Genomic DNA, 114,687 nt, shown 5'->3' with positions numbered 1-114,687 from the left:
TCACCAGCACCAGTACCCGGTCACGCTCATCGGCCTTCGCAGCCAGCAACGTCGTGGCCTCGCGGAGCGGAGCAAGCATCTCGGTGCCACCCCGGGCACCCACGCCGGCGAGGTGCTCGACCGCGCGGAATCGATTCCGGTCCGTGCCCTCGACCAGATCGGTCGGCAGGTCCTTGGGGTGTTCGACGACGGTGTCGAAGGTCAGTACGGCGAACCGGTCCGCGTCGGTCAGCGTGTCGACAATCCGCGCCGCCGCACGTCGCGCCGCGACCATCTTCCAGCCGCTCATGCTGCCGGACCGGTCCAGGACGAGTACGACGTCGCGTGGTCGCGGCGACTCCGCATCCACCGGCGGCAGAACGGTGAGCTCGAACGTACCTTCCTGAGCATCCGAATCGTCAGGCTCGACCGTCAACGCGCTGGCGGTCGCGTCCTTCTCGCCATACGCGAGTCGGAGCAAGAAGTCTCGATCGACTCGCTCACCGGGCTCGATGGCCACGCTGGTCACGCGTCCTTCGACCGCACTGCTGATCGCGTGCAGGCTGGACCGGATGCCATGCAGGGGCAGCCCGCCCGGATCCACGTCGGCCCGGATGCCCAGCCGGACCGGTTTCGGGAATCCAGGCAGCAGGATCGGCGGCGTGATCCGCGATGCGTCCGGAACCGCGTCGGTGTCCGGCACGACACCGTCACCAACACTCCGGCCGGGCAGCGGTTCGCCCGGGATGTAGCGGGGCGCAACCACCAGCGGCAGCCGGTACGTCGCCTCGCCGTCCTCGTACGGGAGTGGGCCGACCATGGTCAGCCGTACTGTCACCCGCTCACCTGGCAGGATGTTCCCGACCCGGAGCGTGAACACATCCGGCCGCTCCTCCTCGGCGATCGACGCCCGCTGTCCGGCCGCTAGTGCAGCGTCGTACGTCGCTCTGGCCTCAGCGCGTTCTCGCAAGTCGGCCTCGACCGTACGGCCGTCCGCCTCCATCCGCAGTCCGGTGACCGCGGCCCGGGCCGGCAGCGGGAACACGTACGTCGCCTCGAGCGCGACGTCGTGCGGGTTGCGAAAGTCCTCGGTCAGCACAGTCCGTGCGACAAGGCCGGTGATGGTCGCGTGCGCATCGATCCTCTCCAGCGGCAGGTTCCCGCGGTCGGTGCGCAGAGTCCCGAGTCCGTCGTCGTCCGTGGGGCGCCGCAGCTCGTCAGGATCCAGTGTGGTGATCACGTTCATGTCGAGTCTCCAGATTCTCGCTGGGCGGTGAGGCCTTGCTGCGCAAGCTCGGCGAGCAGCGGTGCAGCGGCGGAGCGGAGTGCCGACAGCTGCTCAGCAGTCAGATGCGTTGGCGGTACGCCGGTGGCGTCGAGCACGAGCGTGACACCGTCAGCCAACCGGATCGCCGTCACCAGCGCTGTCCCGTCTGCCCGGTCTGCATCAGGCGCCGAGGCCGGCCGGTCCACCCAGAACCGATCCCGCGCCAACCCACGCGTCGACTCTCCCGCCGACTCCCGTGCCGACTCGCGTGCGGACTTGCGTGCCGGCTCCGGCGTGGCTTCCGGCGTCGCCGGTGCGGCAGCCACTAAGGGCTCGCTCGGCAGTGCGGCGATAGTCCGCAGCGTCCGATCGGTAGCCCCAGCCAGCTCAGCCTGGATCTCCGCCAGCGTGCGGCCCCGCGACTGCAGACGCTTGATCGAGACCAATTGCAGCAGGTGCCGCCGCCCGTACATCGCAGTGCGACCACGCATCTCAGCCGGCCGGTCGACCAGCCCAATAGTCGAGTACCACCGAATCGCCCGCCGGTCCGGAACCGCCCGCACCCGCCCGTTGACCTGCCCCGGGTAGTCAACGGCCAGCGCCGTACCGACCAGCTCAGTCAGCTGATCCAGCGTCCACAACTCCCCAGTCCCGGTCACCCATCCATGCTGACACTGTCATATAACACTGTCAATATCACCATCGCGAACCGCGGTCGAGCCTCTTTGCTCGGCCTTGTCGATTTGCGGGCGCTTCATGCATCGGAGAGGTAGGCGGCCTCAGACGAGACCGGTGACGACCAGGGAAGGTACAGAGTGAGCGGCGTTGTGATCGAGAAGATCGTCAGGCCCGAGCGCAAGTTGTCGGGATCCTGGCTGGAAGTGATTGCCTCGAACCTCGACTACCACCGAGCGACCTTGGTGTGGAAGTGCGAGGGCCTCTCCGAGGATCAGCTACGGCAACGGCCCGTGCCGTCGTCGGAGTTGACCCTCCTGGGGCTGATGCGCCATGTGCAGGGTGTCGAGCGTTACTGGTTTCAGCGAAGGCTTGCGGCGAAGACACCTCGATTCTTCCCTTACCGGAGCTATGTCACGGCTACTGGCGGCGAGTGGTTCGACGAGGCGGACCCCACGCCGGCCAAGGATGTCTACGCGGACTACTTGGCGGCGTGTGCAGAGTCGCGGGAAGTATTCGCGACGGTCACCGAAAACCTCGCGCGGATAGTGCCGAACCCGGAGTTCGGCGACACAGATGTGCGGTTCATCCTCGAGCATGTCATCGAGGAGTACGCCCGCCATGTCGGCCATGCGGACCTCCTCCGCGAAGCCATCGACGGCGCCACGGGCGAATAGACCGGTTCCTGTGGGGCCGGAGTTCAGGGCCGCAGACGACCAAAAAGAATGCGGCTCAGGAGGCCGGCGAGGACAAGAGCGACGACGCCCGTCAGGGCGAGTACGGAGACGATGCAGGCAACGTTTCTGGCCAGGGACAGTCGTGGGGTCGAGCGCGCGAAGCCGTCCGTCAGGATGGCGAGCGTTGCGAGCATCGCGAAGCCGATGGCAGCAAGAACCAGTACGACGATGTGGTGGCCACCGAGAGTGGCTGTGGCGGTGAACTTCGAGGTCTCGTCGAGCCAGGAACCAACGGTGTGCATCCAGACCACGGTCGCCAGATCGGCCGCCATCACGAACCACAGGGCGACCGCGGGCTTCGACGCGATGCGCGTCCCCACGAACCGGCGTGACCCTGCATGACGAAGCTTCCTCGCACTCATTCGACGAGGTCGGGCCGAACGCGCCCGGAGGGGAAGGCGTCGCGGTGAGCATCTGTGTTGCGGCGAAGAATCTGCTCATGGGGCACCTGCTTCGTTCAAACGATCACGCCGATGTGGGTCCTCGTAGACTCCCGTCTGTCACGCACTGGGTAACTTCAATTGACTACACTTGAACTCAGGTATTGCGGTAGATTCTCGGCGTAGTCCGGTCTTTCAAAGCCTCTGTCATCACGTTACGATCACGAGATGACACAATGCGTAGTCAGTATCGACATCAGCCAGTTCTGTGATTAGCACCAGAACTTACTCATCCCTGAACTTCACCTGTAGCAGGTGTAGTCGGTAGACAGTACGGTGACCGAATCCCTTGCCGATCTGCGGTTGGCTGACCAGTCGGGAGAATTCTGTGGCCCCCACACCAGAGGTCGTGCGACTCGCCAAGCGACTGCGGGACCTACGCGAATCTCGCCGGCTGACCCAGGCAGATCTGGCCGGCGCCTTCAAGGTTTCGGTACCAGCAATCAGCTCCTGGGAATCGGAGTCGAAGACGAAGGTGCCGCCCGAGGAGCGCCTTCGTGTGTACGCACTCTTCTTCTCGCAGACTGACGCGGCCATTGACACTCGGCATCTCCCACGTGAGCAGGATCTGGCTCCGTCCGACCGCGAACGCTTCGGTGTACTGCGCGACGAGCTTGTCGGTCTCCGTAACGCGGCTACCGGCCGAGTCGGTTCGGAGATCAGCACTACCAGCACCTGGGCCTTCGAGACCGGACCGATCACGATCATCTGCCCAGAAGCGCCGATAGAGGGTCGCTCTCCGTTGGCAGAGGACCGGAATCCCAACCACACGCGCCTGTATCGCTACGCGGACCTCGACGCGCTGATGGAGCTGTGGGGTCACATCCGCGCATTCAATCCTGAGAACGACGTCGCACATCGACTGTCGACGGAGCTGGTTGCCGACGACTTGTCCGGCGATCTGGTCGTGCTCGGTGGCATCGGCTGGAACCGCTTCGCCGACCGACTTCAGCAAGTGCTGGACGAACTGCCCTTCGCGCAGGTGTCCGTCCCGGATCTGGAGAATGGCGAGATCTTTCGGTTGAGGGAGCCTGACGGCCAGGAATTCCGACCGCGGTGGGTGGATCGCAAAGGCGCTCGGCGGGAAACGATGGACTCAGGGAAGATCAAGGCCGAGCAGGCGCAGGACGCGTGGCACAACGGCAAACGTCGCGAGCTGGTCGAGGACGTCGGGCTCCTGGCTCGGTTGCCGAACCCGTTCAACCACAGCCGCACGATCACCATCTGCAGTGGTGTCTACAGCCGCGGAGTGTTGGGTTCAGTCCGCACGCTGACCGACACCGCGGTCCGTAAGGAGAACGAGGCGTACGTGGCCCGCCGCTTCCCCAGCGGATCGTTCGCAATACTCATGCGGGTCATGGTGGTGAACGGCGAGGCACTCTCGCCCGACCTGGAGAACCCCGAGAACCGTCTTTACGAGTGGCCGCCGGAGGTACCCGCCGCGTGAGCCGCCAGATCAAACACGGACAATCGCATGCATCTCTGCTTCGCGATGTGTCGACTTCCGTCGTTCCCTCAAGCCGCAGCCGCCTAGACGCAATCGTGGTCCCAGCCGCGCGCCCGGCCTCAGCTCTGCAAGACGTCATTGACCTCTCGGCCCTGCTGTCGGTCCAACTGGTCATTCTGTGCAGCCGACAGGCACAGATCGAGCAAGTCGCAAAGCGAGTAGGAGACACGCTCGGCGCGCGTGCGCTCATCATCGAGGTTCGCGACGGCTACGAGCTCCCGGACGGCCCCACGGAGACCTCCGAAGAACACATCCTGAAGGCGAGCTTCGACCGCGCCAGCGACCTCAGCGTCAAGCGCAACATCGGCCTTCGCCTGGGCCGGATGCGTGGATGGAAGAAGATCCTCTTCCTCGACGATGACATCAGGCAATTTCGGCCGCTGCATATCAGGCAGCTGGTGAGCACGCTCGATCACCGTCCCGTCGCATCGATGGCCAGCCGGGTCTTCCCTGACAACTCGGTGGTTTGTCATGCGCGACGCCTCGCCGGCCTCGATCAGGATGTGTTCGTCAGTGGCGCTGTGCTGGGCGTCAATCTGCAACATCCTGACCTGTCCTTCTTCCCGGACATTTACAACGAGGACTGGTTCTTCTTTGCGCGCCACGCGGCCGCTCGCTCCCTACCGAAGATCGGCGAGGTCCGGCAGGCCGAGTACCAACCTTTCGCTGATCCGGGGCGCGCGAAACGTGAAGAGTTCGGAGACCTGCTCGCCGAAGGCCTCTACGCCCTCTTCGAGCACACGCCCGGCTTGGACTTCGAACAGCAATTGGCGGTCGCGACTCGGGAGAGCCATTGGCACCGCTTCTCGGAGATCCGTCTCGCCATGATCGAAGAGACCAGGGCCGCTCTGACCAGCGCCCAGGCCCGAAACGTTGTGGACCCAACGAGTCTGCAGGCGCAGAAGTCGCTGCTGTCTGCCTCGACCCAAGCATCAGAGATCTCCCCGGACCTCTGTGTCGGCTTCATAGAAAGATGGCTGAAGGACGAGAGCAAGTGGCAACATGTTCTGAAGAGCTACGACAAGTCTCTCGGTGAGCGCGACGCCCTTGCCGAGCTCGGGCTGACGCGATGGATCTCTCGCGGCTATGGCATCAACCTGACGTCATTCGGCTCCCGCAGTTCGAAATCTGAAGCGAAGCTCGCTGCGTCCCGACCTGTCGGCTAGGAGTTGACTCTCACCAGTCGGGCGAAAGCCGAGGCGCTCGTAGACCCTGCGGGCTTGAGGGTTGTCGTCGAGGACCCAGACGAGCCAGTCTCTGATCTCTGGCTCTGTTTCGGTTAGGTACTGCAGGATTGCGCGGAGGACGCCGGTTCTTCGGTGTCTGGGATCGACCCATACGGACTCTATGTGGCGCTCGTCAGATGGGCGGTCGAGGACGCGGACGACTCGTGCCAGGCCGATGATCTCGTCGCCGTTTCGGGCGACGACCCATTGGGAGTCGGCGAACTGACGGCGCCAACCCGCCTCGGCCGCGGACTCTTCTGACTCGTAGTCGGCTATATAGGCGGCTGGGGAGTCTTTGAGGGCTCGGAGGCGGAGTTCTCGTAGGAGTTGCCATTGGTTGGCGTCTAGCCGCTCGAGTTCCATGTGCTGGGCCCCCTCCGTCGCACATTCCCAGTGTGACCGCTCTTCGGGGGCGTCAAACAAGCGTGGTGCCTTCCGGAGCGTGCTCCGGAAGGCACCAGGCTTCGACGAGGTCAGCGGATTGGGGCTGACAAGGATGCCCTCAGGCTTCCTGTTGTGGTGGACTTTGCGGCTGCTGCTGCGGTTTCTGGTTCGGGGGCGGGGACTGGGTCGCATTGGACGTCGGAGCGGTTGCCTGCCCTGCGGGGTGGTAGGGCGCCCGTTTGGAGGTAGGCCGCTATGCGGTCGTCGGTGCAGGCTACACCGGACAGTGAGCCGGCGTGGGTGGTTCCGCCTACGCCCTCGATCAGGATTGAGTTGGGGAACGTCTTGCGGGTTTGGAGTGCGCCGGAGTACGGCGTGGCGGCGTCGAGTGTCTCGTTGATCATCAAGAGGCTCTGCACGCCTCGGCCGTCGACCTTGAACGGCTTGCCTGCCTTCGCCGGCCAGTAGAAGCACGGCGCGTTGAACCAGGCGTTGGCCCAGGTCAGGAAGGGCGCCTTGGCGAACGTGCGCCAGTTGTCGCGCTGCCACGTGCTCCACTTGGTGGGCCACGGGGCGTCGGTGCACGATACGCCGAGGTAGATGGCGTACCCGTTGTCGTCGAACGGCGGACCGCCATACAGCTCGACGAGCCCTGAGGCGTCCTTGTTGTGCACCCAGGCGGCGAACGCGTTGGCCACGTCCACCCAGCCGTACACGTAGTACGCCGCTTGCGTGAAGACGTCGGTCCACTCGGAAGGACCGATCTTGCCGTCGGCCGGGTGGCCGATGAGCTTGACCATCTCGCGGTAGTACAGGCGCTCGACGGCGGCTTCGGTCGTGCCGAGATGCCAGGTCGAGTCGTGCGCGGCGACGTACTGGAAGAACACCTTCACGCTCTTGTTGAAGGCGATGTCCTGGTCGAGGTTGGCGTCGTACCAGACCCGGGTCGCGTTGACGACGCCGTCGAAGACGACGCGGCGCAGCCGGTTCGGGTAGAGCGTTCCGTACACCTGACCGAGGTAGGTGCCGTACGAGAACCCGTAGTAGTTGATCTGCGGAGCGCCGAGAGCCTTCCGGATGCTCTCCATGTCGCGCGCCGAGTCGGTGGTCTTGAGGTGGCTGAGCAGCGCGTGCTGGTTGGCGTCGCAGGCCTGCGCGTACGACTTGGAGAGCTTGAGCCAGGTCTGCTCGATCTTCGGCGTGACCGGCACGTAGAACGGGCGGTTGTAGCCGGCGTAGTCCGGGATGCAGCTCAGCGCGGGCTTGCTCGAGCCGACACCGCGTGGGTCGAAACCGACCCAGTCGTAGGCGTCACCGGCACCATGCGGGATCGCCGGGCCGAGGATCGAGTAGATCAGGCCGGATCCACCGGGACCACCCGGATTCACCAGCATCGGACCTTGCGCCTGCGCGTCGGGCGTCTTGTGCATCACCCGGGACACGGCGAGTTGAATCTTGGCCCCGCTCGGATGGTCGTAGTCGAGCGGTACGACGACGTAGCCGCATTGAGCACCCGCGCGCACCAGGCTTGGATTGCTGCAGGCGCCCCATTGCACGGGCGGCGGCGTGTAGCCGGACGACGCGGGACTCGACGGTACGGCGGTGGCGACGGGGACCGACATCACCCCGGCAACCAAGGCGGACGAAACAGTGGCGGCAACAACTAATCGGCGGATTCTCATGTGCCCTCCATCCCGCTCCGCATCCTGAACCCGCAACTCACGCAGAACAAGCCCCGGGATCAACCTCACGGGGAAACCCGCAGAGCTCTGGGCTGCGGTCGAGGTCCATCCGCGCACCACGCGGCCGGGGCCTGGTGAGGTCGCGTCAGGATGCGCCGCCCGTACGCTGCGTGTCCGGCAACTCCTCGACGAACGGGATCTTGCTGACGCAGTGCTGATATTGATCGGCGGCTTCCTCCACCGAGACTTGCCCGAATTGGAGGGATGTCAGCACACCTTCGAGTTCCGTATTGCAAACCTCCGCGGCAGTGACATGGGCGGCGAGGTCGTGAGATTTGCTCAGGTTGCTGGAAATGGCCGAGATCAAGGAGACGATCAACGCGGCCAGGCAGAGCGGCTGCCAAACACTCGCAGCGCTGCTGAGCGAAAATTCCTCTTTGATCGCGTTGGTGAACGGCGGGCCGGCCAAGGCGGGACCGCCGACGAGCACGGCCGCTGTCGCGCTACTGACGATGCTGACATTGATCAGTCGATTGCGGCGCGGCCGGGCTCCGTGCAGGAAGGTGGCGATACCTGCCCGCCGAGCTTCGATTTGCGCCCGCAACTCCGTGCGGGCGTTGGGATCATCGGTCATCCCGCCCCTCCTACCTCCCCGAGCCGGCCAGGTCCGCGATCAATGGCGGCCAGCGCGTGGTGGCAGGTCGTGCAGCAGTCGCAGAGCCGGCGATGAGGGCTCCGTCGTTCCTCTGAGTCTGGCACCACCCCCTCGTTTCCGCCAGCCAATAAACTGCATACAAAAATACCTCGAAGAACGCATTCATAAGCATTCGCACCGCTCTTTGCTCGATGACATTGCGCACGCGATTAAACACTTGGCGTAAACCACGGTCAAATGTTTGTGCACGACACCCGAAGCGCCGCGCACGGCTTATCTGCGTTGTCATGCGACAGTCGAGCGCATGCTTGAAACGGAACTCGCCGACACCGGTCGAGCCGGCCGAGCTCGCTCGAGCCGGCGGGCCGGTCCCGGTGGTGCGGCCGCCCCGGAACGGCCGTCGGCGCATACTCGGCCGGCTCCGGCGTCATCCCGCGCAGCTGCGCGAGCACGTCGGCAGGAACGCTGTTGACGTCGACCAGACCGCCGTCGTCGAAGTCGTGCTGCACGTCCGGCCGGCCGATCCCGAGCTCGCGCGCCAGTCCCGGATCCTCAGTCGCGATCTCGCGGGCCTTGCGCCGCAACTCGCGGCGGTCCCTGGCGGCGTCCGCCGCTGACTCAACCGTGAGCTCCTCGGACGGCGACTGCGAACGGAAGACCGAGGAGCGAACCGCGAGCGCGTGCAGCGTGCCGCCCATCCAGCAATCGTCAGGAACGCGAAGGAGACATCCTCGTTCGTCACGATGAATCCCAGCACGACCAGCACCGTGTAGAAGACCGTGGCCAGCACGTAATGCTTGGATCGCACCCGCTGTGCCGCCCACAGGAAGGTCACGGGCGTGGCCAGGCCGAGGGTGACGAAGGGCAGGATCGCCCAGATCCAGCTGATAACCCAACGTCCGGGTGTCCAGCCGCCGGCCGCGACCGCGTCGCGATCCACGCGGTGCGGACGACGAATCCCCCGACCGTGCACCGGCTCGGACCCCCGGGCGGCTCGCGCGAAGCCAGGTTCTGGATGGTACGCGCGTCAGGCGAGGAGGGAATCGCCTGGGAAGCTTCGGGCTGGGTGGAGTTGGTAGGTGAAGACGCCGGCTTGGACGCCTGGGTCTTCGTCCATGACGTGGCGGATCTCGTCCGGGGTGCCGGTGAAGATGCCGACGCCGCAGAGTGGGGTGTCGTCGGTGATCGGGCAGACGATGTTGAGGATGCCGTCGGCGCGGAGCTCGAAGTTGCGGCGGCCGTGTTCCCTGATGATCGCCCCGGCGTCGTCCGTGTCGTACTTCGGTCCTGCCTCGAGGAGTACGACGGTGTACTCGCGGGTCTGGGTCATCGCGGCCTGCATCTGCTCATCGGTGAAGCGAGTCATACGAGCAGTGTGAACCCATCAGCGGCAGATGGCCTCGTCTATCAAGGCGTTGACAGGGCCGTCCGGGTTGGTGCTGAAGTTGGGGGTGACGGCGACCGTGACCTGGTGGCGGGTGTCTGCTGTGGAGAACGAATAGGCCTGGTACGCCAGCGCGTCGCCATCGTTGCCGTAGACACGGATCCCGCACGAGGTGTCGCGCCACGACAGTCCCAGGCCGTAGGTGCCGTCCTTGGTGCCCGGTGTCTTCATCTCGTCGAGCAGCCGGCGCGGAAGGAGGTAGCCTCCGAGCAGTGCGGCGAAGAAGTGGTTGAGGTCCGCCGTGGTGGAGATCATCTCGCCACCGGCGCCGAACAGCGATGGATTCATCTCCGTGTAGTCGAGAAGGCCTTGCTCGGTGTGGATGTAGCCATGCGGATGCGGTCCGCGGATCCACGGTGACGTACCCGGCACCGACGTACCGCTCAAGCCCAGCGGGCGGATCAGCCGACGCTCGATCTCCTTGCCGTACGGGCGTCCGGTGACCTTCTCGATGATCTCGCCGAGCAGGAGGTAGTTGGTGTTCGAGTACGAGTACGACGAACCCGGCGGCTCGAACGTCGGCTGGCGAACCACCGCACGCTCCACCAACTCGGATGCGGTCCACGTCCGCCACCGGTTGTCCAGGAACTCCTGCGAAGGCGGCATCGGCAGAGTGTCCTTGTAGTCATACAAACCACTGGTGTGGTTGAGCAATTGGCGCACAGTCATGTGCTGACCGTTCGGTACGACGCCAGGCAGCCAGCGCTCCACCGAGTCGTCCAACCCCAGCCGTCCCTTGGCGACAAGCTGCAGTACGACGGTGGCGACAAACGTCTTCGTGATGCTCCCAGCTCGCACCCGTCCATCAACCGGCACAACCCGAGTCGTCCCCACCTCGGCGACTCCACTGGTCCCCCGCCAGACCCGCCGCCCGTCCCGCACCTCCGCAAGCGCCCCCACCGCACTCACGGCGACCACCTCATCCAGTCCCTTCTGCAACGGATCCGGCGGCCCAGCAACCGCCACCCCCGGCGCCAGCCCAACCACAGCCGCAGTAACCACAGCAACCAGCTTCATCCCCAGCTCCCATCACCAGTCCGTCCCTCAACCCTCACGAACCAGACCGGAGCAAACATCCGGGACTACCCGAGGTGCTCCCCGAAGGATCAACTAGTGGAGGCGGGAGGTCAGGGCGGTGAGTTGGGTGGAGGTCGCACCGGCTTGCAGGAGGTACGGCGCTGTGCCGCCGTAACGGGTGTGGAGATGGGCGAGGATGCGGAGGATCGTTTCGGGGCGGGGTGGCGCCAGTTCGGGAAGGGAGCTGACGACCGTGGGCTCGGGGGCCGTGGCGTAGTCGGCGGCGATTGCTGTATGCGGTACGCCGAGCAGATCGAGCGTCAGCGCAACGACAAGACCGGTGCGGTCTTTGCCGGCGTGGCAGGCGACTACTACGCAGCCGGGAGGCGCGTCGGCGATCGCAGCAACTGCGGATGCGAAGCGCTGCGAGTAGTCGTCGATGAGGAGGCGGTACTGCTCGAACAGGTCCTGCACGGAGACATCAGGATCGGCGGGATCGGTGAGCGGCACGTTCAGCCAACGCTCGTCGTCGGCAAAGGGCGAAGGAAAGGTCTCGCACTCCCACGCGCTGCGGAGGTCGACGATCCGGCTGACGCCTGCGGTCCGGACAGCAGCGAGTCCCTCGTCGTTCAGCTGATCGAGATTGTCACTCCGGATCAGAGCACCTGCCCGGACCTGGCCACCGTTGCTGGTGGGGAGTCCGCCGAGGTCTCTCGCATTCCGACAGTGCGGCCAAAGGATCACAAGCGACACAGTAAACAGCAGTCCCGGCCAAGGTGGGCCGGGACTGCTGGATTGCTAGGCGGCTGCGGTTGCTTCGGCCAACTCTTCTGAGGTGGGCTGCAACTGGGGAGACGCGAGGGTGAGTAGGACATTGGCTACGGCGAAGAGTGCTGCTACCAGGAGGCCTCTTTGGAAGCCGGACTGGAGAGCGGACAGCTGGCTGGCGCCGTGGGTCAGTTCGTTGGTGGTGTGGGTGATGGAGAGAGTGGTGACTATGGCGAGACCCAGCGCGCCACCCACCTGATACATCGCGTTGACCACACCGGACGCGGCGCCGGCCTCAGCCTGGCGGACCTCAGAGACAGCGGTGATCTGTCCGGGGACCCCGACGCCGATGATGCCGAAGCCGAAGATGATGAGGCCGGGCAGGAGCTGGGACGCGTAGCTACCGGTGGCGTCGGCCTGCGAGAGCAACAGGAGGCCGACAACGCTCAGTCCGGCGCCGGCGAGCTGCACCGTACGAGTACCGACCCGCTGCACGAGCTGCGAAGCCAACAGAGCACCGACGATCGCCGCACCACCCATGGGCAGGAAGTGCACGCCCGCCTCGAGCGCCGTTTCGCCACGGACCTGCTGCAGGTAGATAGCGGTCAAGAAGAACATGGAGAGGAACGCAGCGCCGTTCAGAGCAAGCGATGCACCCGAAACACTCAACGCGCGCGACCGGAACAACCGCATCGGCACCAGCGGAGCAGCAGACCGCCGCTCGACCACCACAAAGGCCGCCAGCAAGACCACTCCGGCGATCAGTACGCCGACAACCTCAGCGGACCCCCAACCCGCGGGCTCCGACCGCACCACGCCGTACACGACTGCCATAAGTCCCGCAGTCCCGAGCACAGCCCCCAGAGTGTCGAAAGTACGACGACCAGAAGAGTGCCGTACGTCGCGAACGAACACCGGCACCACAGCAACCAGTGCGATCACGATGGGCACATTGACGAAGAACACCCACTGCCAGCTGAGTGAATCGACCAGTACGCCGCCCGCGACGACACCGAGCGTTCCACCAAGACCAGCGAGACCACCCCAGACACCCATGGCGATGTTTCGCTCACGTCCATGCGCGAACGTCATCGTCAGGATCGCCAGCGCCGCCGGTGACAACAGTGCACCGCCAAGACCCTGTACGGCGCGCGCACCGATGAGGAACTCGGGTGAGTTGGACAGCCCCGCCACCAGCGAGGTCACACCGAACAGCAGCAGGCCGGCCACGAACACCCGCCGCGGACCGAGCAGGTCGGCCATCCGCCCGCCGAGCAGCAGGAAGCCGCCGAAGAGCAACGTGTAGGCGTTGATCACCCATTGCAGGGACTCGGCGGAGAAGTTCAGATCCGCCTGGATGTGCGGCAGCGCGACGTTCACGATCGTCACGTCGAGCACCACGATGAACTGCGCGAGAGCCAGCACCGTCAGGGTGGCCCAAGGACTGCGTCGCATTGCCTTACCTCACTCAGAAGAAGTCTACGTTGTATGTATACGGCGTAAGCTTACGTAGTAGACGGTAGGTCTACGGTGTAAACTTGTCAACGTGATCACCAAAGAGACCTCCCGCCGCCTGGATCCGGCGAAGGTCGTCGACAGCGCGCTGGCCATCGCCGACAACGAGGGCCCGACTGCCGTGACCTTCCGCCGGCTGGCCGCCCAGCACGACGTCACGCCGATGGCGCTGTACCGGCATTTCAAGGACAAGGACGACCTGCTCGCCGCGCTCGGCGATCGCATGCTGACCGACGTCGTCCTGCCGGAGCCGACCGACGAGCGGTGGGACAAGCAGCTGCACAAGCTGCTGACGGCCTTCGTGACCGCGCTGCGCGCACACCCGCGGCTGGCGGACCTCACACTTCCCCGCATCCTGGTGACCGACCCCGGACTGGTGATGGCCGAGCGCGCGTTGGAGCTGCTCACCGAGGGCGGGTTCTCCGTCGACGACGCGGCCGAGGTCGGACGGCAGTCGTTCTGCTCACTGATCGCCCTGGTCACCACGGACCCCATCGCCCGCGAGGTGAGCGACCCGGTGGCCCGGGAGGACTCGATGCGGCGCAAGCGCGCGTCGCTCGCCGCACTGCCGCCGCGGAAGTACCCGCTGGTCGCCAGCGCTGCGGATACGCTGATCTGCCCCACGTCCAGGGACCGGTACTACGCCCTTGGTATCGAGATGACGGTCGCCGGCATCCGCGGCGTACTGGAGAAGGGGCAGTAGTCGGCTGGAGCAGAGAACCCGGCGTGGTGCGCGAGGTTCCGGCGGGCTGACCTCGCTACGCTCCGGAACGGAGTGATATCAATCCAGGTGGAGGTATACCGATGGCGGGGAAGTTCGAGCTCTACAAGGACAAGTCGGGCGAGTTCCGGTTCCGGCTGAAGGCCGGGAACGGCGAGGTGATCGCGACCAGCAGCGAGAGCTACTCGAGCAAGGCCGGAGCGCTGAACGGCATCGAGTCGATCAAGAAGAACGCCGCCGACGCGAACGTCGACGACCAGACGGACTGAGAACCTCACAGACCGAGGGGGTTCTCCACAACCTGTGGAGAACCCCCTTGGTGTTTGTCAGAGACCGACCTCGTGGATGACCGGCCGGACCTCGACACCCAGACCCTCGATGCCGGCGTCCGGGATCATGGCGGCCAGTTCGTACGCGCGCTCCGGCGTGGCCACGTCGATCAGGTAGTAGCCGGCCAGGAACTCCTTCGCCTCCAGGAACGGCCCGTCCGTCACCGCCGGCACGCCGTCGCGGACCTTGACCACCGCGGTCTTGGCCGGCTCGGCCAGCGCGACCGTGCTGTGGAACTCTCCCGACTCCTGGGTCGTCGCCAGGAACTTCTCGTGCCCGGCGAAGATGGCCTGCTGCTCCTCCTCGCTCAGCGCGGACAGCACGTCGGGGTTGATGTTCAGGACCAGTAGGTACTTCACGGTGTCTCCTTCACCCGCGGCCCCCGGTGTGGGCGCCTCTCGTCCATCAGTACGGAGCCGCCCACCCGATCTTGACATCGGTATAGCGTCCCTCCATGACCGTGTTCATGCCACGCCTCCGGCGCGGCGGGCCATGGGGCTGCTACTCCCGGCCTTCCCTCGTCGCTCCGGTCGCTCCGCTCCTCAGTCCAGGCCGGGAGGCCCCATGACCGTGCTGAGTCTCACAGATGTCCGGGCTGCCGCGGACCGGATCGCCGGCGTCGCTCACCGTACGCCGGTGCTCACCTCGCGGACCCTGGACGACCGGGTCGGGGCGCAGGTGTTCCTCAAGGCGGAGAACTTCCAGCGGATCGGCGCCTTCAAGTTCCGTGGCGCGTACAACGCGATCAGCCGGCTCACCCCGGAGCAACTCCGGTACGGCGTCGCGGCGTACTCGTCCGGTAATCACGCGCAAGCGGTCGCCCTGGCGGCCCAGATCGCCGGAGCCAAGGCGGTCATCCTGATGCCCACGGACGCGCCGCCGACCAAGCTCGCCGCCACCCGTGGGTACGGCGCCGAAGTCGTCACGTACGACCGCTACACCCAGGACCGGACCGCACTGGGCAAGGAGTTGGCGGCCGAGCGTGGGCTCACGCTGATTCCGCCGTACGACCACTACGACGTGATGGCCGGGCAGGGGACGGTCGCGCTGGAGCTGATCGAGGAGGTCGGCCACCTCGGGGCGCTGCTGGTCCCGGTGGGGGGCGGCGGACTGATGGCCGGCTGCGCGACCGCGGCGACCATGATGTCGCCCGGGATCCGGATGATCGGTGTCGAGCCGGCCGCCGGGGACGACCACGCCCGGTCGCTCGCCGCGGGCGAGCGGGTGGAGATCGACGTACCGCGGACGATCGCGGACGGGCAGGCGATCGCGACGCCCGGCGAGCTCACGTTCGCGGTGAACCGGGTACTGGTGGACGCGTTCGAGCTGGTCAGCGACGACGAGATCGTGGCTGCGATGGCGTTCGCGTTCGAACGGCTGAAGATCGTACTCGAGCCGAGCGGTGCGTGCGCACTGGCCGCGTTGCTGGCCGGGCGGATCCGTGGGCTACCTGAGCGCGTCGGAGTCGTCCTGTCGGGCGGAAACGTCGGCCTGGACCGGTTCGTCGAGCTGCTCGGAAATAGCTGAAATCACAAGGACTTCAGGGCGCCCTGAGTACGCACTGTGCCTGTTGTCACAGACAGCAACCGCAAAATGTGACAGGGGTCACACCGAACCCCTCATTTGCCATCTGAGCGCCGCTCAGACGCGCTCAGGACACCTGGTGTTCACCCCGGATCCCTGACCCGTCAGGCAGCCCTCCAGGGCCTTTCCGGAGGGTCTCTGTGGATCTGAGGGTTTGCGTCGTGATCCTTCTGTTATACAGTCGTCGGCGGTTCGGTAAACAACACGAACCGCACGCGGGTCAACGCCGAGCCCTGCCAAGGCCCACGTGCTCCCCTCGAAAACCATTGGCAGGGGTGGGGGACCCAGGAAGTTGGGTCTCGACCGTGAGTGGTCGAAACCCTGGGGTGAAGTCCGCGGGAGCGGACCGGGCTAAGAATCCCAGCCCGAACCCGACAGCTAACTTCACAGGCGTCGGGAGACAACCATGCCCGTCACTGCCCGACGGACGTCGCTTTCGCGCGCCGTCAGCCAGCTCGACTCCAGTACCTCCCGGCCCACTGGCCGGACCCTGGCGAAGCACCGCAAGACCACCAAGCCGACCGCCCCGCGGGCTGCGGCCGCCGTCCTCTCGGTCGGGCTCGCCGTCGGAGGTGGAGCCGTCATCAGCGTCGCCGCCACTCCGGCCACCGCCTCGGCAACCACCCTGACCGCGGCTCAGGCGCGCGGCCACATGAGCATCGCGAGCCGGCCGTTGCTCCGGTTCCGGGACTCCGGCCCGACTGTGAAGTACGTCCAGAGGGCTCTGCACCTGGGCCCGGACGGCTACTTCGGCACCAGCACCGTGCGGGTGCTGAAGAAGTTCCAGACCTCCTGGGGTCTGCGCGCGACCGGCTACACGGACAGGCTCACCTGGGGCCGGCTGACCTGGGCCGCCAAGCACAAGGTGCTCTACGGTCCGGGCGCCAAGGCGAGCAGCAGCGGCAGCACCACGACCTTCCGGGCCAAGGTGCTCCGGGAGGCGGCGAAGCTCAAGGGCACGCCGTACCGCTACGGCGGCACGACCCCGCGCGGCTTCGACTGCTCCGGCTACACCGGCTACGTGTACAAGAAGGCCGGCAAGAAGCTGCCGCGTACGTCGCGGGCGCAGTACAGCGCGACGAAGCACATCACCCGCAAGACCGCCAAGCCGGGTGACCTCGTGTTCTTCAAGAGCGGTGGCGGCGGCGTGTACCACGTCGGCATCTACGCCGGCGGGAACATGCTGTGGCACGCCTCGAAGCCGGGCCGCCCGGTCGCGAAGGCGAAGATCTGGACCAGCAGCGTGGCCTTCGGCCGCGTCTGAGTCCTGCCGGTCTGCGCCCTCCCCCCAAGGCGCACGACCGGTGTCAGCGTCCTCTCCCCCAGGCACGCTGGCCATTGAGACCGGCACGGGCCGTCGTCCCCCACCCCTCCGACGGCCCGGGCCGGTTTCTCAGGTATCCAGCAGGCCGGCCTCGTAAGCCAGGATCGCGACCTGGACCCGGTTCGTGGCGTCGAGTTTCACCAGCGCCCGGGACACATGCGCCTTCACCGTCGCCTCGCTCATGAACAGCGTCCTGCCGATGTCGGCGTTCGGCAGACCGCGGCCGACCTCGACCAGCACCTCACGCTCGCGCTCGGTGAGCTTGCTGATCCGCTCCTGCGCCGCCCGCCGCCGGTCCGCCCGCGGGTCCGCGGCGAAGTGCCCGATCAGCCGGCGGGTCACCGCCGGCGACAGCATCGCGTCCCCGGCCGCGACCACCTTGATCGCCTGCACCAGCTCGCGGGGCGGCGTGTCCTTCAACAGGAAGCCGCTCGCGCCGGCCTGCAGGGCCCGGAACACGTAGTCGTCCAGATCGAACGTCGTCAGTACGACGATCTTCGGCGGATCCGGCAACGCCTGCACCTCGCGGGTCGCGGCCAAGCCGTCCAGGCGTGGCATCCGGATGTCCATCAGGACGACGTCCGGCCGGTGCTCCTTCACCATCGCCGCGGCGTCGGCGCCGTCCTCGGCCTCGGCGACCACCTCGAGGTCGTCGTCGGACTCGAGGATCATCTTCAGCCCGGCTCGCACCAGCGCCTCGTCGTCCACGATCAGCAGCCGCGTCATCGTTCCCTTTCCTCGCGATTCAACGCCGTGTCCACGAACACTGGCTCGGCGCTCTGCCGGTGGTCTGCCCAGGGCAGCCAGGCTTCCACCCGCCAGCCGCCTTCCGCCGTCGGCCCGGTCGTCAGCCGGCCGCCGACCAACTGCACCCGCTCCCGCAGCCCGACCAGACCGGCTCCAGCGCCCGGGAGCAGTGAACCAGCAGCCACCGGCCGTACGTTCGTCACCCTGACCGTCACACCCTCGCCCCGCGCCCCGTGCACCACCACGGCCGTCGACGCTCCCCGCGCGTGCTTATGCACGTTGGTCAGCGACTCCTGCACCACTCGGTAGACGGTCCGTCCAAGCGAGACCGGTACGTCGTCCGGCAGCGTGAACTCGCCCGTCACACTCACCCCCGCGTCCCGCGATGCCGCGACCAGCCGCTCCAGATCCGACGCTTGGGGCACGGGCGTCAAGTCGGCCCCGTCCACACTGACGTCAGAGCGCAGTACGCCGAGAACCTCGCGCAGGTCCTCCATCGCCTGCCGTGCGGTCTCCCGGATCAGCCGGGCCGAGCCCTCCACCTTGTCGGGGCCGACGGCTGGGTTCACCTCGAGTCCGCCGGCGTGCAAGGCAATCAGCGAGACCTTGTGCGCGAGTACGTCGTGCATCTCCTGAGCGATCCGGGCACGCTCGCCCAACCGGGCCTGCTCACTCCTCAGCTCACGTTCTGCCTCGGCCCGCTCGGCGCGGTCCCGCAGCGACACCATCAGGTCCCGGCGGGCGCCGATGTAGGCGCCGACGGCTATCCACGTCCCGACCAGGAACGGGCCGGTGAAGACGGGCACCCAGAACTGGCCGTTCCCACCCCAGGTGTTGAGGACATAGGCGGCGTACGCGGCCAGTCCGAGGATCGCGAGGACGACGTCCCGGCGGCGGATGGCCAACGTCAGCAGGGCGAGACCCATCGGCACGAGGACGCCCGACGTCAGCATCGCCACGACGGTGATCGCGGTGACGGTGGCCGGGAACCGCCGGCGCCAGAGCAGCGCGACCGACGCGACCACGCCGACGCCCAGGACGTACCAGTCCTTGACCTCCCAGCCGGCCCGGCCGGAGGCGGCCTGGGCGACGATGGTGAGCAGGCTGAAGCCGACGTACAGGATGTCGCGCAGGCGCGGGGCATGCCTGACCCACCAGGCGTACCACCGGCGCAACCGTCGCATTCTGTCAGCGTAGTTGCCCGCCGGATGACGTCTCGTCCCCCACATGGGTGGGATCCAGGGTCGTTCCGGACGACTTTCGTAGGGGGTCGCTGCAGCCGGTTGTCCGATGTGCGACCGGGGTCCGTGACGGTTGACTCGTTGCCATGATCACCGTCGAGAACCTGACCAAGCGCTACGGCAGCACCACGGCTGTCCAGGATGTGTCGTTCACCGTCGAGCCCGGCAGCATCACCGGCTTCCTCGGCCCGAACGGCGCCGGCAAGTCGACCACGCTGCGGATGCTGACCGGGCTCACCCCACCGACCTCCGGCACCGCGACCATCACCGCCAAGCGGTACGCCGACCTGCCGAACCCCGGCCGGGTCGTCGGGGTCATGCTGGACGCCGCCGCGCAGCATCCCGGCCGTACCGGCCGCGAGACGCTGCTGCTGAACGCCAGCCTGCTCGGCGTCCCGAAGGGCCGGGTCGACGAGATGCTCGAGGCCGTCGGGCTCACCCCGGCCGCGAAGCGCCGCGTCGGTCAGTATTCGCTCGGTATGCGGCAGCGGCTCGGTATCGCGAGCGCGCTGCTCGGCGACCCCGCCGTACTGATCCTGGACGAGCCGGCCAACGGGATGGACCCCGAGGGCATCCGGTGGATGCGCGGCCTGCTGCAGGACTTCGCGTCCCGTGGCGGCACAGTGATCCTGTCCAGCCACCTGCTGGGCGAGGTGCAAGCAACCGTCGACCGGCTGGTCGTCATCGGCGGCGGGCGGATCGTCGCCAACGGCTCGCTGGAAGAACTGCTGGCCGGAAGCGGGACGCTCGTCCGCGGTCTCGACCCGATCGGACTCAACCAGGCCCTGACCGCCGCCGGCCTGCAGCTCGAGCCGCTGCACGACGGCTCGCTGCGGGTCGACGCCACCGCCGAGCAGGTCGGGCGCGCCGCCGCGGCCGCCGGCCAGATCCTGATCGAGCTGCGCCAGAGCGACGGCGCCGGCCTGGAGGACCTGTTCTTCCAGCTCACCACTCCGACCGCCGCAGCGGCCTGATCACACCTACTTTTCTGGAGCTCATCACCATGACCACCGTCACTGAGATCGCGCCGACCGCCCCCAAGCACCGGGCCGAGGTGGCGACCGCATTGCCGCCCGCCCGCGGGCAGTCCTTCCTGAAACTCGTCACCATCGAACTCCGCAAGGCCGTGAACACTCGCAGCGGCCGGGTCCTGATCGCCGCGATCCTGCTGCTGGCCGCGATCGCGGTCGGCTGGCAGCTGACCCACCTGCCGCAGGGACCGGCCGGCATCGACGGCTTCCTGGGCGCCGCGTCGACCAGCGTCATGCTGCTGCTGCCGGTGATCGGCGTGATGGCGATGACTTCGGAGTGGACTCAGCGGACCGCATTGACCACGTTCACGCTGTCGCCCCGCCGGGTGCGGGTCCAGCTGGCCAAGTTCGTCTCCGCGGTCGTGCTGAGCGTCGTGGTGATGACCGCGGTCGTCCTCATCGCGCTCGCCGGTACGGCGCTCGCCGGCGCGGTCACCGACCACACGACGTCGTACGCCGGACTGGGCGGGCAGCTCGCCGGGGCCTACCTGACCGTCGCGCTGAACGTGGTGATGGGTGCCGCCTTCGGTGCGGTCATCGCCCAGACCGCGGTCGCGATCCTGGTCTACTTCATCGCCCCGACCGCCTGGTCGCTGGCCGGGCCGGCACTGTTCAAGGACAACGCGAACTGGCTGGACGTGTTCGGCGCCTTCGGCCGGATCGCGGAGCGCGACCTGCACGGGATGCTGCCCGAGACGCTGACCGCGATCGGGGTCTGGATCGTCCTTCCGACCATCGTCGGACTGTGGGCTAGCTCACGTCGCGAGGTTAAATAGAAGGACTGGACGCGGCGGGGTGGGCCGGTTTGAGGGGACCGGCCCGCCCCGCCGGCCGTGTGATCGGACCTCTCCTTGTCCCAGCCAGGGGGCGGTGCGTGTGTCGATCCCTCGCTCCGGGTATCCTTGAACCACGATTACTGACGACTGATCCGTGGGCGCCACGCTGCGTACCCGGTTGACTTGTGCGAGGGGGTCGACGCTATGGGGCGCGGCCGTGCAAAGGCCAAGCAGACGAAGGTCGCTCGCGACCTGAAGTACCGCACCTGGGACACCGATTTGGATCAGCTCAAGCGTGAGCTGTCCGGTGAGCAGGGTGGGAACGGTTCTGCGAACGGCGACAACGACGGCGACGGAGACGACGCCGACGACTACCACCCCCGTCGGTAAGCAACACCAGCCCGGCTGACTGCTCAGCACCTCTCGGGGTGCCTGAGCAGTTCACCGTGCGCCCGACGAGCTCCACCACACCAGCACCACCGATGCGCTGCCTGCTACCCACTTCCAGGGCGTAGCCGGCAGCGCACCAACACGGCACCAACTCAGCGACAGCTGCACCTGGCGCCCGCCTCAGCCTGACAACTGCGTCCGGCACCGGCTTCCGGCGTCTCAGCGACAGCTGCTTGCCGACAGCCTGGCGCCGGCCACAGGGGCAACTGCTCCCAGCCGGGGCTTTGCTTGGCCGCCGACGGTCACCGTCCCAGCCGACCTGCAAAGCGCCGGCTGGGAGCTACCCGCAGAACCAAGCGACGGCTGCGGCAGCGAGCTACTTGGCGTACGAACCTTCGAGCACGACACTGCCACCCGGCTCAGCGCTGACCTCACCACAGACCCACGCCGGAATATCGCGCGCCCCCAGCGCCGCAATCGCCGCATCCGCCGCCGACGGATCCAGTACGGCAACCATCCCCGCCCCCATGTTCAGCGTCTTCTCCAACTCCGGCAGCGCCACATCCCCCAGCAGCCCCACCAGCCCGAACACCGGCGCCGGCGCCCACGTCCCCCGGTCGATCCGGACCGACAACTCATCCGGAATCACCCGCGCCAGGTTCGCCGCGAACCCACCCCCGGTGATGTGCGACATCGCGTGCAGCGGCCGCTCGTCCCCGCCGTTCAGCTCCTGGATCAGCTCCAGGCAGTGCTTCGCGTAGACCCGGGTCGGCGTCAGCAGCACCTCACCCAGCGTCGTGCCAAGCTCCGGCACCTCCCGGTCCAGCGTCCACTTGGCACGCTCGAAGAACACGTGCCGCACCAGCGAGTACCCGTTCGAGTGCAGCCCCGACGACCCCATCGCGACCACGACGTCCCCCGCGCGCACCCGCTCCGCACCGAGCACCTCGTCGGCCTCGACGACACCGGTCGCCGCGCCGGCCACGTCGTACTCGTCAGCCTCCAGCAGGCCCGGGTGTTCCGCGGTCTCGCCGCCGACGAGCGCCGTACCGGCCTCCACGCACGCCTCGGCGATGCCCTTCACGATCTGCGCGATCGTCTCCGGGACCACCTTGCCGGTGCAGATGTAGTCGGTCATGAACAGCGGCTCGGCGCCGCACACGACCAGGTCGTCGACGACCATCCCGACCAGGTCGAACCCGATCGTGTCGTGCTTGTCCAGCTTCTGCGCGATCGCGACCTTGGTCCCGATCCCGTCCGTCGAGGTCGCCAGCAGCGGCCGCCGGTACGACGTCAGCGCGGTCGCGTCGAACAGCCCGGCGAACCCGCCGAGGCCGCCGACCACCTCCGGGCGGGTCGCCTTGGCCACCCACTCCTTCATCAGCTCGACGGCCCGGTCACCAGCCTCGATGTCGACTCCGGCGGCGGCATAGCTCGCGCCTTGACTCACGATCTTCTCTCCTCGGTACGGCGTACTACGGGCGACTGAGCGCGTCGGCGGCACCGCCACCGCCGGACACCGTGGCCAGCCCGTCGGCGTCGGTGGCCACGGGCAGCTCGAGCAGGTGCTTGCCGAGGTGTTCCGGTTCCGGCAGCGCCACCGGGTAGACCCCGTCGAAGCACGCGCGGCAGAGCCGGTCCTTCGGCACCGTGGTGGCCTCGACCAGGACATCCAGGCTGATGTAGCCGAGCGAGTCGGCGCCGAGCGAGCGGCAGATCTCCTCGGTGTTCAGGCCGTTCGCGATCAGCTCGGCGCGGCTGGCGAAGTCGATGCCGTAGAAGCACGGCCACTTCACCGGCGGGGCCGTGATCCGGACGTGGATCTCCTTCGCGCCGGCCTCACGGAGCATCCGGATGACCGCGCGCTGGGTGTTACCGCGGACGATCGTGTCGTCCACCACGACCAGCCGCTTGCCCTCGATCACCTCGCGCAGCGGGTTCAGCTTGAGCCGGATCCCGAGCTGGCGGATGGTCTGACTCGGCTGGATGAACGTGCGGCCGACGTACGCGTTCTTGACCAGGCCGGCGCCGTACGGGATGCCGGACTCCTCGGCGTACCCGATCGCGCCCGGTACGCCGGACTCCGGGGTGGCGATCACCAGGTCGGCGTCCGCCGGGTGCTCGCGGGCCAGGCGGCGGCCGATCTCCACGCGCGTGGAGTGGATCCGCTGGCCGGAGATCTGGGTGTCCGGGCGGGCCAGGTAGACGAACTCGAACAGGCAGCCCTTCGGGTCCGGCTCGGCGAACTTGGTCGAGCGGAGCCCTTCGGCGTCGATCGCGACGATCTCACCCGGCTCGACCTCGCGGATGAAGCTCGCACCGACGATGTCGAGGGCGGCGGTCTCACTGGCGATCACCCAGCCGCGCTCCAGGCGGCCCAGCACCAACGGGCGGATGCCCTGTGGGTCGCGAGCGGCGTACAGGGTGTTCTCGTCCATGAAGATCAGGCTGAAGGCGCCCTTGACCTTCGGCAGCACCTTCGCGGCCGCTTCCTCGATGGTGAGGTCCGGGTATCCGGCGAGCATCGAGGTGAGGATGTCGGTGTCGGACGAGGCGCTGTGCTTGGCGTTCGCCTTCGCGTGCTCGACCTCGACGTCCAGGCCGAGATCGAGATCACCCTCGCCGTTCAGGCTGGCGGCCAGCTCACCGGTGTTGGTCAGGTTCCCGTTGTGACCGAGCGCGATCGAACCGGTCGCGGTGGACCGGAACGTCGGCTGCGCGTTGGCCCACACACTGGACCCGGTCGTCGAGTACCGGCAGTGGCCGATCGCGATATGCCCGCGCAGCGACGCCAGCGTCGCCTCGTCGAACGCCTGACTGACCAGGCCCATGTCCTTGTAGACCAGAATCTGGCTACCGTTACTGACCGCGATCCCCGCCGACTCCTGCCCGCGGTGCTGCAGTGCGTAGAGCCCGAAATAGGTGAGCTTGGCAACCTCTTCGCCAGGAGCCCAGACCCCGAACACCCCACAAGCATCCTGCGGTCCCAGGTCCTGCGGATCAATCTCATGAGTCAGCCGACCATCGCCACGAGCCACACCCGCAGTCTACGGGACGCGCGAGGGACCTCCGGACGACCGGGTTGCCAGGACCGCTACCAGCACGTCATCCCGATGCAGTTCGGCTCAGCAGCGGCATCAGCAGCAGACGCCGGGAGCGTAGCGGCTGCGGTCAGAAGCAGGGCGGAACTGACTACGATCAGCAACTTCTTGATCACAACTTGTCCCTTCGAAGTAATCCGGAACCACTATTGAGTGCTCATTGTCGACGCACTCTGTATATGGTCGGTTCCGACAAGTTCTGGGGAGAAGGATCGTGCTCGAGCCGCTAGGAGTGGATGAAGCCACCTTTGCGGTCTATCACGCCCTGCTCAGCCACCCAGACAGTACGCCCGACCGGATAGCGGCGCTAGTAAATAGACCCGTAGCCGAAGTCCATGAGCTCATGAACAGCCTCCGAGAGCTTGAGCTGTTGGTCCCCACCTGGACCAACCCTGAGGCGGAGCACGCCGTTCACCCTCGGGTGGGGCTGACCGGTCTTGCCGAGCGCCGGCGGACCGAGTTGAACAAGCTTCTCGGCGAGCTCAAGGAGGCCGAAGCCTCGGCCGAGGTGGTCGCTGAGCAGTACAACGAACTCCTCACCGCCCGTAGCAGCGGTGACGTCGAGATCCTCAAGGGCAGGGCGAATGCGTCTCGGCGCATCGAGGAACTGGCGCTGAAGGCTCGGGACACCTTCTGGGGCCTGGTGCCGGCGCACGTCGACGACGTCGTCCAGTTGGTCGACAGGTCGCCTGACGTCGTCCTCCTCGAGCGCGGACTCAAGATGCGCACGGTCTACCTCCAGAGCATGACCGCGTCGAAGCAGGCGCTGGACTACGCCGCCAGGATGCACCGGCTCGGCGGTGAGGTGCGGGCGACGCCGACCCTTCCGATGCGGCTGCTGATCTTCGACCAGGAGATCGTGATCATGCCGATGGATCCGGAGAACCCGACCGCCGGCGCCGTGATCCACCGCACACCCGCCGTCGTCTCCGTCGCCCTCGCCTTGTTCGACGCCTACTGGTCGCGCGCGACCGAGATGTTCGACCCAGACGACCGCGACGACGACACCCCGCTCACCCCGCATGAGGCAGAGGTACTGCGCCTCCTCGCCGGCGGAGCCAAGGACGAGCAGGTTGCGCGACTCCTGGGCATCTCGTTGCGTACTGCTCGGCGGATTACCGCCAACCTCTCCGAGCGCCTTGATGCTGCCAGTCGATTTGAACTGGGAGTCGCCGCGGCCAAGCGCGGTTGGGTGTGACTGCACTATCTGAGAGTTCGCTCAGTGTTTGCGAGTGATGAAGCCCCAGTCCCAGGCGTGTGCAGATCGGCCGTGGGAATGCGCGCAGGGCACAGCGAACCTCGTCGGTGGGAAATGATGGCGAGAACGACCGGCGGATCGGAGGGGAATGGGCCTGGTGACGTTCAGGCCGAGATCGATCGGCTCCGCGAGCCGGGGCTGGTGGTGCCGCGCTGGAACATCGCGGACGAGGAGTATCCGCTGCACCCGTCGGTCGACTTCGAGCGCCTGACCGCACGCCGGCAGCAGCAGCTCGACGAGCTCACCACGGACCTCAAGAACGACCAGATCACCGCCGGCCAGTTCATCGCCGACTACAGCGAATTCCTGATCCAACGCACAGCCCGCGACATAGAGGGCCCCGAAGGCCGAGAACGTGCATACCAAAGAATGCAGCAGTTCCGGCCGACCAAGTCCGCCTGGGGATCGTGCCAGATGACACACCCTTGGACCGCGAGCCAACGAGCCGCCGGACGACCACTTCCTGGCGCTGGTCGACGTACGCTATCTGATCCTCGGGTCCCCAATGAAGGTGCGGGGAAGCGGGAGTTGTACACCTTCGTCGCCGAGCGTGGCTGAGTGCGGTGACCCAGCCACGGGTGGGTCAGACGTTCTTCAGGGCGGCTAGGAGTTTGGTCAGGGAGTCTCGGGCGTCGCCGAAGAGGAGCGTGGTTCGGGGGTCGTAGAGGAGTTCGTTCTCGATGCCGGCGAAGCCGGGGCGCATGGAGCGTTTGAGGAAGACGACTCGCTGCGCCTCGTCTGCGTTCAGGATGGGCATGCCGTAGATGGGGGCGGACGGGGTGTTGCGGGCGGCGGGGTTGACCACGTCGTTGGCGCCGACGACCAGGACCACATCCGTCGACTTGAAGTCGCCGTTGATGTCGTCCATCTCGCGGAGCTGGTCGTAGGGGACCTGGGCCTCGGCGAGCAGGACGTTCATGTGGCCGGGCATCCGGCCCGCGACCGGGTGGATCGCGTAGTCGACCTTCACGCCGCGGGCCTGGAGCTCGTCGACCAGGTCGCGCAGGGCGTGCTGCGCCTGGGCGACGGCCAGACCGTAGCCCGGCACGATGATGACCTTGTTCGCGTACCCGAGCAGGATCGCCACGTCCTCGGCGCCACCGGAGATGACCGGCCGTTCGGACGCCGTACCGCCGCCGAGGGTGGACCCGCCGCGCACGGCGCCGAAGAGGATGTTGAAGACGGACCGTCCCATCGCGTCCGCCATCAGTTTGGTCAGCAACGTACCGGCCGCGCCGACCAGCGTGCCCGCGATCAGCAGCAGGCTGTTGCCGAGCACATAACCGCCGGCCGCCACCGTCAGGCCGGTGAACGCGTTCAGCAGCGAGATGACGATCGGTACGTCGGCCCCGCCCACCGGCAGCACCAGCATCACGCCGATCGCGAGACCGAGCAGGCAGAGCAGTACGCCGACCCACACCCGCGGATCGGAGACGAGCCAGACCGACAGCGCGATCCCGCCGAGGATCGAGGCGATGAAAAGCACCGGCAGCCCGGGGAACGTCACCGGCCGCGTGGTCATCAGCTCCTGCAGCTTGGCGAACGTCACCACCGAACCCGAGAAGCTGATCGCACCGACCAGCACGGTGAACGCGGTCGCGATCGCGGCGACCGTCTGGCCGTCGCGCACCTCGCCGAGCTCGATCAGCGCGACCAGCGCGGCCGCGCCACCGCCGACACCGTTGAACAAGGCAACGAGTTGCGGCATGTGCGTCATCTGCACCCGCCGCGACCCGATCACACCGCCGACCGTGCCGACCGCGAGGGCGATCAGGATCGGCGCCAGGTGGTCCGGCTTGTACGCGGCGAACGTGATGATCACCGCGAGCACCGCACCGGCGGCACCGAGCAGGTTGCCGGCCCGGGCGCTCCGCGGCGACGACAGCGCCTTCAGCGCGACGATGAAACAGACCGCGGAAACCAGATAGCCGATCTGGGCCCAGGTGGGGATCACTTGTGCAGCTCCTTCTTGCGAGCCCCCGGACCTTTGAACATCTCCAGCATTCGGTCGGTGACCACGAACCCGCCGACCATGTTGACCGTCGCCAGTACGACGGCCAGGAGCCCGACCACGACCACCAGAGCGGACTCGGCCTGCCCGGTGACGATGATGGCGCCGACCAGGATGACGCCGTGGATCGCGTTCGCCCCGGACATCAGCGGGGTGTGCAGCGTCGAGGAGACCTTGCTGATCACCTCGACCCCGACGAACGCCGCCAACACGAAGATCGTGAGTAGCGCAATTGACTCGGTCACGGGGCCTCCCGGTCTGGACTGAGGAGCGTAGGGAGCGAAGCGACTGGAGTGACGAGGGAAGACCGGGAGCCAAGGCCCCGTGACCACGCCGGTGCCGAAGGCCCGGCCATCAGAGCGGTCCTTCCAGAAGCTCGCGGGTCGGCTCGTGCAGGACGCTGCCGTCGTGGGTGACGCAGCAGCCGCGGACGATCTCGTCGTTGAAGTCGGGGTCGAAGGCGGCGTTGCGGGTCATCAGCCGGATCAGGTTGGTGATGTTCTGACCGTAGAGCCGGCTGGCCGGTCCGGCCATCTGGCTCGGTACGTTCGCGCCACCCCAGACCAGCGCGTCGCCGATGGTCAGCTCGGTGCCGGCCACGGATCCCTCGACGTTGCCGCCCTGCTCGGAGGCCAGGTCAACCACGACCGACCCCGGCTTCATCTGCTCGACCATGGACCGCGAGACCAGTTGCGGTGCGGTCCGGCCCGGTACGGCGGCTGTCGTGATCAGGGCGTCCGCGGCGGCGACGTACGGCGTGAGCAGTTCGCGCTGGAGCTGGGCACGTTCGGCCGTCATCTCGCGGGCGTAGCCGCCCGGCCCGTCCAGAGTGCCGAGCTCGAGCTCGATCGGGACGGCGCCCATCGACGCGATCTCCTCGGCCGCCGCCGTACGAACGTCGTACGCCTTGACGACGGCACCGAGGCGCTTGCAGGTCGCGATCGCCTGCAGACCGGCGACGCCCGCGCCGAGGACGAGGACCTGGGCCGGCGGGACGGTGCCGGCCGCGGTCATGTTCAGCGGGAAGAATCGCGGGAGCCGTTCGGCCGCGACGATCGCGGCCCGGTATCCCGCGACCAGGGCCTGGGAGGACAGCGCGTCCATCGACTGTGCCCGGGAGATCCGCGGGACGAGCTCCATCGCGAACGCGGTCAGCTTGGCCCGCGTTGCGGTCCGGACCATATCCGGTGGATTCGTCGGCAGGAACGACATCAGCGCCGTACCGGCGTGCAACCGCTGCAGGCGCTCCCGCTCGAGCGGCTGCACCGATGCCACGATCGTGGCCGCGTGGTCGGCACCCCAGGCGACGTCGGCCCCTGCGTCGCGGTACTGCTCATCGGAGAACAGGGCCCGCTCGCCGGCGGCAGGCTCGACCGCCACCTCGTAGCCGAGCTCGATGAGTTTCGCGACTTGTTCCGGCACCAGCGCAACCCGGCGCTCGGCCGGTCTGGTCTCCCGTACGACTGCGATCTTCACTCGCCGAAACCTATGCCAAACACTGGGTCGCCGAAAAGCCCGATCATTCCTGGTTGGCCAGGTTCTGAAGGAGAAGCGCCTCCGCGAGGCACACCTTGGTGAACTCGGCCAGGTGCAGACCCTCGTCGATCCCGTGCGCCCGGGTGTCCGGATCCTCGACGCCGGTGACCAGGATCGAGGCCTGCGGGAAGGTCTGCTGGAACTCCGCGATGAACGGGATCGACCCGCCCATGCCCATGTCGATCGGCTCGACACCCCACGCGGTCTTGAACGCCGCCCGAGCCGCTTCGTACCCGGCGCCCCGCGCGTTCACACTGCACGGCTGGCCGGTCTGCCCCTCGGTCACGGTGACCTGCGCACCCCACGGCGCGTGGTTCTCGAGGTGCTCCTTGAGCGCGATGCTCGCCTTGATCGCGTCGTCGCCCGGCGCGACCCGCAGGCTCACCTTGGCCCGCGCCATCGGTACGAGCGTGTTGCTGGCCTCGGCCACCGACGGTGCGTCGATCCCCAGTACGGCGATCGCCGGCCTGGTCCACAACCGGTCGACCAGCGAACCCGAGCCGGTCAGCCGGACGGAGTCCAGCACGCTGGACTCGGACCGCAGCCGGTCCTCCGGGTACTCGACATCCGCCGCCCGGGACGCGTGCAGCCCGTCCACCGCGACGTCACCCTTGTCGTCGTGCAGGGTGGCGAGCAGCCGGCACAACGTCGTCAGCGCGTCCGGGATCGGGCCGCCGAACAGACCGGAGTGGACCGCGTGATCCAGGGTGCGGACCTCGACGTACGCCTCGACCAGGCCGCGCAGCGACACCGTCAGCGCCGGCCGGCCGATGTCCCAGTTGCCGGAGTCGGCGATTACGATCGCGTCGGCGGCGAGGTCGTCGGCGTACTCGTCGAGCAGTTGCAGCAGGGTCGGCGAGCCGATCTCCTCCTCGCCCTCGACGAAGACGGTCACGCCCACCGGCAGATCGTTGCCGAAGGCCCGTACGGCGGCCAGGTGTGCCGCGATGCCGGCCTTGTCGTCGGCCGCGCCCCGGCCGTACAGCCGGTCGCCGCGCTCGGTCGGCTCGAACGGGTCGGACGTCCACTGCTCGACCGGTCCGGTCGGCTGGACGTCGTGGTGCGCGTACAGCAGGACCGTGGGCTTCCCGGCCGGCGCGGCCTTCTTGGCGATGACCGCGGGCGCACCCTCGCCGGCCCGGACGATCTTCACCGTGAAGCCCTCGGCCTCGAACAGCGCCGCGGTCGCCTCGGCGGAACGCTGGACGTCGGCCGCGCGGGCCGGTTCGTAGCTGACCGACGGGATCCGGATGAGGTCCTCGAGGTCGGCACGGACGCTGGGCAGAACGCGGTCGATCGCCGCGGACAGATCGGTCATGCGCCTACCGTACGGCGTCCGTTCGCGGAACTGACGCTCGGGAAACCCTCGCGCGTTACTCATTGGCGATTTACTCTGGAATTCTCGTAGGTTTCCGCCCAACCTCCAGAGGATCTGATCATGGTCAAACGCCCCTTCGCCATCGTCACCGCCATCGTCACCGCCATCGTCACCGCCCTCATCACCTCCGCCGCGGCGCTCACCGCCGCACTCCCCGCGAGCGCCGCGATCACGTGCGACACCGCGACCACCGGAGGCTCGACCTTCTACGACGGGCCGTCCGCGTCGAAGAAGTACGACGCCCGGTTCAGTAACAGCGTGAGCATCCCGAACCTCAGCACGCACACCCCGCAAGGCGCGGGCACTTGGTACAACTGGGACGGCGCCGGCAAGAACCTGCTCCTGGTCGCCTCCTACCGCGAGGGCGCCGACTCGCAGATCTACGGCATCGACCCGTCGACCGGCTCCACCGTCGGCGTGGTCGCGATCGCCGAGTCGCACGTCGGCGGGATCACCGTGAGCAAAGGCTGGGCGTTCGTGGCCGGCGCCGGCAGCAGCATCCGGAAGTACCGCCTGACCGAACTGCGGGACGCGTTGAAGGCAGCGGGTACGCCGTACCTCGCGCAGATCGGGACCGCGCGGGACGTGGCCGGGTCCTCCTTCATCGGGAGCTACGGGGACTCGCTGTTCTCGGGGACGTTCAACGAGACCGGCCGCGGGACCATGTACGAGTACAAGATCGCCGACGACGGCACGCTGACCACGCTCGCCGGCGCGTGGGAGGTGCCGACCAAGACGCAGGGCCTGACGGTGACCGCGAACCACTTCATCTACAGCACGTCGTACGGGCGTGGGAACCGCAGCAACATCTATGTGGTGAAGCGCGGCCAGAAGGACCTGGATGCGGCGGCGCTGAGCTGCTTCCGGGCGCCGAGCATGACCGAGGGCATCACGGAGTACAACGGAACGGCGTACTTGGTCTACGAGTCCGGCTCACACCTGTACGCCTCGGACCCGGCCACCCTCAACGTCATTCCCCGCATGCACAAGGCAACCACCTCGTCGCTGACGTCGCTGGTCCCTTAGGGCGTGTAGGTCACCGAGTTCAGCACCTTCTCGCGCCCCGTGTTGTTGTCGTCGCGCACCTGGATCCGCAGCAGCGTGGTGGGGCTCACCTGCCGGTACTGCTCCACCACCGAGGGGTGGTCGCCGCAGCTGTGCCGGAAGGTGACGATCTGCTGGTCGCCGATCTGCCCGGGGTCCGCCGGTCCAGCCGCGCATCCCTCGGGCGCAGTGGCGCTGGTCGGCAGCTGTGACGCGGGGGTCAGCCCGACGAAGACACCCTCGGTGTTCGGGTTGGACCGCCACGTCGACGTGTTCGTGCTGACCACCAGGGACTTGTCGGGGTCGACCGCCTTCTGCGACCAGGCATGCGGCACCTCGACCGACAGCGGCCCGTTCTCCACCTTCACCGGACGGCTGAGGACGTACTGGTAGCCGCCATAGCCACCGCCGGCCGCCAACAGGACAGCGGCGAGGACGGCGATCCACCGTGAGCGAGTGGACCGCTTCGACAGGGTGGTGACGGTCGGCGGAGTGCCAACGGTCGACTGGCTGGCGTCAGTCGACTGGGTTGTGCCAGTCGACTGGGTTGTGCCAGTTGGCTGGGTCACGCTGGCCGGCGTGGCAGAACCCGTCTGCTGATCTGCGCTGGACAGGGCGGTGGCCTGGTCGACGGTGCCGGTCACAGTGGTCGGAGTGGGCATCTCAGCGGCCGGCACCAGCCCAGGCGGGATCTTCCCGGTGGTGTGGGCCTCGCGCAGTGCGTTGAGGAAGCTGTCCAGGTCCGGCCAGCGCTTGTCCCGGTTCGGCTCGAGAGCACGGCGTACGACGACATCGATCGCGTCCGGGACGTCCTCGCGCAGCGTGGTCATCGACGGCGGTGGCTTCTCGATGTGCATCACCGCACCCAGGCTGACCACGCCATGCGGTGCCTGTCCGGTGAAAGCGGCGTACGCGACCGCTCCGAGCGAGTAGAGGTCCGCGCGGTGGTCAAGCCGCTCACCGAGCACCTGCTCGGGAGCGACGTACGCCGGAGTGCCGCCAGGCATCGTGATCCGCGAGACCTCGGCCAGCGACTTGCCCAGACCCAGGTCGGACAGCATCGCCCGGTCGCCGGCCGGATCGCTGTGGAACAGCACGTTGGCCGGCTTCACGTCCCGGTGCAGGACGCCGCGGGCGTGCAGGTGCTTGAGGCCCCTGCCGACCTGAGTGATGATGCGGACCGCCTCGGCGAACTCCAGCGGCCCGGCCTTGATCCGGTCCGCGAGCGTGCCGCCGTCGGCGTACGTGAGCACCATGAACGGACGGCCGTCGTCGGACTCCCCGATGTCGTGGACCCCGACGACGTAGAGCGAGTCGACCTTGCGCAGGAACCGGCCCTCGGCCAGGAACCGGCGGCGGACGTCGTCGTCCTCGATCCAGTTGTCGGACAGGATCTTGATGGCGACTTCGGCGTCCAGTTGCTCGTCCCGGGCCAGCCAGACGGTCGCGAAACCACCGGCACCCACCCGGCGGACCAGGGAGTACCGGCCGATCCGCGGTGGCTGGTCCATGGCGCAATTATGCTCGATCGCACCTGCGACCCGCTCGCCGCAGGGTGGAGGCGGCGAACAATCGGGTGTCTTGGAGCGTCTCAAACGGGGATGGAGACGGTACGGGTAGCAGCGAAGAACCGGCCGCTGGTCGCTGTGGCGGCCGCGGTTGCGGTCGGCGCGGTCGCGGGCGGCGGCCTGCTGGCCACACCCCTGTCCCCCGAACCGCTCCTGCTCGGGTCATGACGTTAGGAGTCCGCTGATGCGGCAGAAGAACGGGCGCCTGATCGCCCTCGTCGCAGCCGTCGCCGTGGCCGCCATAACCACCGGCGGCGCCCTCGCCTACCGCCAAGGCACCAACGCCACCGAAGCCGAAGCCGCCCCTCTCTCCACTTCGCCGTCCCCCACGCCCAGCACCACACCCGCTCCGACGCCGACCGCGACTCCGACGCCGGCACCGTCGAAGACGCCGGTAAAGACCCCCACCAAGGCCGGCCCGGTCAAGTCCGAGGTCAAGCTGGCGAAGCTCTCGCAAGGCCGAGCCCCTCAGATCGCCTACCTGACCGGTCGGACGGTCCGCGGTGGAGCCGGCCAGGACGTGAAGGTCCCGGGGACCGGGTACATCCAGGCGGTCGCCCGGCTGCGCCAGTCGGTTCTGGCGATCGTGAGTACGCAGGACAACACCACCGAGATGCTGACCATCGGCTCGGACGGCGCCGTCCTGCGGCGGACTCCCAACATCAGCGGGGTCGTCACCACCGAGGACGGGACGGCGGCTGCCTACCTCGCCACCCTCACGTCCGACACCGGTGAGCAGAAGCCGGGGGCCACCATCTACGCGGAACAGGAGAGCGTCCGCAAGCTCACCGTGCCGGACGTCTGGAACGCGAGCATGATCGGCTATGTCAACGGCAAGGTCTACTTCCAGGCGTCCGACAAGGAGGCCTCCAGCACCTGGACCCTCTACGAGTGGATCCCGGGTGGCTCGAAGGCGACCGAGGTCAAGACGGTTCCGAAGCCGACCGCGGTGTCCGGCGACGGTACGACGGCCGCGTCGCTGACCACCCTGAACGACTACAACAGCTGCACCAGCGTCGTCTCGATGGCGAGCGGCAAGAGGCTGTTCCGCACCTGCGAGTACCAGGTCGACGGCTTCACCCGGGACGGCGCCACCGCGATCGCAGGTCCGTTCTACCGCGATGGGTACGGCGACGGCATCGCAGCTGCCCTGGACGCGAAGACCGGGACCCTGATCCACGAGTGGTCCGGCGTCTTCCGGCAGACGGTCGCCGAGGACGACCAGCACCTGCTGATCCTCGCCGACAACGGTGAGGAGAGTCCTGCCTCGATCATCCGCTGCACGATCGCCACCGGCGCCTGCGAGCTCGCCACACCGCTCGAGAAAGGCAATCTGCTGATCGGCAGCTGATCTGCTCTGAGCAGAGTCCCCCTGTGTTTGTTGGGGTTTCGGGGGAGACTGCGGGCATGGCGACGGTTGCGGTGTTGGCTGATGTGCATGGGGTTTTGCCGGCGTTGGAGGCTGTGCTGGCCGAGGGCGACGTGCTGGCGGCGGATGTAATTGTGCTGGCGGGGGATATCGCCAGTGGGCCGCAGCCGGTGGAGACGTTGGACTTGCTGACCAGTCTGGGTGAGCGGGTGGTGTGGGTTCGGGGGAACGCGGATCGGGAGCTTGTGGAGATGGCTCGCGGGCAGTTCGAGGGAGAGGCGCCGGATGCGGTGAGCCCTTGGGCCGCTGGGGAGTTGCGGGCGGATCAGGTGGAGCTGCTGGCTGGTCTGCCGACCACGGTGACGATCGGGGACGCGTTGTTCTGCCATGCGACTCCCCGGGACGATGAAGAGATGGTCCTGGTGGACAGTCCAATCTCGCGGTGGGCCACCGTGTTCAGCGGAGTGCCCGCAAACATTCGTACAGTCGTCTGTGGGCATACACATATGCCGTTTGCCCGGCAGGTGGATCGGCGGCTGGTGGTCAACGCGGGGAGCGTGGGGATGCCGTACGGCGCTCCTGGGCCTAGCTGGGCTCTGGTGACGCCGGATGGGGTGCAACTGCGACGGGCACCACTCGACACGGTGAAGGCCGCGGAGCGGATCGTCGCCGAGTCGACGTACCCGGGCCGGGAAGACTGGGTGGCTGAATATCTGCTGACCAACTACTCCGACACCGAGGCATTGGAAGCGTTCAGGCCACGCGCGGAGGGTTGACCGGCTACCGTCAAGGGGTGTTCGCGCGGCGGCGGAAGCATTTCGGGACTCCGGCTGACAAGGCAACGTATGCGACCCTGCATACCGCCTCGCTGGCCACTCCCCACCTGCGCGAGGGCCTGACGCCCGCCGCGGCCGGCAAGGCGAGCCGCCACCTCAGAGACCTCCTCGGTACGGCGGCCATCGCCATCTGCGACTCCTCCGGCGTACTGGCGTGGGACGGGGTCGGCGGCCCCTACGAGAGCAACCACCGCGGCGACGCGAAGGCCCTGGCCGCGCCGACACTCCGGTCCGGTCGTACGGCGGTACTCGGCGCCCACGACGTGGCCTGTAGCGATCCGCAGTGCCCGATCCGTACGGCGGTGGTCGCGCCGATCGTCACCGAGGAGCGAGTGGTCGCCGTACTGGTCGCGTACAGCATCCGCTCATCCGCCGCGCTGGTCCGGGCCACCGAAGAGGTGGCCCGCTGGGTCTCCGGCCAGGTGGAGCTGGCCGAGCTCAACAAGGAACGCACCCGGGCCATGGAGGCGGAGCTGCGCGCTTTGCGGGCACAGATCAGCCCGCACTTCATCTACAACGCCCTGGCCGCGATCGCGTCGTTCGTCCGGACCGATCCGGAGCGGGCGCGGGAGCTGCTGCTGGAGTTCGCGGACTTCTCCCGCTATGCGCTGAGGCGTGGCGGTGAGTTCACCACGCTGGCCGACGAGCTGCGCAATGTGGAGCGCTATCTGGTGCTGGAGCAGGCCCGGTTCGGCGATCGGCTCAAGGTGTCGCTGCTGATCGCTCCCGAGGTACTGCCGGTGGTCATCCCGTTCCTGGTCGTGCAGCCGCTGGTGGAGAACGCCGTACGGCACGGTCTGGAAGGCACCACCGGGGTCGGCCGGATCACGATCCACGCCCGGGACCGGATCAACGAGGCCGAGATCAGCGTCGAGGACGACGGCGCCGGCAGCGACCCGGAGATCATCCGGGCCGCGCTGTCGGGCGAGACCGGCAGCGACTCCGTCGGCCTCGGCAACGTCGACGCGCGGCTGCGCCAGGTGTACGGCGACGCGTACGGCCTGGTCGTGGAGACCGCAGTGGACGCGGGCACCAAGGTGACTTTCCGAATCCCCAAGTACTCCTCAGGCGTGCACGCGTCCGGATGACACGCCCGGCGTTGACGGTGCGGAGGGCGGCTACTAGCGTCGAACTCGATCCCCTTACGGCGTTGGTCTTGCGCGTCCGAGCGGCCATCGCCTGGGACGGGATTCACCTGGGCGGGGCAGGCGACGACTGGATCGCCTTCTCGGGGGCGGTCACGGCCCGCGGTAGCGATATCGCACGTCCACTGCGGTGGAACGTCCTGGAGAGGAGCATCACTCGTGCCAGGGAACAGGGCAGTTATTTACAAGGGACCAGGTGACGTGGCGGTCGAGACGATCGACTACCCGACCCTGGAGCTCAAAGACGGTCCGGGAGTCAATCCCGCGAACGTCGGGCGGCAGGTTCCGCACGGTGCGATCTTGAAGGTCGTGGCCAGCAACATCTGCGGCAGCGACCAGCACATGGTGCGCGGCCGGACGACGGCACCGCCCGGGCTCGCGCTCGGCCACGAGATCACCGGTGAGGTGGTGGAGGTCGGCCGGGACGTCGAGTTCATCAAGGTCGGCGACCTGGTGTCGGTTCCGTTCAACATCGCCTGCGGGCGGTGCATCAACTGCAAGGAGGGTAAGACCGGAGTCTGCCTGAACGTGAACCCGGACCGGCCGGGCTCGGCGTACGGGTACGTCGACATGGGCGGCTGGGTCGGCGGCCAGGCGGAGTACGCGCTGGTGCCCTACGCCGACTGGAACCTGCTGAGGTTCCCCGACAAGGACCAGGCGCTGGAGAAGATCCGTGACCTGGCGATGTTGTCGGACATCTTCCCGACCGGGTATCACGGAGCGGTCACCGCGGGAGTCGGGACGGGCTCGACGGTCTACGTCGCCGGGGCAGGGCCGGTCGGCCTCGCCGCGGCAACGTCGGCGTTCCTGCTCGGCGCGGCGGTCGTCATCGTGGCGGATCTGCAGAAGGAACGCCTCGAGCAGGCCCGCGGCTTCGGCTGCGAGACGATTGATGTGTCCGAAGGGGATCCGAAGGATCAGATCGAGCGGATCCTCGGTGTGCCGGAGGTGGACAGCGCGATCGACGCGGTCGGGTTCGAGGCGCACGGCCACGGCTCCGACGCCCAGTCCGAGCGGCCGGCGACAGTGCTGAACACGGTCATGGATGTCACTCGTGCCGGTGGCGCGGTCGGCATTCCGGGCCTCTACGTCACCGGTGATCCCGGGGCCTCCGACGAAGCCGCGAAGACCGGTTCACTGTCGATCCGGCTCGGCCTCGGCTGGGCCAAGTCGCTGGCGTTCACGACCGGCCAGTGCCCGGTGATGCGGTACAACCGCCAGTTGATGCAGGCGATCCTGCACGACCGGACACAGATCGCGAAGAACGTGAACGCGACCGTGATCCCGCTGGACCAGGCACCGGAGGGTTACCGCGAGTTCGACCAGGGCGCGGCCCGCAAGTACGTGCTCGATCCGCACGGACTGATCAAGTAGCCGGGCAGACCGACGGGAGCTGGGCTCCGACCCGGCTCCCGTCGCCAGGTTCACCACGCCCGGGCGATACTGCGGATTGGGGGCAGACCGTTACGGGAGCGACGTCTCATGAGCAGCGACAGCCGACTGGATCTCGAGTTCGCCTACACGAGCCATCAGGATTCGTGCAAGGACCTGTACTCGCCGTACTACTACTGCCGTCGTCCCCGCGGCCACGACGGTGTGCACGCCGCGGGCTATGGCTCAAGCCGGCTGCGCTGGGAACACCAGCCCGACCACGCACCACGCATGCTCTCCTGACACCAGGTGGTGCCCAAGGTCTACGCGTCCCCTTAGTGTGAAGCCATGGCCGACACTCCGCTGCGGGCGCTGGTTGCCGACGACGAGCAGCCTGCCCTGGCCGAGCTGGTGTACCTGCTCGAGCAGGACCCCCGGATCGGCCAGATCCAGACCGCCTCGAACGGTCCGGACGCGCTGAAGATCCTGCACGAGTCCGACCTGGACGTGGTGTTCTGCGACATCAAGATGCCCGGCCTGGACGGCATCGACCTGGCCAGGGTGCTGACCAGGTTCAAGAGCCGACCGCAGATCGTCTTCGTCACGGCGTACGACGAGCACGCGGTGGCGGCGTTCGACCTCGAAGCGACCGACTACGTGATGAAGCCGGTCCGGGCCGAACGCCTGGCCGAGGCGGTCCGCCGGGTGGTCACCCAGGGCGCACCGGCCGCACTGCAGACTCCCGAGGAGACCGAGGACGAAACGATCCCGGTCGAACTGGCCGGCGTGACCCGCTGGGTCAAGCGGTCGACGGTCCGGTACGTCGAGGCGCAGGGTGACTACGCCCGCCTGCACACCGGCCAGAACTCGCACCTGGTCCGGATCCCGCTCAGCACGCTCGAGGAGCGCTGGCGTGACGTGGGCTTCACCCGGATCCATCGCAGCACGCTGGTCGCACTCGCCCACGTGGACGAGATGCGCGTCGAGGGCGGCCGCTGCGCGGTCCGGGTCGGTGACGACTGGCTGCCAGTCAGCAGGCGCCACACCCGTGAACTGCGCGACCTGCTGGTCCGCACGACCTCGCTGCGCGGATGACGTGAGTACGCCGGAGGGTCCGCGAAGGGTCCGGGTCACCAGCCCGCGGACCAGCGCCGCCCGGCGACCGATCATCCCGACCGGTGCGCGCGAGATCGACGAGCAGACCCGGCTCGGCGAGATCTACATGCACTCGCTGATCCAGTCCCAGCTCCGGCTCACGCTGGCCGTGATCGGCGGCGTACTCCTCGTCCTCGGCAGCATCCCGTTGCTGTTCTACCTGGTCCCGCCGACCCGCACGCTGTCCGCTCTCGGCCTGCCGCTGCCCTGGCTGCTGCTCGGCGTCGCGGTCTACCCCGTGGTTTATGTTGCCGCGCGCATCTATGTCCGCCACGCCGAGCGGATCGAGGCCGAGTTCACCGAGTTCGTCGGGCGGCAGTAGATGTCGCCGGCGATGAGCTTGACCGCGATCGGGCTGGTGATCGTGGCAACGATCGGGATCGGCCTGTTCGGGCTGCGGATCTCCCGGACCACGAGCGACTTCTACGTCGCGAGCCGCGCGGTCACCCCGCGCTGGAACGCGTCCGCGATCAGTGGCGAGTACCTGTCGGCGGCGTCGTTCCTCGGTGTGGCCGGACTGGTGCTGGTCAACGGCGCTGACATGCTGTGGTTCTCGGTCGGCTACACCGTCGGCTACCTGATGCTGCTCGTGCTCGTCGCGGCGCCACTCAGAAGGTCGGGCGCCTACACCTTGCCCGACTTCGCCGAGACCCGCTTCGAGTCTCCGATAGTTCGCCGCATCTGCTCCGGCCTGGTCGTCGGGATCGGAACGCTCTATCTGCTTCCCCAGTTGCACGGCGCCGGTCTGGCCGTGCAGACCGTCACCGGCGCACCCACATATGTCGGAGCCGCGATCGTCGCGGTGATCGTCGTGATCAACGTCGCCGCAGGTGGCATGCGCTCGATCACCTTCGTGCAGGCCTTCCAGTACTGGCTGAAGCTCGCCGCTCTGGCCACGCCGATCTTCGTCATCCTGATGACCTGGCGTCATCCGGCCGGCGTACTCGATTCTCTCCAGGGCGCGGCGGCGGAGTGGGCCGAGCCGCTGTCCAGGGCCGGCGGCCGTGACCACCCGCTGTACGCGACGTATTCGTTGCTCTTGGCCCTTTGTTTCGGAACCATGGGCCTGCCCCACGTGCTGGTCCGGTTCTACACGAACCCGGACGGACGGGCGGCACGTCGTACGACGGTCGTCGTACTGGCGTTGCTCGGTCTCTTCTACTTGTTCCCACCCATGTACGCCGTCCTCGGCCGGACCTTCGCGCCTGAATTGGTGAACAGTGGCGCGGACACCGTCGTACTCAAGCTCCCCGGGGAGGTTTTCCCTGGTACAGCAGGGGATTTGCTCGGTGCGCTGGTGGCTGCGGGCGCGTTCGCGGCGTTCCTGTCGACGTCGTCCGGGCTGACGGTCGCGATCGCCGGGGTGATCGATCAGGACCTGTTGCGGAGCCGGCTGCACCGGTGGACCGGCGGTGACTACGTGGCGGTGAACAGTTTCCGGATCGCGGCGCTGCTCTCGATGACCGTGCCATACCTGGCGTTCACGGTGACCGGTGCGCTGAGTCTCGCGGACACCGTGGGGCTCGCGTTCGCGGTGGCCGCGTCGACGTTCTGCCCGCTGCTGGTGCTGGGGATCTGGTGGCGGCGGATGTCCACGACCGGGGCCGCCGCCGGGCTGGTGGTCGGCGGGATCGCGGCAAGCGCGGCCGCGTTGGTCAACGTGATCGGCGCGCCGTCGGGCGGTTGGCCGCGAGCGCTCGTCGGCCAGCCGGCCGCGTGGACGATGCCACTCGCGTTTCTCACCGTGATCGTGGTCTCGAAGCTGACCCCCGACCGCATCCCGGCCGGCACCGCCCGCAGCATGGTCCGCCTCCACACCCCGGAGGCCGTCGACGTGGATCGCGGTCTTCCCCAACGATGAGACCGCTCATCGTCTGTTTCCTACCGCTCGCCGCAGATCAGTGATCCACCGGTCGACTGGTGTGGTCCGCTGAGCGCTCGTTGCGTGTGGGTACTGTCGATCGAGCGTGGCCCGGACCACAGTACGGACCAGCAGCAGCCCCTGCCGGCCCACCGCCCGGCCTGATCCCCCGTCTGGAGGTCACGCGATGTCTGACACGCGCGATCCGGACCTGACGACGTACCGAGATGTCCAGCTGTCGCCGGACTTCTCCGAGTTGCGTCGCAGGTTCCGGAACTTCGTGTTCCCGATGACCGCGCTGTTCCTGGTGTGGTACTTCGTCTATGTCCTGCTCGCCGCCTACGCGCACGACTTCATGTCGCACAAGGTCGGCGGAAACATCACCGTGGCCCTGCTGTTCGGGCTCGGCCAGTTCGTGTCGACGTTCGCCATCACGATGAGCTACGTGCGCTGGGCCGACCGCCGACTCGATCCGGACGCCGAGACGCTGCGCCACCAGATCGAGGGAGACGAGCAGTGACCGCCCCGTTGATGTTGCCGCTGGCAACCGATATCGGCAACCCGACCGTCAACATCGTCATCTTCGCGCTGTTCGTGGTCGCCACCTTGGCGATCGTCCTGCGGGCCTCGCGGAACAACCGGACCGCGGCCGACTTCTACGCCGGCGGCCGATCCTTCACCGGCCCGCAGAACGGCATCGCGATCGCCGGCGACTATCTGTCCGCCGCATCCTTCCTGGGCATCGCGGGTGCGATCGCCCTGAACGGGTACGACGGCTTCCTCTACTCGATCGGCTTCCTGGTGGCATGGCTGGTCGCCCTGCTGCTGGTCGCCGAACTGCTCCGGAACACCGGCCGCTTCACGATGGCCGACGTACTCTCGTTCCGGCTCAAGCAGCGGCCGGTCCGGATGGCGGCCGCGATCTCGACCCTCGGCGTCTGCTTCTTCTACCTGCTGGCGCAGATGGCCGGCGCCGGGGGTCTGGTCGCTCTGCTGCTCGGTGTGTCCGGCCGGACCGGGCAGAGCATCGTGATCGCCGTGGTCGGCGCGATCATGATCACCTACGTGCTGGTCGGCGGCATGAAGGGCACCACCTGGGTGCAGATCATCAAGGCCGTCCTGCTGGTGATCGGGGCGGGCATCATGACGCTCTGGGTGCTGGCCAAGTACACGTTCAACCTGTCCAGTCTGCTCGGTGCGGCCGTCGACAACAGCCCGGCAGCCGGCGAGAAGCTGCTCAACCCGGGTCTCCAGTACGGCGCAACGGGGATCAGCAAGCTGGACTTCATCTCGCTCGCCCTCGCGCTCGTGCTGGGTACGGCGGGTCTGCCGCACGTCCTGATGCGGTTCTACACCGTGCCGAACTCCAAGGAGGCCCGGCGCAGTGTCAGCTGGGCGATCTGGATCATCGGCATCTTCTACCTGTTCACCCTGGTGCTCGGGTACGGCGCTGCCGCGATCGTCGGCCCGGACCGGATCAAGGCCGCACCGGGCAAGGCGAACTCGGCCGCACCACTGCTGGCCTTCGAGCTCGGCGGTGAGCTCCTGCTCGGCGTCATCTCCGCGGTCGCCTTCGCCACCATCCTGGCGGTCGTGGCCGGCCTGACGATCACCGCGAGTACGTCGTTCGCCCACGACATCTACGGCTCGATCATCAAGAAGGGCCAGATCAGCGGCGACGGCGAGGTCCGGGTGGCCCGGTACACCGCGGTCGTGATCGGTCTGGTCGCAATTATCGGCGGCATCTTCGCCAACGGCCAGAACATCGCCTTCCTGGTGGCGCTGGCGTTCGCGGTCGCGGCCAGTGCGAACCTGCCGACCATCCTGTACTCGCTGTTCTGGCGGCGGTTCAACACCCGTGGGGCACTGTGGAGCATCTACGGCGGTCTGGGCTCGGCGATCATCCTGATCGCGTTCAGCCCGGTCGTCTCCGGCAAGGTCGATGCCAAGACCGGTGCCAGCCTGTCGATGATCACCGACACGAGCATCGACTTCCACTGGTTCCCGCTGGACAACCCCGGCATCGTCTCGATCCCGCTGGCGTTCCTGCTCGGCTGGCTCGGCACGGTCACCAGCAAGGAGCCGGTCGACGTCGACAAGTTCGCCGAGATGGAGGTCCGCTCCCTCACCGGCGCCGGCGCCGAGAAGGCCGTTCAACACTGAAGACCTGTCAGGCAGGCCCTGCTGATCCGACGCGAACCTGCCTGACAGCCCCACCCCGATAGACGGACCCGGCCACCCGGCCGGGCCCGTCTTTCGTGTCAGTGGAAGACAACAAACGAAGAACAGAACCTGGGCACTCACGACCAGAGAAGGGGCGACATCAGCTTGGTGTGGTCGATGGGCGATAGGCCATCGTCAAGTTCGCGCATCCGCCGGTAGATGTCACGCATCGCAGCTTTGTCCGGCAGGTGCTCTCCGCCTGCAGCACGCTCCAGAACAGTCAGCGTGCTGATCAGCCTGATGCCGCCCACCTCCCGGCCGGCGGTTCGCATCCGGCGCAGCCTGTTGATTTCTCTCGTGGCCTGGCGCGCCCCTTGGCCGTCGTCGATGAGCACGGTGACGGTGTCGCCGGCTTCGGCAGCCACCACTGCGTGAGCGATGACCATGGTCTCGCCCAGGTCTTGCGACTCTGTCATCCGATCCTGCATGGGCAGTCCGGAGAGCCGGTGCACAACGGCAGCGAGCTCCGGCGTGAACTCGTCGGGCAAGATCTGCATCCAGCGGTCTGGCAACTTCCGCCAGACCTTCTCGGCGGCGCTGAAGCGCCTGTCTTGCCTGGCCTTGCGGAACACCTCCTCCTGCACAGCCTCCGGAGCACTGAGCTGCCCCAACGTGCCGATGAGGAGACGTTCCTTGTTGAGGGAGAAGAAGTTCAGACCAGGCCCTGCGTCGATGATCGGCCTGGAACTCATTCAGTGTCCTGCCGCTCTGCCGAACCCTCAGTGGCTGAGCTATCGCCGTCATCCAGGTCCGACAGGTCTACGTCGACATACGGAAGATCGCCCGCATCAGCCCACGCCACGATGGGCTCGTTGGGAACGACACCCGCCTCACGCAGCTCCGTCTGTGCCTCATCGAGGGCAATGCCCCGGAGAGTCGCGAGGGTCTGTGCGGGCAGCACGCCTTCGATGTACCCGGAGATCGCCCGGGCGAGCAGCCGCTGGGGAGCCCTCCGCTGATCCGCGTCTGCCTGCAGTACGTGGTAGTGGTCACTCCATCCGAAGCGGGTCGCCAGCAACGGCGTGGTCCACCCCTTCCACTCCTCCTTAGTGGCGGAATCGATGTACCCCGCCTGATACAACGCGATCGCAGCCATCGCAGGCGACACTACGAATCGCTGCACGATCGCAGAGAGGGTTGCCAGGCTGAGCGGATCGCGTCCATCGAGGAACTGCTTCAACCCCTCGCGCGGAACAATCAGATGCCGCGCGAAGGCGTCGGCTCGAGTCTCCGCCTGCGTCCGGGCGCTCCAATTGCCGGCACCTTCATCCACCCAATCCTCGAAGAGCACATGCGCTAGCTCATGGGCCAGGGTGCTCCGTTGCCGCATCGGATTCCGAGTCCGTGCGACGCCGATGAAGACAGCATCGCGCGCCGGGTCACGCATCGTCAGGCCGTGCTCGTCTGGACCAGCATCGAGCACGGCCACGTCGATCCCAGTGACCTGTTCGATGATCGCGACCAGATCACCCAGGGGCTGTACTCCCAGATGATGCCTCTCGCGAAACTGTTCGGCAGCTGCCTGCCCGTCGGCCTCGGCGTTCACAATCGTTGCCTTCTACATCAGACCGCGGCTGGAATCGCCTGGTCGTCCAGATAGCTGTCCAACTCCAAGAAATGCAGCAACGCCTCACGCATACCTTCCATGCTCGAGTCGTTGGTCGCCCGGGCCGCGCACTGCACCCGATCAGCCACACCGCCTGTTCCTGTTAGCTGAGCAACCGTGTGCCCTGTCGCCCGGGCGATCAAGACAAGCTCAGGCATCTTCGCCACCCGATCCCCCGCGATGATCCGCGAGAGAGTGGACTGCGAGATACCGGTCGCATCGGCAAGTCCCCGCTGACTCAGGCCGGCGGTCGCGCGGGCACGCTCGACCAGCGCACCGACATTCACCTGCGCCATGACGATCCACCCCCACTGAATCAGACAAGCTAGACGTGATTCAGTATAGACCGTCACCGGCCACTCGCAACTGAGAACGACTCGTCAACTTGGCGGCCGACTGGCCGGTCGTCGTTTGAGTCAGTGGAACTTCAGGGTGGGCCAGAGTTCGAGGAAGGCGTCTCGGGAGCGGGTGCCGCGGAGTTCTTCGGCGGCGTGCAGGCGGCCGAAGGTGAAGGCGTTGCCGCCGTCGAGGTGGACCTGTATGGCGAGTTCGCGGAGGAGGTCGCGGGACACCACGCTGTCCTGGTGTTCGCCCAGGACCTCCTGGACCTCCTCGGCGCGGGCGGCGAGGGTGGCGGCGTCATCCAGGATCGGTACGGCGGACTCCGCGGCGTACCGGAGCCGTTTGGCGGCCTTGCGGACCTCGTGGAACTCGTGGTCCTGCTCGGCGGTGGTCTCGGCGGACTGGGCGCGGCGGACGGCCTTGCGCATCCGGCGCCAGTCGTGGTCGACGAGGTCGGGGACCTGTTTGGCGGCCTTGCGGTCGTCACCGGTCAGCGGAGGCTTGGCGATCAGCTCGTCGAGCGTGTCCAGCAGCTGGAAGTAGCGCTCGCTCTCCAGCGCGGCCAGCGCGCCCGCGCGGCCCTCCTTGTAGACGCCGCGCAGGTGGTCGTCGATGCGGCCGGCGACGCGGCCCATCACGAGCTCGACCGGCTGCTCCGCGACCTCGGCCGCGAAATGCTCGCGCTGCACCTCGGCGTCGCGTGCGACCCCGAGCTCGCCGGCCAGCCATTTGAGCTCGGCCCGGATCTCGTCCCCCGCCTCGCGGTCCACGACCGGCCGGTACGTCGCCAGTGCCGACCGCAGTCGCCGGGTCGCCACCCGGAACTTGTGGATCGAGTCGGGGACATCACGCCGTACCTCGGGGTCCCGCTCGCGGATCGCCTGCACCTGGGCGCCGGCGTACGCACGGAACACGTCCGAGGTCCTGGGCTTCTTGGGCAGGACCAGCTCGTCGGTCGCCGGGACGCGGTCGCCCAGCGCTCGCGCCAGCTTGCTCGGGCCTGCGGCCGGCTCGGCTCCGGCGGACCGCAGCAGCTCGTCAGCGGCGACCAGGATCGACTTGTCCCCGCCGACGATCTCGACCTCCCACTCCCGCCAGCTCTGCGGCTCGCCGTCCGCGGCCGTGGCGGTGACGCGATCGTCGGCGAGCTCCACGAGTACCTCACCGTCCTTGTCCAGGAGGCGATGCACGACGCGCTTCGTGTTCAGGGTGACGACTGGAGCCAGGTCCTGGTCGCGGACGTGCACCCGCACCGTGCGGACGACCGCGATCGGCACGTTGCGCACCGATCGGCCGAGCGGATGGTGGACCTCGAGCCGCTCACCTGACGACTTCGGGAACTTCACATGCCAGCCGTCGTCCTCGCCGCCGGTGCGTCGGCGCAACGTCACCTTGTTGGCGGCCAGGTCCAGCTCGGCGGTGTCGTAGTACACGGCCTCCAGGTCGAGCTCGACCGGTTGCGCGACACTCGCGACCCCCGGCAGCTCGTGCAGCGCCGGCAGACTCGCGTCCTCGCTGACGTCGTACTTCGTCTCGATCTCGAGCTGCTCAGTCGGTGCCATACTCTTGTTTACCAGGTGTTCATGAACTGGTCAGCTCAGTGCACGGAGGTCGGCAACCAGCCGTTCCAGATCGCGATCGGGTATGCCGTTGGCCGATATGGTCCGGAGTTGCCGCCGCTGGTTGCGGTTGAGTGCGCGGCAGATGAGTAGGACGAACGCCAGCAAGGTGATCATGTCCGTCCCGTCGCCTTGAAGAACGTGTAGTGGAAGGTGCCGCCGGATTCCGCGGACTTCTCCAGGTCGCGGATCCCGGCCGCCCACTCGGCCGGCGTACGCATCCCGGCGGCGATGGCGCGTTCGCGGACCGACTCGACCATCGCGATGAACGTCTTGCGGGTGAAGCCATCGACCAGGTGTGGGAGGGTCTCGTCGGCGTACACGGTGCACGGTCGGGCGTGGACGTCGTCGTACCCGGCGTTCTCGAGGAGCGGCTGCAGTCGGCGGCCGATCAGTGCGTCGCCGCCGGCCTCGGCCTGGAGGTTCACGAGGCAGTCGATCACTGCCTGCGCCGCCGTACTGCGCGGGTGGAAGAACGCCGATCCGTGGTCGCCCTCGATGACGGTGATGGTGCCGCCGGGTTTCAGGTGCCGGCGTAGGCGGGTGAGGGCGTCGTGCGGATTCGGCAGGTGCTCGAGCACGAAGCAGAGGAAGACGTGGTCGAACTGCTCGTCGGCGAGGTCGTGCAGGTCCGCGTGCCGCCAGTCGACGCGGGCGTCCGGGGCTGTCGTGGCGACGCGGGCTTTGGCCTGCGCGAGTGATTCCTCGGAGATGTCGACGGAGACGAGGTCGATGCCGGGGCTGCGGGTGACGAGTTGCACCGTCTGCGCGCCGACTCCGCAGCCCGCTTCGAGGACCCGGCTGCCTGCTGGGTAGCTGGTGCCGTCGTGAAGGAGGTCGGCCAGGGTCTGCGCCTGGTCCGCCAGCCGGCGCGTCTCCGCCGGGGTGTAGCCGTGCACGTAGTCGGTTCCCATACCTCCACGGTGCCGTCACAATGGTCCAGTGCACAGGTCCAATCCAAGCCAAAGTGGCAGGTCCAATGGATCGGTCGCCGGCGCCGACTTCCTGCAGCTCAACCCCGCCGAGGCTCCCCCGGGCGGGCTCGCCGACTGGCTCACCGCCCGCCTCCGCGCCGCGATCTCCGATGGCCGCCTCCCCCTCGGCACCCGCCTCCCCGCCACCCGAGTCCTCGCCGCCGAACTCCGCATCTCCCGAGGCGTAGTCACCGAGTCCTACCAACGCCTCACCGAAGACGGCCACGTCGCCGGCCGCGGCCGAGCAGGCACGGTGGTCGTAGCAGCATCTGCCGCACCGGGACCGCCCGGTTCCCGCACGGCGACACGCGGTCCCGACCATCCAACTGAAGGCCGTGGCCTTCGGGCGCGGCGGGATGGTGAGGGGGCGGTGGTTGGGCGGCCTGGGTTGGATGTGTTCGACAGTTTGCGGGCAGCGCCTGCGCGGATTGATCTGACGCCGGGGGTGCCGGATCTGGCGGCTTTTCCGCGGAGTGCTTGGTTGCGGGCGGAGCGGGCTGTGCTGAACGACCTGGAGGCGGCTGCGTTCGGGTATGGGGATCCGGCGGGGACGCCGGCGTTGAGGAGGGCGGTGGCCAACTGGCTGGCGCGCAACCGAGGTGTCGGCGCGGACCCGGATGACCTGATCATCGTGGCGGGGGTTTCGCAAGCGATCGGCCTCGTCGCGCAGGTGCTCAAACAGCAAGGAATCAACGAGGTAGCCGTCGAGGACCCTGGTTCGCTCGGCTCCCGCCAGCACCTGCAGAACTGGGGTCTCGACACCGTCCCGATCCCGGTCGACGCCAACGGCCTCCGCGTCGACGCACTCCGTGATTCCACAGCCCAAGTGGTGATGGCGACTCCGGCGCACCACTTCCCGACTGGCGTCGTACTGGAGGGAGAACGGCGCCGAGACCTGATCCAGTGGGCCGCCGAGGGCGGGCTGATCCTGGAGGACGACTACGACGCCGAGCACCGGTACGACCGTCCCCCGGTTCCCGCACTGCGCGCGATGCTGGCCGATCAGGTCATCTACGCCGGCAGCGTGTCGAAGCTTCTCGCACCCTCGCTCCGGATCGGGTGGATGCTCTCGCCCCCGCAGTACAAGGAAGCCCTGATCGGGATGAAGCGCCTGGCCGACCTCGGCAACGCGGCGCTCCCCCAGCTCACCCTCGCCCACCTGATGGAGTCCGGCGAACTCGAACGCCAGCTTCGCTTCCTCCGCCGCCGCCACCGAACCCGCCGCGACGCGATGGTCCGGGCCATCCACAACTACTTGCCCACAGCAACCGTCCACGGTGCCGCCGCCGGCCTGCACCTCACCATCACCTTCGACGACACCACCGATGACGTCGCCCTGGCCGCAGCCGCCCTCCAGAAGGGCATCAAAACCCACCCGCTCTCCTGGCACTGCCAACTCCCGCACGCCCCCGGCCTCGTCCTCGGGTACGCCGCCCGCACCCCCACCGAGATCACCGAAGCAATCGCCACCATCGCCGAAGCCACCTGAGGTGTACGGGGCGATCTCAGCGCGTGTAGAGCGGGGACATGGCCAGGGCGAAGGAGGTCATCAGGTCGGGGTCGACTGCGCGGGCCGGGAGGGGGACGAGGTCCACGAGTTTGTCGTCGCCGACGCGGATCGTGGTTCGGCCGGTGGCGATGTCGACGTAGCCCTCGTCGCCCAGCGGGATCGGCTGTGAAGTCGCGGCCTTGCGGATCGGCGCCATCAAGGCTTCCGCGTTCGGAGTACGCCGTACTGACGTGGACAGCACGCTGGTCGGGCTGACCCACCCGCACACCGGATCGCCGAGTGCGGTCTGCCCGTCCCGGTGGACCACCGCCGAGGCGCCCATCACCTTCTCCGCCGCCGACGAGCCACGCTCGCAGTCCGGTCGCGTGATCAGCGGCGCCGCCTCCGGCAACCCGGGCGCCTGCCGGACCACTTCCTGACCGAGTACGACGTACTTCGCCGAGGTGGCCGGCGGTCCGCTGACCTTGTACAACCGCCCGCCCAGCAGGAACACCACGAACGTGCTGGTCCCGAACCCACCCTCGCCCACGACCGCGGGCTTGGCCGGCTCACGCTTCGTCGCCGCGTACGCCTTCTGGGTCGCCGCCAGCGTCGCCTTCGTTGCCGGGAGCACCGAAATCCCGACCCGCAGGACCGGCCCGCTCGGGCTGGTGCTGAGGCCGAGCCGGCAGACGTCGTACGTCGGCAACCCGAACTCGGCCGGGATCGGCTTGGGCTGGATCTGCACCACCGGCACCGCGAGCGTCGACTGCACCAGCGACTGGTCCATCCGCACGCACACCGTGTCCGCAACCTTGGAGGTGGCCGGGCTGCTGGGCGTCTCGGACGGCGTCTCCGAGGGGGTCTCGCTAGGCGTGCTGACCGAGACCAGCGGCGGCACGTTCGGCGCGTCCTCCTGCCCTGGACCACTGCAGCCCGCCAGTGAGACGGCAAGCAAACAAGTGATCACTACCCGGCGGATACGCATGATGACCGACTCTAACTTGCGGTGCGCAGCTCCCTTTCCCGGACCGCGTGTTCATCGGTACGGGCGTCGTACCGCCAGAACTCACGCAGCCAGCCGGCGGTCGCGACGACTCCGACGACACACAGAGCACCACCGCTGACGATCGCTGTCCGGACACCGGTGAGGTCCGCGACGAGGCCGGAGCGGGCCTGTCCGCCGAGCGGGCCGAGGGAGTAGCCGAGCATCTCGATCCCCGCCAGCCGCCCGCGCATCTCGTCCGGGATCGTCTGGTTCCAGATCACCGACCGGAACAGCACCGACACCATGTCCGCGGCTCCCGCGACGGCGAAGAACGCGATCGCGAACCAGATATTCGGCGCCAGTCCGGCGATTCCGACCGCGGCACCCCAGCACATGGTCGCGAGGACGACGGCCCGGCCCTGGTGGTGGATGTGTTTCGCCCAGCCACTGGTCAGACTGGCGCACATCGCCCCGACCGCCTCCGCGCTGTAGAGGAGACCGAGCAGTTTCGGCTCCTTCAGGACCTCGGTCGCGAACGCCGGGAACAGCACGATCGGCATCGCCAGGAACATGCCGACCATGTCGACCAGGTAGGTGGCGAGCAGGTCCTTACGGCGGTACGCGTAGACGATCCCGCCGCCGATCGCGCGCAGACTCGGCGGCGTGCTGTGCTCGCTCGTCCTGTACGGACGCAGCCCGAAATAGAGTCCGGTCGCGACCACCAGCCCGGTGAGCTCGACCGCGAACGCCCAGGTCACGCCGACCGACCCGACCAGTACGCCGCCCACCGCCGGGCCGGCGAGCTGGCCGACCTGCATCGTCAGCGAGCTGAGCGCGACCGCGGCGGGGATCTCCTCATGCCGCACCACCCGCGGCATGAGCGCCTCCCGCGAAGGCCGCTGCAATGACGAGGCGATCGCGTTCAGGGCGCCACAGACGTAGATGAGCCACACCCGGGGGCTGGCGAGCAACGTGTTGCCGAGGAGTGCCGCGCAGATGGCGACCTGCGCGACCCCGGTGCCGATCAGCAGCTTCCGGCGGTCCACGTGGTCCGCGAGGGCGCCGCCGTACAGGCCGAACACGACGAGGGGCGCGATCGTCACCAGCCCCATCGCGCCGACCGCGAAGTTCGATCCGGTCAACTGGTACAGCTGGTACGGCAGGGCGACGTACCCGACCATGCCGCCGAGGAAGAAGACCGAGCCCGAGACCAGCAGGATGCGGAAGTCGCGGGAACCGTGCCACGGGGTCAGATCGACACGGAGCCGGGCCAGCCCTGCGCGGACACTTGCTGCCACTGGCACATAGTGACACCACAGAACACCGGGATGAACCTATTTTTCCTTACCGTGAGACGAAGTGAGCCGCGGCGTCCTGGGGGCGTCGCGGCTCGGCGGCCTTTCCACCAGGATCGAAAGGCCCACCGAGCGCCCCCGGGCCGCCCCTACGGTGGATCCGATTGGTTGCCAAAGGCGTCCATCTTCCCGGGACCGGAACCGGACCGGCCGCTGACCCCACGGATCGCTGAGCCCGCGCCTACCACGGGGGTGGCGCGGGCTCAGCTGTGGTCAGACCAGGGGGAGGTACGAGCTCAGGTCGGTGCGTTCGCCGCTGGCGCGGAGTCTCCCGGTGGCGCGGGCGTCGGACCAGGGGATCCGGCCGAGGGCCAGGTCGATCCAGAGCTCGGGCGGGAGCTCGACCACTGCGCCCGGCGTACCCCGGGTATGTCGCGGGCCTTCGATGCACTGCACCGCGCCGTACGGCGGGACCCGCACCTCGACCGCGTGTCCGGGGGCCTTCGCGACAAGAAGTTTCAGCAGTTGTTTGGTGAGCAGTTTCAGGTCGGCGCGTTCCGCCGTACCGTCGAGATATCGCTGCAGGGCCTGGTCGAAAACGGGGTCGTGCGTATCCACGAGGTGCCAGCGTACGCGGCAGTTTGCGGAGACGCCCCTCTCGTCGGGGATAATCGGCCCAGAGAGGGAAGCGAGGTCGGGGATGCTCACGCCCAGGCACCAGGCGCTGGTGATGACGCTGGCGGGAATGACCGTCGGCGTCGCCGTGTTCGGGGCGGTGCTCGCCGTCAACGGCAATCCACTGGCGGGCGACGACACCCCGGCCGGGATCGTGAACAGCCAGCCCGCGCCCAGTACGCCGTCCCGGACCGATGGGCTCCAGGCCGGCTCCGTGCAGTACTCCCTGCGGTCCTTCGGCAGCACGAGCGCACCGGTGACGGCCGAAGTCCCGACCGGGTGGAAGAGCTCCGACGACGGCACCCGGCCGCGCTTCCTGGACCCGACCGGGGTCTGGCAGATCCGGTTCGACACCCGCGGCAGCAAGCAGTCCCCGGACAAGCTGGTCGACAACCGGCTCCGCAGCATCGACGAGCGAGACCTCAAGGTGATCAGCCGCGACAACGGCACGCTGATCTACACGTACGTCGACCAGACGCGCGGGCCGCGGATGGGCCTGTCGCGGTGGGTATCCACCGACGGTGGGCAGACCTCCGCGGTCGAGATCACCGTCGGCGGCCGCCCGCAGGACGAGGCCGGCCTGCGCGCCATCCTCCAGCACGCCACCGACACCCTCCGCCTGTCCGACGCGGACAACGACGACCGGCCGAACTGACTAACACTTGATGTCGGCGGTCGGGGCCGTGCCCTCCAGCAGGTAGGTCTCGACGGCGCTGTCGACGCAGGCGTTGCCGGACTTGTAGCCGGTGTGACCGTCGCCGTCGCGGGTGATCAGTACGCCGCTCTCCAGCTGGTGCGCGAGCCCGACGGCCCATTCGTAGGGCGTCGCGGGGTCGCGGGTGGTGCCGACGACCACGATCGGCTTCGCACCGGCCGCCTTGATCGGGTGCGGCTTACCCTCCGGCTTGACCGGCCAGTTCGCGCAGGACAATGAGCTCCAGAGCAGGAACGACCCGAACCGCGGTGAGGCCGCCTTGTACGCCGGCTCCTCGGCCTGCGCCTGCGCGACCGACGTGATGTCCGGCCGGTCCACGCAGTTCACCGCGACGATCGCCTCGTTCGAGTTGTCGCCGTACCCGCTCGGACCGCGGTCGGTGTACTCGTCGGCGAGCGCGAGCAGGCGGGCGCCGTTCCCGGCCAGTCCGTCCAGGACCGCGTCCTCGAGGCGCGGCCAGAAGTCCTGCCGGTACAGCGTGGAGATGATTCCCAGCACGACCAGCGCCTGCGTCACCTCCCGTTTCCCGTCGCCGGGCAGCGGGGTCGCGTCGCTGTCGTTGATCAGCTTGTCGACCTTCGCGAGTACCTCTTCCTTGCTGCTGCCCAGCCGGCAGGACCGCCGCGCGCAGTCCTCGGCGAACGCGTCCAGCGCGACGTCGAAGCCCTTCGCCTGGGCGATGTTGTTCTGCTCGGAGGTCTTCGAGGGATCCACCGCGCCGTCCAGCACCAGCCGGCCGACGTTCTTCGGGAACAGTTCGGCGTACGTCGCGCCGAGGTAGGTGCCGTAGGAGAAGCCGAGGTAGTACAGCTGCGGGTCGCCCACGATGCCGCGGAGTACGTCGATGTCGCGGGCGGCGTCCTTGGTCGAGACGTGCGGCAGCAACTGGGCGGAGCGCTGCTCGCACCCGGCCGCGAAGAGCTTCGTCTGGTTGTCCAGGTCGGCGATCTCGGCGGCGTTGTCCGGGCTGCCGTCGGTGGCGATGTACTTGTCCAGCTGCGCGGTGTCCAGGCAGCGCACCGGCGTGGAGTCCCCGACCCCGCGCGGATCCCAGCCGATCACGTCGAACTTGCGCAGCAGCGACGAGCCGAGCACGAACCCGGCCGCGGCGGCGAACTCCTGCCCGGAGGCGCCGGGCCCGCCCGGGTTGATGAACAGCGTGCCGATCTTCCCGGCCCGGTCCCGCGCCAGCACCTTCCGCGCCCGCAACTCGATGGTCTGACCGGTCGGGTTGCTGTAGTCCAGCGGCACGGTGATGGTCGCGCACTGCTGGTTGTTACCGCAGCGCTCCCAGTCCGGCTGCTGCTGGTAGAACTTCTCCAGCCCGGCCGGAACAGGCCCCGCCGGTCCCTTCGTCGGGTTGCCGGCCGGCCCACTCGTCGGACCGCCGCCGTCCGCGTCCTGCGCACGGCTCGCCACTCCACACCCGCTCGCGAACACCGCCAGGGCTGCCACCAGTACGGTCGTCCTGCGGAATCTCACTGCGAGCTTTCTCCCTCGTCGTCGTGGTGCAGGCGGCGGCGCCGGCGCGGCTTGCGGCGACGCCGTTCCTCGGGCGTCTCGGCCGCGGCGGGGTGGGTCTCGGGCTCCGTGGCCACGGGCTCTGCGGTCTCGGGCCTTGCGGTCTCTGGTGCTGCGGTCTCTGGTGCTGTGGTCTCGGGCTCGTCCGGTACGACGACGTCCACCAGGTCCTCGGGCAGTGGGGCGTCGGGGGTCGTCGTACTGGACGCTTCGTACTGTTGCCGCGGCGAGCACACGTCCGCCCGGCTGCACGCGCAGCGCCGGCCGGATGCCGCCAGCCTGACCACCACGGTGTCGCTCGGGACGTTGTGCCCGACCACCACTCCATCACCCGCGGGGGTCTCCACCTGCGTCCCGGTCGCCGGCGCCTTCGCGTTGAACTCCTGGTAGAGCGGGTGCTCGTACTTCAGGCAGCACATCAGCCGCCCGCACGCGCCGGAGATCTTCAGCGGGTTCAGCGGCAGGTCCTGGTCCTTCGCCATCCGCACGCTGACCGGCTCGAAGTCCTTCAGGAACGTCGCGCAACACAGATCCCGCCCGCACGGCCCGATCCCGCCCTGCAATCGGGCCTCGTCCCTCGCCCCCACCTGGCGCAGCTCGATCCGCGCCCGTAGCCCACGGGCCAGATCCCGCACGAGTTCGCGGAAATCCACCCGGTGCGGGGCGGAGAAGTACACGATGACGAGCTGGTCGACGTCCGGCCGCCGGTCGACGAAGTCGATCCCGACCACCTTCATCGGCAATCCGTGCTGCCGGATCGTCCGCTTGGCGATCACCCGCGCGTCGGCCCGGCGCTGCCGGTTCTGCTCGTCGCGGTTCAGGTCCGCTGTGGTGGCGATCCCTTCACACAGCGGCAGCCCACCGATCTCCTCGGTGACGTACTGCGGCGCCCACACGCACTCAGCCACCTCCGGCCCGTCCTCGGTCGGGACCAGCACCTTGTCCCCGACCCGCGGACGATGCGAGCCGGGGTCCAGGTAGTAGAGCCGCCCATACCGCTCGAACGACACAGCCATCACCATGCCCACGCCGCCAGCGTACTGGCCTGAGGACGTCCCCCGCGTACTACGCAGCCACTCCTCGTCCCTCCGCTCCTCGTCGCGCCCGCTACGCGCGCTTCCCACCCACCCTCCAGCTCAGCGCCGGCGCATCCATACTCGGCTACCGCCGGCCCCCGAGAGCCACCGGACCACCGTGAATGACGCGGCCCAGCGATTCCTCGTCGGGCGCGCGGTGCTCGCCGGACACAAGCTGCGCATCCACTACGCGGCCACAGGCCAGACAGCACAGTGGCGCACGGTGGACCCGATCGGCCTGGTCACCGTACGGGACCGGAAACCTGATGGACACGGCGATCGCCGTCCGCGCAGAAGAACCCGAAGCAGACGGCTGGCTGCGGCTGGAAGGGACCTTCCAAGATTCACGCCACGCCGAATGGGCCCTGTGGCAGCTCAACACCGACACGGAAGCCCTTGCCCCACAGTCGCTGCGCACCTCCCTACACAACCGAGCCACCACCCTGGTCAGCCGCTACGGAGCGGAGAGGAACCGAGTACGGGCGATTGGCCAGTAGTCGAACGCGGGCGGGGGGCGGACCTCAGTACATCTAGCGTTTGGTGCCTTTGACGGTTCCTGTGAGGTCTTCGCCGGGTGGGCCGTAGGCGGCGCAGACTACTAGGCGGTCTTCGTCGTTCCAGAGGTCTTCGTCGGGGGTCCACCAGCCGAGGTCCAGCTCGGATTTGTCGACGGTGTTGCCGATGTAGGAGGCGAAATCTGTTGCGCAGCCGGACTTCGCGGCTTTGACGACGCCCTTGTCGCCTGGGTACGGACCGTCGGGGAGGGTGATGTTCGAGATGATCTCGCCGTCGTGGGCTTGCGCGCAGGGGCGGCGGATTGCCTCGTCCTCCTCGTCGCCGTCGTCGAAACACTCGCCGACGGCGAGCTCGTCGACGTACGTCACCGGGCCCGAGCCTGAGCCGGAGGCGCCGTAGTCGTCGTCGACGGTGCTGCCGATGGCGATCAGGACGCCGAAGAGTATGAGGTATCCGAGTGTTGTCAGCGAGCCGATCACCAAGCCGGCGATCGCCATGCCTCGACCGGCTTCCGGGCGCTTCTTGAGCTGCACCAGCGCGGCGATCCCGAGGCCGATCGCCACCGGTGCGGCGAATCCGACGAAGATGCCACCGATCCCGGTCGCCAGGGCCGCGGTCGCCAGCCCGTTCGTACCACCCGTCTGCCCCGCATACCCATACCCGTAGCCATAGGCCGCCGGCGGTTGCCCGTACGCCGCCGGATACTGCGCCGGCCCATACCCCGACCCGTTAGCCGGCTGCCCATACAACGGCTGCCCGTCCTGGGGTCGTCCGTACTGGGGCTGCGCACCCTGCGGTTGCCCGTATGCCGCTTGCCCGCCCTGCGACTGCCCGTACTGCGACTGCCCGTACTGCGGCTGTCCGCCCTGCGGCGGTTGTCCGTACGGCGGTTGTCCGTACGGCGACTGCGCTGGCTGCGGCTGCGGTGGTGATTGTGGTTGACCTGGTGCCGCCCACTGGGTTCCGGACTGCGGGTCCTGCGGCTGGTTCGGGCGGCCATAGGTCGGGAAGGACCTGGGTGTGTCTTGTGGCCGGTTCGGGTCCGGTTCGGATGGTGGCTGAGTCACATTCCCCCCGCGGTACTACCGCTGCGATCCGCGCATGCTACCGCTCAGCCGCATTCCCGGCATGCCCAGCAGGCACAGGACGTTGCCGTCAGCAACAGCACGATCTTCCAGGACGACGTAGTACATGTCCAGCTCGGACCGTTCGTACGGCTTGCCGACGAACGCGCTGAACGCGGTCGCGCACTGCTGCGTCGCGACCGTCCCGGTCTGCTCCGCGGAGAGCCCGGCGAGGTTCGCGCGGACCGTCGCGTACGCCTCCCCGGTGTGCGCGACCGCGCAGTCCGCGATCCGCACCACCCGCAGGGCCTCGGCCTCCAGGTCCGCGTCGAAGCACCGCCCGACCTCGACCTGCGAGATCGACACGGTCCGGCCGATTCCCGCCCGGCGCTCGACGTCGAGGCCGAGGGCGACGGCCACGCCGATCGCGATCACCCAGCACAGGCTGACCACCAGAGCGCCGTACGCCAGCCGCTTGCCGCGGCCACCGGTCCGCTTGATCCGGCGTAACGCGATCCCGGCCAGCACCACTGCGATCGGCACCAGCCCGGGCAAGCTGGTCACGAACGCGGCAAGGGCATACCGGTCCTGCCGCTGCTGCGCCGGAGTCGGTACGCCGTCCAGCCAAGACTCAGCCGGCGGCAGCGAGGGCCGCGCAGGCTGGATCGGTGGGGGCGGCTGGCTCATGCGGGTCCGTTCGGCAAATGGGCCGAGCGTTCTGTTTTGCCCGGACACCAAGTCATCGGACCGGCCGGTCTCGGTGTTACATCCGCCGCCCAGTAATCGGACGCCTGTCTCAGCGCGTAACGCAGCGTTTATCGCAGAACACGGCGCGGGACATGCGGGCCGTCGTTCCGTCCCTCGAACAGCGAAACGGTCATCGCCTCGAGGGCGAGCAGCGGTGCGACGTTGGCCTCGATGGCCTCCCGGCAGGCGGCGATCGCGTCGATCCTGCGAATCGTTTGTTCAGGCGTGGTTCGGCCACCGAACTGCTCGATGTCGCGGCGCAGTTCGGCGTTGATCAGCTCGGTGCCGGCGGTGGTCTGCACGACCAGCACGTCCCGGTAGAGCGCCATCAGATCGACGAGTGACCGGTCGAGCACGTCCCGTTCCCAGCGCTTGGCGCGCGCCTTCTGCTGGTCCTCGAGCTCCTTCAGCGCGGCGTTCGCCTCGCGCGGCTTGGCGCCCTTGGTCCCGACGCCGAGCGCCTGCTCGAGCGCGGCCCGCTCCTTCTCATCGACCTTCTCGGCGCTGGCCTTGGCCTCCACCTTGGCCGCATCGACCAGCTGCTGCGCGGCCTTCAGGCAGGCCCCGAGATCACGCAACGCGAACGGAACCTCCAGGACCTTGTTCCGCCGGTCGCGCACCTCCTCGTCCCGTGCCAGCGCCCGGGCCCGGCCGATGTGCCCCTGCGCCGCCCGCGCCGCGAACCCCGCCAGCTCCGAATCCATGCCCAGCTTGCTGGTCAGCATCTCCGCGACCGCCGCTGCCGGCGGAGTCCGCAGCACCAGCAGCCGGCACCGCGACCGGATCGTCGGTACGACGTCCTCCACCGTCGGCGCGCAGAGCACCCAGACCGTCCGGGGCGCGGGCTCCTCGATGCTCTTCAGCAGCGCGTCGGCGGCCTGCTCGGTCAATCGATCCGCGTCCTCGACCACCATCACCTGCCACCGGCCCTGGGTCGGGCTCATCGCGGCCCGGCGGACCAGCTCGCGGACCTCGCTGACCCGGATCGAGAGCAGTTCGGTCCGGATCAACGACACATCCGGGTGCGCACCGCTGAGCGCCGTACGGCACTCGTTGCACTCGCCGCAGCTTTGGTTGTGGCACTGCAGAGCAGCCGCGAACGCCCGGCCGGCATTCGACCGGCCCGATCCAGGCGGCCCGGTGATCAACCACGCATGCGTCATCCCGGCCACGGCGGCACCGGTCTCGCCCCGCATCCCCGCCTCGGCCCCAGCCACAGCCCTCTTCAGTACGGCGACCGCCGGCTCCTGCCCTACCAAGTCGTCCCAGACACTCATTTAGGTCACCTTCGGGAGAATGGGTTGGAGTCGGGCGCGGATCTGTTTGGCGATGTCGTCGCGGTCTTGGGAGGCGTCCAGGACCAGGTAGTGCTGGGGTTCGGCGGCAGCGAGCTCGAGGAAGGCGTTGCGGACCCGCTCGTGGAAGTCGTGGGACTGCGCCTCGATGCGGTCCCGTTCGGCGAACCGGCCGAGGCCGTGTTTCGGGGGTAGGTCGAGCAGGATGGTGAGGTTCGGCCGGAGATCGTCGGTCGCCCAGCGGTTCACCCGCTCCACGTCGGTCAGGTCCAGGTCCCGCCCGGAGCCCTGGTACGCCAGCGCGGAGTCGACGTACCGGTCGGTGATGACGACCGCACCGGCTTTGAGCGCGGGTTTGATCACCGAGTCCACGTGCTCGGCCTTGTCGGCGGCGTAGATCAGCGCCTCGGCGCGGTGCGAGATGTCACCGGTGGCCGGGTCGAGAACGATCTGCCGCAGCGTCTTGCCGAGGTCGGTCGCGCCGGGCTCGCGGGTCAGCAGAACCTGCTGCCCCTGCTCCTTCAGCCACTGCACCAGCAGCGCGGACTGGGTCGACTTGCCGGCCCCCTCGCCACCTTCGAGAGCGATGAACAGTCCCGTGGTCGGGTACACACCTGGAGTCTTGCCGAAACTACGGCGTACGTCGCGCCAGAACGGGACTCCCGGTCGATCGTCCATCTGCCGCCAGGCGACCAGGCCGATCACGCCGGCCAGGATCGCGGCGATCAGCATCGTCATCGAGGCGCCGTTGTATGTGACCGACCTGCCGCCGACCGTGTACGTGTGCCGGCCGATCGCGCCCGCGGCGAACGGCGCGATCGCCAGCGTGACCGCAAGGACCGTGCGTACGGCGGACTGGACGAAGGCGAACGTCCGCCCGCGGACCGCGTCCGGGACCTCGAGGCCGAGCAGCGTGTAACCGGACACCCAGGAGGCGCCGGCGCAGAATCCGAGCAGGATCGCGATCATCGTGGCGATCTCGATCTGCTGGATCAGCGCCAGCCCGGCCAGGCAGATGCCGGAACCGACGAGTCCGGCGGCGAACAGCCGGCGCCGGGAAAGGCCGGAGAAGAGCCGCGGCGCGAAGCCCATGCCGAGCGCGAGACCGCCGAAGACGGCGCCGAACAGCACGCCGTACCCGGGATCGCCGGCCCCGAGACCCTCGACATACGTGCGGCCGAGGCCGATCACGACCGCGCCGGCCGCGAACGCTCCGGAGATCCCGACCACGAGACCGCGGACCACCGGCGTACCGGTGACGTAGGACCAGCCCTCGACCATGGTCCGCCACAGGGTCGGGTGATCCTCGTGCTCGTGGATGGCGCGGCCGATCTCGGCGACCGACACGATCGCGAAGGCCGAGATGACGAAGGTCGCGGCGTTCACGTACACCGCCAGGTCGATGGCGAAGTCGCCGGCCCAGCGGGAAACCAGGGTGATCGCGGTGAAGATGACCGCGGCCGGCAGCGCCGTCCCGTACGTCGTGATCAGGCTGAGCTGGTTCGCCGCCTCCAGCCGGTGCCGGGGCACCAGGTTGGGCACGCTCGCATCCTTGGCCGGACCCCAGATCAGGCTGACGATCTCGATCAGCACTGTGGCCACCAGCACCCAGGTCAGCGTGCCGACGAGCGGGATGCTGACGAAGAACGCGGCCCGGATCAGGTCGCCGAGGATCATCGTCCAGCGCCGGTCCAGCCGGTCCGCGATCCAGCCGGCCACCGGGCCCATCACCAGCGCGGGCAGCACGCGCAAGAAGAGCACGCCGCCGATCGCGAAGTTCGCCGCCTGGTAGTCGTCACCCGCGAACGACTTCGCCATCGCGGTCAGGGCCAACAGACCGATCCAGTCGCCAAGACTGGACAGCCCGAACGCGATCCACAGCCGCCGGAACGCCCGGATCCGCAACACCGCGCGCACATCGTGCGCCGGTGCAGGATCGGTCAGCGGGTCATATACCTCCGGCACACCCAAAGCCTAGTGGGCAGCATCGACAGCCTGACGCAGCGCATCCAGCGCGGCCTTCAGCTCGACCGGCGGCGGGAATCCGAACCCGAGCCGGAACACCCGGGGCTCGTCGCCGAACCAGTCCCCGTCGGCCAGCCGCACGCCCAGGTCCGCCGCCGCCCGGCGGAAGCGCTCCAGATCGAGGTGCGGCTTGAGCCTGACCACGCACAAGGCCCCCGCATCCGGCCGGATCCACTCGACCGCATCGCCGTTGGCCCGCACCCACTCCTCGGTGATGGCCAGTCCTTCCTCGAGCAAGGGACGTCGTACGGCGAGAATCTCGTCCTCACGCTCGAAGACGCGCAGGGCGAGGGCCTCGGTGACCGGCGAGGCGGAGACGACCGTGTTGAACTTCGCCGTCACGAGCCGGTCGACCAGGTCCGCGTCGGTGCTGACGACCCAGCCGATCCGCAGCGCGGCCGCGCCGTGACACTTCGACAGCGACGCCACGGTCACCACCTTCGGGCCCAGCCCCACGGCTGTCTCGGCGACCGGCTCATCGCCGTACGTCGCGGTCCGGTAGGTCTCGTCGACCATCAGATACGCGTCCGGGCAGATCTCGGTCATGGCGGCGACGATCTCTTCCAGGGTCTGCCGCGGTACGGCGACTCCGGACGGGTTCTGTGGCGTCGTCAGGCTCACGAGCTTCGTGTCCGGCGTGAGGTGCGCACGGACGGCCTCGGCGGTGAGGCGGTAACCGTCATCGAAGGTCAGCGGCACCACGCGGACGTCGGCGGCGACCGATTCGTACGCGTTGCGGGTCAACGGGAACAGCGGTGCGGTCGTGACGACCTGGCCGCCGTGATCCGCGAGCAGGTACGCCAGCAGGAAGATCGCATGCATCCCACCGACCGTGACAACGACCTGATCCGGACGGACGCCATGCCGGTCGGCGATCGCAGTCCGCAGCCGGAGGTCGCCCGCCGCGGTGCCGTAGCCGAGCTCGAGGTCGCCGAGCTCCGGAGTCAGCAGGTCCGCCAGCCGCAGATCCGGCCCGTAGCTCTCGCCCAGGTCGTGGCGGGGATGTTCGTCGGTCAGGGACACGATGTCGTTGCGAGGAAAGGTGGCCATATGGCCATGGTTCGGGACCGGGGCCGGCGACCCCAGAGCCAATCCGGCAGAATTGGTTTGCGAATGAGGCCAATCGAGATGGTTGAGCGGTTGGGTCGCTGGTCGTCCGGCCGCGGCCCGCTGTACGTGCTGCTCGCGACCCGGCTGCGGCGGCTGATCGACGACGGAGAGCTGCCACCGGGCGCACTGCTGCCGGCTGACCGCGCGCTGGCCGGCGCACTGGCGGTCGGCCGGACCACAGTGGTCGCGGCGTACGACCTGCTGCGGGCAGAGGGCCGCATCACCCGCCACCAGGGCAGTGGGACGCGAGTGGCGGGTACGCCGACCTCGGCGGCGACCGAGGACGCTCCGGTCGACCCGATCTTTCTCGACTCGCTGGAGTCCCGCGATGACGACGTACTGCTCGCCATCTGCGCCGCTCCCGGCGATCCGCCGCCACAGGTCGCCGAGGCGTACGCGCGGATCGTGCCGGAGCTCAGCCGGATCTCGGGCGACATCGGCTACTACCCCTACGGCCATCCGGTACTGCGTGAGGCGATTGCCGCTCGCTATACCGGGCTGGGCGTCCCGACGACGCCGGAACACGTACTGGTGACGAATGGCGGTCAGCAAGCCCTGTCGTTGCTGGCCCATGCGCTGGCGTCGCCCGGAGACCGGGTGCTCGTCGAGGCACCGACGTACCCGGGCGCTTTGGAGGCGTTCCGGGAGGAGGGTGCGGTGTTGCGCGGCCTGCCGGTCGGGCTGGAGGGCTTCGAGGCGGCTACGCGGGAACTGCGTCCGGCGGTCGCTTATGTGATCCCGACGTACCAGAACCCGACTGGCTCGCTGCTGCCGAGGTTGGCTCGTGAGCGTCTCGCTCGGGGTGCCGCGGCTGCGGACGTACCGCTGATCGAGGACGAGGTTCCGGCGGATTTGGGCTTCCCGGGTGAGCCGCGGCCGGCGCCACTGGCCGCCTACAGCGACGCGGTCATCACGGTCGGATCCCTCAGCAAGAGCATCTGGGGCGGGCTTCGCATCGGCTGGGTCCGCGCGCCTGCTCCTCTGGTGAACCGCCTGGCCCGCCTGCGCGCCGTGCACGACCTCGGCGGCAACGTCCCCGCCCAGCTAGCCGCCGCCCACCTGGTCTCCCAGCTCGACGAACTCGGCCTGGCGGAAGAACTGAAGGCCCGCCACGACCACCTCCGCGCGCTCCTCACCCAGCACTTGCCGACCTGGGAAGTTCCCGAGATCACCGGCGGCCAATGCCTCTGGGTCCGCCTCCCGCACGGCGACGGCAACTCCTTCGCCCAATCAGCCCTCCGCCACGGCCTGGCCATCCTCCCCGGCGCCGGCCTGGACGTCACCGGCGCCAGCGACAGCTACGTACGCCTACACTTCCGCGCCCGACCCGAAGACCTCACCGAAGCCGTCACCCGCCTGACCACCGCCTGGCACTCCTACAACCCACCAACCGACCGAGTACACCCCCGCCCGGCCATCGCCATCTGATCGAGAGGCCGCACTACGCTGTGCCCATGCACAGCTGGTCGCAGTCCAGCCACATCACGGACCTGGTCCGCCGGGGTCGGCTGATCCCGGCTACCGACCCCAGCCCGCCGCACCTGCCACCCAGCGCCACCGCCACCGCCACGGACTCTGACGGCACCGACATCGTCGCGGACCTCCGCGAAGACCGACTGTGATCTGGGGCGGACCTGCCGCACTCACCAACCCGGTCGTTAGGTTGTTGCTGGTCCGCGGCAAGGCAGTCCTCCACCTCGACTAGCCGGTCGCACCGATCACCCGCGGATCGCCAGGCCATCACAATCGCGGAGCCGACTGCTCCCGCGGGCGGGAGGTGGTCGGATGCGTGTCGTTGTGATGGCCTGGCGGTCCGGGTGCTACGCCGTGGTGAAGCGGAGGGCGAGCTGCGCCTGGGCGGTCTTGAGTTTGTCGCGGTCGGGGAGGGCTGGGCCGCAGGCGGCTGTGCCTACGCCGGTTTGGGCGATGTCCAGCGTGACGTAGGTGGTGTCGCCGGGGACCAGGTCCGCGGTGTGGCTGGCGGATTCCAGGTCGTGGGTGGTCCAGTCGCGGACGGTCAGGCCGAAGAGGGTGCCGATCGCCTCGACCCGGAGGCTGTCGAGGGTGGCCCAGCGGGTGTCGATGCGATGGCCGTTCTCCTGCGGGCGGACGTACGGCGTCTGCAGCTCGGCGACCGTGGCCGAGTACTTGCCGACCGCGGCGGCCTCACGGGTGTCGACGTACGCCTCGTTGGGGCCGGTGCCGAACCACTCGACGCGCTCCACCTTCGGCAGCTCGAAGGTGATGCCGAGCCGCGGCAGCACCTCCGGGAACAGACCTTCGGGTACGACGCTCAGGTCGAGGACGACTCCACCGTCCACAGCGGTCCAGCGCCAGGTGCTGACGAGACCCCACTGCAGCTGAGGCGGCGCGGTGCGGGTGACGATCTCCCAGGCGCCGTCACGCTCACCCTCGGAGACGATCCGGTGCTGCACCCGGTGCAGTCCCTCCTCCCGCCAAGCATCCGCGACACCCGGAATCGCATCGTTGTCGATCGGCGCCCGCCAAACGTCCAGGCGAGCGTTCTGCACACCGGCGACACTGATCCCCTGAACGCCCACTTCACCCTCAGCAGGTGATCCACCAGCGACAGCAGGAACGTCAACCGGCTCATCCAACCGGATCTGGCCCCAGGCGATCCGGTGACCGGCCTCAGCCCAGGAGGTCGACGACGTGAGCTCGGCGGTGACAGTCACCCAGGTCTCGGGCTTCGACGCGTCCACCGACGGCAGTTCCACCGTGACGGACTCACCGGCAGCGACTACCGGAACCGACAGCTCACCCGCGTCGACCTGTTCACCCTCGACCGCGACGACGTACTTGAACGTCAGGTGGCTCGTGTCCAGCACCTCGTAGCGGTTCGTGATCGACACCGTACCGTTGCCGTCAGCAACAATGCGCAGCGGCTCGATCACCTTGACGTACTCGAGCATGCCGGGTGACGGGGTCCGGTCGGGGAACAGCAGTCCGTCGCAGACGAAGTTCCCGTCGTGGATCGTCTCGCCGAAGTCGCCGCCGTACGCGTAGACCTCGCGGCCGTCGATCGTGGTGCGCAGGCCGTGGTCGATCCACTCCCAGATGAACCCGCCCTGGCAGCGCGGGTACTTCTCGAACACCTCGCGGTAGTCGAGCAGCCCACCCGGGCCGTTGCCCATCGCGTGGCCGTACTCGCACAGGATGAACGGCAGGTTCCGGTACAGCGACGTGTCCGCGCCGATCTCCGCGCACCCCTCCGGCGAGGTGTACATCCGCGAGTAGATGTCGACGAACTCGGCCTCGGTGTCGCGCTCGTAGTGCACCGGCCGCGACGGGTCGAGCTCCTTCGCGAGGTCGTACATGGCCTTGAGGTTCTCGCCCATCCCGCACTCGTTGCCGAGCGACCAGATGATGATCGACGGGTGGTTCTTGTCCCGGTGCACAGTGCGCGCCATCCGTGACACCAGGTCGTCGCGGAACCGCGCGTCCATCACCGGGTTCGGCAGCTTCGGCGGCTGCGGCTCGTACCCGAACCCGTGCGTCTCCAGGTCACACTCGTCGATCACGTACAGCCCGTACTCGTCGCACAGCGACAGGAAGTGCGGGTGCGGCGGGTAGTGGCTGGTCCGGACCGCGTTGATCCCGGCCCGCTTCATCAGCAGTACGTCGTCCAGCATGTCCTGCTCGGTCAGCGCCCGGCCGCGGTCGGGGTGGAACTCGTGCCGGTTGACTCCGTTGAACAGCACGCGATTCGAGTTGACGGTCAACACACCGTCGACGATCGCGACCGTACGGAAGCCGATCCGCAGCCGCACCTCACCACCGTCGGTCCGCAGTACGCCGTCGTACAGCCGTGGCGCCTCGGCACTCCACGGCTCCACGCTGTCGATCCGGGTGTGCTCGCCGGTCGGCAGCTCCAGGCCCAACTCAGGCACCGAAACAGTGCCCGGAACGTCGGACTCCACAAGCAGCGTGCCGGCGCCGTCGAGGTGGTCGTACGCCGCCTTGACGAAGACGTCGGTCGGCGCAGCCGGCCGCAGAGCCAGCAGATTGACCTCGCGGAAGATCCCGGACAGCCACCACATGTCCTGGTCTTCGACGTAACTGCCGGCCGACCACTGGTGCACCCGCACCACGATCCGCGCTTCCTTGCCCGGGGTAACCAGCTCGGTGAGGTCGAACTCCGACGGCAGCCGCGAACCGGACGACCAGCCGACCAGCTCGCCGTTGACGTGCACCGCGAACCGCGAGTCGACGCCCTCGAACCGCAGCACCACGCGCGCGCCGGCCCAGTCCGCCGGCACCGTCACGGTCCGGACGTAGTCACCGGTCGGGTTGTCCGTCGGCACGTACGGCGGCTCGAGCGGGAACGGGTAGACCACGTTCGTGTACGCCGGAGCGCCGTACCCACTGAGCTGCCAGTGACCCGGGACGGCGATCGTGTCCCACCCGGCAGTGTCCGGGTCCTTCAGGTCGTCCGGTGCGTCGGCCACGCTGGGCGACAGCCGGAAGCTCCAGTCACCGGACAGCGGCAGTTTGGCCGAGTCGTCGTCCAGCCAGGCCCGCGGGGGAAGCACGTTGGCGCCGGGAGCAAAGTCCTCGACATAGCTGTGGTCTTGGGTCACAGGCATCGAGCCTAAGCCCTACCTGTTCACGAATCCACACCGATCAACAGATATGGACAGCCCTGACCTGAGGTGGCCAGGGCTGTCCATGCGTTCTCCTATCCGGTGGTGGCGCTGAAGATGTCGTTGTTCCCGAAGTCGTCCGGGCAGTCGCCGAGCGGCCAAGGTGCCGGCAGAACCACCTGGCCGGCATTCGCGGACTGCTGACGCCAGGCGTCGAACGCCGAGCAGTGGACCGAACGGCGAACGTCCGTCCACACGCCGGCGCCATAGTCACGGGTGGCGATGCTGTAGACATAGTCGCCGAGGAACTCGTTGTACAGGATCCTGCCCTGCGACGAACCGCGCGCATCACCGAGTGGACCGGTGTACTCGGTCGTCCAGGCGCCTGGCGCACCACCTACCCCGATCGCGGCAGTCTGCAGTACGCCGTGCTCCGGCCGCGGATTCGCCGTAGTCGTCTGGAACGACTGGGTGAACGACTGCGACGTCACGTACACCCGTTTGCCGTCCGGGCTGATGGCCGGGGCGGCGTACGCCGCGATGTCGCCTGCCGGTGAGATCGGCGCCGGTGTGCTGAACGAGGCCGCGCCATTGGTCGAGTAGGCGAAGAACGCCCTTTCGTGGTCGGGACCGTCGCGGCCGTCGACCCACGCGTCGACGATCTCGTTGGTTGCGTCCGCGCCGGTCGGCGCGCCGTTGGCGATGTCGATGCTCGGCATCGCGGCCAGGTCGGTCCGAGCGCCCGAGACGCCGTCGATGATGCACCGCCCGGTCACCGGGTCGTTGTGGAAGCACGGATCGGTGATCGCCACGACGTCCTGCGGCCGCCGCCAGGTCTGGCCGCCGTCGAGCGACTTGATCACGGTGTGGAAGCCGGCCAGGCTCGTCCCGCCGAAGTGCGTGAAGAACACGTAGACGACACCGTGGCTGTCGGTCCGCACAGTGCATCCGTCGTACGCACCCTGTCTGCCGTTGGCGATCGCGGGTGCGACCTGGTGCTGCTTCCAGGTGACTCCGCCGTCACGGGAGGTGGACACCATCGGCTTCAGTGGGAAGGCGTTGCCCTGACTGAAGCTGTGGAAGTCGGAGTAGCAGACGTAGACGTTGCCGAAGAACGGACTGCTCTCGGCGTTGTCCGCCCAGATCTGCTCCTTGTCGAGGCCGGAGCTGAACGCCGCCTGCGGGGCGGCGAAGTACGGCCGCGACCAGTTCGCCTGGTTCGCGATGCGGGCCGGCGTCGGGTTGTCGATGCTCGACACGTTCACCCCGAAGAACCCGTTCTGGCTGGCTCCGGTGTTGCGCATCACGGTGTCGGTGAGGTTGGTGGACAGGCTGGAGAAGTACAGCCGGTCACCGTTGGCCCAGGAGAATCCATTCGGTCCGGGCGCGGGTCCGAAGGCCACGCCTGGGTCACTGCGGGAGCGCAGTCCGTTCTCGAAGTAGTTCGGCACGGTATGGATCGGGCCTACGTGCGGCGTGCACGGCTCCACTGTCGGACTGCAGTCAGCCGCGGTGAGGCCGGAGTACGTCGGCTGGATCCAGTTGTGGCCGCGGTCGAACGAGAAGTAGACGCCGGTGAGGCCGACGCCCAGGTTGAAGGTGCCGAGTGGGAACGAGCAGGCCGCGTGCTCGGTGGACGCTTGCCGCGAGCACGGCTGCATGTCCACCAGGTCGTTGGCGCCGACGGCGAGCACGTTCGGGCGGATGGCACTGACCGCGAGCGCGGGCTCGTTCTGCGCGTTCTGTGGGTGGGTGGTGCTGGGGCTGCCGACTGTGACGAGAGCGTCGACAGCCGGTGCGGAATTCGCCGCCTGAACTCCGATCGCGCTGAGCGCGAGAGCGGCGGCCAGGATCAGACATCGTCGCAAGGAACGCACGGGTGACTCCTCTCCGCGCGACCCAGGTCCGGGCAAGCGGAGCGTTCACCACAGGAATGGCCTGGGCCGTGACAAACGTGTCCGGCGCCAGCGTAAGCCTGGCCGCACCACGCGCCCAGGGCTTGCGTCAAGTGCTCTTGGCGCAGTCCTTGCAGAGGCCGACCAGGGCGACCTGCTCCGGGGCGAGCTGGAAGCCGAGCTCGCGCTGGACCTTCTTCCGGGCCGACTCGAGGATGTCGCCGGGTGCGTCGTACACCCGTCCGCACTCGGAGCAGCGCAGGTGCAGGTGCCGGGGCGCGAGGTCGCCCGCCAGGTGGTACGTCGTCCCCGCGCGGCCGAGGTGGACGTGCGTGACGAGCCCGAACTCTCCGAGCGCGTCGAGGGCCCGGTAGACGGTGGCGCGGTGGATCCCCGGGCGCAGCTGCTCGGCCCGTTCGCCGATCTGCTCCGCACTCAGGTGCTCCTCGGTGCCGGCGAGCACCTCGACGACCGCGAGGCGGGCCGGCGTGACCCGCTCGCCCCGCTCCCGCAACCGCTGCGCGCTGACCTCGACCGGACTCGTCACCGGCGCACCCTCTCTCAGGACTTCTTCGCCGCCGTCTTCTTGGCCGCCGTAGTCTTCTTGGCGGCAGCCTTCTTGGTCGTGGTCTTCTTCGCCGCGGTCTTCTTGGCCGCCGTCTTCTTGGCCGCCGTCTTCTTGGCGGCGGTCTTCTTCGTCGTCTTCTTGGCCGTCTTCTTGACCGGACCACGCGCCCGCTTGTCGGCGAGCAGCTCGGCGGCGCGCAGCAGCGAGATCGTCTCGACCGAGTCGTCCTTGCGCAGCGTCGCGTTCGTCTCGCCATCGGTGACGTACGGACCGAAGCGGCCCTCCTTAACCACCACCGGCTGACCGGACTCCGGGTCCTCGCCCAGCTCCTTCAGCGGCGGCGCAGCGGCCCGGCGCCCACGCTGCTTCGGCTCGGAGTAGATCTTCAGCGCTTCCTCGAGGGTGATGTCGAACATCTGGTCCTCGGTCTGCAGCGACCGCGAGTCCGTGCCCTTCTTCAGGTACGGCCCGTAGCGCCCGTTCTGCGCGGTGATCTCCTCGTCCGTGGCCGGGTCCTTGCCGACCACCCGCGGCAGCGACAGCAGCTTCATCGCGTCGTCGAGGCCGATGCTGTCCAGCGCCATCGACTTCAGCAGCGACCCGGTCCGCGGCTTTGCGCTCTTCGGCGCGTCCTCCGGCAGCACCTCGGTCACGTACGGCCCGAACCGCCCGGCCTTCGCGACCACCTTGAGACCGGTGTCCGGCGCCGTACCGAGGTCGTGCTCGACGCCCGACGGCTGCTCCAGCAACTCCTGAGCCTTGTCGACGGTCAGCTCGTCCGGCGGCAGGTCCTCCGGCACGTTCGCGCGCCGCTCGTCCTTGTCCTCGACGTACGGCCCGTAGCGGCCGACCCGCAGCACGATGCCGCTGTCGTCACCGCCCACCGGGAACGTCGACATCTCCCGGGCGTCGATGTCGCCCAGGTCGCTCACCATCGACTGCAGGCCCTCGAGGTCGGCGTCACCGAAGTAGAACCGGGACAGCACCCCCTCGCGCTGCAGGTCGCCGGCCGCGACCTCGTCGAGGACGTCTTCCATCGACGCGGTGAACTGATAGTCGACCAGCCGGGTGAAGTGCTCCTCCAGCAGCCGCACCACCGCGAACGCCAGCCAGGCCGGCACCAGCGCCTGGCCCTTCTTGTAGATGTACCCGCGGGCCACGTTCGTCCCGAGGATCGTCGCGTACGTCGACGGCCGGCCGATCTCCCGCTCTTCCATCTCACGGATCAGCGTGGCCTCGGTGTAGCGCGCCGGCGGCTTGGTCTCGTGTCCCGAGGCCAGCACCTCGACCGCGGGCAGTACGTCGCCCTCGGCCACGTCCGGCAACCGGGTCTCCTGGTCGTCCGTTCCCGTGGACGGGTCGTCCGCGCCCTCGACGTACGCCTTGAGGAAGCCGTGGAAGGTGATCACGCGGCCGGACGAGGTGAACTCGCACTTCTCACCGGTCGAGGCGGTCGCGTCGATCTTGATCGATACGCTGTTGCCGGCCGCGTCCTTCATCTGGGACGCGATCGTGCGCATCCAGATCAGCTCGTACAGCCGGAACTCGGCACCGGACAGACCGGTCTGCGCCGGAGTCTGGAAGACCTCACCGGCCGGCCGGATCGCCTCGTGCGCCTCCTGCGCGTTCTTCACCTTGGAGGTGTAGACCCGCGGCTTGTCCGGCAGGTACGACGCGCCGTACAGCTCGCGGACCTGGGCCCGGGCCGCGGTGATCGCGGTGTCCGACAGCGTGACGCTGTCGGTACGCATATAGGTGATGTTTCCGTTCTCGTACAGCCGCTGGGCGATCTGCATGGTCTGCGAGGCGGACATGCCGAGCTTGCGGCCGGCCTCCTGCTGCAGCGTGGTGGTCCGGAACGGCGCGTACGGCTTGCGGGTGTACGGCTTGGACTCGATCGACCGGACGGTGAACTGCGACTCGCGCAGCGCACCGGCCAGCGCGGTTGCCGTCTGCTCGTTCAGGTGGACCGTGTTCGCGCCCTTGAGCTCACCGATCGAGCTGAAGTCGCGGCCCTGCGCCACCCGCTTGCTGTCCACCGAGACCAGGCGGGAGGGAAACTGCCGCGGCGTCCGGCTCTCGCCGGCGTCCAGCGTGGCGTCCAGGTCCCAGTACGACGCGCTGCGGAAAGCGATCCGCTCACGTTCGCGGTCGACCACCATCCGGATCGCGACCGACTGCACCCGGCCCGCCGACAGCTTCGGCATGACCTTCTTCCACAGCACCGGCGAGACCTCGTAGCCGTACAGCCGGTCCAGGATCCGGCGCGCCTCCTGGGCGTCGACCAGGGACTCGTTGATGTCGCGGGCGTTGCCGACCGCGTCCTGGATCGCCTTCGGCGTGATCTCGTGGAAGACCATCCGCTTGACCGGGACCTTGGGCTTGAGCTCGTCCAGCAGGTGCCAGGCGATCGCCTCGCCCTCGCGGTCCTCATCGGTGGCCAGGAAGAGTTCGTCGGCGCCCTTGAGCAGGTCCTTCAGCTTGCGGATCTGCGCCCGCTTGTCGGCCGGGACGACGTACAGCGGGTCGAAGTGGTCCTCGACGTTGACGCCGAGCCGTGCCCATGGCAGGCCCTTGTACTTCGCCGGGATCTCGTCCGCCCCGCTCGGCAGGTCGCGGATGTGGCCGAAGCTGGACTCCACCACGTACCCGGACCCCAGGAAGCCGGCGATCATCCGCGCCTTCTTCGGCGACTCGACGATCACCAGGCGGCTGCCTGCCGCTGTCTTCGTCCCTGCTGCCCCTGCCACTGCGCTCCTTCGCTCTCGTCCTGCCGACAACGTCCCTGAGCGGGCGTCTGTTCCCCCGGACACAGACCGACCCCATCCGAGGACAGGGTACGGCCGACGGCAACGCATTTCTTCCATGCGCTTCTTCAACGCACGGTAACCGGTCCCGCCCCCAGTACGCCTCTCAGGGTTTCAGAAAGTGGCGAACAACCCATCCTCACCGCGCGTCGTACCGGCGCCACTGCCGGCTCCGAGGACCGTTACGAGCGTACGCCGTCTCAGCGCGCGAAACGGATCTCGGGGAACTTCGGGGAGTCTCCGCGCAGCAGCAGCGAGGGCCGGCGGCGCAGGGTCTGGTCGAAGAAAGCGGCGATGTACTCGCGCTGCGCCCAGACGCTGCGGTCCGGTTGCGCACCGCCGACGAGGGCCTTCATCACCGAGGTGATGATCGGGTCGTCGCCGTAGATCGCACGGAACAGTTGGTCGAAGATGAACTGGTAGTCCGTGAACGCCTTCTGCTTGCTCCCGGCCAGGCCCAGGTTCAGCTTCCAGCCGCGCTGGGCGGCCCAGAAGCCGGCCCACGACGCGTCGTAGTACTCCTTGTCCGGATCGCTCCGCTGGGTGTCGCTCGAGCCGAACAGCAGGAACGGCTGATCGAGCCCCCTGAGCGCCGCGTCGCCGAGCGGCCCCTTCGCCGGGTCGTCCCGCAGTGTGCCGTCCAGGTCTATACCGGCCGACACCCGTTCGTCCTCGAGCAGCGTGTTCGCGGTCGCGTAGCCACCGAGCGAGAAGCCGAACATGCCGATCTTGCGCAGGTCCAATCCATCGGCCAGCCCCTCCGGAAGATCGTTGCCCTCGGCATCGGGATTCGCGCCGCCGGCGATCCGCTCGAGCTGGTCCAGGACGAACCGCGCGTCCGCCGTCCGGGTCTCGACGGCCCTCCGGGTGAAGTCCGGATCGGGCAGTTGCGAGGCCGGTACGCCGGGCAGGAACCTCCCGCCGGGAAACTCGACCGGCGTCTCGTGCGTGTGGTCCATCGTCACCACGACGTACCCGCGGCTGGCCAGGTCCTCGACCTGTGCGCTGTTCACGAACCGGCTGTACTGATAGCCGGGCGAGAACAGGACGACGGGATGCCGGATCGGCTGCATCGGTACGTCGACGCGGGCATGCGTCAGGGTGTTCGCGAAGTCGAACGACCCACTCGGCAGCGCGAGTCCCCACTCACCGGTCCAGGCATCGTCCACCTCGACCGCGGTCCGGGCCGGCATGTACTTGGCGACCGGCGCGGACCCCGCCACCGAGGCCGGGTACCAGAGGCTGATCATCAGCTCCCGGCGGCCGCTGGGCATGGTCGGATCCGGCCTCGACTGGTCGATCAGGTGGATGGCGGTCGTCCCGAGCGCCTTGCGTCCACTCGGCGCCGGCAACCGGAACTTCACCGGGTGGAAGTCCGGGTCGTCGTTCTCAGGGTCGTACGGGACAGCTTGGGCAAGGCCGGGAACGGTCAGCGCGAGCCCCGTCGCCAGCCCGGCCGTCAGCATGCGACGCCTGGTGACTCTGTGACTGCTGATGCTGATGGGACGACGATTCGCCATGCGACTCATCGTCATGGCCACATTTCACCCCGTGATGGAGACACCGTCTCAACTTGATGACGGCCGACCTGGTGACAACCCGGCTACCGTGCGCTTCAATGACCGCATCTTGTTCATTGATGCGTGAAGTGAGGCAGTCGTGAGCATCTTTGTCCGCATGAAACGTTCAGTAGTCGCCTTAGCCTTGATCGCCGGTGCTCTCGTGGCTGCCAGCGGTCCGGCCCGGGCCGACGGCACCACGCTCGGTGACGTGACCGGGTTCTCCGCCGACAAGGCGACGTACACCCTCAGCGCCGGGGCGGCGAAGGTGCGCGTGGTCTTCTTGAAGGACGATGTCTTCCGGCTCTGGCTGGCGCCGGACGGGAACTTCACCGACCCGGCCAACACCCCGCCCACCGACCCGGGCGGCCCGGCGTCCAACATCGTCACCAAGACCGACTACGGCATCCCGAAGACCTCGTGGCGGGACCGTGGCTCCTACTACTCGCTCACGACCGGCAAGGTCGAGGTCCGCGCGCAGAAGTCCCCGCTGCGGTTCTCGCTCTACCGGGCGAACGGCCAACTGGTCTGGGCCGAGAGCGCGCCACTGTCGTGGACCGACACCTCGACCACGCAGACCCTCGGCCGCGGCGCGAACGAGCAGTTCTTCGGCGGCGGCATGCAGAACGGCCGCTTCTCACACCGCGACGAGACCATCAAGATCTCCCGCGACTTCAACTGGGAAGACGGCGGCAACCCGAACGCCTCGCCCTACTACATGAGCACAGCGGGGTACGGCGTACTCCGCAACACGTTCACCCCCGGCAGCTACAGCTTCACCAGTCCCGTGGTCACCACGCACGACGAGAAGCGGTTCGACGCGTACTACTTCGTCGGCGACCTCAAGACCTCGCTGGATCGCTACACCGAGCTGACCGGCCGTCCGTTCATGCCGCCGATCTACGGACTCGAGTACGGCGACTCCGACTGCTACAACCGCGGCCACTACGCCACCGACCCGGACCCCAGCAACGACTGGAAGGTCAACCCGGACAAGGTGACCACGCTGGACGCCGTGAAGGTCGCGCAGAAGTTCCAGGACGAGGACATGCCCGGCGGCTGGATGCTCGTCAACGACGACTACGGCTGTGGTTACTCCGCCAACACCGACTCCGAGCAGGTCGACGGCACCTGGTGGGGCAAGCGGGACATCCCCGCACTCAAGCAGACCGGTGACGAGCTGCGGCAGCGCAACATCCAGATGGGTCTGTGGACGCAGTCCTCGCTGGACCGGCAGCCGGCCGAGGTCGGCGACGCAGGGGTCCGGGTACGCAAGCTGGACGTCGCCTGGGTCGGTCCGGGCTATCGCTACGCGCTGAGTGCGTGCGACACCGCACACGACGGCATCGAGCAGTACAGCAACGCCCGCGGCTTCGCCTGGATGGTGGAGGGCTGGGCTGGTGCACAGCGGTGTGCGGTGCAGTGGACCGGGGACCACAGTGGCTCACTGGACGCGATCAAGTGGCAGATCCCGGCCATCACCGGCTCCGGCAACTCCGGTATCGCCTACAGCGCGGGTGACGTCGACGGCATCTTCGGCGGCTCGGCGACGTCATACGTCCGGGACATGCAGTGGAAGGTGTTCAACCCGGCCTTCATGACCATGTCCGGCTGGTCCACCCCGGCGTACAAGCAGCCGTGGGCGTACGGCGATCCGTACACCTCGATCAACCGCAAGTACCTGAAGCTGCGCGAGCGCCTGCTCCCGTACTTCTACACGTACGCCGCTGAGGCGCACCGGACCGGAGCACCCCTCAACCGCTCACTGGTCCTCGAGTACCCGGACGACCCGAAGACCTGGGACGACACCACCAAGTACGAGTTCCTGGCCGGCAAGGAGTTCCTGGTCGCACCGATGTGGGGTGCCGATGAGGTCAAGAACGGTATCTACCTGCCCAAGGGCCAGTGGGTCGACTACTGGACCGGCCGCGTCTACCAGGGCCCAACCACGGTGAACGGCTACCACGCCGCGCTCGACACCCTGCCGCTGTTCGTGAAGGCCGGTGCGGTCGTGCCGATGTGGAAGGAAGGCATCAACAACGCGGCCGAGCAGGGCTTCGGCGATCGGCTCACGGTCGACATCTATCCGCAGGGCAAGTCGTCGTTCACGTTGTACGAGGACGATCGCGTCACCCGCTCGTCCAAGTCGGCGTCACAGGTCTTCTCGGTCGACGCACCGACGCAGTCCCGAGGTGACGTGACCGTGAAGATCGGCGCCAGCGTCGGTACGTACGCCGGCAAGCCGAGCACCCGCCCGTACGAGCTCACCGTCCACACCGGCACCGCACCCCGCGAGGTCACCGTCGACGGCCGCAAGACCAGTTGGACCTACCAGAACGGCGTCGTCCGGATCAGCACCGCGCCGATCTCCACCTCACACACCGCAGTCGTCCTGCTCACCGGCACCTCGTCTGTCGGCGGCCCGGATGTCGCGAACACCTTCGGCACGCCCGAACTCACCACCCCGTCGCTGTGGAATGCACCCGGCCAGGCCACTGAGGTCACGGGCACGTTCCGCAACGACAGCCGCACCACCATGCAGAACGTTCAGCTGAACGTGCAGGTCCCCAGCGGTTGGTCGGTCACCGGCGCGAGCACTTTCCCGACTGTGCGTCCCGGCCAGACCATCACGACCAATCTGCAGGTCACGCCGGGTGCCGACGTGAAGCCCGCGAGCTTCACACTGGAACTGAAGGCCAGTTATGTTGCCCAAGGCAAGAGCTACAGCAATAGCGCGGCGGCCACGGCCCAGTTGCCGTACGCATCGTTGTCGCAGGCAGCCAACGTGGTCGGCATCAGCGATGCGGCGACCTATGCACAGGGCAACTTCGACGGATCCGGCAACAGCTTCAACGGTGAGGCTCTCGCCACGGCCGGGTACACGCCCGGAGCGACCGTGACCGTTCAGGACGCCCAGTTCACCTGGCCGACCGGCGTACCCGGAACACCCAACCTGGTGAAGAACCAGCCGGCTCCGATCCTGGTGTCCGGCACCGGTTCGCATCTCGCCTTGCTGGGCGCGGGTGCCAGCCTCAACGCCCGCGGCACCGTCACGATCATCTACACCGACGGCACCGAGTCCGAGGGCACGTTCCAGCTACCCAACTGGTGCTGCCAGGACCCGGCCACCGGCGGCGCGAAACTCGCGGTCTCGGTCAAGGGTCGTTACACCGCGGCCGGGCTCGCCAACACCACGACCGACTACCGGGTCTTCTACACCGCCGTACCACTGGATCCGGGCAAGACGGTCAAGGCGATCAAGCTGCCGGGCGGCGGGCTCGGCTTCTTCGCCGCCACCATCGCCGACAAACCGTTGCCACCAGCACCTACTGGCTCTCAGTGGGTCAGTGATCTGGAGTTCCTCGACTCCACGAACGGCTGGGGACCGGTGGAGCGGGATCACAGCAACGGCGAGGACGGCGCGGGTGACGGTGGCCCGATCACCCTCGACGGTGCGCAGTACGCGAAGGGCCTCGGTACGCACGCGCCGTCGTCGGTCAGCGTGCGACTCGGCGGCAACTGCAACACCTTCACCGCCAAGGTCGGCGTGGACGACGAGATGGAGGATCGCGGCAAGGTCAGCTTCAAGGTCCTGGTCGACGGAGTCGCCAAGTACACCTCCGACCTGCTCACCGGTACGTCGCCGACCGCGGACGTCTCGGTCAACGTGGCCGGCGGCCAAACCCTCACCCTCCAGGTCGCCGACGGCGGCGACGGCGTCACCAGCGACCACGCCGACTGGGCAGACGCCAAGGTGAGCTGCAACCCCTAACCCCTCCTGCTTGCCCACTGAGATGCGGGGTTGCCCCCTCAGATTCTCAGTGGGCAACCCTCCAACTCGGGGGTTATCCCCCGAGTTGGAGGGTTTGCGGTTCTGTGGGGGACGGGGCGGATCGGGGTGGGTGGGTGGTGGGAGGATGGGGGGTGTGAAGGAACTGACGGGGAGCGACGTGGAGGCGTTGCGGGCTGCGTTCGCGCGGGCCGGGTACACGGTCGAGGGGGTTGCCGAGCGGCTCGGCGAGCAGGCGAATGGTGCGCTGGCTCGCAACGAGACGACTCTTGCGAGTCGGCGTACCTCGTCAGGTGATGCTCTCGACACGATGATCCGGTTGTTCCTGCTGCAACGCGACGTACCGGAATCCCTTGTTACACAGGCGTTTCCCGGCGTGGATCTGGTTGCTCTTGGCATCATCACGATCAGCCAAGGGCGAGTACGGGCGGTGCTCGACATCCGGCCGTTCGCGGAGGACGACCGGCAGTGGTGGGTGATCGCCGACCTGACGCCCGGGCTCGACGGGCGACGGGAGCCGATGCGGCCGGACTACGTGCTCGGGATCGCACCGGCCAGCCTGAGCCTGATCCACCTGACCGTGCCGATCAAGGCCGAGCGGGCCCTCGACATCGGCACCGGCTGTGGGATCCAGTCGCTACACCTGGCCGACCGGGTCAACCAGCTCGTCGCCACCGACGTCAACCCGCGCGCACTCCAGCTCGCCCGGTGGACGGCCGCGCTGAACCGGATCGACCTCGACGTTCGCGCGGGCAGTCTGTACGAGCCGGTCCACGACGAGCGGTTCGACCTGATCGTGAGCAATCCGCCGTACGTGATCTCGCCACCGGGCGAAGGGCTGACCTACCGCGAGACCGGGTTCGCCGGTGATGCCGTGGTCGAGCAGCTGGTGCGACAGGCGCCGTACCACTTGACCGAAGGCGGCTGGTGTCAGCTGCTGGCCAACTGGACCTGTGTGCGTGGTGAGGACTGGCAGGACCGGATCGACGGCTGGACGGGAGACCGGTCCGCGTGGGCAGTGCAGCGCGAGCAACTGGACCCATCGGAGTACGTCGAGTTGTGGCTGCGCGACGCCGGTCTGCACGGGTCGGCTGAATACACGGCCAGGTACGACGCATGGCTGCGGTGGCTCGACGAGCAGAGTGTTGAGGCGATCGGCATGGGCTGGATCACCTTGCACAACGTGGAAGGCTCGCTCGAAGCCGAGGCCTGGCCGTACGAGATCGAGCGTCCCATCGGACCGCATGTGCTCAGGCGGTTCGAGCGAACGGAAGGGCTCGCGGAGGACCTGACCGGGCTGCACCTGGTGCTGGCGGACGACGTCGTCCAGGAGACCAGTGGGCAGCCAGGTGCCGAGGACCCCGCGACGATCGTGCTGCGCAGGCAACGCGGGATGCGGCGGGCCGAGCAGGCGGACACAGTACTGGCCGGCTTCGTGGGCGCCTGTGACGGCGACCTGAGCGTCGGCCAGATCCTCGGTGCGCTGGCCGACCTGCTCGATCGTCCATTGCAGGATGTATACCGGGACTACCTCCCGGAGGTCAGACGCCTTGTCGTAGAAGGCTTTCTGGACTACTGAGTACGCCGGCGCCGGCGCTTCTCGGCGTACATCCGCCGGTCGGCCTCGGTGAGCAAGTCGGCCACCGGCGTACCGTCGGTGCTGCTCGCCTGCCCGATGCTGAGCCGCAGCAGGGCGAACCATGGCTCCACCGCCCGCGCCGCCTCCCGCTCCGCGGCGGCCTTGATCCGCTCCACCATCTCCCGCGCACCGCGCTCGTCCGGCTTGTCCAGTACGACGACGAACTCGTCCCCACCGGCTCGCGCGACCACGTCCTCGGCCCGGCACTGCTCCGACAACAGGTGGCCGACCCGCCGCAGTACTTCGTCACCGCACGCATGCCCGTAGCTGTCGTTGATCACCTTGAGGTTGTCCACGTCGATCGCCACCACTGCCACCGAACGGCCTGCGTCGTGCGCGACGGACATCCGCTCGTCCAGCGCCCGCCGATTGCCCACACCGGTGAGCGGATCCTCCCGTGCGGCCCGCCACTCCGCGTCATGCCGGATCGACAGCTCATGGTTGGCCAGTGCGCTACGTACGGCGTACAGCCCCCGTAACCGCTCCGCCCACCAACCCCTGGTGATCGCACGCGCGTACTGCAGCCCGGTCAACGCTCCGGCATCACCTGACTGCGCCACGATCTGCACGGCCGTGTGGCGGACCAGTGCCTCCGCCGGAGGATCGGATGTCGGTGGCAGATCACTCCCAGCCCGCGCCGCGGCCTCCATAGCGTCGTCGATCCGCCCAGTAGCGGCGTACGCCTTGGCCAGATAGGCTCCCGCGATCGCAGCCAGCTCCAGGTCACCCAGCTTGGCCAGCTGATCCCTGCAGTCCTTGAGGATCACCGCCGCCTCGGCGGCATCGGTCTCGTCATTGCTGGCGGCCAGCCACATCCGCCCGGCGATCGGCCAGTACCCGCGCAGGTCGTCGCGCACGATCACGTCGATCGCCTCACCGGCCCACCGGTGCGCGGACCGCTTCCGCTCCCGGATCTCCTCGTCGTACGTCGTGTCGCCGAGGCGCTCGAGCTCGTGCGCCCAACGGAGATTGGACTCGGCCAGATTGAGCCGGTTGATCGCCGGCGCCTCGGCCAGTCCGAGCGGATCGTGATCGCCTTCCGCGGCGAGCTCGAAGTGTGGGATGCACAACTCGTACAGCCGGAGCAGGTCGTAGGCGTAACCGAGGCCGGTGTGGGCCCAGCCGGCCAGTCCGAGATCGCGGGTCCGCGAAAGCGCGTTCTCCGCGGCGACCAGGTCGGCGACCGAGTCACCACCCTCACCGGTGCGGATCAGCGTGACGATCCGGATCGCGATCGCGTTCGCCTCCCAGCCCGGCTCGTCGATCGCGCGGGCGACCCGGATGCAGCCATCGACCGCGTCCAGCGCCTCGATCGCGTCAGTGGCGTGATGGGCCGCGACAGCCCGCACGTACTCGGCCGCGGCCCGCTCGTGGCTCGGCTCCGGGCCGAGCTCGGCCAGCAGCGCACTGATCTCCAGCCCGGCCTCGGCCGGATGGCCCGACTGGGCTCGCGTCATCGCCTCGGCGATTCGTGCCGTCACCCCCGACGTCTCGCGCACCACACCTCCCCTGCGTGCCCCGAACTCCTCCGGCCTCACCTCTTGCGGCGCTTGTCGCCGTACAGACGCCGATCCGCCGTGGCGACCAACTGATCCACACCGGCGCCTTCCGCGGTCGCGGCGTACCCGATGCTCAGTCCGAGCCGCCCCAGCCAGGGCTTGCCCGTCGTGGCCGCGATCGCGGCGACCGCGGTCCGGATCCGCTCAGCCAACTGCGCACCACCCTTGGCATCGGGCTGATCGAGCACTACGAAGAACTCGTCGCCCCCCGATCGAATCACGGCATCGGTCGCTCGCGCCTGTTCTACCAGGAGATTTGCAACAACCTGCAGCAATTCGTCCCCGCAGGCGTGCCCGTAAGTGTCGTTCACCAGCTTGAGATCGTCGACATCGAGGGCCAGCAACGTCACCGCGCGGCCCGAGTCCCGGGCCGCGGTCAGCCGCTCGTCCAGCGCGCGCCGATTCCCCACGCCGGTCAGCGGATCATGCCGCGCCGCGTGCCACTCGGCGTCGTGCCGTGCGGACAGGTCGCGGGTGGCAAGCGCATGCCGTACGGCATTCAGCGCCCGCTGCCGCTCCTTCCACCAGCCCCGGGCCTCCGAGCGCGCGTACTGCAAGCCGATCACGGCTCCCGGCTCACCGCCGGCCGCGGCGATCTCCGCCCTGGTGTGCAGCACGAGCAGGTGAGTCGATGGGTCGGCCAACGGAATCAGGTCGTCCGCGGCCCGATCCGCCGCCGCCCTGGCTTCGTCCGGTTTGCCGTCGGCCTGCAACGCTCTGGCCAGGTATGCGCCGGCGATCGAGAGCCGCTCGGTCTCACCCAATTTGCTGATCTCGTCGCGGCACGCGGTCAGTTCGGCAACCGCGTCGGACGGATCGGCTTGGGTGGCGGCCGCCGCGAGCCACAGCTGGGCCGACAGCCGCCAGAACTCCTGGCTCTCGTCCTCGACGATCACCCGCTGCGCCTCGCGCGACCAGTACGCCGCCGAGGCGAGGCGCTCCTGGATCTCCTGCCCGTACGACGGGTCGCCGAGCCGCTCGAGTTCGTGGGCCCATCGCAGGTACGTCTCGGCCAGGTTCAGCCGGTCGATCGCCTCGGACTCGGCCAGCTCGAACACGTCGTCGTCGAGCTGAGTGGCCCGCTCGTAATGCGGGATGCACAGTTCGAAAAGTCTCAGGACGTCGTACGCGTAGCCGAGGCCGGTGTGCGCCCACGCGGTCAGTCCGGCGTCCTTGGTCCGGCTGAGGGCGTGCTCGGCCGTGACCAGGTCGTTGACCGTGTCGCCGCCACGGCCGCTGCGGGCCAGGTTGATGATCCGGATCGGCAGCGCGTTCGCTTCCCAGCCCGGCTCGTCGATCGCCTTCGCGACCGCGATGCAGTCGTCGACCGCCCGGAGTGCCTCGTCGGCGTCGCTCGCGTGGTGCGCCGTGACGCCACGCACGTACTCCGCGGCCGCGAGGTGGTAGCACGGCACACCACCGAGCTCGGCCCGGATCACCTGGATCTGGACTGCCGCGATCGCATGCCCACCCGACTGGGCCGATGTCATCGCGGCGGCGATCCGGGCGGTCAGCGCGTCATCCGTCGCCATCTCGCCACTACCCATAACCCCGCCGACGGCCTTCCCTGTCTCCCCCACCCGTACCTCGGGCCGGACCGCCCATTGTGACCACCCACCCCCACTCCTGTCACGACCCGAACGGGCCACCGACCACCTAGTGCCATCAATTCACTACCCACAAGAACCACCAGTTCCGTAAAAACCGGCCCTGGAAGGGGGCGGGACAGGCACGGGTGGGACACCTGGTGGTGGGCGGGCACTGGTACTGGTGGGGTGGGATACCTGGCGGTGAGCTGGCACAGGTACTGGTGGGGTGGGGCACCTGGCGGTGAGCTGGCACAGGCACCGGTGGGGTGGGACACCTGGCGGCGGGCTGGCACAGGCAGCGGTGGGGTGGGACACCTGGCGGCGGGCTTGGACAGGTTATTGCTTGTCTAAGCCCCCCAGCAGGTGTCCCAAGCCCCGCGAACCGGCCAACGGGACAGCCGCCGCGGAGCGGTGTGCTTCGCGGCGGCTGGGGTTTGCGGTGGTTGCGGTGTTAGCCGGCGGCTTGTTGGGTGGTGGTGGCGTGGAGCTGGACGGGGAGGGTTTCTACGCCGTAGACGATGGAGAAGTCGCGGAAGCGGAGTTGTTCCTCGGGGACGGCGAGGGAGAGGTCGGGGAAGCGGTGGGCGAGCGCCGTGAAGGCGGCGCGGAGTTCCATCCGGGCGAGTTCGGCGCCGACGCAGCGGTGCATGCCGTGGCCGAAGGCGAGGTGCGCGGACGACACCGTACGGCGTGGGTAGAAGTCCTCGGCGTCGTCGCCGAAGACCCGCTTGTCCCGGTCGGCGCCGGACAGCGACACCGCGACCAGGTCGCCCTTCTTCACCTGCTGGCCGAACAGCTCCTGGTCGTGCCGCGCGAACCGCGGGAACGCGACCTGGACGACGGTCAGGTACCGCAGCAGTTCCTCGACGATCCCATCGACCGCGCCGGGCTCGTTCCGGATCCGTTCGAAGTTCTCCGGGTCGCGCAGCAACACCAGCGTGCCGAGCGCGAGCATGCTCGCCGACGTCTCGTACCCACCCAGGAACACCCCGTCGGCAAGACCACCGAGCTCGATGTCGTCGAGGTCGTCGCCCTGCTCGCGGATGATCGACCCGATCAGCCCGTCACCCGGGTTCGCCCGCTGCTTACGTACGATCTCGAACAAGAAGTCCCGCGACTCCGAAGCCGACCCGAACACCCCGATCCCACCACCGGACAGGTCGAACCGGGCCGGACCGAGGGCGCGGAACCGGTCGCGGTCGGACTCCTCCACCCCGAGGAGGTCCGCGATCAGCAGGAACGGCACGTTGAAGGCGAAGTCGGAGACGATGTCGGCGATCGGCCCCTTGGCCTCCATCAGGTCCAGCTGGTCGTTGACGATCTTCTCGATCGCCGGCTCCAGCCGGGCCAGCCGGCGCTTGGTGAACTCGGGCGTCAGCAGCTTGCGCAACCGGGTGTGGTCCGGCGGGTCCGTGAACCCCAGACCACCGATCCCCTCCGACGGCTTGTTCGGGTCCGAGCCGACCAGCGGCCGGATGTCGTTGCTGAAGTTGGTGGTGTCGGCGAGCACGGCCTTCGCCTCGGCATGGCCGCTCACCACCCACACGTTCAGCCCGAACAGATGGGCCAGTTTGTGCACCGGCTCCGTCTCCCGCACCTCGGCCAGCGCCGGAACCGGATCCAGTCCGGTACGGCGCAGCGGCATCGAGACCGAGCTTGGGAACATCCGCATCTTCGACAGGTCGAGACCACCCTTTCGGGTGGTCCTACTGAGAATGCGGTTGCCCACCCATTTCTTCAGGTATGTCGCAACCATGACTTCCACGCGCCCTCTCTGAACCGCTTGCCCCCAACGGCTTTGTCACCTAAAAACTAGCGTCGCCAAGGACCAGATCTGATGGTGTTGGCACTACTCGGGTAGTGGCGTTGGCACCACCATGGGAGGGGTCCATGGTCGTGCCAGGACAGACCTTGTCATAGACGAGATCCATGCTTCCACCGGTATCCACCTGTACCTCGCCCGGGCGTGCGACGCACCGTACCTCAGGGGCACTTCAGGGAAAACCCAGCCGAAAGTAGGATGCGCCGCCCACCCGCGGTCTGCTGCTATGAACAACGAACCGTGCACACACTAAATTCAGGGTAGCCTTGCCCCGAGCCGGCGCCGGACGAGAGCTCGATCTCACAGGTAGTACGGCGTAACCACGCGAATGACCTCGGTGATCTTGGCTTTCACCGCGTCGCGCTGGGGAATGCGCGTGAGGATCCCCGCGCCGGTCGGCACCCGGATGCCGTGGTCGACGAGAACGTAGAGAGCACGCAGAGTCCGGATGGTGTTGGTGACCTCCGGCGCAATGCCTTCCGCGGGTGGGTTGGAGAACGCGCGCAGCGCCGGATCGAGCCACTCGGTGGCGTCGGCATCGGTGAGCTCGGTGCGGGTGAGGGTAGCCGCCAGGGCATACCCGAGGCGATCGTCTTCCATGTCGCGCAGGACGTGGCCGGTCGGCGTGAGCAGGCGGCCAATCCCCAGGCGGAGCATCTGGACGGGCTCGACCGCGGAGTGCAGCCCCAGGGTGCCGAGCAGGTCGGCACCGTGGGCGACGGCGTGCAGCCAGCCAAGCTTGGCGTCGTACCCGCGCAGGTCCTCCTCAGCGACGTACCAGCGTTCGAACGGCGGCACCCAGCTCGCCTCGAAGACACCGGCGGAGACGATCGCGTCCAGGATCAACGGAGAGAACGTACGAACCTGGACCTCGCTGTCGCCGAACCTCGGGACCATCGCGTCGCCCAGGGCGCGCAGCTGGTGATCCGAGAACACACCACGGCCGATCCAGGTCGCGAGGATTGCGTACGCCTGCCGGTCCCGCACCGTCGGATCCGGTGACCGCAGCATTCCGGCCAGTTCCGCGACGAGCTCGTCCACCGAACGATCTTCCGGAACCACGTACCCGTCATCGCGCACCCGCGCCCAGTCGGTCATGCGCGGCACGCTAGACGCTCCGCAGTCCACCTCGCCACCCCCTGGCCGCCGACAAAGGAACGGCCCGTGGCACATCCGGTCTCCCAGATGCTCCACGGGCCGCAGCGGCCAGGACCCCTCAGCCCGGCCGAGCCACGCGCCCCCGGCCGGGCCCCTCAACTCGGCCGGGGTCGTCTTGGTGTGTCAGGCGTCCCGCTTGCTCGCCGTGAACAGGGCGATGAGCATCAGCGCGGCCGCCCAGCCGGCGAAGTACAGCAGGGCCCACCAGGGGCTGAGCGCGAAGTCGCTGCCGCCGGCGCCCTGTCCGGCCAGACCGAAGTCCTGCCCCTGGTTGAGGAACGAGCTGCCGTTCGCGAACGGCGCCCACTTGGCCAGGTCGTCGCCGACCTTCGGGATCAGGTTGACCAGGTTCTCGACCAGCAGCGGCCAGAGGATCAGGATCGCGATCGCACCGGCGCTCTGCCGGATCAGGATGCCGACCGCCACCGCGATCACCGCGGAGATCGCGAACACCAGGCCCTGCCCGGCCAGCAGCCGCCACTCGGCACCGGTGTTGATCGACAGGTCCGCGCTGCTCGCGAACAGGCTGCCGATGCCCCACGCGCCGAAGGACGCGATCAGACCGACCACCGCGGCCAGGAACGCGACCACCGCGGTCTTGCCGAGCAGCAGCGCGGCACGCTGCGGAACGGCCTGGAAGCTGGTCCGGATGGTGCCGAACCGGTACTCCGTCGTGACGGCCAGCGCGGCCATCACCATCATCACCATCTGGCTGAGCTGGGCGCCCGGCTGGGTGATGAAGATCGTCGCCTGCTGTTCCTCGTCGCCCTTGAGGAAGCCGGTCGTCAGCGCCGCGAACCCGACGGTGAGGAAGGCCGCGATGACCATGCACCACCACGGCGAGCGGGTGGAGAAGAGCTTGATCCGCTCGACCGTGATCACCGACATGCCGCCGTACGTCGGACCGGCAACGTCCACGCTCTTGTACGTCGTCGCCATGTCAGTTGTCCTCCTTCGGACCCGCGACGACCTCGGTGTTCGTCGGTGCGTCGAGTGGTGCGCCGACGACCGCCGCCGCCAGCTGGTCGTGGGCGTGGTACTCGACCGAGTCGCCGGTCATCTGCATGAAGGCCTGCTCCAGCGAGCCGCGCTGCAGGGTCAGCTCGTGCAGCACGATGCCGTGCGCGGCGGCTGTCTCACCGACCTCGTCGGTGGTCAGGTCACCCTCGACGAACAGGACCTTGCCCTGGTCCTCGACGTCCTCGATCCGGGTCACCAGCTGCTGCCCGTGCAGTACGCCGGCCAGTTGGTCGAGCTGCGGGGTCCGCACCTTGACCGTCGTACCGCTGGCCCGGTCGACGAACTCCTGGGTGGTGCTCTGCATGATGAGCTTGCCGCGGCCGATGACGACCAGGTCCTCGGCCGTGAGCGCCATCTCGGACAGCAGGTGGCTGGACACCAGCACGGTCCGGCCCTCGTCGGCCAGCCGGTGCATGAAGGTCCGGATCCAGACGATGCCCTCCGGGTCGAGACCGTTCACCGGCTCGTCGAAGAGCAGCACCTCCGGATCGCCGAGCAGCGCACCGGCGATACCGAGTCGCTGGGACATACCCAGCGAGTAGGCACCGGCCCGCTTGTTCGCGACCGCGGTCAGGCCGACCATCTCCAGTGCCTTGTCGACCGAAGCCTTCGGCAGCTTGTTGGACGCGGCCATCCACATCAGGTGCGCCCGGGCCGACCGGTTCGGGTGCACCCACTTCGCGTCCAGCAGGGCACCGACCTTGGTCAGCGGCCGATGCAGGTCGCGGTAGCGCTGTCCATCGATCGTGACCTCGCCGGAGGTCGGGGTGTCCAGGCCGAGGATCATCCGCATGGTGGTCGACTTGCCGGCCCCGTTCGGGCCGAGGAAGCCGGTCACCTTGCCGGGTTTCACCTCGAAAGACAGGTTGTCAACGGCAACGGTTGCGCCGTATCGCTTGGTGAGGCCCTTTGCCTCGATCATCGCCGTACTCCTCGTTCGGTGGCGCGTCGGTAGTCCTGTGTCGTATCTCAGTATCGAGGTCTGACCGGTCCAGATCATCGGACCCGGGGCGGAGCCGGTGTGTCCACCCGTGGGTTGATTCTGCCGTCCGTCCGGACCGGGCTGCCATCGGTTAATGCCCTGACCACGACCCCGACGATCCCCTATCCACGCATCGGCGCGCATCAGCCGAAAGTCGACGAACGACGTACTTCGGTCTGTCCGGGAGCGAAGCTGGAAGACACTGCCAAAAAGAAGAACGGCCCGTCGTAGACAAACGACGGGCCGTTCTCGATGCTGCTTTACGCGGCTGCGTTCACTTCGGCCGGAGTCTCGGAGATGACCGACTCGCGACGCTTGGAGACGATCACCGCCGCGACCAGGATCGCTACCGCCGCCAGGGCGATGCCGATCCGCAGGCCGGTGTTGGTGTCGTCGCCGATCGACGACAGGCCGACGACGGCCGGGGCGATCAGCACCGAGACCAGGTTCATCACCTTGATCAGCGGGTTGATGGCCGGGCCGGCGGTGTCCTTGAACGGGTCGCCGACGGTGTCACCGATGACGGTGGCCTCGTGCGCGGGCGAACCCTTGCCGCCGTGGTTGCCGTCCTCGACCAGCTTCTTGGCGTTGTCCCAGGCACCACCGGAGTTGGCCAGGAAGACCGCCATCAGGGTGCCGGCACCGATCGCACCGGCCAGGTAGCCGGCCAGCGGTGCGGCGCCGAGGCCGAAGCCGACGGCGATCGGCGCGGTCAGCGCGAGCAGACCCGGGGTCGCCAGCTCCCGCAGCGAGTCGCGGGTGCAGATGTCCACGACCTTGCCGTACTCCGGCTTACCGGTGCCATCCATGATCCCGGGAATGTCGCGGAACTGGCGACGGACCTCGTAGACCACCGCGCCGGCGGCGCGGCCGACGGCGTTGATGGCCAGACCGGAGAACATGAACACCACTGCGGCGCCGAGGATCAGGCCGACCAGAGTGGCCGGGTTGAACACCAGTGCGTCCGCCTCGAACTTCGCGTAGTTCTCGCCCAGGGAGGACCGGATCGAGTCGGTGTAGGAACCGAACAGGGCGGTCGCGGCCAGTACGGCGGTCGCGATCGCGATACCCTTGGTGATCGCCTTGGTGGTGTTGCCGACGGCGTCCAGCTCGGTCAGGATCTGGGCCGCCTCGCCGTCCACGTCACCGGACATCTCGGCGATGCCCTGCGCGTTGTCGGAGACCGGGCCGAAGGTGTCCATCGCGACGATGACGCCGACGGTGGTGAGCAGACCACAACCGGCCAGCGCGATCGCGAACAGCGCGACCACACCGGAGCCGCCGACCAGGAAGGCGCCGTACACGGCCGCCGCGATCACCACGGCGGTGTAGACGGCGGACTCGAAGCCGACCGAGATACCGGACAGGATCACGGTGGCGGCACCGGTCAGCGACGTCTTGCCGACGTCCTGGACCGGCTTGTCTTCGGTGCCGGTGAAGTAACCGGTCAGGGCCAGGATGATGGCCGCCAGCACGATGCCGATGAGCACCGAGACGGTGGCGATCAGCCGCGGGTCGCCGTCGTGGGCGGCGATCACGTCGGTGGCTCCGGTCAGGTCCTTGAAACTGCTCGGCAGGTAGACGAACGCGGCCACCGTGCACAGGATCGCTGAGACCAGCCCGGAGATGTAGAACGCGCGATTGATCGTGCGCAGGCCGTTCTCGCCGGTCCGCGGGCGCGTCAGGAAGACACCGATGACCGCGGTGACGGCACCGATGGCCGGCACGATCAGCGGGAAGATCAGGCCCTGCTCGCCGAACGCGGCCTTGCCCAGGATCAGCGAGGCCACCAGCATCACGGCGTACGACTCGAACAGGTCGGCGGCCATACCGGCGCAGTCACCCACGTTGTCGCCGACGTTGTCGGCGATGGTGGCGGCGTTGCGGGGGTCGTCCTCGGGGATGTTCTGCTCGACCTTGCCGACCAGGTCGGCGCCGACGTCGGCAGCCTTGGTGAAGATACCGCCGCCGACCCGCATGAACATGGCCAGCATCGCGGCACCGAAACCGAAGCCCTCGAGCACGGTCGGGGCGTCACCCTTGAACAGCAGTACGACGAGCGCGGCGCCGAACAGGCCGAAGCCCACGGTCGCCATGCCGACGTGGCCACCGGTGCGGAACGCGATCCGCATGGCGGGCTCGCGGCCCTCGTCCCGGGCGGCCGCGGCGACCCGGACGTTGGCGCGCGTCGCGAGCCACATGCCGAGGTAGCCGATCAGGGCGGAGAAGCCCGCACCGACCAGGAAGAAGACGGATCGGAAGATCTTCAGCGTCGTCTCGTTGTCGCCGTCAGTGTGCGCGGGCAACAGGAACAGCAACAGAAACGCGACCACGGCGAAGATCGACAACGTCCGGAACTGCCGGCTCAGAAAGGCCGATGCGCCTTCCTGGACCGCTGCGGCGATCGTCTTCATGTTCTCGGTGCCATCGTTCGCGGCAAGCACCTGGCCCCGGAAGACCATCGCAATGGCGACCGCGAGGATCGCGATCACTCCGACGACGATCACCAGTGTGGTGTTGCTCGACGAAAGATCCACCGCTTGTGGAGCAAGCAGCGCGGACATCCGTCCTCCTTGTAGGCAACCCATGCAGGCTTGACGGCCCCCGTCTGCCGCAACCGAAGGGTTGGGAAAATACGACACAGCACCAAGGAACTGGCGCGGTGGGTCACTCTAACGGGTATCCGACCAGACCTGACGACAGGGTGGTCTACGCCATACCCGAGCGGCGGGGCAAGATCTCCCCCTCGCCCCCGCTCGCCTCCTCACGCTTCGTAGTGCAGTGGACACCTTTTCGCTTCGGTCAGATCGCCGAGGCGACGTCCGGGTGGATGTCGAAGACCTTGGTCAGGCCGGTGATCCGGAAGATCTTGAGCAGCCGCTCCTGGGTGCAGACCAGGGACAGGGATCCGTCGTGGGTGCGCACGCGTTTGAGTCCGCCGACGAGCACACCGAGGCCGGTGGAGTCCAGGAACTCCACGCGTTCCAGGTCGATCACCAGGTGGTGTTCACCGTCGTCGACGAGGGTCGCGATCTTCTCCCGGAGCTTCGGTGCGGTGTAGACGTCGATCTCCCCCGCCACCTCGATGACGGTGCGCCCGCCCTCGGCGCGCGCGGTCAGCGACAGATCCACTTCGGCCTCCGATCCCGTGAACTGCTGCATTCAACCATGTACGGACCGTGAGTAGGGCCGTTGCCGAAAACTCTTTCATCTCGTCACACCGAAGTCGATCTCAGTCCAGAAAAAGCCGCGTGCATCCGGCGCGTGCACACGCCCGTGCACGCCTGAGGCAACTGTCCGCAGTCAGGACTAGGCTCGCGGTATGCGTGCAGGAGGTGAGGCGGCGGCCGTGCTCAAGCGTTTGGCGAACGGCCGCGACGATCGGCTCACGCATGTCGAGTCCGTGCCGCCGCGGCTGGGACAAACGTGTGCTTGGCCGCGCTGGGTCCCCGACGACGTGCTCGGCCAGCTCGCCGATGCAGGGATCACCGCACCGTGGACTCATCAGGTCGCCACCGCGGAAGCGGCGTACGGCGGGAAGCATGTCGTGGTCGCGACCGGCACGGCGTCGGGCAAGTCGCTCGGCTATCTCCTGCCCGCGTTCGCCACCTTGAGCATCGCCCAGGCCGCGTCGCCGCATCGCCGGATCGCGTCTGTTCTGTACTTGTCCCCCACCAAGGCTCTGGCGCATGACCAGCTCCGGGCGGTCTCGTCGTACACAGTGCCTGGTCTGCGCGCGACGACACTGGACGGCGACTCGGAGCGCACCGAACGCGACTGGGCTCGCGACCACGCGACGTACGTGCTCAGCAATCCCGACATGCTGCACCGCTCGGTCCTGCCGAACCACCAGCGCTGGGCACGCTTCCTGGGGTGCCTGCAGTACGTCGTGGTCGACGAGTGTCACCACTATCGCGGTGTCTTCGGTGCGCACGTTGCCGGCGTACTGCGCCGATTGCGCCGGGTCTGTGCGCAGTACGGCGCCCATCCGATCTTCATCTGCGCTTCGGCGACGGTGGCCGAGCCGGCGGTGTCCGGCGAGCGACTGACCGGTCTGCCGATGGCGGAGGTGGTGGAGGACGGCTCTCCTCGCGGTGGCGTCTCCTTTGGCCTGTGGGAGCCGCCGCTGACCTCACTGCGCGGCGAGAACGGCGCCCCGGTACGGCGTTCCGCCACGGCCGAGGTGGCCGACCTCCTGACCGATCTGGTCGTGTCAGGCGTGCGGACCGTGGCGTTCGTCCGATCTCGGCGTGGCGCGGAGACAGTCGCGATGACAGCGCGGGAGAACCTCGTCGAGGTCGACCCTTCGTTGTCAGACCAGGTGTCCGCGTACCGAGCGGGCTATCTGCCCGAAGAGCGTCGACGACTTGAGAGCATGCTGCAGAGTGGTGAGCTCACCGGGGTCGCTGCGACCAATGCGCTTGAGCTAGGCATCGACATTGCCGGACTGGACGCCGTACTGCTCTCCGGCTGGCCTGGTACGCGCGCATCCCTGTGGCAACAGGCCGGACGCGCCGGCCGGGCCGGGGGCGACGCTCTGGCCCTACTGGTCGCACGCGATGATCCGCTGGACACCTATCTGGTCCGTCACCCGGCCGCCATCTTCGGACGCCCGGTCGAAGCGACAGTCTTCAACCCTGAGAACCCATATGTGCTTGGTCCGCAGCTCTGCGCCGCAGCACAGGAGTTGCCTCTCACCACCGATGACAACGAGATTTTCGGCAGTACGACGCCAACCGTCATCGCCCAGCTGGTCCGGCAAGGGCTCCTGCGCGAGCGGCCGCATGGCTGGTTCTGGACCCGCCGTGAGCGGGCTGTGGATGCCATCGACATCAGGTCAGCCGGTGGGAAGACAGTGCAGATCGTGGAGGACCAGACCGGTCGGCTGCTCGGCACAGTCGACGGCGGCTCGGCGCATGCCTCGGTGCACGAAGGCGCTGTCTACGTGCACGCGGGTGAGTCGTACCTGGTCCGGACCCTGGACCTCGAAGAGCACGCGGCCGTCGTCGAGCCGGCCTCACCCGACTACACCACCTTCGCCCGGGATCTGACCGAGATCAGCATCCTGGCGACCGAGGAGACGTGTACCTGGGGTACGGCGGAGTTGTCGCGCGGCTGGGTCCAGGTGAAGAGCCAAGTGGTCTCGTACCAGCGCAAGCTGCTCGCGACTGGCGACGTACTCGATGAGCAGCCGCTCGACCTGCCGGAGCGCACGCTGCGGACCAAGGCGGTCTGGTGGACCGTGCCGGACGCCGTCATCGAGGGACTCGGGCTGGCCGACGTACCCGGGGCGGCGCATGCGGCCGAGCACGCGTCGATCGGTCTGCTTCCACTCTTCGCCACCTGCGACCGCTGGGACATCGGCGGCGTCTCCACCGCCCGCCACGCCGACACCGGCTGCCTCACCGTCTTCGTGTACGACGGCCACCCGGGCGGAGCCGGATTCGCCGAACACGGGTATGCCTCGGCGCGCGAATGGTTGACTGCGACACGCGAGGCGATTGCACACTGTGAATGTACGGATGGATGCCCGTCGTGCGTACAGTCGCCCAAGTGTGGGAACCAGAACAACCCACTCGACAAGAGCGGCGCGGTCGCGCTGCTCACCGCACTCCTGAGCAGTGAGGCCTGAAAGAGTCCGGCAGTCTCCGGACGGAGAGGCAGCTTGCCATGGTCGTCCTCGGAATCGTTCTGATCGCGCTGGCCGTGTTGTTCGGGCTAGGGGTCTCGGTGTCGTCCACCGCCTCGACCACGCTGGAGGTCTTCGGCGTCGACTTCGGCGTCGCCGTACCGACCGTGTTCTTCCTCGGCGCGGTGACCGGGGTGGCGCTGCTGGCCGGACTCTGGCTGACGAAGAAAGGACTCGGCCGCGGCTACCGCCGCCGCAAGGAGATGCGCGAGCTCCGCGCCCAGGCCTCGACCGCGCCCAATGACACCGTCGGGGGCGAGATCACGGAAAGCGACGCCACCTCCGACACTCCCGCAGCCCTGGAAAGCACCCGGGAAGCCCCGGTCGACGAGCGGCTCGCGGTCGAGCAGGAGCTCGCTCCGGACCCCAAAGACACCAAACAGCCGCACTGACAACTCTGTTGCCGAAGGCATCAACTAACCCAATGAGGTACTGGAATATCCCGAGGTTGCCGTAAGATCTCGATCGAAACACAGCCTCCACTCGGCGGCCACACGGCTGGTCTTCAGCCGGATTTCGGTGCCCTGCGCAACGACTTTGGCCTGGCAGTTAGTTGCCATTGGCATCAAGTTCCGGGGTCTCGCCATAACCACCGCCGACGCACTTGTGCCTTACTGGTTGTGGCGTCAACGTCGCGTTGAGTCACTTTCGGCCTTCCGGGCCACACCGCCTCCTCACGGGGGATCGACCCGCAGCCCACCCCACAGCGCTTCGGGTGTCCGTCGCGGTTCCCGGAACGCGGATCGGCTCACGTCACGGGGTCCCGACGACCTGACGCTTCGAGATAGCACGACCTCTGGAGGTTGTCTTGATCATCCGTAAACTGTTCAGCCGCACCGGCGTGGCAGTTCTCGCGGTCAGCGTCGCGCTGGCTACCGCCGTACCGGCTCAGGCCGCGAACCCGGTCACCGGCGGTTCGACCGCCCCCGGCGTCGAGGTGGGCGTGGCGAAACAGATCGCCACCCGCGCCGACACGCGATACTGCCTCACCTTCGTCGCGGCCGCCAAGGTCCCGATGGCGGTCATGATGGCGTGTGCGCCGGGCAAGGAGGGCAAGACCCAGGAGTGGATCTACACCGAGTCCGGCCAGCTGCAGGTCGCGATGAGCAAGAGCGTCGGTGGCGCCCTTGCCAAGACCGGCGCGTGCCTGGACAGCGGTGCGGACCTGGCGAAGGTTCCGGCCTCCGCGCCACTGCTGGTGCTGCCCTGCCGTAGCGGCGACGGCCAGAAGTGGACCTACGACGAGGGCGCCGGCACGTTCGTGAACGCCGCCAGCGGTCTCGCCCTGACGTCCCTGCTCGGCAAGGGGAAGGCCAAGCAGGCACAACCGACCGGCAGCATGTCGACAGCCGGTGCACCGGTCCAGAGCTGGAGCGCACTGCCGCTGCCGGGCCTGGACATCCTGGGCGCGGTTCTGGCGCTCGTGAACGCACTGCTGGCATCGCTGGGCCTGGCCCTGCCGCTGCCGATCGCGAACGCGGCCTCCAGCCTGCTCCAGCTGGTTCGGCCGCAGCTGCCCATCCCGGCACAGATGACGGCGCTGCCGAAGCAGATGATGCAGTTGGCCCAACGCTGAGTGATCCTTAGCCGAACAGAGGACGGCCGGCCCCGACGATGTCGGGGCCGGCCGCTGTTCTCACTCCTTCGGATCGACACTTCTCGTTCAGTTGTCCTGGTGATCCTCGGTGGGTGGGTGGAGCGGTGCTCGGGGAGATTCCGGAATCCCCGGTGCTTGCGCGTCAGCGGGAGCCCGGTGGGATCGTCACCGGCCCACCAGCCCGGTCGCGGCCGTCACCAGCCGGCGAGTCGGGTCACCACCAGCAGTGGTGCCACCAGTGGTGGCAGTGGCTGAGCAGGTCATCCACCAGGCAAGAAACTCCGTACAGCAGTCCCATGTCGTTCACCTCCGATCCACTGAACCGGTCGGCAAGACCGTACCGCCGCTGATCACGGTCTGTATCTACTCAACTACCTGTTGGCACATAACCTTGAGCATCCTTTAACTCTTCCGCAATGCATCCCGCCCGGCCCGGACTTGACACTCCGCCGTTGGTTGCCTACAGCCCCGGACAAACGTTCGTCCCAGGGTTGGAAAAAAGTCTTCACATAGTCGCTCAGGAGTGCCAATGTTTGACCGGCACTCTCGCTGGACCACTTTTCGCAAGGAGCCTTGATGCGATCTCTCACCCGGCTGTCCACCGCCGGCGTTCTCGGCGCGGCGGCGCTCGCCCTGCTCACCGGCTGCCTCGGCTCGTCCGACTCCGGCAGCGGCGACCAGGACGCGAACCGCAACTCCGACGCCAAGAAGGTCGAGCTGACGATCGGCTCGAACTCGGTCAAGGGCGGCAAGAGCAGCGCCGGCGCCACCTTCCTCGAGGACGTCCTGATCCCGAAGTTCGTCGCCGAGCAGAAGGGCAAGGGCGTCGACGTCACCGTCAAGTTCCAGGGTGACGGCTCCGACGACGAGGTCTACAAGCAGAAGCTGTCGCTCGACCTGTCGAACAAGTCCGGACCGGATCTGTTCCAGATCGACGGCATCTGGGTCGGCGAGTTCGCCCAGGCCGGCTACATCAAGCCGCTCACCGACACCGTCGGCGACGAGGCCAAGGTGAACGACTGGGACGGCTGGAAGCAGATCCCGGAGTCGGTCCAGCAGCTCGGCAGCTTCGAGGGCAAGCGGTACGGCGTCCCGGGTGGCACCGACGGCCGGGTGCTGTACTTCAACAAGAAGCTGTTCCAGCAGGCCGGCCTGCCCGCCGACTGGCAGCCGAAGTCCTGGGACGACATCATCACCGCCGGCCAGGCGCTGAAGAAGCTGTCCGGCGTCACCCCGATCCAGATCAACGCCGGTACGGCGATGGGCGAGGCGACCACGATGCAGGGTGTGCTGCCGCTGCTGGTCGGCACCGGCGCCACCGTCAACACCGACGGCAAGTGGCTGGGCGACACCCCGAAGCTGCGCCAAGTGCTGGACTTCTACCACAAGATCTACAGCACCGGACTCGGTGACCCGGTGCTGCAGCGTGAGGCCAAGGGCCGGGACAAGTCCTTCGCCGAGTTCGCCGCGAACAAGATCGGCATCCTGCTGGAGAGCGACTACTTCTGGCGCAGCGTGGTGGAGCCGAAGGCGGGCGTCGCCAAGATGGCCGACCGCGACTCGGCCGTCGGCTACGCGCTGATCCCGGCCGCCCTGCCGGGTGCGGGCGTGAAGGGCCAGGACTTCGTCTCGATGTCGGGCGGCGGCGCGACGGTGATCAACCCGAACACCAAGTTCCCGCAGCAGGCGTGGGAGCTGCTGCAGTTCATGAACTCCGCGGAGATGGTGAAGGCCTCGCTGGACGGCGCCGCCAAGATCACCCAGCGCAGCGACGTGAACAGCGAGGTGCTCGCCAGTGACCCGATGCTGAGCTTCATCGCCGAGAAGGTCCTCCCGCTCACGCAGTACCGCCCCGGACTGGCGGAGTACCCGAAGATCTCGGCCGCACTGCAGCAGGCGACCGCGGACGTGGTCGGCGGCAAGAGCACCGACGCTGCCGCGCGGGCCTACCAGAAGGCGGTCGAGGCCGCGGCCGGCGGCAAGGACAAGGTCGCCGGCAACTGATGACCTCTGCTCCCGCACCCGCGCCGGCTCAGGCACCTGAGCCGGCGCGGCAGGCCCGTGGGCCGGCCCAGGACGTCGCCGGGCTCGGCGTCTCCCGGGCGTTCGGCTTCGTCGCTCCGGCCATGCTGCTGATCGGCGCGTTCCTGATCTTCCCGGCGGTCTGGACGATCTACATCGGGATCACCAACTACCGGTTGACCGGTGTCGAGGCCGTCTCGCCGTCGATCGTGGGGCTGTCCAACTACACCAAGGCGCTCAACGACGCGCTCTTCCACAACGCGCTGTGGCTGACGATGCTGTTCGTCCTCGGCTCGGCGATCATCGGCCAGAACATCCTCGGCTTCACACTCGCGTGGGTGATGCGCCGTACGCGTCCCGCCGTACGCCGGACCGTCGAAGCGTTCGTACTGCTGGCGTGGATCCTGCCGTCGACCGTGGTCGCGTACCTGTGGGTCGCCTTCTACGACCGGGACGGCGGGACGCTCAACAGCATTCTGGGTACGCCGGGGACCGCGTGGCTGATCGACTACCCGATGATCTGCCTGGTGGTGTTCAACACCTGGCGCGGTACGGCGTTCTCGATGATGTTGTACTCGTCCGCGTTGCAGGCCGTGCCACCGTCGCAGCTCGAGTCGGCGCGGATGGTCGGGGCGTCGGGCTGGCAGACGCTGCGGGACGTGGTGTTCCCGCACATCCGCGGTCACGTGCTCACGAACACGCTGCTGATCTCGCTGTGGACGGCGAACGACTTCTCGCCGTTCCTGCTCACCAAGGGCGGACCGAACCACGAGTCCGAGACGGTGCCGGTCTACATCTACAACGTGGCTCTGCAGGGCGGTGAGCTCGGGTACTCCTCGGCCATCTCGTTCCTGCTGCTGATCGCGAACCTGCTGGTCTCACTGATCTACCTGCGGCTGCTCCGGAGGCGCGCATGAAACCGGCCTACGTCGTACGGCGGATCGGTTTCTACGTTCTGATCTGCGCGATCACGCTGTTCTTCGCCGTACCCATGCTGTGGATCGCGTCGGCGCCGTTCGATGCTTCGCCGGGTCTCGGCGTGCAGTGGCCGGACTGGACACTGGAGAACGTGCGCAAGACCCTCGAGCACCCGTACGCGATGCACTCGATGGTCAACTCGCTGCTGATCTGCGTCACCACCGCCGTTGCCGTGACTGCCTTTGCCGCGTTGGCTTCGTACGCGTTGTCGCGGGTCCGGATCCCCGGCCGGGACGCCCTGCTCTACGGGTTGTTGCTGCTGTCCTCGGTCGTCACCGGGACCGCCGCGATGGTGCCGATCTTCGTGATGATGTTCCAGCTCGGGCTGATCGACTCCCGGTTCGGGGTCGCGCTGGTGATGACCGGCGGGCTGTTGCCGGCGGCAATCTTCATCCTGAAGGACTTCGTCGACGCGGTGCCGAAGTCGTACGAGGAGTCGGCCCGGGTCTTCGGCGCGTCCACGGGGCAGATCCTGCGCGACGTCGTACTGCCGGTGGCACGGCCCGGCCTGGCCACGATCATGGTCTGGGCGTTCGTGAACTCCTGGGGCAACTTCCTGGTGCCCTTCCTACTCATCCGGTCGATCGACAAGCAGCCCGGTGCGGTGCTGATGCAGACCCTCACCGACGAAGGCGGCAGCGTGAACCTGCAGGTGCTGCCGGTCTTCTCGCTGCTGTTCTCGATCCCGGTCGTCGTGCTGTACCTGCTGGTGAACTCGCGGTACGGGTTCCGCTTCCATGGAGGGATCAAGAGCTGATGGCGGGCATCGACATCGAAGGCCTGGCGACCGTCTACCCCAACGGCGTACGCGCCGTCGACGGGCTGGACCTGCACGTGGCCGACGGCGAGTTCTTCGCTCTGCTCGGCCCGTCCGGCTGCGGTAAGACCACGCTGCTGCGGACGATCGCGGGCCTGGAGTCCGCGACCGAGGGCAAGGTCCGGATCGACGCTGCCGACGTGACCCGGACCGAACCGGGCAAGCGCGGCGTCGCGATGGTCTTCCAGGACTACGCCCTGTTCCCGCACATGAACGTGGCGGAGAACATCACCTACCCCTTGAAGGTACGACGAGTTGCTCCCGCGACCCGTCTCGCGGTCGCCGAGCGTACGTCCGGCGAACTGTCCTTGCAGGGTCTGCTCGAACGGAAGCCCGGCCAACTGTCGGGTGGTCAGCAGCAGCGAGTCGCACTGGCGCGCGCGATCGCGTCCGAGGGCAAGGTGCTGCTTCTGGACGAGCCGCTGTCGAACCTGGACGCACGCTTGCGGTTGGAAGCGCGGACGTTCCTGAAGAAGCTTCAGCGCGATCTGGGCATTACCACGGTCTTCGTCACCCATGACCAGGCGGAGGCACTGGCCTTGGCCGACCGGATCGCGGTCATGGAGGCCGGCAAGCTCCGCCAACTCGGTTCGCCGCGCGAGGTCTTCGCCCGGCCCGCCAACACCTTTGTCGCCAATTTCATCGGCTCGACCCCGATGAACCTCCTCCCCGGCACCGTCGCCTCCACCACCTCGGATGCAAGCCCGAATGGCTCGGCCCCCGAAGGTGCGGTCGGCTCGGTCTCGGTGGCCGGCGGCTCGTTGCCCGCGACAACCTTCTCCGCACCCGCCGGGGCCGAGGTGATCGTGGGCATCCGCCCCGAGTACCTGACTCTCGCCAAGGGCGACGTCACCGGCCCGGTCCTGCGTGGCTCGGTCGTGGTCGCCGAGAACCTCGGCACCCAGTCCCTCGTCAGCGTCGACTGCGACGGCACGCTGGTTGGCGTCACCGTCCCGGAAGAGGACGAACCCGCCCCCGGCACCACGATCGTCCTCACCGCCCCCGCATCCCGGGTCCTCCTCTACGACCGGGACTCCGGCAACCTCCTAGCCCGCCAACCCGTCCCGGTCAGCTGATGCATCTCACAACGCCTCGTACCCGCCTACCGATTACGGTCGTCTGATGGCTGTCACGACGTACCGCCGGGTCTGGACCCTCGACGACCGTGCCGAGTCGGTCTGGCATTCGCTCCCTGTCGACATCCCGGCCGACTGCCCCGGACTACTCGTCACCCTCACCATCCCGCCGGTCGAGGGCGCCGTCATCGACATCGGCTGCGAGGGCGCGGACGGCTGGCGCGGCTGGTCCGGCGGCGCACGCCAAACCTTCGCGATCACCCCATCCGCGGCAACCCCCGGTTACCTGCCGGGCGAGCTCGAAGCGGGCACCTGGTGGGTAGTCCTCGGCCTACACCGCATCCCGGTCGAGGGCGTAGAACTCATCGTCGAAGCCGTCACCGGCCCAGTCGCGGAGATCCCCGGCCTAGCGTCGTACGCCGACCTCACCGCGGCCATCGCCGTACCGCCTCGCCCGCCACGCCGATCCCTGCCCGCATCCTCCGGGCTGAAGTGGGTAGCCGGCGACTTCCACGCGCACTCCCTGCACTCCGACGGCTCCACGCCCATCGCGAACCTCGCCGCCCTCGGCGTATCCGCCGGACTCGACGTACTAGCGGTGACCGACCACAACACCGTCGCCCACCACCTCGAACTCCCCTCACTCAGCAAGCGCTTCGGCATCGGCCTGATCCCCGGCCAAGAGGTGACGACCGACACCGGCCACGCAAACGCCTTCGGCGACATCGGTGTCATCGACTTCCGTCGCCCCGCCGCCACCTGGGTCACCGAAGTCGCGCGCCGCGGCGGCCTGCTCTCGATCAACCACCCACTAGGCGGCGACTGCTCCTGGCGCCACCCACTTTCCGAGCACCCACCCTTGGCCGAGATCTGGCACTCGTCCTGGCTGGACCACACCTGGGGCGGCCCCATCGCCTGGTGGCAAGCCTGGGGCCTCGACAGCACGACTCCCATCGGCGGCAGCGACTGGCACAACCCCACGTCGCCAACCCCACCCGGCACCCCCACCTCTTGGATAGCCGTGGACGCCGCCGCCGAAGGCCCAGACGAACTGCCCACAGCCGTACTCGAAGGCCTAGCCGCCGGCCGAACCGCCATCTCCTGGTCCTACACCGCCCCCGTCCTAGTCCGAGCCGACGACCAACTCATAGCCCTGGGCGCCCCCAACACCCTGGTCATCTCCCCCGATGGCACCCGCCACCCCATCCGCGGCGACCACCAAGCCATCCCCGCCTCCCCAGGACCCCACACACTCATCACCCACACCGGCAACTTCCTAGCCACCTGCGCCTAACCGCACTCACGACGACCCAACGCCGCCCCAGCACCACCCGGCGACCGCACTCATGACGACCCGACGCCCGACCGGAGCACCAGACGGCGCGTGATGGCGCGGACGGCAGATGCACCGGCGCCTGCCGTGGCGAAAGGGCGTGGAGGAGTGGAGAGTGCAGACTGACCAGATGACAACCGGACGACCGCAGGTGATCGTCGTCGACGCCGCGAACGTGATCGGCTCACGCCCCGACGGCTGGTGGCGCGACCGCCCCGGCGCAGCCCGCCGCCTCCTGACGAAGCTCGCCGTACTCCAGCGCCACCTGCAGGAAACCACCGACATCATCGTCATCCTCGAGGGCGCCGCCCGAGCCGCCGTGTCCGGCGACGACGCCCCCGACACCGGCACCCTCCGCGTGGTCCTCGCCCCAGGCTCCGGCGACGACACCATCGCCGCCATCACCGCAGAGTCCACAGCGCAACCGCACAACCCCGAGGTCACCGTAGTCACCGCCGACCGAGGCCTCCGCCAACGCACAGACCCCACCGGCGCCACCTCCACCGGCCCCAGTTGGCTCCTAGACCAACTCGACCAGCTCTAACACACCAACCAACTGGAGACCCGAGCGGACCAGCCAGTTGGAAACTCGAGCGCGGACCAACCAGTTGGCCGCCTGTGGCAGAGCAGCCCAACTGAGCCGTGGCGATTGCGGCACCAGGCAACAGCCCCGCGGCAGGTGCGACGCCAGGCGACAGCCCGCCGCACGTGCGACGCGAGGTGACTGCCAGCGCTTGGGTTCAGTCGAGGAGCCAGCCGTTGTGCTCGGCGATTTGTACTGCGTCGGAGCGTGTTCGAGCACCCGTCTTGCCGATCGCTGACCACAGCCGCGTGCGTACGACCCGCTCGGACACGTCGAGCTTCCGCGCCATCAACGCGACCGAACCACCTTCACGAGCCGCCCGCAGCGTGTCGGTCTCGTCGTCGTTGAGCGGCGTCTCGGAGTACTTGAGGGTCTCGGCCGCGAGGTTGGCGTCGACCACGCGCAGTCCGAGGTGCACCCGTCGTACCGCATCCGCCAACTGCGGCGCCGGACTCCCCTTGAGGGCGAACCCCTTCGCCCCCGCACTGAGACCACGCCGCAGATGCAGCGGACGCCCGTACGTCGTCAGCATCACGACCCGGCACTCCGGCATCGACGTACGCAGCTCGGTGGTCACCGTGATGCTGTCGCTCCCCGGGCCGGCGGCGTCGAGCAGAGCGACGTTCGCGCGATGCCGTTTCGCGGCACCCACCACGTCGTCGGTTCTGTTGAGCTCGGCAACGATCTCCAGATCGCGTTCACGCTCCAGACTGCTGCGGAGCAAGCCACGGCTGAGGATCTGGTCATCGACCAGCAGCAGCCGGATCCGGTCGGGCAAACGGGCCTCCGAGGTAACCGTCCGGACGCCGGGGAAGTACGTCCGGGAGGAATGAGCAGGACTCGGTTCCAGATCATGAGGCTCACTCGCGGGCCCCGTCCACATCAACGCGGCATCTCTACCAGATTGCGACCAGATCGCGACCCGACCAGAACCACGCCGAACCCACACACCCAAACACCACCCGCCGCGGCCGCGCACCTGGGGTCAGGTCGACGCACCTTGTGTCGGGTAGCGAGGAAGGTTTCGTACGTCGGGTTGCGCGCTCCCGCGGTCGAGTCAGAGGGGGCCTGCGCGCGACCTGGCGGTGAGGTTTGGGTGGGCGACGAGGAGGTCGAGTCGGAGGGATACCTCGATGGTTACAGAGGTGGGAGTTGGGGTGCAGGCGGTCAGGTGGACCTTGTGGATGGCGGCAATTCGTGCAGCGACGGCGCAAGGAGTAGCGGAGCTGGGGGCGGTGTCCCTGGCCGATCCGGTCGCGCCTGAGGCCGTGGTTCCGCTGGTGGCGCCAGTCGATCCAGTCGGGCCTGGAGCCGTGGCTTCGGTGGTGGCGGCAGAGCCCGCCGCGGTGGGACTGGTCGCGTCCAGGGCTGTGGCGCCGGAGTTGGTGGTGGATGGGTCAGCCATGGGCTGGGCGTCTAGGGACTGGGCGGCGCTTAGGGCTGTTAGGTCGGCTGCGGTGGTTAGTTTGTGGCGGGCTGTGGAGATGGCGGACCAGAGGGTCGCGGTGGTGAGGGCTGTGATGAGGAGGACGGCGGCGAAGAGGGAGTGGAGGGTAGCGCTGCCCTTCTCGTTGTGAGTCATTGGGTTTCGTCCTGGGTGGTTGGTTCGGATTGGACGGTCGCGTGGGCGGTGAGGTGAGCGGGGGCTAGGGCTGAGAGGAGTGGGGGTTTGTGGGCGGGCGCGGCGGTGACGGTTACGTGGATGTCGTGGCCTTCGCGGGTGATGGTGATGTCGCCGGTGGGGATGGTGCGGTGGCCGATTGCTTTGGCTTCGTCGGGTGGTTCGCCTCGGGCTACTGCGCGGGCTACGTCTCGGGCGGCGTCGATGCATTGGATGTTGAGGACGACCAGGCCGATCGACCAAATGCCTAGCAGGAGCACGGAAAGCAGGACTGGAAGGGTGATCGCCAACTCGGCGGTCACAGCTCCACGGTCCGACGGCTGAGCTCGCGCAGCGGACGCGTCGCTAACGCGCTCGGTGGTGTGCGTGGCGGGGACGGCGCTCTTGCGTACGGCGGGTTGCGCCGTACGGACGGTTCGGTCAGTTGGGGTGAGTTCCGCAGTGCGGCCGACGTCGTGCGGAGGGGTACGGCTGGCGTCGTGGGGAGCGGTGGTGGCGATGAGGGTGTTGGGGAAGCGCATGGTGGCTCCGGGTGTGGGAGGCCGATCTGGGGTGGGCTCCGAGATGCGGGCGGCTGGGGTGGGGCGGCCGGTCGGGTGAGGGGTGGGCCGACCGGCCGCCGGGGGGAGGGGTTAGAGCTGGACGCCTTCTACGCCGGCTAGTTGGAGGGCGTAGTTGATGAGGGCTTTGAGGGCGTTCATCATGACGTCGGATTTGAGGAGGGCTACGAGGATTCCGCCGAAGCCGCAGGCTGCTACGACGCTGATGGCGTACTCGGCGGTGGCGGCGCCGCGTTGGGTGCGGGGGCGGCGGGTGGGGAGATGGTTGCGGGCGGCTACTAGAGCTTTGGACATCTGATTACCTCCGTGGTTGCGATCGGGGTTCCGGATCACTCATTGACAACATGCCGTTGTGAGATGGCCTTTTTTATATGGAGTTTTGGGCTGTGGATGACGGCGTCAGGGGTGGAGGAGGTACGGGATCAGGGCGTCGGCGATGGTGGGGACGATGGAGAGAAGGATGAAGGCGGGCAGGAAGCAGAGGCCTAGTGGGAGGGCGGAGCGAGATTCGGCTGCGCGGGCTTGTTGGTCGGCGGCGTGGTGGTGGGACTGGCGGGTGTCGTCGGCTAGGTGTTCGAGGGTTTTGGACAGTGGTGCGCCTGAGCGGATCGAGCGGTCAATGGCTCGGGCTACGGAGGCGCAGGCTGGTTCGGAACGTAGGTGGGACCAGGCTTCGGATGGGTCCGCGCCCAGGGCGAGGTGGTGGGCGATCTTGGTGAAGATCTCCGCCAGCGGGCCGGGGACGGCGGTGGCTACGAGGTTGAGGGCTTGTTGGGGTGGGCGGCCGGCGCGGAGGCATGCGGTGAGGAGGTCTACGGCTAGGGGGAGGTCGCGGGTGATCTGGGTGGTGCGTTGTCTGGTGGCGGCTGGTTCTAGGCGGGATAGGGCGCGAGGGATTGCGTAGAAGGCGATTGCTGCAGGCGCGAGGCTCCACGGGAGGCCGATCAGGAGGAGGGCGCCGATTGCGGTGATGGCTGCGGCGAGGCGGTGGGGGCGTGAGGTGTGGGGGCGCGTACGGCGGAGATTCGCCGTGAGGCGGCGGAGGTCGGGGTGGGGCGGGGTTAGTAGGTAGGTGGCGATCGCCAGGGCTGATGCTGCGGAGAGTGTCGCGGGCATGGGTGGTGACCTCGGAAGGCTTTGGTGGCTAGGCGCGGAGAAGGTCGTTGGCCTGTGGGGAACCTCGGAAGGCTGTAGTGGCCCGGGGCGCGGGGAGGGTGGGGCTGAGGGGTTGGGGTTCAGGTGGGGGGTTTGGAAAGGTGGGTTGTCCAGTGGAGGCCGAGGGTGGTGAGGGTTAGGCCGCCGGTTAGGCAGAGCCAGCCGGCGGGTGTGGCGGTGAGGAAGGTGAGGGGTTTGGCGCCTAGGGAGTAGCCGAGGGCTATGCCGAAGATGGGGAGGGCCGCGAGGATGCGGGCGGTGGAGCGGGCGCCTGCGAGGCTGGCTTCGGTTTGGCGGTGGATGGTCTCGTCGGCTCGGAGGGAGTCGGCTAGGCGTTCGGTGAGTGCGGCGAAGGCGGCGCCGGATTCTTCGGCTACTCGCCAAGCGGCGGATAGTGCGCGGAGGCCGGTGGCTCCTGGGGATTCGGCGGCCAGTTCGAGGGCGCCGGGTACGTCGCCGCCGAGTTTGGCCGCTGCGTGGGCTACTTGGAGGTCAGGGCTGATGGAGGCGGCGCCTTCCAGGGCGTCGACGGGCGGGCGGCCTGCGGTGAGGTCGGCGGCTAGGACGTCGAGGGCTTCGATGATTTGAGTACGGCGTGCTGTGGCTGCTGCTCGGCGTTGGTGTTGGGTGCGTTGGCCGGCGATGAGGGCGAGGACGACGCCGATGGCGATGGTCGAGACGAGGAACTGTGCTCCGAGGAGGAGGACGAGGATCGCGGCTACCGGTGCGAGCGGGATGACGCGGCCGAGGCCGGCCCGGCGGACGAGGCGGGCCTGGCGGACGAGGCGGGCCTGGCGGACGAGGCGCGCTGGGGTGGCGAGGCGGGCTGGGCTGGCGAGGCGGGCTGGGCTGGCGACGCCTGCGAATGGTCGATGACTGGTTGGCGATGGACGGGTGGGTCGTCGGTTGTTGGCGCTCTGGAGCGGCGCGCTTAGGCGGTGTAGGCCGCGGCCCGGGTGTGGAAGGAGGAGAGCGCTGGTGAGGAATACCAGCAGGCCGGAGACGAAGGCGGCGGTCATGCTGCACTCGCCGCGCCTGGCTGCGGATGAGAGGTGGTGAAGCTTTGGGCGGGTGGGTGGAGGGTTGTGGTGGCGTTGGGGTGGAAGGTGACGGCGGGGGTGGTGGCTACTTGGCCGTCGGGGTGGCGGGTGAGTGTGTGGATTTCGGTGATTCGGCGGGTGCCGTGAGGGTCTCGGGATAGGTGGATTACGGCGTGCAGGGCTGAGGCTATTTGGCTGTGGATGGCTTCTCTGGGGAGGCCGGCGAGGGCGCCTAGGGCTTCTAGGCGGGCTGGCACGTCGGCGGCTGAGTTGGCGTGGATGGTGCCGCAGCCGCCTTCGTGGCCGGTGTTGAGGGCGGTGAGGAGATCAACTACTTCGGGGCCGCGGACTTCGCCCACGACGAGGCGGTCGGGGCGCATTCGGAGGGCTTGACGGACGAGGTCGCGGAGGGAGATTTCGCCGGTGCCTTCGACGTTCGGTGGTCTCGCCTCGAGGCGGACTACGTGGGGGTGGTCGGGGCGCAGTTCGCCTGCGTCCTCTACCAGGACCAGGCGCTCGGATGGGTCCGTCAAGGAGAGCAAGGAGTTCAGGAGGGTGGTTTTGCCTGTGCCGGTGCCGCCGCTGATGAGGAAGGCCAGGCGGGAGTCGAGGAGGTCGCGGAGGATCGGCGTACCGGATGGGGGTAGGGCGCCGGCGGCGACGAGGTCGTCGAGGGTGAAGACGTGACGGGCGGGGACGCGGAGGGACAGGCAGGTGCCGGGCGCGGCGACGGGGGCGAGGATGGCGTGGAAGCGGGTGCCGTCGGAGAGGCGGACGTCGACGTACGGCGTGGCGTCGTCGAGGCGACGGCCTGCGGCGGCGGCCAAGCGGGTGGCGAGGCGGCGGATGGCGGACTCGTCGCCGGTGCGGACGAAGACGCGTTCCAGGCGGCCGCCGCGGTCTATGTAGACCTCGTCGGGGCCGTTGACGAGGATGTCGGTGATGCCTGGTTCGGCGAGGAGGCTGTCGAGGGGGCCGGCGCCGAGGGCTTCGCGGCGGAGAGCGGTGACTACGGCGAGGACCATCGCGTCGCCGCAGACCGTACCGTCGGCGCGGAGCGCGGCGGCGACGTGGGCGGGGGTTGGTTTGGCGCCGGTGAGTGCGAGCGTGCCGCGGACGCGGTCGAGGAGTTCGGCGGACACCGCGGCGCCGTCGAAGGAAGCTTGGGCAAGGCGATTAGTCATGCGATTTCCGATCCGAGCGAGGTCGGGCACGTAGCGGTTAGGCGGCTGTTGATTCGGGGTGGGTGAAGAGGTCGAGGAGGTTGGTGGCGGCTTTGGCCAGGGGGCCGCGGGGGCGGGGGTCGAAGCGGCCTTGGTCCATGGCTGTGGGGAGGTCGCGTTCGAGGCCTACTGTTGTTGCTAGGGGCAAGGAGAGATGGGTGGCGACGTCGGCGGCGGACAGGCCGTGCGGGCGGGATTCCCGGGCGACGACCCGGAGGTCGCCGGCGACGGCGCGGAGCGGGCCGACGAAGCGTTTGGCTGCGGCGACCGAGCGGACGTCGCACGGGACGACAAGCAGGGTCGCCGCGGCCCGGATGAAGCCCTCCTCAACCGCCGGATCCGCCCGGCGAGGGAGATCGACCACGACGAGATCGCTGCTGCGTTGGGCGGCGCCGATGACCGAGCTCATCGTGTCGGGTGGCAGGACGGTCACGTCGGATTGATCCCAGGACAGGACCGCGAGGCCGTCGACCGAGGGCAACGCAGAGCGCAGAGCGGCGGCGCTCACCCGGCCAGACGCGTTGAGGAGCTTGGGCCAGCGGTCGCCGGGGTCGCGCTCGATACCAAGGGCCAACTCGATCCCGCCACCCAACGGATCGCCGTCGATCAGCATCGTGCGGAAGCCGCGTCGATTGCCGAAGACTGCGACGGCCGAGGCAAGTGTGGTCGCCCCCGCTCCCCCGCACCCGCCGACGAAGGCGAGCGTGAGAGCCGTCCGGACAGCACCGTCGACCGCGTCCGCCAGCTTCCCGGCGAGTGCGGACTCGTCATCAGGCAAGCGCAGCACCGCATCCGCGCCGACGTCGAAGGCACAGCGGTAGAGGTCATCACCGTCCAGGACGGAACCCACCACGACGACACCCGCTCGAGCGGCGGGCTGCGCACGGGCCAGCGGCTCGGCCAGATCCCGGCCGACCACGACCAGCGAACAGGAGTGCCAGCGACGGCGGACGCCGACCAGATCCGGCTCGACCACGGGCGTGATCGAGGCTGCCGCCGCCAGCCGGAGCAGGTCGTCGAGCAGGATCTCGTTGGTAGTTGCCAAGAGCACCGATGTGGGAGGTGAAGTGTTGTCCATGCCCTAGAACATGCCGTCATCGGACCCGTTCCGCGGACACCACCGAAACCCTGTGGACAAAGGGGTTGTCGGCTTTCCGTCAGCAGCGGGAACCCGCCACGGCGAGGCGGCGACCAACCCGCCGGGAACGGTTACGGTTCCTTTCGAAGCGTCTTTAACTAAATTTCACCGGACCGCTTCCGTCCCAGCTCCGGAGGACCCGCCCATGAGTCGATTACGCATGCGCGCCGCCACGGCGTCCGTCGCCGCCACCGCCCTGATCGCCGCCGCCGGCGTCTCGCTGGCCACCCCAGAAGCAAGCACCGCCGCGGCTGCGACCAGCGGCGGCGTCAAGACGGCGTACTTCACCCAGTGGGGGATCTACGCCAACGCCTTCTACCCGAAGAACCTGATCACCACCGGTGCCGCCGGGAAGCTGGACTTCCTGAACTATGCGTTCGCGAACATCCACCCGACCGACCACACCTGCTTCATGGCCAACAAGGCCGCGTCCCAGGACGAGAACAACCCGAATGCCGGTGACGGCGCCGGCGACGCGTTCGCCGACTACGGCAAGTCGTACGGCGCGGACATCAGCGTCGACGGGGTCGGTGACGTCTGGAACCAGCCGATCCAGGGCAACTTCAACCAGCTCAAGAGGCTCAAGGCGAAGTACCCGAACCTGAAGATCCTGATCTCGATCGGCGGCTGGACCTACTCGAAGTACTTCTCCGACGCCGCCTCGAGCGACGCCAAGCGGAAGGCCTTCGTCAGCTCCTGCGTGAACATGTTCCTCAAGGGCGACCTGCCGGTGGTCGACGGCTTCGGCGGTCCGGGCAGTGCGGCCGGCATCTTCGACGGGATCGACATAGACTGGGAGTACCCGGGCTCGCCGAACGGTCACGTCGGCAACCACTACGGCGCCGCCGACAAGCAGAACTTCACCCTGCTGCTGGCCGAGCTACGCGCGCAGCTCGATGCCTACGGCAACCAGACCGGCAAGCGCTACTACCTGACCGCGGCGACACCGGCCGGTCAGGACAAGATCTCCACGATCGAGACGAACAAGATCGGGCAGTACCTCGACTACAACAACGTCATGACGTACGACATGCACGGCGGCTGGGAGGCCACCGGGCCGACCAACTTCCAGGACCCGCTGTACACAGCGCCCAACGACCCGAGCAACCCGATTCCACCGGGCCAGGGCAAGTACTCCGTTGACGCTGCCGTGAAGGCGTGGACGACCGGTGATTCGGCGTACGGCATCCCCGGTGGGTTCCCGGCGAGCAAGCTGACCATCGGTTATCCCTTCTATTACAGGGGATGGAAGGGAGTCCCGGCCACGGCCAACGGCAAGTACCAGACCGCGACCGGACCGGCCGACGGACACGCTCTGAGCGGCAATGTGCCCGGCGTCTCGTTCTACAAGGAGCTCACCGGCTTCGCGGACAACCCGTCGATGTCGTACTTCGACGACGCCACCAAGTCCTCGTGGTTCTACAGCAACGGCACGTTCTGGTCCGGTGACAACGCCCAGTCGATCAAGGCCAAGGCCGACTACCAGCACTGCAACGGACTGGCCGGCGCAATGATGTATTCGCTCGAGGCGCTGGATCCGAACGTCACGCTCTTCAACGCCGTCGTCAACTCGGTCAACGCCGACACACCCGGCTGCAGCGGCCCACCGACCAGCCCGACCACCCCGGCCACCACACCACCGACCACGCCTCCCACCACACCGCCGACGACGCCTCCCACGGCCACCCCGTGGGCGCCGAACACGGCGTACGCGACCGGTGCACTCGTGTCCTACAACGGCGTCACCTACAAGTGCATCCAGGGGCACACCTCCCTGACCGGCTGGGAACCACCGAACGTCCCCGCACTCTGGGGCCGGGTCTGATCACGTACCGCCCACTGATCGGAGCATCATGAAACGCATCTCTCTGGCGATAGCAGCCATCACCGCGGTGGTCATCGCACTGCTGACCGCACAGGCGGCCAATGCCGCAGGAGTCACCGCAGCCTTCACCAAAGTGTCCGACTGGGGCAGTGGCTTCGAAGGCAAGGTGACCGTCACCAACGGCACCACCAGTTCGCTGAGCACCTGGTCGGTCGCACTGGACTTCCCGTCCGGCTACACCGTCAGCAGCACATGGGACGCCACCCACACCAGTAGCGGCCAGACCCACACGTTCACCCCGCCCAGCTGGGCGGGACCGCTCGCACCGGGTGCCTCGGTCAGCTTCGGCTTCAACGGCAGCCCGGGTAACTTCCCTGGGCTCGCAGCCTGCCGACTGAACGGCGGCTCCTGCTCAGGCGGTGGTGGCGGGACCGTCCCCGGCGCACCGACAGGCCTCTCGGGTACGGCGTCCTCGAGCTCGGTAAGCCTCACGTGGTCGGCCGCATCGGGCGCAACCAGCTACAGCGTCTACCGCAACGGCACCAAGGTCGGCAGCCCGACCGGTACGTCGTACACGGACTCCGGTCTCAGCGCGAACACGACGTACAGCTACCAGGTCAGTGCGTCCAACAGCGCCGGCGAGGGCCCGAAGAGCGGCAGCATCTCGGTCAAGACCACCACCGGTGGCGGGAACACGGGGAGCGCGAAGGCAGCGCCGTACCTCTACATGGGCTGGGGTGACCCGCCGAACCCGCAGACCGTCATGAACGCGACCGGGATCAAGTGGTTCACCATGGCGTTCATCCTGTCGTCCGGCGGCTGTAACCCGGCCTGGGACGGCAGCCGGCCGCTGCAGGGCAGTGCCGACGCGAACGCGATCGCCCAGATCCGCGCGGCCGGCGGCGACATCGTGCCGTCCATCGGTGGCTGGAGCGGTAACAAGCTCGGCCCGAACTGCAGTACGCCGGAGGCCCTGGCCGGCGCGTACCAGCAGGTCATCAACGCCTACAACCTGAAGGCGATCGACATCGACATCGAGAACTCCGACGAGTTCGAGAACGAGGCGGTCCAGGACCGGATCCTGAACGCGCTGAAGATCGTCAAGCAGAACAACCCCGGGATCCAGACGATCCTCACCTTCGGCACCTCGACCACCGGCCCGAACTACTACGGCAACCGGCTGATCGAGCGGTCCGCGGCACTTGGCGCGAACATCGACATCTTCACGCTGATGCCGTTCGACTTCGGCAGCAGCAACATCTACAACGACACGGTCGGCGCCTCCACCGGCCTGAACAACAAGCTGAAGTCCGTCTTCGGCTGGACGACCGCGCAGGCCTACGCCCACCAGGGCGTCTCCGGCATGAACGGCCTGTCCGACCAGCAGGAGATGACCACCACGGCGACCTGGCAGAACATCACCAACTGGGCCAAGTCCAACGGCCTGGGCCGGCTGGCGTTCTGGTCGGTGAACCGTGACCGCGGCTGTGCCGGCGGCGGCGTGGTCTCCAACTGCAGCGGCATCGCGCAGCCCGACTGGGAGTTCACCCGGATCACCGCGGGCTTCTGAACACAGTACGGCGCCGTGCGGGAACCTCCCGTACGGCGCCGTGCCGCGTCAGCCGGCCTTGATCGCGTCGATGATGAGCCCGTTGCGGGCGTTCTGCCCGAGCGGAACCGAGGGGTGCAGTCCATCCCGCAGGTACATGGCCAGCCGATTCGGCTTGGCGGCCAGGTGCTCGGCCCAGTGCACGATGCGGAGGTTGTCGTACCGGCGCTGTGCTTCCGCGAGCTGCAGGTTGATCCAGGCACTGTTGCGCTGGTCGCAGACCTGCACCGCGGGGCCGTGCGCCGTCCGCGCCGCCTGCACGTTGACCCAGTAGACAGTCCGCTCGTCGCCGACGATCTGCATGGTTCGGTCGACCTGAGCGGCGACCGCGGGCGGCGTGAAGATGTCGTTGGAGCCGACCGACATGAGGATCCGGTGCGGCAGGCCGTAGTCCTGCGCCCAGGTGTCCAGAGCGTCGACCGCCGGGGTGACCGGGCGGCCGGCCCAGTTGTGCACGGCGACGCTGATGCCGAGCTTGGACAGCTGCGTGGCCAGCGCCAGCCCGTCCTGGACCCCGATGCTGTCGCCGAACATGAAGACGCCGTCGGTCTCCCGGGTCTTGCGGACCTGGGACTCGTTCGAGATCGCGCGGGCCTGCCGCTCCCAGGCGCCGAGGACGCCCGAGCCGTAGTTGCCCAGCGAGGACATCCCGGCCACCGACTCGGCCGACGCAGCTGTCGCCGACGCGACCGTCGACGCCGCCGCGGCCGTACCGGCCGCGAACAGCATCCGACGGCTCGGCCGGAACGAACTCAGACGCTTCCTCACGGAGGAAAGAGTGCGGGGGAAAGCCCTCTCACTGCAAGTCGACACCAAGAAAATTGGACGAACGCTACGGAAGTCACCGCCCCCGACGTCAGGTGGACGTTACCGGCCGGGACCGGACGAACGTCCGGAACCGTTCGGCCGCCGGCGTCAACTGCGTCCGCAGCCGCCACGCCATGCCGATCTCACGGCGGGCCTGGACACCGGCCAGAGGAATGGACACCGCGCCGCTGTCGGTCCCCCGAACAGCACCCGACGGCAGGACCGCCACCCCGAGTCCGGCACCGACCATGCTGTCGATCGTCGCCAGGTCGGTTGCCTCGAAGGCCAGCCGCGGTGTGAAGCCCGCCGCGCGGCAGAGTTCGTCGGTCACGCGCCGGAAGCCGAAGCCCGGTCGCAGCCCGACGAAGGCCTCGTCGGCGACTGCCTCCAGCTCCACCCGATGCCGGGAAGCCAACGCGTGCCCCTGCGGGACGTGCAGACAGAGCCGCTGCCTCTCGAGCAGGTGCCAGCCGAAGCGCTCCGGGTCGGGCCGCGGCGCGACGATCGCGATCTCCGCCTCACCGGTCTCGAGGTCCTGGACGATGTCGTGCGCCGGCTCCTGCCGGAGCGCGAAGTCGATACTCGGCGCCACCGCGCGGAAAGCCTTCAGCAGGTCCGGCATCAGACTGGTCGCCACCGAGTGCAGGAACGCGAGCCGGACCGTCCCCGACTCGGGGTCGAGCAGCGCGTCGATCCGCTGCCGCGCGGCGTCGACCGCCGCCGTCCCGGCCCGGGCCGCCTCCAGCACGAGCCGCCCGTACGGATTCAGCCGCACGCCGCGGTGCTCACGCTCGAACAGCGGGACCCCGAAGGCAGCCTCCACCCGCCGCAGCGAGCGGGAGAGATTCGGCTGGCTCGTCCCGAGGACAGCCGCCGTCTCGGTCAGGTGCTCGGTCTCCGCGAGTACGGCGAACCACCGCAGGTCCTCGACGTGCATGTGATAAGTGTATCGATTACTGCTGAGATCGACATTTTACGTATCGCACAAGCCGTGCCACTGTCGAAGACATGCACACGTCCGTCGCCCTCGAGCCCGGGTACCTGCCCGGCGATCCGGAGTACCGCAAGCTCTCCATTGCTCTCTTCGCGGCCGGCCTGGCGACGTTCGCACTGCTATACAGCACCCAGCCGCTGCTCCCCGAGCTGGTCGACGCCTTCCACGTCTCCCCCAGCCAGAGCGCCTTCACGGTGTCGTTCGCCACACTCGGGCTCGGCATCGCGCTTCTGATCGCCGGTCCGGTCTCCGAGGTCATCGGCCGCACCACTCTGATGCGGTGGTCGGTCGCGGCCACGTCAGCCTTCGCCCTGCTCAGCGCGTTCGCTCCGACCTGGCACACGCTGCTCGCGCTGCGCGGACTGCAGGGCATCGCCATGGCCGGGCTTCCCGCGGTCGCGATGGCCTATCTGCGGGAAGAGGTCCACGCCGACAGCCACGCACGAGCCAGTGGCCTTTACATCGCGGGTACGGCGGTCGGCGGAATGGCGGGCCGTCTCATCGCCGGAGGGCTCGCGGATGTCGGCGGGTGGAGGTTCGCGTCCGGTGGGATCGCGGTCGTCGGCATCTTGTGCGCCACCGTGGTGTGGCTACTGCTGCCGGCGTCGCGCAACTTTCGCCCGAGCTCGGCCAAGCCTCTACAGCTTCTCGTACTGCGGGATCCCGCATTGCTGGCGCTCTACGGCATTGCCGCCACCGCTGTTGGCGCGTTCGTCGCCGTCTACAACGGTGCGGTCTTCCGGCTGTCTGGAGCGCCGTACCACCTGAGTGCCGGCGCCGCCGGGCTGGTCTTCTGTGTCTATCTCCTCGGATCCGTCGGCTCAGCAACGGCCGGGTCGCTCGCGGATCGCTACGGTCGCCGCACCGTCGTGCCGGTCGGCTGCCTCATCACTTTGGCCGGCGTGGCGATCACGCTGGCCGCACCGCTGCCGCTCATCGTGCTCGGGCTCGCACTGATGACCGCGGGCTTCTTCGCGATCCATGGCGTGGCCAGCGGCTGGGTGCCGGTCCGAGCCCACGCCAGTGGCGGCAGTACGGGCCAGGCATCCAGCTTGTACCTCTTCGCCTTCTACCTGGGCTCCTCCATCTTCGGAGGCCTGGCAGGTACGGCGTGGAGTCACGCGGGCTGGAGTGGAGTCGCACTGGAGGCCGGGGCGTTGTTCGTCGTCACGCTGCTGCTCGCCGTACTGCTCAAGAGCGTTCCCAGCAAGGTGCCAAACTAGCCAGGTGACCAGAGCAACCGATGCAGCCGATCAGTTGGGACTCAGCTACGAG

104 protein-coding genes, 1 pseudogene and 1 riboswitch (2 of these 106 cut by a window edge) are annotated in these 114,687 nt (G+C 68.0%); of the genes and pseudogenes, 45 read left to right on the top strand and 60 right to left on the bottom strand.

What is annotated here, in order from left to right; translation table 11 throughout:
• Positions 1-1,225, bottom strand: the 5' portion of a protein-coding gene (locus tag ACZ3HV_RS30305) for a VIT domain-containing protein (protein WP_465689100.1). It extends 1,163 nt beyond the left edge of the window; only the first 1,225 of its 2,388 coding nucleotides appear in the window; it begins with the start codon at positions 1,223-1,225; its stop codon lies off the left edge, out of view.
• Positions 1,222-1,905 (bottom strand): MerR family transcriptional regulator, encoded by a 684-nt coding sequence (locus ACZ3HV_RS30300; RefSeq protein ID WP_465689098.1) that lies wholly within the window; start codon positions 1,903-1,905, stop codon positions 1,222-1,224. The genes ACZ3HV_RS30305 and ACZ3HV_RS30300 overlap by 4 nt, the downstream gene beginning before the upstream one ends.
• A gap of 168 nt (positions 1,906-2,073) precedes the next feature.
• Here ACZ3HV_RS30300 and ACZ3HV_RS30295 point away from each other — a divergent pair, with 168 nt between their 5' ends.
• Positions 2,074-2,598, top strand: coding sequence for a DinB family protein (locus ACZ3HV_RS30295; protein ID WP_465689096.1), 525 nt, complete (start codon positions 2,074-2,076; stop codon positions 2,596-2,598).
• Positions 2,599-2,621: 23 nt separating this feature from the next.
• On the opposite strand, the gene ACZ3HV_RS30290 is transcribed toward ACZ3HV_RS30295, so the two are convergent.
• The gene (locus tag ACZ3HV_RS30290) at positions 2,622-2,978 is read right to left on the bottom strand and encodes a hypothetical protein (protein ID WP_465689094.1); all 357 of its coding nucleotides are present in this window, start codon (positions 2,976-2,978) and stop codon (positions 2,622-2,624) included.
• 448 nt (positions 2,979-3,426) lie between these two features.
• Here ACZ3HV_RS30290 and ACZ3HV_RS30285 point away from each other — a divergent pair, with 448 nt between their 5' ends.
• Positions 3,427-4,545, top strand: coding sequence for a helix-turn-helix domain-containing protein (locus ACZ3HV_RS30285; RefSeq protein ID WP_465689092.1), 1,119 nt, complete (start codon positions 3,427-3,429; stop codon positions 4,543-4,545).
• Entirely contained in the window at positions 4,542-5,771 is a 1,230-nt protein-coding gene (locus tag ACZ3HV_RS30280) for a hypothetical protein (RefSeq protein ID WP_465689090.1), read from the top strand. The genes ACZ3HV_RS30285 and ACZ3HV_RS30280 overlap by 4 nt, the downstream gene beginning before the upstream one ends.
• Here ACZ3HV_RS30280 and ACZ3HV_RS30275 read toward each other — a convergent pair.
• The 8 genes from ACZ3HV_RS30275 to ACZ3HV_RS30240 form a co-directional block, all read right to left on the bottom strand.
• Positions 5,709-6,194, bottom strand: coding sequence for a GNAT family N-acetyltransferase (locus ACZ3HV_RS30275; protein WP_465689088.1), 486 nt, complete (start codon positions 6,192-6,194; stop codon positions 5,709-5,711). The two genes, ACZ3HV_RS30280 and ACZ3HV_RS30275, sit on opposite strands and share 63 nt — an antisense overlap.
• A 110-nt stretch (positions 6,195-6,304) precedes the next feature.
• Positions 6,305-7,897 carry an alpha/beta fold hydrolase gene (locus tag ACZ3HV_RS30270; RefSeq protein ID WP_465689086.1) on the bottom strand — a complete coding sequence of 531 codons (1,593 nt, stop codon included), beginning with the start codon at positions 7,895-7,897 and terminating at the stop codon, positions 6,305-6,307.
• A gap of 145 nt (positions 7,898-8,042) precedes the next feature.
• A complete protein-coding gene (locus tag ACZ3HV_RS30265; RefSeq protein ID WP_465689084.1) occupies positions 8,043-8,531 on the bottom strand; it encodes a hypothetical protein in 489 nt (162 codons plus the stop codon).
• A 254-nt stretch (positions 8,532-8,785) separates the two neighbouring features.
• Positions 8,786-9,250 (bottom strand): hypothetical protein, encoded by a 465-nt coding sequence (locus ACZ3HV_RS30260; RefSeq protein ID WP_465689082.1) that lies wholly within the window; start codon positions 9,248-9,250, stop codon positions 8,786-8,788.
• 329 nt (positions 9,251-9,579) lie between these two features.
• Positions 9,580-9,918 (bottom strand): hypothetical protein, encoded by a 339-nt coding sequence (locus ACZ3HV_RS30255; protein WP_465689080.1) that lies wholly within the window; start codon positions 9,916-9,918, stop codon positions 9,580-9,582.
• Positions 9,919-9,936: 18 nt separating this feature from the next.
• On the bottom strand, positions 9,937-11,013 hold the full coding sequence (locus ACZ3HV_RS30250) for a serine hydrolase domain-containing protein (protein WP_465689078.1): 1,077 nt from the start codon (positions 11,011-11,013) through the stop codon (positions 9,937-9,939).
• 93 nt (positions 11,014-11,106) lie between these two features.
• Positions 11,107-11,757, bottom strand: coding sequence for a tyrosine-protein phosphatase (locus ACZ3HV_RS30245; protein WP_465689076.1), 651 nt, complete (start codon positions 11,755-11,757; stop codon positions 11,107-11,109).
• A 54-nt stretch (positions 11,758-11,811) separates the two neighbouring features.
• Entirely contained in the window at positions 11,812-13,236 is a 1,425-nt protein-coding gene (locus ACZ3HV_RS30240) for an MFS transporter (protein ID WP_465689074.1), read from the bottom strand.
• 91 nt (positions 13,237-13,327) lie between these two features.
• Between ACZ3HV_RS30240 and ACZ3HV_RS30235 the strand changes: the two genes are divergently transcribed.
• Both ACZ3HV_RS30235 and ACZ3HV_RS30230 read left to right on the top strand, forming a co-directional pair.
• Complete coding sequence (locus ACZ3HV_RS30235; RefSeq protein WP_465689072.1) at positions 13,328-13,999, top strand: TetR/AcrR family transcriptional regulator; 672 nt, start codon at positions 13,328-13,330, stop codon at positions 13,997-13,999.
• A gap of 101 nt (positions 14,000-14,100) precedes the next feature.
• A complete protein-coding gene (locus tag ACZ3HV_RS30230; protein WP_360380716.1) occupies positions 14,101-14,286 on the top strand; it encodes a YegP family protein in 186 nt (61 codons plus the stop codon).
• Between the two features lie 57 nt (positions 14,287-14,343).
• Here the strand turns inward: ACZ3HV_RS30230 and ACZ3HV_RS30225 are convergent, their stop codons facing one another.
• Entirely contained in the window at positions 14,344-14,706 is a 363-nt protein-coding gene (locus ACZ3HV_RS30225) for a YciI family protein (protein ID WP_360380713.1), read from the bottom strand.
• A gap of 205 nt (positions 14,707-14,911) precedes the next feature.
• On the opposite strand from ACZ3HV_RS30225, the gene ACZ3HV_RS30220 reads away from it, so the two are divergent.
• Together ACZ3HV_RS30220 and ACZ3HV_RS30215 are read left to right on the top strand one after the other, a co-directional pair.
• Complete coding sequence (locus ACZ3HV_RS30220) at positions 14,912-15,874, top strand: threo-3-hydroxy-L-aspartate ammonia-lyase (protein ID WP_465689070.1); 963 nt, start codon at positions 14,912-14,914, stop codon at positions 15,872-15,874.
• A 295-nt stretch (positions 15,875-16,169) separates the two neighbouring features.
• A riboswitch (cyclic di-AMP (ydaO/yuaA leader) is annotated at positions 16,170-16,338 on the top strand.
• Positions 16,338-17,195: a C40 family peptidase gene (locus ACZ3HV_RS30215; RefSeq protein ID WP_465689067.1), complete on the top strand. Its 858-nt coding sequence runs from the start codon at positions 16,338-16,340 to the stop codon at positions 17,193-17,195. (Overlaps the previous riboswitch by 1 nt.)
• A 129-nt stretch (positions 17,196-17,324) precedes the next feature.
• Here ACZ3HV_RS30215 and ACZ3HV_RS30210 read toward each other — a convergent pair whose 3' ends face one another.
• Positions 17,325-17,981: a response regulator gene (locus tag ACZ3HV_RS30210; RefSeq protein WP_465689065.1), complete on the bottom strand. Its 657-nt coding sequence runs from the start codon at positions 17,979-17,981 to the stop codon at positions 17,325-17,327.
• Positions 17,978-19,186 carry a sensor histidine kinase gene (locus tag ACZ3HV_RS30205; protein ID WP_465689063.1) on the bottom strand — a complete coding sequence of 403 codons (1,209 nt, stop codon included), beginning with the start codon at positions 19,184-19,186 and terminating at the stop codon, positions 17,978-17,980. Before ACZ3HV_RS30205 ends, ACZ3HV_RS30210 begins: the two co-directional genes overlap by 4 nt.
• Before the next feature lie 143 nt (positions 19,187-19,329).
• On the opposite strand from ACZ3HV_RS30205, the gene ACZ3HV_RS30200 reads away from it, so the two are divergent.
• The 3 genes from ACZ3HV_RS30200 (at position 19,330) to ACZ3HV_RS30190 (ending at position 21,440) form a co-directional block, all read left to right on the top strand.
• A complete protein-coding gene (locus ACZ3HV_RS30200) occupies positions 19,330-20,217 on the top strand; it encodes an ABC transporter ATP-binding protein (protein WP_465689061.1) in 888 nt (295 codons plus the stop codon).
• A gap of 29 nt (positions 20,218-20,246) precedes the next feature.
• The gene (locus ACZ3HV_RS30195; RefSeq protein ID WP_465689059.1) at positions 20,247-21,050 is read left to right on the top strand and encodes an ABC transporter permease; all 804 of its coding nucleotides are present in this window, start codon (positions 20,247-20,249) and stop codon (positions 21,048-21,050) included.
• Positions 21,051-21,254: 204 nt separating this feature from the next.
• Complete coding sequence (locus ACZ3HV_RS30190) at positions 21,255-21,440, top strand: DUF3073 domain-containing protein (protein ID WP_360372954.1); 186 nt, start codon at positions 21,255-21,257, stop codon at positions 21,438-21,440.
• A 376-nt stretch (positions 21,441-21,816) separates the two neighbouring features.
• Here ACZ3HV_RS30190 and purM read toward each other — a convergent pair whose 3' ends face one another.
• Both purM and purF read right to left on the bottom strand, forming a co-directional pair.
• The gene (purM, locus tag ACZ3HV_RS30185) at positions 21,817-22,890 is read right to left on the bottom strand and encodes a phosphoribosylformylglycinamidine cyclo-ligase (protein ID WP_465689057.1); all 1,074 of its coding nucleotides are present in this window, start codon (positions 22,888-22,890) and stop codon (positions 21,817-21,819) included.
• 25 nt (positions 22,891-22,915) lie between these two features.
• Positions 22,916-24,478, bottom strand: coding sequence for an amidophosphoribosyltransferase (purF, locus tag ACZ3HV_RS30180; RefSeq protein WP_465689055.1), 1,563 nt, complete (start codon positions 24,476-24,478; stop codon positions 22,916-22,918).
• Positions 24,479-24,884: 406 nt separating this feature from the next.
• Between purF and ACZ3HV_RS30175 the strand changes: the two genes are divergently transcribed.
• Both ACZ3HV_RS30175 and ACZ3HV_RS30170 read left to right on the top strand, forming a co-directional pair.
• Positions 24,885-25,739: a helix-turn-helix transcriptional regulator gene (locus ACZ3HV_RS30175; protein WP_465689053.1), complete on the top strand. Its 855-nt coding sequence runs from the start codon at positions 24,885-24,887 to the stop codon at positions 25,737-25,739.
• A 117-nt stretch (positions 25,740-25,856) separates the two neighbouring features.
• A complete protein-coding gene (locus ACZ3HV_RS30170) occupies positions 25,857-26,357 on the top strand; it encodes a hypothetical protein (RefSeq protein WP_465689051.1) in 501 nt (166 codons plus the stop codon).
• Between the two features lie 25 nt (positions 26,358-26,382).
• Here the strand turns inward: ACZ3HV_RS30170 and ACZ3HV_RS30165 are convergent, their stop codons facing one another.
• From ACZ3HV_RS30165 to ACZ3HV_RS30150, 4 genes are all read right to left on the bottom strand, one after another.
• The gene (locus ACZ3HV_RS30165) at positions 26,383-27,753 is read right to left on the bottom strand and encodes an NAD(P)(+) transhydrogenase (Re/Si-specific) subunit beta (RefSeq protein ID WP_465689049.1); all 1,371 of its coding nucleotides are present in this window, start codon (positions 27,751-27,753) and stop codon (positions 26,383-26,385) included.
• Positions 27,750-28,055, bottom strand: coding sequence for an NAD(P) transhydrogenase subunit alpha part 2 (locus tag ACZ3HV_RS30160; RefSeq protein ID WP_360372940.1), 306 nt, complete (start codon positions 28,053-28,055; stop codon positions 27,750-27,752). Before ACZ3HV_RS30160 ends, ACZ3HV_RS30165 begins: the two co-directional genes overlap by 4 nt.
• 109 nt (positions 28,056-28,164) lie before the next feature.
• A complete protein-coding gene (locus ACZ3HV_RS30155; RefSeq protein ID WP_465689046.1) occupies positions 28,165-29,286 on the bottom strand; it encodes an NAD(P) transhydrogenase subunit alpha in 1,122 nt (373 codons plus the stop codon).
• Between the two features lie 43 nt (positions 29,287-29,329).
• Positions 29,330-30,664, bottom strand: coding sequence for a M20/M25/M40 family metallo-hydrolase (locus ACZ3HV_RS30150; protein ID WP_465689044.1), 1,335 nt, complete (start codon positions 30,662-30,664; stop codon positions 29,330-29,332).
• A 120-nt stretch (positions 30,665-30,784) separates the two neighbouring features.
• On the opposite strand from ACZ3HV_RS30150, the gene ACZ3HV_RS30145 reads away from it, so the two are divergent.
• The gene (locus ACZ3HV_RS30145) at positions 30,785-31,750 is read left to right on the top strand and encodes a hypothetical protein (RefSeq protein ID WP_465689042.1); all 966 of its coding nucleotides are present in this window, start codon (positions 30,785-30,787) and stop codon (positions 31,748-31,750) included.
• Here the strand turns inward: ACZ3HV_RS30145 and ACZ3HV_RS30140 are convergent.
• Positions 31,747-33,279, bottom strand: a complete 1,533-nt coding sequence (locus ACZ3HV_RS30140) for a serine/threonine-protein kinase (protein ID WP_465689040.1) — start codon at positions 33,277-33,279, stop codon at positions 31,747-31,749. The two genes, ACZ3HV_RS30145 and ACZ3HV_RS30140, sit on opposite strands and share 4 nt — an antisense overlap.
• Positions 33,280-33,369: 90 nt before the next feature.
• On the opposite strand from ACZ3HV_RS30140, the gene ACZ3HV_RS30135 reads away from it, so the two are divergent.
• The 11 genes from ACZ3HV_RS30135 to ACZ3HV_RS30085 all read left to right on the top strand — a co-directional run bounded on the left by ACZ3HV_RS30135 (position 33,370) and on the right by ACZ3HV_RS30085 (position 43,236).
• Positions 33,370-33,504, top strand: coding sequence for a hypothetical protein (locus ACZ3HV_RS30135; RefSeq protein ID WP_465689038.1), 135 nt, complete (start codon positions 33,370-33,372; stop codon positions 33,502-33,504).
• A gap of 16 nt (positions 33,505-33,520) precedes the next feature.
• Positions 33,521-34,687 (top strand): hypothetical protein, encoded by a 1,167-nt coding sequence (locus ACZ3HV_RS30130; protein WP_465689036.1) that lies wholly within the window; start codon positions 33,521-33,523, stop codon positions 34,685-34,687.
• A 56-nt stretch (positions 34,688-34,743) separates the two neighbouring features.
• Positions 34,744-35,481: a metallophosphoesterase family protein gene (locus tag ACZ3HV_RS30125; RefSeq protein ID WP_465689034.1), complete on the top strand. Its 738-nt coding sequence runs from the start codon at positions 34,744-34,746 to the stop codon at positions 35,479-35,481.
• A gap of 17 nt (positions 35,482-35,498) precedes the next feature.
• The gene (locus tag ACZ3HV_RS30120) at positions 35,499-36,629 is read left to right on the top strand and encodes a histidine kinase (RefSeq protein ID WP_465689032.1); all 1,131 of its coding nucleotides are present in this window, start codon (positions 35,499-35,501) and stop codon (positions 36,627-36,629) included.
• A gap of 216 nt (positions 36,630-36,845) precedes the next feature.
• Complete coding sequence (fdhA, locus tag ACZ3HV_RS30115; RefSeq protein WP_465689030.1) at positions 36,846-38,060, top strand: formaldehyde dehydrogenase, glutathione-independent; 1,215 nt, start codon at positions 36,846-36,848, stop codon at positions 38,058-38,060.
• Positions 38,061-38,168: 108 nt separating this feature from the next.
• Positions 38,169-38,360 (top strand): hypothetical protein, encoded by a 192-nt coding sequence (locus ACZ3HV_RS30110; protein WP_360372910.1) that lies wholly within the window; start codon positions 38,169-38,171, stop codon positions 38,358-38,360.
• A gap of 45 nt (positions 38,361-38,405) precedes the next feature.
• The gene (locus tag ACZ3HV_RS30105) at positions 38,406-39,152 is read left to right on the top strand and encodes a LytR/AlgR family response regulator transcription factor (RefSeq protein WP_465689027.1); all 747 of its coding nucleotides are present in this window, start codon (positions 38,406-38,408) and stop codon (positions 39,150-39,152) included.
• A gap of 1 nt (position 39,153) precedes the next feature.
• Complete coding sequence (locus ACZ3HV_RS30100; RefSeq protein ID WP_465689025.1) at positions 39,154-39,534, top strand: hypothetical protein; 381 nt, start codon at positions 39,154-39,156, stop codon at positions 39,532-39,534.
• 12 nt (positions 39,535-39,546) lie between these two features.
• Positions 39,547-41,073 carry a sodium/solute symporter gene (locus ACZ3HV_RS30095; protein ID WP_465689023.1) on the top strand — a complete coding sequence of 509 codons (1,527 nt, stop codon included), beginning with the start codon at positions 39,547-39,549 and terminating at the stop codon, positions 41,071-41,073.
• 187 nt (positions 41,074-41,260) lie between these two features.
• A complete protein-coding gene (locus ACZ3HV_RS30090; RefSeq protein ID WP_360372898.1) occupies positions 41,261-41,593 on the top strand; it encodes a DUF485 domain-containing protein in 333 nt (110 codons plus the stop codon).
• Between the two features lie 11 nt (positions 41,594-41,604).
• Positions 41,605-43,236, top strand: coding sequence for a solute symporter family protein (locus ACZ3HV_RS30085; protein WP_465689289.1), 1,632 nt, complete (start codon positions 41,605-41,607; stop codon positions 43,234-43,236).
• Positions 43,237-43,373: 137 nt separating this feature from the next.
• On the opposite strand, the gene ACZ3HV_RS30080 is transcribed toward ACZ3HV_RS30085, so the two are convergent.
• The 6 genes from ACZ3HV_RS30080 to ACZ3HV_RS30055 all read right to left on the bottom strand — a co-directional run bounded on the left by ACZ3HV_RS30080 (position 43,374) and on the right by ACZ3HV_RS30055 (position 47,777).
• Positions 43,374-43,988: a PIN domain-containing protein gene (locus ACZ3HV_RS30080; protein WP_465689021.1), complete on the bottom strand. Its 615-nt coding sequence runs from the start codon at positions 43,986-43,988 to the stop codon at positions 43,374-43,376.
• Positions 43,985-44,842, bottom strand: coding sequence for an ImmA/IrrE family metallo-endopeptidase (locus ACZ3HV_RS30075; RefSeq protein WP_465689019.1), 858 nt, complete (start codon positions 44,840-44,842; stop codon positions 43,985-43,987). The genes ACZ3HV_RS30080 and ACZ3HV_RS30075 overlap by 4 nt, the downstream gene beginning before the upstream one ends.
• 17 nt (positions 44,843-44,859) lie before the next feature.
• Complete coding sequence (locus ACZ3HV_RS30070; RefSeq protein WP_465689017.1) at positions 44,860-45,198, bottom strand: helix-turn-helix domain-containing protein; 339 nt, start codon at positions 45,196-45,198, stop codon at positions 44,860-44,862.
• Positions 45,199-45,318: 120 nt separating this feature from the next.
• The gene (locus ACZ3HV_RS30065; RefSeq protein WP_465689015.1) at positions 45,319-46,806 is read right to left on the bottom strand and encodes a CYTH and CHAD domain-containing protein; all 1,488 of its coding nucleotides are present in this window, start codon (positions 46,804-46,806) and stop codon (positions 45,319-45,321) included.
• Between the two features lie 30 nt (positions 46,807-46,836).
• Positions 46,837-46,980, bottom strand: a complete 144-nt coding sequence (locus tag ACZ3HV_RS30060) for a hypothetical protein (RefSeq protein WP_465689013.1) — start codon at positions 46,978-46,980, stop codon at positions 46,837-46,839.
• The gene (locus ACZ3HV_RS30055; protein WP_465689011.1) at positions 46,977-47,777 is read right to left on the bottom strand and encodes a methyltransferase; all 801 of its coding nucleotides are present in this window, start codon (positions 47,775-47,777) and stop codon (positions 46,977-46,979) included. Before ACZ3HV_RS30055 ends, ACZ3HV_RS30060 begins: the two co-directional genes overlap by 4 nt.
• A 28-nt stretch (positions 47,778-47,805) precedes the next feature.
• Here ACZ3HV_RS30055 and pdxR point away from each other — a divergent pair, with 28 nt between their 5' ends.
• Positions 47,806-49,326, top strand: a complete 1,521-nt coding sequence (gene pdxR, locus ACZ3HV_RS30050; protein ID WP_465689009.1) for a MocR-like pyridoxine biosynthesis transcription factor PdxR — start codon at positions 47,806-47,808, stop codon at positions 49,324-49,326.
• 16 nt (positions 49,327-49,342) lie between these two features.
• Here pdxR and ACZ3HV_RS30045 read toward each other — a convergent pair whose 3' ends face one another.
• From ACZ3HV_RS30045 to ACZ3HV_RS30035, 3 genes are all read right to left on the bottom strand, one after another.
• Complete coding sequence (locus tag ACZ3HV_RS30045) at positions 49,343-50,314, bottom strand: hypothetical protein (protein ID WP_465689007.1); 972 nt, start codon at positions 50,312-50,314, stop codon at positions 49,343-49,345.
• Positions 50,315-50,325: 11 nt separating this feature from the next.
• Positions 50,326-51,612, bottom strand: coding sequence for an MFS transporter (locus ACZ3HV_RS30040; RefSeq protein WP_360372882.1), 1,287 nt, complete (start codon positions 51,610-51,612; stop codon positions 50,326-50,328).
• A 270-nt stretch (positions 51,613-51,882) separates the two neighbouring features.
• The gene (locus ACZ3HV_RS30035; protein WP_465689005.1) at positions 51,883-52,227 is read right to left on the bottom strand and encodes a sterol carrier family protein; all 345 of its coding nucleotides are present in this window, start codon (positions 52,225-52,227) and stop codon (positions 51,883-51,885) included.
• An 82-nt stretch (positions 52,228-52,309) separates the two neighbouring features.
• Here ACZ3HV_RS30035 and ACZ3HV_RS30030 point away from each other — a divergent pair, with 82 nt between their 5' ends.
• Positions 52,310-52,939, top strand: a complete 630-nt coding sequence (locus ACZ3HV_RS30030) for a hypothetical protein (protein ID WP_465689003.1) — start codon at positions 52,310-52,312, stop codon at positions 52,937-52,939.
• Here the strand turns inward: ACZ3HV_RS30030 and ACZ3HV_RS30025 are convergent, their stop codons facing one another.
• Together ACZ3HV_RS30025 and ACZ3HV_RS30020 are read right to left on the bottom strand one after the other, a co-directional pair.
• Entirely contained in the window at positions 52,940-54,481 is a 1,542-nt protein-coding gene (locus ACZ3HV_RS30025; protein ID WP_465689001.1) for an alpha/beta hydrolase, read from the bottom strand.
• Positions 54,478-55,542 (bottom strand): PSP1 domain-containing protein, encoded by a 1,065-nt coding sequence (locus ACZ3HV_RS30020; protein ID WP_465689287.1) that lies wholly within the window; start codon positions 55,540-55,542, stop codon positions 54,478-54,480. The genes ACZ3HV_RS30025 and ACZ3HV_RS30020 overlap by 4 nt, the downstream gene beginning before the upstream one ends.
• Here ACZ3HV_RS30020 and ACZ3HV_RS30015 point away from each other — a divergent pair.
• Positions 55,541-55,804 (top strand): annotated as a pseudogene (locus tag ACZ3HV_RS30015) (hypothetical protein); the annotation flags it as partial. The gene ACZ3HV_RS30020 and the pseudogene ACZ3HV_RS30015 overlap by 2 nt on opposite strands.
• A 58-nt stretch (positions 55,805-55,862) precedes the next feature.
• Positions 55,863-56,093 (top strand): WCX domain-containing protein, encoded by a 231-nt coding sequence (locus tag ACZ3HV_RS30010; RefSeq protein WP_465688999.1) that lies wholly within the window; start codon positions 55,863-55,865, stop codon positions 56,091-56,093.
• Positions 56,094-56,126: 33 nt separating this feature from the next.
• On the opposite strand, the gene ACZ3HV_RS30005 is transcribed toward ACZ3HV_RS30010, so the two are convergent.
• The 5 genes from ACZ3HV_RS30005 to ACZ3HV_RS29985 form a co-directional block, all read right to left on the bottom strand.
• A complete protein-coding gene (locus ACZ3HV_RS30005; protein WP_465688997.1) occupies positions 56,127-56,861 on the bottom strand; it encodes a DUF4190 domain-containing protein in 735 nt (244 codons plus the stop codon).
• A gap of 333 nt (positions 56,862-57,194) precedes the next feature.
• A complete protein-coding gene (locus ACZ3HV_RS30000; RefSeq protein ID WP_465688995.1) occupies positions 57,195-57,863 on the bottom strand; it encodes a DUF4190 domain-containing protein in 669 nt (222 codons plus the stop codon).
• Between the two features lie 128 nt (positions 57,864-57,991).
• Positions 57,992-59,200, bottom strand: coding sequence for a DNA polymerase III subunit delta' (locus ACZ3HV_RS29995; protein ID WP_465688993.1), 1,209 nt, complete (start codon positions 59,198-59,200; stop codon positions 57,992-57,994).
• Positions 59,201-61,183: a dTMP kinase gene (tmk, locus tag ACZ3HV_RS29990; protein ID WP_465688991.1), complete on the bottom strand. Its 1,983-nt coding sequence runs from the start codon at positions 61,181-61,183 to the stop codon at positions 59,201-59,203.
• 9 nt (positions 61,184-61,192) lie between these two features.
• Complete coding sequence (locus tag ACZ3HV_RS29985; protein ID WP_465688989.1) at positions 61,193-62,293, bottom strand: pyridoxal phosphate-dependent aminotransferase; 1,101 nt, start codon at positions 62,291-62,293, stop codon at positions 61,193-61,195.
• 78 nt (positions 62,294-62,371) lie between these two features.
• Here ACZ3HV_RS29985 and ACZ3HV_RS29980 point away from each other — a divergent pair, with 78 nt between their 5' ends.
• Both ACZ3HV_RS29980 and ACZ3HV_RS29975 read left to right on the top strand, forming a co-directional pair.
• The gene (locus ACZ3HV_RS29980; RefSeq protein WP_465688987.1) at positions 62,372-63,781 is read left to right on the top strand and encodes an aminotransferase-like domain-containing protein; all 1,410 of its coding nucleotides are present in this window, start codon (positions 62,372-62,374) and stop codon (positions 63,779-63,781) included.
• A 26-nt stretch (positions 63,782-63,807) separates the two neighbouring features.
• Entirely contained in the window at positions 63,808-63,975 is a 168-nt protein-coding gene (locus ACZ3HV_RS29975; RefSeq protein WP_465688985.1) for a hypothetical protein, read from the top strand.
• A 198-nt stretch (positions 63,976-64,173) separates the two neighbouring features.
• Here the strand turns inward: ACZ3HV_RS29975 and ACZ3HV_RS29970 are convergent, their stop codons facing one another.
• The 5 genes from ACZ3HV_RS29970 to ACZ3HV_RS29950 form a co-directional block, all read right to left on the bottom strand.
• On the bottom strand, positions 64,174-66,954 hold the full coding sequence (locus ACZ3HV_RS29970; RefSeq protein ID WP_465688983.1) for a glycoside hydrolase family 2 TIM barrel-domain containing protein: 2,781 nt from the start codon (positions 66,952-66,954) through the stop codon (positions 64,174-64,176).
• Between the two features lie 98 nt (positions 66,955-67,052).
• Positions 67,053-68,834, bottom strand: coding sequence for a sialidase family protein (locus tag ACZ3HV_RS29965; RefSeq protein WP_465688981.1), 1,782 nt, complete (start codon positions 68,832-68,834; stop codon positions 67,053-67,055).
• Between the two features lie 127 nt (positions 68,835-68,961).
• Positions 68,962-69,399, bottom strand: coding sequence for a Fur family transcriptional regulator (locus ACZ3HV_RS29960; protein WP_465688979.1), 438 nt, complete (start codon positions 69,397-69,399; stop codon positions 68,962-68,964).
• Between the two features lie 14 nt (positions 69,400-69,413).
• Positions 69,414-72,170 carry a type I DNA topoisomerase gene (topA, locus tag ACZ3HV_RS29955; RefSeq protein WP_465688977.1) on the bottom strand — a complete coding sequence of 919 codons (2,757 nt, stop codon included), beginning with the start codon at positions 72,168-72,170 and terminating at the stop codon, positions 69,414-69,416.
• Between the two features lie 257 nt (positions 72,171-72,427).
• On the bottom strand, positions 72,428-73,747 hold the full coding sequence (locus ACZ3HV_RS29950) for an alpha/beta hydrolase family protein (RefSeq protein ID WP_465688975.1): 1,320 nt from the start codon (positions 73,745-73,747) through the stop codon (positions 72,428-72,430).
• Positions 73,748-73,904: 157 nt separating this feature from the next.
• Here ACZ3HV_RS29950 and ACZ3HV_RS29945 point away from each other — a divergent pair, with 157 nt between their 5' ends.
• Together ACZ3HV_RS29945 and ACZ3HV_RS29940 are read left to right on the top strand one after the other, a co-directional pair.
• Complete coding sequence (locus ACZ3HV_RS29945) at positions 73,905-77,558, top strand: NPCBM/NEW2 domain-containing protein (RefSeq protein WP_465688973.1); 3,654 nt, start codon at positions 73,905-73,907, stop codon at positions 77,556-77,558.
• A gap of 154 nt (positions 77,559-77,712) precedes the next feature.
• Positions 77,713-79,155 (top strand): DUF7059 domain-containing protein, encoded by a 1,443-nt coding sequence (locus tag ACZ3HV_RS29940; RefSeq protein WP_465688971.1) that lies wholly within the window; start codon positions 77,713-77,715, stop codon positions 79,153-79,155.
• Here ACZ3HV_RS29940 and ACZ3HV_RS29935 read toward each other — a convergent pair.
• The 8 genes from ACZ3HV_RS29935 to ACZ3HV_RS29900 all read right to left on the bottom strand — a co-directional run bounded on the left by ACZ3HV_RS29935 (position 79,149) and on the right by ACZ3HV_RS29900 (position 90,507).
• Positions 79,149-80,714, bottom strand: a complete 1,566-nt coding sequence (locus tag ACZ3HV_RS29935; RefSeq protein WP_465688969.1) for a GGDEF domain-containing protein — start codon at positions 80,712-80,714, stop codon at positions 79,149-79,151. The two genes, ACZ3HV_RS29940 and ACZ3HV_RS29935, sit on opposite strands and share 7 nt — an antisense overlap.
• Positions 80,715-80,749: 35 nt before the next feature.
• The gene (locus tag ACZ3HV_RS29930) at positions 80,750-82,306 is read right to left on the bottom strand and encodes a GGDEF domain-containing protein (protein ID WP_465688966.1); all 1,557 of its coding nucleotides are present in this window, start codon (positions 82,304-82,306) and stop codon (positions 80,750-80,752) included.
• A gap of 508 nt (positions 82,307-82,814) precedes the next feature.
• On the bottom strand, positions 82,815-84,119 hold the full coding sequence (locus ACZ3HV_RS29925; protein ID WP_465689285.1) for a cytochrome P450: 1,305 nt from the start codon (positions 84,117-84,119) through the stop codon (positions 82,815-82,817).
• 366 nt (positions 84,120-84,485) lie between these two features.
• Positions 84,486-85,283, bottom strand: a complete 798-nt coding sequence (locus ACZ3HV_RS29920; protein ID WP_465688964.1) for a DUF2785 domain-containing protein — start codon at positions 85,281-85,283, stop codon at positions 84,486-84,488.
• A 183-nt stretch (positions 85,284-85,466) separates the two neighbouring features.
• A complete protein-coding gene (locus ACZ3HV_RS29915) occupies positions 85,467-86,282 on the bottom strand; it encodes an ABC transporter permease (protein ID WP_465688962.1) in 816 nt (271 codons plus the stop codon).
• Position 86,283: 1 nt separating this feature from the next.
• Positions 86,284-87,285 (bottom strand): ABC transporter ATP-binding protein, encoded by a 1,002-nt coding sequence (locus tag ACZ3HV_RS29910; RefSeq protein ID WP_465688960.1) that lies wholly within the window; start codon positions 87,283-87,285, stop codon positions 86,284-86,286.
• 320 nt (positions 87,286-87,605) lie between these two features.
• The gene (locus tag ACZ3HV_RS29905) at positions 87,606-89,909 is read right to left on the bottom strand and encodes a sodium-translocating pyrophosphatase (RefSeq protein WP_465688958.1); all 2,304 of its coding nucleotides are present in this window, start codon (positions 89,907-89,909) and stop codon (positions 87,606-87,608) included.
• 238 nt (positions 89,910-90,147) lie between these two features.
• Positions 90,148-90,507 carry an STAS domain-containing protein gene (locus tag ACZ3HV_RS29900; protein WP_465688956.1) on the bottom strand — a complete coding sequence of 120 codons (360 nt, stop codon included), beginning with the start codon at positions 90,505-90,507 and terminating at the stop codon, positions 90,148-90,150.
• Between the two features lie 160 nt (positions 90,508-90,667).
• On the opposite strand from ACZ3HV_RS29900, the gene ACZ3HV_RS29895 reads away from it, so the two are divergent.
• From ACZ3HV_RS29895 to ACZ3HV_RS29855, 9 genes are all read left to right on the top strand, one after another.
• A complete protein-coding gene (locus ACZ3HV_RS29895; protein WP_465688954.1) occupies positions 90,668-92,977 on the top strand; it encodes a DEAD/DEAH box helicase in 2,310 nt (769 codons plus the stop codon).
• A 38-nt stretch (positions 92,978-93,015) separates the two neighbouring features.
• Positions 93,016-93,426 carry a hypothetical protein gene (locus ACZ3HV_RS29890; protein WP_465688952.1) on the top strand — a complete coding sequence of 137 codons (411 nt, stop codon included), beginning with the start codon at positions 93,016-93,018 and terminating at the stop codon, positions 93,424-93,426.
• Positions 93,427-93,842: 416 nt separating this feature from the next.
• The gene (locus ACZ3HV_RS29885; protein ID WP_465688950.1) at positions 93,843-94,610 is read left to right on the top strand and encodes a hypothetical protein; all 768 of its coding nucleotides are present in this window, start codon (positions 93,843-93,845) and stop codon (positions 94,608-94,610) included.
• Between the two features lie 597 nt (positions 94,611-95,207).
• Complete coding sequence (locus ACZ3HV_RS29880) at positions 95,208-96,635, top strand: extracellular solute-binding protein (protein ID WP_465688948.1); 1,428 nt, start codon at positions 95,208-95,210, stop codon at positions 96,633-96,635.
• A complete protein-coding gene (locus tag ACZ3HV_RS29875; protein WP_465688945.1) occupies positions 96,635-97,570 on the top strand; it encodes a carbohydrate ABC transporter permease in 936 nt (311 codons plus the stop codon). Before ACZ3HV_RS29880 ends, ACZ3HV_RS29875 begins: the two co-directional genes overlap by 1 nt.
• Positions 97,567-98,388 (top strand): carbohydrate ABC transporter permease, encoded by an 822-nt coding sequence (locus ACZ3HV_RS29870; protein WP_465688943.1) that lies wholly within the window; start codon positions 97,567-97,569, stop codon positions 98,386-98,388. Before ACZ3HV_RS29875 ends, ACZ3HV_RS29870 begins: the two co-directional genes overlap by 4 nt.
• The gene (locus tag ACZ3HV_RS29865) at positions 98,388-99,524 is read left to right on the top strand and encodes an ABC transporter ATP-binding protein (RefSeq protein ID WP_465688941.1); all 1,137 of its coding nucleotides are present in this window, start codon (positions 98,388-98,390) and stop codon (positions 99,522-99,524) included. The genes ACZ3HV_RS29870 and ACZ3HV_RS29865 overlap by 1 nt, the downstream gene beginning before the upstream one ends.
• A 46-nt stretch (positions 99,525-99,570) precedes the next feature.
• Positions 99,571-100,818 carry a CehA/McbA family metallohydrolase gene (locus ACZ3HV_RS29860; protein WP_465688939.1) on the top strand — a complete coding sequence of 416 codons (1,248 nt, stop codon included), beginning with the start codon at positions 99,571-99,573 and terminating at the stop codon, positions 100,816-100,818.
• Positions 100,819-100,987: 169 nt separating this feature from the next.
• Positions 100,988-101,401, top strand: coding sequence for a hypothetical protein (locus ACZ3HV_RS29855; protein ID WP_465688937.1), 414 nt, complete (start codon positions 100,988-100,990; stop codon positions 101,399-101,401).
• A gap of 196 nt (positions 101,402-101,597) precedes the next feature.
• On the opposite strand, the gene ACZ3HV_RS29850 is transcribed toward ACZ3HV_RS29855, so the two are convergent.
• The 8 genes from ACZ3HV_RS29850 to ssd form a co-directional block, all read right to left on the bottom strand.
• Complete coding sequence (locus ACZ3HV_RS29850; RefSeq protein WP_465688935.1) at positions 101,598-102,218, bottom strand: response regulator; 621 nt, start codon at positions 102,216-102,218, stop codon at positions 101,598-101,600.
• A 279-nt stretch (positions 102,219-102,497) separates the two neighbouring features.
• On the bottom strand, positions 102,498-103,022 hold the full coding sequence (locus ACZ3HV_RS29845) for a pilus assembly protein TadG-related protein (protein ID WP_465688933.1): 525 nt from the start codon (positions 103,020-103,022) through the stop codon (positions 102,498-102,500).
• Complete coding sequence (locus ACZ3HV_RS29840; RefSeq protein ID WP_465688931.1) at positions 103,019-103,582, bottom strand: TadE family type IV pilus minor pilin; 564 nt, start codon at positions 103,580-103,582, stop codon at positions 103,019-103,021. Before ACZ3HV_RS29840 ends, ACZ3HV_RS29845 begins: the two co-directional genes overlap by 4 nt.
• A gap of 111 nt (positions 103,583-103,693) precedes the next feature.
• Complete coding sequence (locus ACZ3HV_RS29835) at positions 103,694-103,915, bottom strand: DUF4244 domain-containing protein (protein WP_465688929.1); 222 nt, start codon at positions 103,913-103,915, stop codon at positions 103,694-103,696.
• A 105-nt stretch (positions 103,916-104,020) separates the two neighbouring features.
• Positions 104,021-104,737: a type II secretion system F family protein gene (locus tag ACZ3HV_RS29830; protein WP_465688927.1), complete on the bottom strand. Its 717-nt coding sequence runs from the start codon at positions 104,735-104,737 to the stop codon at positions 104,021-104,023.
• Positions 104,738-104,856: 119 nt separating this feature from the next.
• On the bottom strand, positions 104,857-105,795 hold the full coding sequence (locus tag ACZ3HV_RS29825; protein ID WP_465688925.1) for a type II secretion system F family protein: 939 nt from the start codon (positions 105,793-105,795) through the stop codon (positions 104,857-104,859).
• On the bottom strand, positions 105,792-107,000 hold the full coding sequence (locus ACZ3HV_RS29820; RefSeq protein WP_465688923.1) for a TadA family conjugal transfer-associated ATPase: 1,209 nt from the start codon (positions 106,998-107,000) through the stop codon (positions 105,792-105,794). Before ACZ3HV_RS29820 ends, ACZ3HV_RS29825 begins: the two co-directional genes overlap by 4 nt.
• Positions 107,001-107,037: 37 nt before the next feature.
• Positions 107,038-108,117: a septum site-determining protein Ssd gene (gene ssd, locus ACZ3HV_RS29815; RefSeq protein ID WP_465688921.1), complete on the bottom strand. Its 1,080-nt coding sequence runs from the start codon at positions 108,115-108,117 to the stop codon at positions 107,038-107,040.
• A 205-nt stretch (positions 108,118-108,322) separates the two neighbouring features.
• Between ssd and ACZ3HV_RS29810 the strand changes: the two genes are divergently transcribed.
• Positions 108,323-110,002 (top strand): glycosyl hydrolase family 18 protein, encoded by a 1,680-nt coding sequence (locus ACZ3HV_RS29810; RefSeq protein WP_465688919.1) that lies wholly within the window; start codon positions 108,323-108,325, stop codon positions 110,000-110,002.
• 28 nt (positions 110,003-110,030) lie between these two features.
• Positions 110,031-111,572: a glycoside hydrolase family 18 protein gene (locus ACZ3HV_RS29805; protein ID WP_465688917.1), complete on the top strand. Its 1,542-nt coding sequence runs from the start codon at positions 110,031-110,033 to the stop codon at positions 111,570-111,572.
• Positions 111,573-111,620: 48 nt separating this feature from the next.
• Here ACZ3HV_RS29805 and ACZ3HV_RS29800 read toward each other — a convergent pair whose 3' ends face one another.
• Entirely contained in the window at positions 111,621-112,379 is a 759-nt protein-coding gene (locus tag ACZ3HV_RS29800) for an SGNH/GDSL hydrolase family protein (RefSeq protein ID WP_465688915.1), read from the bottom strand.
• Between the two features lie 88 nt (positions 112,380-112,467).
• Positions 112,468-113,355, bottom strand: coding sequence for a LysR family transcriptional regulator (locus ACZ3HV_RS29795; RefSeq protein WP_465688913.1), 888 nt, complete (start codon positions 113,353-113,355; stop codon positions 112,468-112,470).
• Positions 113,356-113,426: 71 nt separating this feature from the next.
• Between ACZ3HV_RS29795 and ACZ3HV_RS29790 the strand changes: the two genes are divergently transcribed.
• Together ACZ3HV_RS29790 and ACZ3HV_RS29785 are read left to right on the top strand one after the other, a co-directional pair.
• On the top strand, positions 113,427-114,635 hold the full coding sequence (locus tag ACZ3HV_RS29790) for an MFS transporter (protein WP_465688911.1): 1,209 nt from the start codon (positions 113,427-113,429) through the stop codon (positions 114,633-114,635).
• A gap of 4 nt (positions 114,636-114,639) precedes the next feature.
• Positions 114,640-114,687: the start of an aminoacyl-tRNA deacylase gene (locus ACZ3HV_RS29785; protein ID WP_465688909.1), read on the top strand. Its footprint extends 402 nt past the window's final position; only the first 48 of its 450 coding nucleotides appear in the window; its start codon is at positions 114,640-114,642; its stop codon lies off the right edge, out of view.

Source organism: Kribbella sp. NPDC020701 (assembly GCF_055562215.1).
The sequence above is the reverse complement of the archived record's forward strand: the minus strand, read 5'-3'. Positions and strand labels throughout refer to the sequence as shown.

What these genes read in the sequence shown, in the direction of transcription:
- ACZ3HV_RS30195 (WP_465689059.1), top strand. Translation starts at nt 20,247, where the DNA reads ATGACCACCGTCACTGAGATCGCGCCGACCGCCCCCAAGCACCGGGCC.
- ACZ3HV_RS29995 (WP_465688993.1), bottom strand. Translation starts at nt 59,200, where the DNA reads ATGAGTGTCTGGGACGACTTGGTAGGGCAGGAGCCGGCGGTCGCCGTA.
- ACZ3HV_RS30240 (WP_465689074.1), bottom strand. Translation starts at nt 13,236, where the DNA reads ATGCGACGCAGTCCTTGGGCCACCCTGACGGTGCTGGCTCTCGCGCAG.
- ACZ3HV_RS30205 (WP_465689063.1), bottom strand. Translation starts at nt 19,186, where the DNA reads ATGCGACGGTTGCGCCGGTGGTACGCCTGGTGGGTCAGGCATGCCCCG.
- ACZ3HV_RS30255 (WP_465689080.1), bottom strand. Translation starts at nt 9,918, where the DNA reads ATGACTCGCTTCACCGATGAGCAGATGCAGGCCGCGATGACCCAGACC.
- ACZ3HV_RS30215 (WP_465689067.1), top strand. Translation starts at nt 16,338, where the DNA reads ATGCCCGTCACTGCCCGACGGACGTCGCTTTCGCGCGCCGTCAGCCAG.
- ACZ3HV_RS30170 (WP_465689051.1), top strand. Translation starts at nt 25,857, where the DNA reads ATGGCGAGAACGACCGGCGGATCGGAGGGGAATGGGCCTGGTGACGTT.
- ACZ3HV_RS29920 (WP_465688964.1), bottom strand. Translation starts at nt 85,283, where the DNA reads ATGACCGACTGGGCGCGGGTGCGCGATGACGGGTACGTGGTTCCGGAA.
- ACZ3HV_RS29805 (WP_465688917.1), top strand. Translation starts at nt 110,031, where the DNA reads ATGAAACGCATCTCTCTGGCGATAGCAGCCATCACCGCGGTGGTCATC.
- ACZ3HV_RS29925 (WP_465689285.1), bottom strand. Translation starts at nt 84,119, where the DNA reads ATGGTTGCGACATACCTGAAGAAATGGGTGGGCAACCGCATTCTCAGT.
- ACZ3HV_RS30265 (WP_465689084.1), bottom strand. Translation starts at nt 8,531, where the DNA reads ATGACCGATGATCCCAACGCCCGCACGGAGTTGCGGGCGCAAATCGAA.
- ACZ3HV_RS29830 (WP_465688927.1), bottom strand. Translation starts at nt 104,737, where the DNA reads ATGCCCGCGACACTCTCCGCAGCATCAGCCCTGGCGATCGCCACCTAC.
- ACZ3HV_RS30070 (WP_465689017.1), bottom strand. Translation starts at nt 45,198, where the DNA reads ATGGCGCAGGTGAATGTCGGTGCGCTGGTCGAGCGTGCCCGCGCGACC.
- ACZ3HV_RS30130 (WP_465689036.1), top strand. Translation starts at nt 33,521, where the DNA reads ATGCGGCAGAAGAACGGGCGCCTGATCGCCCTCGTCGCAGCCGTCGCC.
- ACZ3HV_RS29945 (WP_465688973.1), top strand. Translation starts at nt 73,905, where the DNA reads ATGAAACGTTCAGTAGTCGCCTTAGCCTTGATCGCCGGTGCTCTCGTG.
- ACZ3HV_RS30020 (WP_465689287.1), bottom strand. Translation starts at nt 55,542, where the DNA reads ATGGTGATGGCTGTGTCGTTCGAGCGGTATGGGCGGCTCTACTACCTG.
- ACZ3HV_RS30175 (WP_465689053.1), top strand. Translation starts at nt 24,885, where the DNA reads ATGAACAGCCTCCGAGAGCTTGAGCTGTTGGTCCCCACCTGGACCAAC.
- ACZ3HV_RS29905 (WP_465688958.1), bottom strand. Translation starts at nt 89,909, where the DNA reads ATGTCCGCGCTGCTTGCTCCACAAGCGGTGGATCTTTCGTCGAGCAAC.
- ACZ3HV_RS30085 (WP_465689289.1), top strand. Translation starts at nt 41,605, where the DNA reads ATGTTGCCGCTGGCAACCGATATCGGCAACCCGACCGTCAACATCGTC.
- ACZ3HV_RS30090 (WP_360372898.1), top strand. Translation starts at nt 41,261, where the DNA reads ATGTCTGACACGCGCGATCCGGACCTGACGACGTACCGAGATGTCCAG.
- ACZ3HV_RS30200 (WP_465689061.1), top strand. Translation starts at nt 19,330, where the DNA reads ATGATCACCGTCGAGAACCTGACCAAGCGCTACGGCAGCACCACGGCT.
- ACZ3HV_RS30210 (WP_465689065.1), bottom strand. Translation starts at nt 17,981, where the DNA reads ATGACGCGGCTGCTGATCGTGGACGACGAGGCGCTGGTGCGAGCCGGG.
- ACZ3HV_RS29870 (WP_465688943.1), top strand. Translation starts at nt 97,567, where the DNA reads ATGAAACCGGCCTACGTCGTACGGCGGATCGGTTTCTACGTTCTGATC.
- ACZ3HV_RS29930 (WP_465688966.1), bottom strand. Translation starts at nt 82,306, where the DNA reads ATGGCGACGGATGACGCGCTGACCGCCCGGATCGCCGCCGCGATGACA.
- ACZ3HV_RS30030 (WP_465689003.1), top strand. Translation starts at nt 52,310, where the DNA reads ATGCTCACGCCCAGGCACCAGGCGCTGGTGATGACGCTGGCGGGAATG.
- ACZ3HV_RS30145 (WP_465689042.1), top strand. Translation starts at nt 30,785, where the DNA reads ATGGTCAAACGCCCCTTCGCCATCGTCACCGCCATCGTCACCGCCATC.
- ACZ3HV_RS30270 (WP_465689086.1), bottom strand. Translation starts at nt 7,897, where the DNA reads ATGAGAATCCGCCGATTAGTTGTTGCCGCCACTGTTTCGTCCGCCTTG.
- ACZ3HV_RS29875 (WP_465688945.1), top strand. Translation starts at nt 96,635, where the DNA reads ATGACCTCTGCTCCCGCACCCGCGCCGGCTCAGGCACCTGAGCCGGCG.
- ACZ3HV_RS29950 (WP_465688975.1), bottom strand. Translation starts at nt 73,747, where the DNA reads ATGGCGAATCGTCGTCCCATCAGCATCAGCAGTCACAGAGTCACCAGG.
- ACZ3HV_RS29985 (WP_465688989.1), bottom strand. Translation starts at nt 62,293, where the DNA reads ATGGCCACCTTTCCTCGCAACGACATCGTGTCCCTGACCGACGAACAT.
- ACZ3HV_RS29860 (WP_465688939.1), top strand. Translation starts at nt 99,571, where the DNA reads ATGGCTGTCACGACGTACCGCCGGGTCTGGACCCTCGACGACCGTGCC.
- ACZ3HV_RS30150 (WP_465689044.1), bottom strand. Translation starts at nt 30,664, where the DNA reads ATGACCGATCTGTCCGCGGCGATCGACCGCGTTCTGCCCAGCGTCCGT.
- ACZ3HV_RS29820 (WP_465688923.1), bottom strand. Translation starts at nt 107,000, where the DNA reads ATGACTAATCGCCTTGCCCAAGCTTCCTTCGACGGCGCCGCGGTGTCC.
- ACZ3HV_RS30125 (WP_465689034.1), top strand. Translation starts at nt 34,744, where the DNA reads ATGGCGACGGTTGCGGTGTTGGCTGATGTGCATGGGGTTTTGCCGGCG.
- ACZ3HV_RS30135 (WP_465689038.1), top strand. Translation starts at nt 33,370, where the DNA reads ATGGAGACGGTACGGGTAGCAGCGAAGAACCGGCCGCTGGTCGCTGTG.
- ACZ3HV_RS30230 (WP_360380716.1), top strand. Translation starts at nt 14,101, where the DNA reads ATGGCGGGGAAGTTCGAGCTCTACAAGGACAAGTCGGGCGAGTTCCGG.
- ACZ3HV_RS30275 (WP_465689088.1), bottom strand. Translation starts at nt 6,194, where the DNA reads ATGGAACTCGAGCGGCTAGACGCCAACCAATGGCAACTCCTACGAGAA.
- ACZ3HV_RS29845 (WP_465688933.1), bottom strand. Translation starts at nt 103,022, where the DNA reads ATGACTCACAACGAGAAGGGCAGCGCTACCCTCCACTCCCTCTTCGCC.
- ACZ3HV_RS30055 (WP_465689011.1), bottom strand. Translation starts at nt 47,777, where the DNA reads ATGGGAACCGACTACGTGCACGGCTACACCCCGGCGGAGACGCGCCGG.
- ACZ3HV_RS29795 (WP_465688913.1), bottom strand. Translation starts at nt 113,355, where the DNA reads ATGCACGTCGAGGACCTGCGGTGGTTCGCCGTACTCGCGGAGACCGAG.
- ACZ3HV_RS30110 (WP_360372910.1), top strand. Translation starts at nt 38,169, where the DNA reads ATGAGCAGCGACAGCCGACTGGATCTCGAGTTCGCCTACACGAGCCAT.
- ACZ3HV_RS30010 (WP_465688999.1), top strand. Translation starts at nt 55,863, where the DNA reads ATGGACACGGCGATCGCCGTCCGCGCAGAAGAACCCGAAGCAGACGGC.
- ACZ3HV_RS29895 (WP_465688954.1), top strand. Translation starts at nt 90,668, where the DNA reads ATGCGTGCAGGAGGTGAGGCGGCGGCCGTGCTCAAGCGTTTGGCGAAC.
- ACZ3HV_RS29900 (WP_465688956.1), bottom strand. Translation starts at nt 90,507, where the DNA reads ATGCAGCAGTTCACGGGATCGGAGGCCGAAGTGGATCTGTCGCTGACC.
- ACZ3HV_RS29890 (WP_465688952.1), top strand. Translation starts at nt 93,016, where the DNA reads ATGGTCGTCCTCGGAATCGTTCTGATCGCGCTGGCCGTGTTGTTCGGG.
- ACZ3HV_RS29840 (WP_465688931.1), bottom strand. Translation starts at nt 103,582, where the DNA reads ATGCGCTTCCCCAACACCCTCATCGCCACCACCGCTCCCCACGACGCC.
- ACZ3HV_RS29855 (WP_465688937.1), top strand. Translation starts at nt 100,988, where the DNA reads ATGACAACCGGACGACCGCAGGTGATCGTCGTCGACGCCGCGAACGTG.
- ACZ3HV_RS30080 (WP_465689021.1), bottom strand. Translation starts at nt 43,988, where the DNA reads ATGAGTTCCAGGCCGATCATCGACGCAGGGCCTGGTCTGAACTTCTTC.
- ACZ3HV_RS30250 (WP_465689078.1), bottom strand. Translation starts at nt 11,013, where the DNA reads ATGAAGCTGGTTGCTGTGGTTACTGCGGCTGTGGTTGGGCTGGCGCCG.
- ACZ3HV_RS29790 (WP_465688911.1), top strand. Translation starts at nt 113,427, where the DNA reads ATGCACACGTCCGTCGCCCTCGAGCCCGGGTACCTGCCCGGCGATCCG.
- ACZ3HV_RS30190 (WP_360372954.1), top strand. Translation starts at nt 21,255, where the DNA reads ATGGGGCGCGGCCGTGCAAAGGCCAAGCAGACGAAGGTCGCTCGCGAC.
- ACZ3HV_RS30095 (WP_465689023.1), top strand. Translation starts at nt 39,547, where the DNA reads ATGAGCTTGACCGCGATCGGGCTGGTGATCGTGGCAACGATCGGGATC.
- ACZ3HV_RS30000 (WP_465688995.1), bottom strand. Translation starts at nt 57,863, where the DNA reads ATGAGCCAGCCGCCCCCACCGATCCAGCCTGCGCGGCCCTCGCTGCCG.
- ACZ3HV_RS29910 (WP_465688960.1), bottom strand. Translation starts at nt 87,285, where the DNA reads ATGATCGAGGCAAAGGGCCTCACCAAGCGATACGGCGCAACCGTTGCC.
- ACZ3HV_RS30065 (WP_465689015.1), bottom strand. Translation starts at nt 46,806, where the DNA reads ATGGCACCGACTGAGCAGCTCGAGATCGAGACGAAGTACGACGTCAGC.
- ACZ3HV_RS29915 (WP_465688962.1), bottom strand. Translation starts at nt 86,282, where the DNA reads ATGGCGACGACGTACAAGAGCGTGGACGTTGCCGGTCCGACGTACGGC.
- ACZ3HV_RS29865 (WP_465688941.1), top strand. Translation starts at nt 98,388, where the DNA reads ATGGCGGGCATCGACATCGAAGGCCTGGCGACCGTCTACCCCAACGGC.
- ACZ3HV_RS30140 (WP_465689040.1), bottom strand. Translation starts at nt 33,279, where the DNA reads ATGGACCAGCCACCGCGGATCGGCCGGTACTCCCTGGTCCGCCGGGTG.
- ACZ3HV_RS30220 (WP_465689070.1), top strand. Translation starts at nt 14,912, where the DNA reads ATGACCGTGCTGAGTCTCACAGATGTCCGGGCTGCCGCGGACCGGATC.
- ACZ3HV_RS29880 (WP_465688948.1), top strand. Translation starts at nt 95,208, where the DNA reads ATGCGATCTCTCACCCGGCTGTCCACCGCCGGCGTTCTCGGCGCGGCG.
- ACZ3HV_RS30260 (WP_465689082.1), bottom strand. Translation starts at nt 9,250, where the DNA reads ATGGGCGGCACGCTGCACGCGCTCGCGGTTCGCTCCTCGGTCTTCCGT.
- ACZ3HV_RS30060 (WP_465689013.1), bottom strand. Translation starts at nt 46,980, where the DNA reads ATGATCACCTTGCTGGCGTTCGTCCTACTCATCTGCCGCGCACTCAAC.
- ACZ3HV_RS30105 (WP_465689027.1), top strand. Translation starts at nt 38,406, where the DNA reads ATGGCCGACACTCCGCTGCGGGCGCTGGTTGCCGACGACGAGCAGCCT.
- ACZ3HV_RS29975 (WP_465688985.1), top strand. Translation starts at nt 63,808, where the DNA reads ATGCACAGCTGGTCGCAGTCCAGCCACATCACGGACCTGGTCCGCCGG.
- ACZ3HV_RS29825 (WP_465688925.1), bottom strand. Translation starts at nt 105,795, where the DNA reads ATGACCGCCGCCTTCGTCTCCGGCCTGCTGGTATTCCTCACCAGCGCT.
- ssd (WP_465688921.1), bottom strand. Translation starts at nt 108,117, where the DNA reads ATGGACAACACTTCACCTCCCACATCGGTGCTCTTGGCAACTACCAAC.
- ACZ3HV_RS29835 (WP_465688929.1), bottom strand. Translation starts at nt 103,915, where the DNA reads ATGTCCAAAGCTCTAGTAGCCGCCCGCAACCATCTCCCCACCCGCCGC.
- ACZ3HV_RS29980 (WP_465688987.1), top strand. Translation starts at nt 62,372, where the DNA reads ATGGTTGAGCGGTTGGGTCGCTGGTCGTCCGGCCGCGGCCCGCTGTAC.
- ACZ3HV_RS29810 (WP_465688919.1), top strand. Translation starts at nt 108,323, where the DNA reads ATGAGTCGATTACGCATGCGCGCCGCCACGGCGTCCGTCGCCGCCACC.
- ACZ3HV_RS30045 (WP_465689007.1), bottom strand. Translation starts at nt 50,314, where the DNA reads ATGCGTATCCGCCGGGTAGTGATCACTTGTTTGCTTGCCGTCTCACTG.